Genomic DNA, 88,666 nt, shown 5'->3' with positions numbered 1-88,666 from the left:
AGGTGACTGGTTGTATCAAAACAAGTCAGTACTGCTCTGAAGAGCTTGTAAGAGCTTTAAAAGGGGTTCTTACTGCGGGACGTAAACTAATTACTCGTGTTTTTGAATGGCGCATTGATTCTCAAGTACGCCATGTTCTTTAACTTGGAGTTCTGTGAATAACTGTATTTTGATAAGAGAGTTAACTCAATAATGCCCCTAAATTCCTTAGACTAAATAATCTACATAATTAATGATGTCTGTATTTGCCTTACTAAAACTTATCCGATTGAGTTGATAACAGATCATTTTCGCTATTAAGCGATATCTTACAACTTAGATTCCTTTCTTGTGGCAATAACTTATGGATTATCAGTTGATGTGATATGAGAATAGTTGCATTATTAAAGAGTGAAAAACAACAAATTATCGGCTATTAAGCCTCTGTACTTTCGTGTTCTTTTTGCAACTATAGTGTAGGAGTAATTTTAATAATGAAAGCAAAGATAGTTTTCTTGATATCGACATTGTTAGCGTCTCAATCAGCATTGGCAGCATTTAAGTCGAACAACTGGATTGATGAAATGAACGATATAAAAGTGTATGAGCAATACACGTCTAATCGTGGCAATTCTATTGGGTTCAGGTGTGACGTTCAAAAAGGCAAGCATAAAGACCTTATGTTGACTTTCGCAAGCAAAAAAAATGTAGCAACACCAAGTAATGGTAAGGTCGAAATCGAAATGCGTGTTGATGATGGTAAAGTTTATAATTTAAGAGGGAAAACATATTCGAACTCATATAAGAGCGGTGTTATTGGGAATATTCCAGAATCGTTATTAAATAGCATTAGAAGTGGCAACAAGCTGCTCGTTAACATCTATGTTTATAATCAACTAAAAATGAAACAAAGCTTTAGTTTGTCTGGATCGGCTAAGGCGTTGCAGCAGACTGCTGACAGATGTGATTTCGTGGTAAATAGCAACCCTGAACTAGAGCTGAAAATTAAAGAAATACAGCGTAAGAGAGACGAGGAAATTCAAGAAATAACTAGCAAGTATGCAAAAGAAATTCAAGTACTTAAGGCTAGTTACAAGTAACTGTATAACAATGAATTTATGAGTGATTAACAACGCTTGGTACCTTCACTTCATGCAAGTTGAGTTTCATAATGAATGCCTGCATCATAGATGAAATGTAAATACGGAAACCTGTCTAATTAACGTTGTATACTTTTATGAAAGGTGGAACTTTGAGGTTAGGTCAATGTGGTCTTTGTTTAGAATACAAAGAGTTAAGAAATAGTCATCTTATGCCAAAGGCGCTCTACAAAAAATTGAAAGGGGCTTTTGATGGTGATGATCTAGTTTTAAATCAAAGTCATGATAAATCTTCAATCTACTCTGACTTTCAAGTTACTTCACATTTCCTTTGTTCTGAGTGTGAGTTACGCTTTTCTCGCCTAGGTGAAAATGCGGTTGTGTCAGAGTGCTATACTGGCACTGACAAGTTCCCTCTTTTAGAGCGCCTCAAAAGTGCAAAGCAATTTGCCAGTACAAGTAAAAGAAGAGAGAGTTGGTTCAATCCAATCCAGAACGACTTCCCTAATACTGACTGCTATCTATATTTTGCAGCAAGTATCATTTGGCGTGCCTCTGCTTGGCCAATGGCAAAAAACTCTAATCAAAAGTCATTGGGCCCTCGTTACCAAGAAGAATTTCGTAGTTACCTTCTTGGGGAGCGAGGATTTCCTTCGAACGCATATCTAGCGGTTTATGTCGACATCGATGAAGATATTATACCAAAAGTATCTTTTCCAACTTCATCGAAAAAATTAGGTTATCACCATCATATATTCTACATTCCAGGTGTTAAATTTAGCTTAATTGTAGGTGGAAACGTTGGAGAGGTTAGAAAGTTAAGTTCGGCGCAAGCCACGAAAGCATTTTTTATCTCTTATAGTTTTAAAAAACATCCTGATTATCAGTTTATGGTTCGTGAGCTACTCCAAGAGTATAAACCTAAAGGACGGTTGGCGCGGGAACGACATGTATAACGACTATGGCATTGTTTGCCTGATTCAGGCTAATCCATAGATAACTAATTTAGCAGACTCACTAATACGGAAGTGTCTATACATCACTTTAAGTTTGTGTTTCTACACGAAACGGCAACATAGTTCCAATGATGGACTTTAGCCTGTACTGTATGAACAGAATTACTTTAGAGAGGCTAAAAGTTGTCTCGTGAAGTAGTGACGATTCAAAGGTCTATTATTAAGAATGTTATGTACTTTGGAGTTCAATTGAATATTGCCGAGTTTTTTAGTTTCTTGTCACAAGAGGGTAGAACCGTTATCTACTTTGTTGCGTCAGCGTATGCCCTTTATTTTTATCATACGAAAATAGGGTTTAGGCTAAGTATTACCTACGAAGTTAGCGGCGATGCATATACTGACAGTCAAATAACCAAACTGGTGGTTAGTAACCACAAAGATAAAACAGTCCCAATTTGGTCTATATATACGGTTGTAGAAAATGATATAAAAGTAGAGGTATACAAACCAAAAGAACCAGTGGTTTTGAAATCTGGAGAGTCTATGTCAATTGCACTGGAAAAATATACATCTCTCTCTATTGGTGGCGACCATTTTGAACCAAGTTTTTTCGCTCGAGATGTAGACTTCTACATCAATGTAGGTAATAAGTTCGTCAAGTGTAAGGATAGGAAGTTCAAAGATAATTTTCTTGAGAAAATACCTCAAGCGAATAAAACAAGACTGCTCTTTGATGGACATTTATACAATGAGAACGTTGATTATATTTTGGTGTATTTTCTAGATGGTAAAAAACATACAGCGTATATCGATAGCCGCGGTTTTATTGGGCATGAGTGGGATCTTGCGCCAAACAATTTTGGTCAAGCTACCGTTACACCAGAACTAATTGAAAAGACGCTTGAGACCTACGGATATACATTAATGTTTTCTAACTATGCTTGCTTTAAGCGTAATGGGCATGATTTTGATGTTGCGTTTAAAAAACAGAGATGACAAAGCATTTAAGACTGATTCACAACGCTTGCGGTTTTCTATTCGCTCAAAGAAGTATAGGCAAGTGCTGCTCACACCTTAATGTGGCTTTACAGTTTTTTCCACAGGTGTTTTTATTTTCTCTAAGCCCACAATATCCATATCACTTATAGCATCAGTTTTTAGCGTTTGATTAGCTCCGTAATGTTATCTGATTATGTAGTAGTGATAGGGCGGGAGAGGTGACTATTGTCACCAACATCAAAGGAAGGTTGCTATAAATTTTGTATAGAAAAATACGTTCTTAGGCCTTTAAATTTAGTGCCTTCTCAGACTTGAGTCGAGAACCGAACGATGATGAGCTAAGGCGTCTTTGATTCGAAAATCACTAATCAACTATAAAATTATCGTGTGCAGCAATGTGTGTAGCAAGTAAATAAAAAGGCCTAGAAAATAAATTAACTAGACCTTTAAAATCATTGGCTTATAAACTAATTTCTAGTTCATGCCGTATTTTTTTAGTTTTTTACGAAGAGTACCACGGTTGATACCCATCATATTGGCTGCGCGAGTTTGGTTACCGCGAGTATATTGCATGATGGTGTCTAGTAATGGTTGCTCAACTTCTGCCAATACTAGTTCGTACAGGTCGTCAACGTCTTGACCATTTAACTGAGCAAGGTAATTTTTCAAAGATGCTTTTACAGAGTCACGTAGAGGCTTCTGAGTTACTTGATCTTGTGAAGTTACAGTAGTGACTGTTAGTGGTTCAGAAGTTAAATTTTGTTCGAACATATTATGCTAGCTCTTCTCGTAATTTATGATGCAAATTGTACAAAGTAACCTTCTAATGCATCTAGTTGCTGACTAGCAGCTTCTATTGCGTTGAAGGTACGGCGAAACTCACTCGCTTGTCCATGCTCTTTTAAATACCAACCCACATGCTTTCGAGCAATGCGAGGGCCAAGAAATTCACCATAAAATTGATGAAGCTCTCGAACATGTCCAAGTAAAATATCCTGCACTTCCTTATAAGGCAGTTCAGGCAAGGTGGTGCCGTGTTCCAAATAATGATGGATTTCTTGAAAAATCCAAGGACGACCTTGGGCAGGCCGACCAATCATTAAAGCGTCCGCTCCGGTGTAATCTAGAACGTATTTGGCTTTCTCTGGACTGTCGATATCGCCATTAGCAATAACGGGTATAGAGATAGCCTGTTTGACGGCTCTAATGCTGTCGTATTCCGCCTCGCCTTTGTACATACAGGCTTTTGTTCTTCCATGAAGAGCAAGAGCTTGTATGCCACAGCCTTCGGCCATTTTTGCTATTTCGACACAGTTTTTATTGTCTGTGTCCCAACCTGTACGGGTTTTCAGAGTAACTGGAGCATCTACTGCATTAACCACCTCAGTTAATATTTTTTCAATAATATCTGGGTGTTGCAGTAGTGCTGACCCCGCCAGCTTTTTATTTACTTTTTTTGCCGGACAGCCCATGTTGATATCGATGATTTGAGCACCGTTTTCAACACTGTGTATGGCTGCTTCAGCCATTAACTTGGGCTCAGAACCCGCAATTTGTACAGAGCGAATGCCCGATTCACCCTCATGCACCATGCGTTGCTTTGATTTGGCCGTTTTCCAGAGCCTAGGATTAGAGGACATCATTTCACTGATAGCCATCCCAGCACCGTATCGAAGACATAACTCTCGAAATGGTCGATCGGTCACACCAGCCATTGGTGCCACAATCAATTTGTTCTTAAGTTGATAATTTCCGATTTTCAAAAGGCCGTCACAGTTCTTATCTAGCAAGGGCGCGCATTTTACGCATTTTTTCGATGCGTGAAAAGACTAATTTTTGAGCATTTACAATTTGTTTTTCAAATTGCCTAATTTTCAATCAATTAGTGCCTATTTTGCTAAGATTTTTTTTGTCCAGAGATACGACACCACTCTTGTAGTTCGGCGATAGGATCAATATCGAGTTTATCTTGGTAATAACTGGCTACGTCTTCTGCTTGTGTATCGAGTACTCCAGACATGGCAAGTAAACCATTTGGCTTGATTAATCCTTTAATTACAGGAGAAAGTTCTCGTAGTGGAGCGGCGAGAATATTGGCTACTACTATGTCAGCAATTAAGTCTTGCGGTTGGTCTTGAGGCAAATACAGTGCTAATTGTTCGGCAACACCATTGCGTTTGGCATTTTCTTTGGAGGCTATAATTGCTTGCGGGTCAATATCAATGCCGACCACTTTGTCTGCGCCAAGTTTAATGGCAGCAATAGCAAGAATGCCTGAGCCACAACCAAAATCGATCACTGTTTTGCCTTTAAGGTCTATGCTTTCAAGCCATTCCAAGCAAAGTGATGTGGTTGGGTGTGTTCCGGTACCAAAGGCTAAACCGGGATCTAGCATCACATTAATGGCATTGGGTTCAGGAACTTCTCGCCAGCTTGGGCATATCCACAAGCGTTGTCCAAATTTCATAGGGTGGAAGTTTTCCATCCATTCACGCTCCCAATCTTTATCTTCTAGCTGCTCAATTTTGTAAGAAAAATTATCAGCCAGTAATTGTGATTGGGTTATTTGACTTAATATTAAGGCGGTGTCGACGGTTGCATCGTATAAGGCTACCACGTCGGTTTCACCCCAAAGATGAGTTTCTCCCGGAAGTGGCTCAAATATCGGAGTATCTTTTGAATCAAGAAAAGTAACTGATAAAGCACCAGTTTCTTCCGACAACATATCACCAATTTGCTCAGCATTGTCAGCTGTTGCGTTGAGTTTTATTTGAATCCATGGCATGAGAGTCACTCGATAGGTAAATTAATTTGAGGGAATTTTAGCAGAATCTTGCTGATATGGTACTAATCGTCTTTTGAGTAACGTATTTTATTGATAAACCATTCTTTGAATCCTTCGGGAGTTTTTACCGAAAATTCATCATCAACTTGTTTCTTTAGTAACGCTCTTGCCATAGGTGAATCAATCGATACGTAATCTTTTATTCCACCATAAATTTCGTCTGGACCGACTATTTTGAAGGTCTTTATGTCGCCTTGTTCGTTTTCAATTTCTACCCAAGCGCCAAAAAACACTTTGCCTTCTTGTTCTGGTGAGTAATCGACCACTCTAAGCTGTTCTAATCGTTTTCTTAAAAAACGTACCCGTCGGTCAATTTCTCTTAAGCGTTTTTTATTGTATTGATAATCGGCATTTTCACTGCGATCACCCAAACTCGCTGCCCAAGTTACTTTTTTGGTTACCTCTGGACGTTCTTCTCGCCAAAGATAATCAAGTTCTTTTTGCAGCTTATTGTACCCTTCACGAGTGACCAGGTTTGTTTTCATATGAGCTTCATTTTTCTGAACGGTGTTAGTTTTTTATATTGTGTAACATAAATAATGAACTTGGCAATGGCGAGAGATAACATAATTAGTGTGTTGTTATTTTCTGTGTACAAGATTTAGACAATTATTGATAATATAACAGTAAATATTTGCATGAAATTTACTATGTAAGTTATAGAATTAGGTATGCTTAATAGATAAGGTATTCGGTTTAGGTTTATAGCCTTTATCCTTGACGTTATATTTACTTATGAGTACCGAGTTCATTCATAGATTATTTTAATGTAACGTCTATGCCGCTGGGTTTAGTTTATTTCATTTCCGTTAGGTTATTTGGGACAATAGATGCAAGAAAACCATAAAATATTAGTTGTAGATGATGACGCCAGATTACGTTCTTTGTTGGAACGCTATCTTACCGACCAAGGATTTCAGGTGCGAGGTGTTGCTAATGCAGAGCAGATGGATAGATTGCTAGCACGAGAAACGTTCCATTTAGTCGTATTGGATCTTATGTTACCAGGTGAAGATGGTCTTTCTATCTGTCGTCGTCTTCGCAGTAATGATAATAGAATCCCAATTGTTATGTTGACCGCTAAAGGAGATGAAGCTGATCGCATAATTGGTTTGGAAGTGGGAGCAGATGATTACTTACCCAAGCCGTTTAATCCACGTGAGTTGTTAGCTCGTATTAATGCCGTGTTGCGTCGACAGGTTGTCGAAGCGCCAGGAGCACCGAGTGCAGAAGAGACCAATATAGAATTTGGTGAGTTTCGTTTAAACCTTGGAACAAGAGAGATGTTTCGTGGTGATGAATGCATGCCTCTTACGTCTGGCGAATTTGCCGTGCTGAAATCCTTAGTGACCAATGCAAGGAAACCGATGTCTCGAGATCAGTTGATGAATATGGCTAGAGGCCGAGAATATTCAGCAATGGAACGTTCAATCGATGTGCAGATATCCAGATTGCGTAGAATGTTAGAAGAAGATCCAAGTCACCCTAGATATATACAAACAGTTTGGGGTTTAGGTTATGTGTTTGTGCCTGATGGTCAAGCGGTTTAATTCTATTATCAAAAACCCTTAAACATTCGTTTTAAGGGTTTATTATTTTTGGGGCAGTTATGCTTATCCGCAGTTCTCACACGCAAACGGTCATACTTTTCATTTTAGTTCTTTTAGCCAGCCAAGCTTACTCTTATTTTGCCATATTTAACTATGCTTTATTACCGAGTTTACAACAGTTTAATCGTATTTTAGCCCACGAGATAAATCTGATATTAGACGATAGGGCCGAGCTTGAAACGGGAGAATATTTGCAAGCGCCTTCAAGAAGAAGGTTGCTAGACAAACTTGGTGTGACCGCTCATCAAGAAGGCGATGCAATTTATGCGGAATTTAATGATGCCACCAGTATCGATTTTTTAAGTCATGAAATGAGTGATGAACTGGGTGGTGCGTCAGAAGTGAGGTTATCTTCTGGTAGTGAGAGTTATATCCTGTGGGTTAAGTTAGAAAAATTACCCAATATTTTATTGAGAATACCGCTTTCAGAATTACAAGAAGAGGATTTTATTCCTCTGTTTAGAAACAGCTTACTGATTGCGATACTGATCATTTGTTCCTGTTGGGTTTTTGTCAAAATTCAAAATAGACCTTTGGTGGCACTAGAAGGAGCAGCAAGAATGGTGGGCCGAGGTGAGTTTCCAACACCTTTAGCAGAGAAAGGTGCCAGTGAAATAAGAGCAGTAACTCAGGCTTTTAATCAAATGTCGCAAGATATCCAGAAGTTAGAAGAAGATAGGGCTTTGTTGATGGCTGGCATTAGCCATGATCTGCGTACACCGTTAACCCGAATCCGTTTAGCAACGGAAATGATGTCCGAACAAGATAGTTATCTTGCGGAAGGCATTATTCAGGATACGGAAGAGTGCAACGAAATTATTAATCAGTTTATGGACTACTTGAAACCTGTTAATACAGATAGCTTTCAACAGGTTGATTTAAATGTTATTGCTAACAATGTTGCAAGTGCAAGTAATAACGCGAGTGCGAGTAAAGAAAATGCCAATGGAGACAATGTAAATCAAGTGAAAATTAGTCTTGCAAGCGAACCTTGCTTGTTACAAGGAAATGAAATTGAAGTAAAACGTTCATTGACCAATCTGGTGGTTAACGCAGAAAGGTATGGTAATGGGTGGGTGAGAATAACGACTGGAATGACAGTAGATAAGCAGTCGGTGTGGGTTTGTGTCGAAGATAATGGTCCTGGAATCAATATTGATCAACTTGATAAATTGTTTGAACCGTTTACTCGCGGAGATAGTGCGCGAGGCAGTGAAGGAACGGGTTTAGGTCTTGCTATCGTTAAAAGAATTGTTACGCAGCATAATGGCTCTATCTCTGTAACCAATCGTTCTGAAGGGGGTGGAAGGGTGCATTTACAATTCCCGAGTGTGTCTCGATCAAACAAAGTGAATAAAAACAAAAGAGCTTAAAACGAATAACCCGAATGTCGTTTGAATAATCTGAGTATGGGTTTAAGAATTTGAGTATGATTTAAAAACCAGCGTTTAGATTAAATCATCAAAGCTAAGATTAAATAGATAACTAACGCTGATATCAGGCGTTAGAATAAATATCACGCTCTCCTAACCAGCGTGTAATAATGGCTTGTGCGTTTTTAGGATGATTATCGTGAATAAATCGAGCCATGCGTTGAATATCGGGTATAAGTCTTTGATCTCTTATGAGGTCGGCGATTTTTAAATCGGCGATACCGGTTTGCTTCGTTCCCAATAGTTCTCCCGGACCTCTGATTTCTAGATCGCGCTGAGCGATAACAAAGCCATCGTTACTTTCTCTTAGTACCGCTAAACGTTTTTGAGCGGTTTTGGAAAGAGGGGAGTGATAGAGTAAAACACAGTGACTTGCTACCGTTCCTCGACCGACTCGGCCTCTAAGTTGATGGAGTTGAGCTAAGCCCAATCGCTCAGGGTTTTCGATGATCATTAAACTAGCATTAGGCACGTCAACGCCCACTTCAATAACGGTTGTTGCAACAAGTAAATGCAATTGGTTATTTTTAAACTGCTGCATTATGGCTTGCTTCTCGGCGGGTTTCATCCTGCCATGAACGAGGCCAATTTTTAGTTCAGGGAGTTGTTTTTGCAGTTCTTCAGCGGTGTCTGCTGCGGCCTGTGCTTCTAACACTTCTGACTCATCAATCAGAGTACACACCCAATAGGCTTGTTTGCCTTCGTTTAAACAGGCATTACGCACTCTATCTATAATATCGTCTCGTTTAGTATCAGGAATTGCTACGGTTTGGATCGGTGTTCGCCCGGGAGGTAACTCATCAATAATAGAGGTTTCCAAATCGGCATAGGCTGTCATGGCCAAAGTTCTAGGGATAGGGGTGGCAGTCATGATCAGTTGGTGAGGGAAGGCGCCCTGAATTTCACCTTTTTCTCTTAGTTTTAAGCGCTGATGGACACCGAAACGATGTTGCTCATCAATAATCACTAACGCCAGTTGATTAAATTCGACATGATCTTGGAATAGTGCATGGGTACCGACCACCATTTTAGCCTCGCCACTGGCTATTTTAGCTAACTCTGTTTCTCGAGCTTTCCCTTTTAGCTTGCCGGCTAACCAAGCGACTTGAATGCCAAGTGGCTCAAGCCAATTGGTAAAATTGATAGCATGCTGCTCGGCTAACAATTCGGTTGGGGCCATTAAGGCAACTTGATAACCAGATTCAATGCCTTTTACCGCAGCAAGAGCGGCAACCAATGTTTTACCTGAACCTACGTCACCTTGAACCAGACGCATCATTGGGTGCGGTTTGAGTAAGTCGGCTTCTATTTCTGTCACGACTCTGTTTTGCGCATTGGTTGGTGAAAACGGTAATTGTGCGAGTAGCTTATGTTTAAAGTGATCTTGGGCGGTTAATGGTAAAGCATTATCTTTTTGTCCTTTATTGCGAACTGCCAGCATAGAAAGGTTTTGCGCCAATAACTCTTCGATAATTAATCGCTGTTGTGCAGGTGTTTTACCTTCATCAAATTCTTGTATATTGGTAGTGGGAGGTGGGCGATGAATAGTGTGTAGAGCTTGAGACAAGGTTAATTGGTTGTTATATAAACCTGATGGTAATAATTCTTCAACCGCTGCGCTTTCTAATAACTGTAACGCTTGTTCCGTTAGATTACGTAAAGTGTTTTGTCGTAAGCCTTCGGTGGTGGGATAGACCGGAGTAAGATTTTGTTCTACATCTGGTTGAGTTGCTGGAGCGAAAAACTTGTAATCGGGATGAACAATTTCTAACCCATAATTACCGCGTTTAATTTCTCCGTAAGCATGCACCAATTTTCCAATTGTGAAGTTATTTTTCATGCCTGCAGTAAAATTAAAAAAGCGTAATGTGACGGTACCATTGCCATCACTTATTTTAACAGTAAGCATTTTTTTACGGGAAAAAGTTGTATCAACGCTCATGACTTCACCTTGAACTGCAGCCCATAAACCGGCGTGAAGTTTGACCATGGGATATATTCTGGTGCGATCTTCATATCGCAAAGGAAGGTGGAATAACAAATCTTGTACTGAATATAAAGCGACTTTTTGTAACTTCTCGGCTACCTTGGCGCCAACACCAGATAGAGAAGTAATCGAAACGCTTGATAAAAGTTGGGACATAATTTAACTCACTTTCAATTCAGTACGTAGTCATATCAAGTAACCGAGGCAAGGCGTGATTCTTTACGTAACATTTTATTTTTTACAAAACATTTTACTCTCAACATAAAGCTTCGCCTATATAGCCAATATGTTTATAGTTATTCAATCATCTCACTGTCTATTTGTACAGGTTTATAAGTAGGTAAATAGTATTAATCGTTAACGTTATTACCAATAAAAAAGCACTCGTTAGAGTGCTTTAGAAGAGAGGAAAATTCAGATGACCTTATTGGAGACCGAGTTTTTTCTCTAAATAATGAATGTTTGCGCCGCCGTGCTGGAAGTTTTCATCATTCATAATATCTTGTTGCAGTGGTATGTTGGTTTTAATACCTTCGATGATCATTTCACCTAGGGCGTTTTTCATACGTGCAATAGCCACATCTCGATTTTCACCGTAGGTAATTAACTTACCTACCATTGAATCGTAATGAGGTGGAACCGTATAGCCAGCATAGATATGAGACTCCCAACGAACGCCCATTCCACCTGGTGAATGGAAACGTTCGATTGTGCCTGGGCAAGGCAAGAACTTTTCAGGATCTTCGGCATTAATACGACATTCAATGGCATGGCCACTTAATTTAATATCATCTTGAGTAAAGGATAATGGTTGGCCTGCTGCTACACGAAGTTGTTCTTTAATTAGGTCAACACCGGTTACCATTTCTGTTACTGGATGCTCAACTTGAATTCGAGTATTCATTTCAATGAAATAGAATTCACCATTTTCATATAAGAACTCAAATGTGCCAGCACCACGATAATTAATTTCAAGACAAGCTCGCGTACAACGTTCGCCGATGTATTTACGCATTTCTTCGGTAATACCTGGAGCAGGTGCTTCTTCAACCACTTTTTGATGACGACGCTGCATAGAACAGTCTCGCTCACCAAGGTGGATAGCACCACCTTGTCCGTCAGCGATGATTTGAACTTCCACATGGCGAGGGTTTTCAAGGTACTTTTCCATGTAAACCACATCATTGTTAAATGCCGCTTTTGCTTCTGCTCTAGTCATAGCAATTGCTTCAACCAACTCAGGCTCACTACGTACAACACGCATACCACGACCACCACCGCCACCTGAGGCTTTAATGATTACAGGATAACCAATACGCTTAGCGTGCGCTTTATTTTGGTTGTCATCATCATCAAGTGGGCCATCAGAACCCGGTACACAAGGTACACCTGCTCGTTTCATTGCATTGATAGCAGAAACTTTGTCGCCCATAATGCGAATCGTTTCAGCTTTAGGACCAACAAAAATAAAACCGCTTCGTTCTACTTGTTCCGCAAAATCTGCATTTTCAGACAGAAAGCCATAGCCAGGGTGGATAGCTATCGCCCCAGTGACTTCGGCTGCTGAGATGATACGCGGTATATTCAGATAACTGTCTATTCCGCGTGCAGGACCGATACAAATCGATTCGTCTGCTAATAATACGTGTTTAAGATCGCGGTCGGCTGTTGAATGTACCGCAACTGTTTTGATACCTAATTCTTTACATGCGCGAAGTATACGAAGTGCAATTTCACCTCGGTTCGCGATGACTAATTTGTCCAGCATAGTGATTGGCCTCTATTATTCGATGACGACAAGCTATTATTTGATAACAAGATGTTATTCAATAACAACAAGCGGTTGATCGAATTCAACGGCTGCACCGTCTTCAACCAGAATAGCAGTAACAACGCCCGACGTATCAGCTTCAATCTGATTCATCATTTTCATTGCTTCAACGATACAAAGTGTGTCACCAGCAGAAACTGATTGACCCACTTCAATAAATGATTTCGCTTCTGGGCTTGGAGAGCGGTAGAAAGTTCCGACCATTGGAGAAAGAACTTTATGACCAGCTGTTTCAGTGGACGCTGGAGCAACATCAACAGTTGCTGTTGCAGGAGCAGCTACCGCTGGTGCTGATGCTATTGGAGCTTGTGAATATTGCATTGGTGCAAATTGCTGTGCAGGACCGTTACGACTAATACGTACGGATTCTTCACCTTCTGATATTTCTAGCTCAGAAATACCTGACTCTTCTACTAATTCAATAAGCTTCTTTATTTTACGTATATCCATCTTTTCTTTCTCTTTGTCTGTTAAACGTTTCTCACTCTAAGACAGAGTGAAACGAAATTAGTTCTTTACGACTTTGATTTCAGCTGTTCTATCGCTGCCATCAAAGCAAATTGGTAGCCTTGAGCGCCTAATCCACATATCACACCCACTGCTTTATCTGATAAATAAGAGTGGTGACGGAAAGGCTCACGCGCGTGAACATTGGATAAGTGCACTTCAATAAATGGGATTGCTACACCGAGTAAAGCATCACGTAAAGCAACACTTGTATGGGTAAATGCAGCGGGATTAATAATAATGAAATCGACCTTGTTATGAGCCGCATGAATGGCTTCTAATAATTCATATTCCCGGTTAGATTGTAGGTGCTGAAGTTCAATATCCGCACTGTTGGCCTGTAGAACCAAGTCATCTACTATTTGATCTAACGTTTGGCTTCCGTAGTGGCCTGGCTCTCGAATACCTAATAGGTTAAGATTTGGGCCGTTTAAAAGTAGAATGCGTAACTTTGTAGTCATCGTGTTGTCATCTTCCTTTAATTCGGATTAACTTCGAATATTTCTATTATTATAGATGAAAATGTGATTTTTCCAGTTTATTTTTGAGAAAAATTCATTTTAGCCCACGATTATAGCTAATTCACCGAAAATAGCAGCATTTTACTGGTCTAATCACCCATGTGAATGGTTTAAGTTGTAGCAGAGGCGACATTTTTGCAACTGTGTCACCTGGAACGCTAATGTAAATTGTTCAATATTTCTAGTGATATTTTTTAACTTCGTAATAATCAGCATAGCCTATTCGCTGGAAAGGATAAAAAAAAGCGCTATAAAAATAGCGCTAAATGGTAGAACTGATGTGTGTTTAGTTGATTCGGTTAAGACATTTCGGCTTTTTCAGCGATCAGTTTATCGACAACACTTGGGTCGGCTAATGTCGAGGTATCGCCTAAATTACTGGTGTCGCCAGTGGCTATTTTACGCAATATACGGCGCATTATTTTACCTGAACGAGTTTTCGGGAGCGAGTCTGTCCAGTGCAACACATCGGGGGTCGCAATTGGACCTATCTCTTTTCTCACCCAATCTTTTACTTCTTTATGCAGTTCTGCACTTGGATATTCACCCGAATTTAGCGTGATGTAGGCATAGATAGCTTGTCCTTTAATATCATGAGGAACACCAACAATTGCCGCTTCTGCTATTTTATCAAAGGCAACCAGTGCAGATTCAATTTCAGCTGTTCCCATTCTATGGCCCGATACATTAAGAACATCATCTACACGACCAGTAATCCAGTAATAGCCATCTTCGTCACGACGAGCGCCATCACTAGTAAAATACATGCCTTTAAAAGTAGAAAAATAGGTTTGTTCAAAGCGGTCATGGTCACCATAAATACTGCGCATTTGACCCGGCCACGAATCTAAGATAACTAAGTTTCCGTCGGTTGCCCCTTCGATGATATTGCCCATATTATCGACTAGGGCTGGCTGCACGCCGAAGAATGGGCGAGTCGCCGAACCCGGCTTCAAAGCGGTGGCTCCGGGTAGCGGAGAAATAAGAATGCCACCGGTTTCTGTTTGCCACCATGTATCAACGATAGGGGATTTTTCATTGCCAATAGTTTTGTAGTACCACTCCCAGGCTTCTGGGTTGATAGGTTCACCTACCGAGCCCATAATACGTAAACTGTTTCGGTTGGTGCCTTCAATCGCTTCATTGCCTTTGGCCATCAGGGCTCGAATCGCTGTAGGAGCGGTATATAAAATAGAAACTTGATGTTTATCGACTACTTCACTCATTCGATTTGTATTTGGATAATTAGGTACCCCTTCAAATAGAATAGTTTTCGCGCCGTTGGCTAATGGCCCGTAAACTAAGTAGGTATGGCCAGTTATCCAACCGACGTCAGCGGTACACCAAAACGTGTCACTGTCATTATAGTCAAACACATATTTAAAGGTCATCGCCGCATAAACAAGGTAGCCTCCTGTTGTGTGCAGAACACCTTTAGGCTTGCCAGTTGAACCTGATGTATAAAGAATAAATAGTGGGTCTTCTGCCTTCATCTCTTCTGGCGGACAATCATCTGAAACAGTGTCGGTTGCTTCGTGCCACCAAATATCACGATGTTCATGCCATTCGATATCACCACCTGTTCGTTGCAGCACCATTACTTTGCTGACACTGCTTGTTTCAGGGTTGGTTAGTGCTTCGTCGACATTCTTTTTCAATGGTACAGCACGTCCTGCACGAACGCCTTCATCGGCTGTGACGATGACTTTCGCGTTAGAATCGATTATGCGACCAGACAGAGCTTCTGGAGAGAAACCGCCAAAAACAACAGTGTGAACAGCCCCAATACGGGTACAAGCCAGCATGGCTACCGCGGCTTCTGGTACCATTGGCATGTAAAGACAAACCACATCGCCTTTATGCACACCCGCTTCTTTTAACGCGTTAGAAAATTGACACACCTTTTGGTGTAATTCATTGAAGGTTAATGTTTGATCTTGTGTTGGATCATCTCCTTCCCAAATGATGGCAACTTCATCACCTTTTTGGGCTAGATGTCGATCAATACAGTTAGCCGAAACATTCAATGTTCCATCTTCAAACCAGCGTATATCAACGTGTCCAGTATCGAAAGAGGTACTTTTAACCTGGGTGTATGGCTTAATCCAATCGACAATTTTGCCATGTTCTCCCCAAAAACCTTCCGGATCACTAACCGACTGTTGGTACATAGAAAGGTAAGTTTCATTGTCCGCGTGGGTGGTGGCTTTAATATTTTCTTTGACTGGATACACACTCATTGCTTCTCTCCTTGTGATGTAAGCAAACTTCCGTTGAGTTCATTTTGGCAAGCACTGTTATTTTGAAAAACATTGTTATTTTGATAAGCACTGTGTTGTTGAGTTTTATAACTTTCGGTTATTAATGAATTTTTCTCAATTAGACTTTAGGATATATTGATGATGAGAATCTATCGTCTATAAGCGGAGGTTAATTCAGGTAAGTCACCGTAAGTTAATCTAACGTAGACAAGAGCCGCTGAGATTGCATCTTGTAATGCATCGTGTTTGTGAGTTTGTGAAGGGAGATTTAAATGCTTACAGATCGCATCTAAGCTGAGGTCAAAATACGCATTGGGCAAATGTTTTTCTAACATTTCATGATAAATATGGCTCACCTCAATCAATTTATTGGGCAACGGAAAGCCCAATTGTTTTTGGCATGCAATATCTAATATGGTTTTATCATAGCGGATATGGTATCCGACTAAAGGTCGATTACCGATAAAATTTATTAGTGCTGTTATCGCTTCTTTCTCGCTTATTCCTCCAATTAGATCTTGATGGCGAATATGATGAATGCGAACCGATCCAGAATCCAAAGAGTGAGGGGCGCGCAAGCGAATATGAAAAGGCTCGCTGGTAATGATGCGATTATCAATGATTTTGGTTGCGGCTATAGTAACCAGTTCAGCTCGTTTAGGGTCTAAGCTTGTTGTTTCACAATCGAGAGAAATCAATTCTCGATGTGAATTTTTGGTAAAAAGTTCACGATAAGGTGAGTCTTTTAACTTGTAATACCACCAGTTACGTCTAAGAAAATTCATAGTTAATCTCTTATCTGGTAATGGTATTCCAGCCATTGTTTGAATTTTTTGACGACGTGAAAGCTATGGCGAAGTAGATCCCGTTCGGTTCGTTCTAATAATTTTAAATCAATTATGTTGTGGCTGTGTTGCTGCGATAGTTGCTGTGTTAATCGCAGTTTTACAAACAATTTAAAGGCTTCACTAAGGTTATCGGCGGTCTCTTTTTCCAGTACCTTTTTATTGGTTAGGGCAAGCAATCTATCAAACGTGTTATTTTCTTCGATTGCGTATTCTAGGCTCAATGCTCTAACGCCATGAACAATAGGAAATAAACCTCCAGACTTTATATCTAATCCTTGTTTAGAGGATTTAACGTTGCCAAATAAAGTGAGTGGTGTCGAAAAGCTTAATGCAGGTTTGGTAAATTCGGCCAGAATCAGTTCTTGCGCAGTCATCTTGTCAATTAAGTGTTTTTTTATGGGAGCAAGTAACGCGGTGTTTCCCGCAACGGCATGAGCATCGGCCATAATCGCTAACTTCATGACTTGCTCCGGTTTAGAGCTTGATATCCAAAGATTTAAAGTTTTTTCCCATTCCTTTTCATGTTTTACCCATTGCGGATTATTAACCATAACGTTTCCGGGACAAAGAGGGTAACCGAGTTGTTGTAAAGTGTGGGTGAGGGTATTCATAAGATCAGATAAATCGGCAATATCGACCCCTTGTTTTATTATTAATGCGTTATCTTGGTCGGTTTTTAAAATTTGCTCTCCTCGACCTTCAGAACCTAGCACGATTAAACATACCTTATTATGCACCGTTGGCGGCAAGACTAATTCAAATGCTTTTTCGATGATCTGCTCGTTAACCGCGGAAATAAGTTCCATAATAAAACGAGTTCGAATGCCGTTGGTAATTAAGCTTTCTACTAAGTGTCTTTGTCGGTTGGCAGCTAGAGCAAGCTCATCAATACTGCTTGCACGAGCAATACTGAGGGTTAATACGTGAGAATGAGTAGAAAAAGCACTGAGTATTTGAGTCATATCTAACATGCCGACCGCATTGTTGCCATCGCACACCATCACTCTTTTCATTTTCTGTTTTGTCATTGTGATCATGGCATTAAATAGAAAATCACCATCATCTACGTGAAAGACAGGAAAAGTAACGATGTCACCAATGGCAGTATTTAATGGCCGTTTATCTAACATGACGGCATGCAGCATGTTGGTTCGAGTGACGATGCCATAAGGGCGTTCATTACTGTTATCGAGTATCCTTTTATCGTCTTCATTGAGTTGAACCAGAGCGGCGTCAACGCCATTGTCTTTAAGCAATTGTGTGGCCTCAGTCAAAGGCAGCTCGGCTGTGATAATAAGTGGAGGGTGGTAAATAGAACGATCTACTCTAGTGAGTATAAATTCAGCTAAGTTTTGTTGTTGTTGAGCGGCTTTAATTAATTGGCGTCGTTTAGACAAACTGTTATCAAAATAGGCCGCGAACTCACCGTTGGAATGGTAAAGTTGCAGAAATTTATCGTTAGGCAGTAAATAGCAAAGCGTATCTTCTAGAGCGATATAATTATGTTTGGATAAATGATCAAATTGAGATCGAACGTCAAAAATATCATCATTAGCATAATGAGCAAAAACCTCTACGTCATCGGCCGATCGCTCTTCAACGACTCCTTTTATTAAAATATGCAAAAATTTATTCTTTTCCCCTGCTGTTACCAATTGATCTTTTGCTCGGTAATAAGCGACATCCAGAGAAGATCTCAGTAAGAGTTGTTGATTCTCTGATAGTCGATCAAAGGGCGGTGATTGCATATTAAATTTATCCGGCATGGTGAGCATCGCTCCAAATAGACTTGCTTATACATAGTCTGGCAACTTTCCTTTGAACCTCCAGACGACTTTGGTCTAATGGCCGTTTTACTACTATCAAGCTGGAATCGGTTTTTTGATATTTATATCATTGAAAGAAAGAGTAACTAGGAACAGAAAATCAATTAATTGTTCCCTTTTTAACTGATCAAATCGTAGGCATAATAGCGAGGAATTTTCGATTATTATAAATAGCTAGGTTAATTATGTTTTCTCCTTCCCCTCATGGTTGGATCTCTCAATATTTTATTGGTTTCTTTTTTGCTTATGGTGTTTATATCCCATTTTGGGCGCTATGGTTTAAAGAACAAGGCGTCTCTGCCAGTGATATAGGTTTACTCATGGGCTTAGCGTTTGCTACCCGTTTTATTGCCAATTTAGTGATTACCCCACGCTTGCATAAAGTCGAATATTTATTGCCGGCAATTCGTTGGCTTAGCTTCTTTTCGGTGATTTTTATTTGGTTCCATTTCTTCACTGGTGGTGATTTCTGGTTAATGGCCGGTGCGACTATTTTGTTTAATTTGTGCGTTGGTCCAGCTATCCCACTCTCAGATGCAATGGCCAATTACTATGCCAAATTGGGTAAACTAGATTATGGTCGAACACGGTTGTGGGGCTCTATTGCCTTTATTGCTGGGTCTACTTGTGTTGGTTATTTGATTTCTGTATATGGTACCGACATGATTGTACATACCGCTCTAGCCGGTATTACCGTTGGTCTGTTGCTCTCGATGCGAACGCCTAATCCTGAACCTAAAAGTGAGGATGACCAAGATTCTATTCGTCCCAAATTATTTGCTTTAATGACTAAACCCGACGTATTTCGTTTTTTAGTTCTAATGTCATTAATTCATGGCAGCCATGCTGCTTACTATAGTTTTAGTACTATTTATTGGAAATCGGTTGGTCACTCAGAAGATATTATTGGCTACTTGTGGAGCATTGGGGTTATTGCCGAAATTACGGTTTTTGCTACCAGTAAAAAACTGTTTAATGGTGTAAGCATTCGTACTATGTTTTTGATCGCCTCTACCGGCATTGCCGTTCGTTGGGGGTTAACTGCATCGATTACCGACATTTGGGCATTAGGGTTTATTCAATTATTGCATGGTGCGACGTTTGCCACTGCTCACCTTGCTGCAATTCAATATATCCAACGTGCAAATCAGAATGAAATGGTACCGTTGCAAGCATTATATAATGCTATTCCTATGGGAGCATTTACTGCGGTTATGACCGCATTGAGTGGTATTGGATTTGAGTTATGGGGTGCAAATGTATTCTGGTCTATGGCAGGAATGGGTATTCTAGCCTTGTTTATTCGGGTTGATTCAAAAAAAGGACAACCTAAGCCACAGATTCAGAGCTAACCACCTGAGTATTAACAATTCTTTAACTACACTACTAAAGTCGAAGTTTTATACTTCGGCTTTTTTAGTTAACTAGCATGGTTCAAGGATACGAAAATGCAAGGATGGATTGTTGTTCCTGTTACTCTCACATATTTAGGTATTCTTTTTCTGGTTGCATGGTATGGCGATAGGCAGTCTCGATGGTTATCTCAATGGCGACCGTGGATATACAGCTTATCTATTGCGGTTTATTGTACTTCGTGGACATTTTATGGAACGGTTGGGCAAGCTAGCAATAATCCTTGGTCTTTTTTGCCAATTTACATTGCGCCTATATTAGTTTTTACCTTGGGTTGGCGAGTAATTGCTCGTCTGATTCTTATCGCTAAGCGTGAACACATTACCTCTATTGCTGACTTTATCGCCGCACGTTACGGTAAGTCTCAAGGGCTTGCTGTTACCGTTACTCTCATTGCCGTTGTCGGTATTCTTCCATACATTGCCTTGCAATTACGTGGCATTACAATGGGGCTAGATATTCTCGCACCTGAATTAACCTCGCAACTGGGCTATAAGGACAGCCATATTTCATGGTTTGTGGTAGGTGCATTAGCGGTATTTACCACCTTGTTTGGTACTCGCCATATTGATAATACCGAACATCATCGTGGCATGATGATGGCAATTGCTTTTGAATCACTGGTGAAATTAGGCGCTTTTCTTATTGTGGGTTTGTTTATTGTTTATCTCGCGTTAAGTCGTTCCGAGATTAACTTAGTTGATATCGCTATTGAAACCTATAAAGCACCTAATATTCCCAGCATGGTTATCCATACGCTATTAACAATGGCAGCGATCGTTTGTTTGCCTAGGCAATTTCATACCATGGTAGTTGAGAATGAAAGAGCGCAAGATTTGCACGTCGCACGTCGAGTCTTTCCTACTTATCTTGTGTTAATGGGATTGTTTGTTTTACCTATCTCTTGGGTTGGTCAGAGTTTATTAGCTGGTAGTCCCGCCGATGCTTATGTTATTTCGTTGCCACTTTCTGTTGGTGCTAATGACATTGCACTGTTGGCATTTTTAGGAGGAACTTCCGCGGCAAGTGGCATGGTTATCGTATCGACTATTGCTTTGGCTATTATGGTTTCAAATGACCTTGTATTACCTCTTCTATTGAGAAGAATGCGTTTTTCTCAGCGCACTCACGAACACTTTTCCGGTTTATTGTTGAACATTCGCAGAGTGTTGATATTGCTGATTCTATTTGCGGCTTGGGGCTTTTACATGGCACTGGATAATATCCGTTCATTGTCTGTTATTGGGTTGCTGTCATTTGCCGCTATTGCGCAATTTTCTCCCGCGCTCATTGGTGGCATGTATTGGCGATTAGGCAATAAAAAAGGGGTGTATATTGGCTTACTGGCGGGCTTTACTATTTGGGTTATTACTTTAATGAGCCAGACGGATATGTTAGCGGGGGATTCTGAAAGTAACTTTTTATTATGGGTAATTAGCCCACCTCAGTTTTTAGCCAATTGGTCACTAACCTCAACTGATTGGGGAATGGCATTAAGTGTCTTAGTTAATGCTGGCTGCTATGTTGTGGTTTCGATGTTTACTCGCTCTAGTCTTAGCGAACGTTTGCAGTCGGCTGCATTTGTAGGAACCCCATTACCAGAAAATGAAAACGTGAGTTTGTACCAAAGCCGAGTAACGGTCGCGGAGCTTGAAATGCTTGCAGCACGCTTTGTAGGCAGAGCACGTGCTCGCACGGCGTTTAACCACTATTGGCATAAAGAACAGCACACTTTATTACCTAATCAGCAAGCTTCATCGGGTTTAATTCGTCATACCGAACGTGTTCTTGCCGGCGTTTTTGGAGCTTCATCGGCAAAGTTAGTACTCACTTCTGCCTTGCAAGGTAAAAAAATGCAACTAGAAGAAGTGGCGACTATTGTTGATGAAGCATCAGAACTGTATGACTTTAGTCGAGGGTTATTACAAGGCGCGATTGAACATATTAGCCAAGGGATTACCGTGGTAGATAAACAGTTGAGGCTGGTGGCTTGGAATCAACGTTACTTAGAGCTATTTGAATTTCCTGCTGGACTGATCCAAGTCGGTCGGCCGATCGCGGAAGTTATTCGTCATAACGCTCAAATGGGTTTGTGTGGGCCGGGCGATCCAGAGGAGCATGTTCGCAAACGGGTTTATCATTTAGAATGCGGAACGCAACACACTTCATCACGAGTTTATCCTGATGGGACAGTGATAGAAGTTCAAGGCAATCCCATGCCTGGTGGTGGCTTTGTTATGAGTTTTTCCGATATTACCGCATTCCGTGAAGCGGAAAAGACGTTAAAAGAGGTGAACGAAAATTTAGAATCTAGAGTGCAAAAAAGAACCCAAGAATTAGAGGATTTGAATAAGCGTTTGGTGCTTGCTACGCAAAGTGCTAATAGTGAATCTCAATCTAAGACACGTTTTTTAGCGGCAGTAAGTCATGATTTAATGCAACCGCTTAATGCTGCTCGTTTATTTTCCTCATCTTTATCTGAAGTGGTTCATTCGTTTGATGTTGATAAGGATTTCGGTGTTGAGGCCGATGCTCAAACCGCAAAAAATAAAGAAATTAAGCAGCTGTCTAACAATATAGAGAGTGCCTTAGCGGCGGCTGAAGAATTGATTGGTGATTTGTTAGATATTTCTCGATTAGAGTCAGGGAAATTGAAAACCGATATAAAAAGTTTCAAATTAAACGATGTGTTAAATACCTTAAATGCTGAGTTTAGTGCCTTAGCTAATAAGCAACAAATTGACTTTAAAATGATTCCATCCAATCTGATTGTTCATTCTGATGCCAAGTTGTTACGTCGAGTTTTACAGAACTTTTTAACTAATGCCTTTCGGTACAACCCAAAAGGCAAAGTAGTGTTGGGCACTCGTCGTGTACAAGGGCAGGTAAGAATAGAGGTTTGGGACAATGGCATTGGTATTGCTCAAGACAAGCAATCTGAAATTTTTGACGAGTTCACCCGTGGAGATGCGAATCACGTTTCTCAGGGATTGGGTATTGGTTTAGCTATTTCTAGAGGTATTGCCCGAGTACTTGAACATGATATTGGTTTGCGGTCTTGGCCTGATGAAGGTTCTGTTTTTTCAATCACTGTCGATCGAGCGGAAAGAGCCGAAACCATGATCGAAGTCGTTGAAAAAAAAGAAATTGCCCCTTTATTGAATGTCAGAGTGATTTGTGTCGATAATGAATTAGAAATACTTACTGGTATGAGAACGTTACTAGAACGCTGGGGCTGTGATGTTCGAACGGCACGAGATTTGGTGGAAAGCTTGCAATTACTACAGGACGATTGGATACCGCAGGTGATTTTTTCCGACTATCGTTTAGATAACGATAGAACAGGATTAGAGGTATTGCAGCAATTCCGTTTACGTTTGGGCAATAAGTTTGCAGGCATTATTATTAGTGCGGACAGAACAGAAGATATGATAAGTGCGATTAAGTCGAATGGTTTTGATTTTATTGCCAAACCTGTTAAGCCGCTTAAGTTAAGATCAGTACTGAACCGAGTTCAATCAGATGACTAATATAAAAGTCGCACACGAAGGTTTTTTGTTCGGAACAAAAAAGCCGATGCTACTCCGCATCGGCTTTGGTCGTTAATCGTTTGGCCATTAATCTAACGGTTAATTAATGATCTTGAGCTGCGCCTGCTCCTTTTGGATAGCGAATCGACTCAACCATTTCTTGAACATCTTGTGGTACTTCCGCAGTAAACTTGTTCACAACAAGAGAAACAACAAAGTTGACACACATACCTAGCGTACCGATACCTTCAGGACTGATGCTAAATAACCAGTTCTCAGGCACGTTGGCAGCTGGGTTGATGAATTTGAAATAGACGATATAAATAGTGGTAAAAGCGATACCAGAAAGCATACCGGCAATGGCACCTTCCTTGTTCATCTTCTTATAGAAGATACCCAAAATAATGGCTGGGAAGAAGGATGCGGCTGCTAAACCAAAGGCAAAGGCCACCACTTGTGCGACGAAACCAGGTGGATTAATCCCAAGGTAACCGGCGCAGATTATTGCAAAGAAAGCGGCTAACCGAGCAGCAAACAGTTCTTGTTTATCGGTCATATTGGGCCTAAATCCTTTCTTCAACAAGTCATGAGAAATAGAGGTCGAGATAACCAACAATAGGCCTGCAGCGGTTGATAGTGCCGCGGCTAGACCACCGGCAGCTAATAATGCGACAACCCAGTTTGGCAGTTTGGCCAGTTCAGGTGACGCCAATACAATAATATCGCGGTTAATGTTCATTTCGTTGCGTTCATCGCCAGAGTAGAACATCTTGCCATCGCCATTTTTATCATCCCAAGAGACTAGCCCAGTACTTTCCCAGTTTTTATACCAACTTGGTGCTTCTGCTGCTGCGACACCTTGCATTTCTGGCCCATTGATCGTTTCTATCATATTAACACGAGCAAATGCGGCAACCGCTGGTGCTGTGGTATAAAGAATAGAGATAAAGATGAGTGCCCAACCGGCTGAGATACGTGCATCAGATACTTTAGGAACCGTAAAAAAGCGAATAATAACGTGAGGTAGTCCTGCTGTACCGACCATAAGAGCGGCAGTGATAAAGAAGACATCAATAGTACTCTTGGTACCGTTGGTGTACGCGGTAAAGCCAAGCTCTTCAGCCAAACCATCTAATTTATCAAGTAGATAGACATCTGTTCCCGAAATGGTAGAGCCGAATCCAATTTGAGGAACCGGAGATCCAGTCATCATAAGTGAGGTAAAGATTGCAGGCACCATAAAGGCGAAGATGAGTACACAGTATTGAGCAACTTGAGTGTAAGTAATTCCTTTCATTCCACCTAATACAGCATAGAAAAACACCACGCCCATACCGATGATGATACCCATATTAATATCAACTTCGAGGAAGCGAGCAAATACCACACCCACGCCACGCATTTGACCTGCTACATAGGTGAATGATACGAAAATTGCACAGAATACCGCGACCATACGAGCGGTTCTAGAGTAGTAACGATCACCGATAAAATCTGGTACGGTAAATTTACCGAACTTACGGAGGTAAGGTGCAAGACAAAGTGCTAGTAATACATAACCACCAGTCCAACCCATAAGGTATACACCACCGTCATAACCAACGAATGATATAATACCTGCCATTGAAATAAATGATGCTGCTGACATCCAATCAGCCGCGGTTGCCATACCATTTGCCACAGGGTGAACACCGCCGCCTGCAACGTAAAATTCACTCGTTGATCCTGCACGAGCCCAAATTGCTATGCCGATATAAAGTGCAAAAGTAATACCGACAAGAATAAACGTCCAAGTTTGAATTTCCATTTCTACAACCTCTTAATCTTCCTGTACGTTATATTTCTTATCGAGCGCATTCATGCGCGCAACGTAAACAAAAATCAACACAACAAATGTGTAGATTGAACCTTGTTGAGCGAACCAGAAACCTAATTTGAATCCACCAATTTGGATAGTATCAAGTGCGTCGACAAATAAGATTCCTGCGCCATATGACACAATGAACCAAATGGCGAGTAATGAGCCCATGATAGTTAAGTTTTCCTTCCAGTAGGCTTGAGCGTGATCCGATGATTCGAATGACATTGCCTTCTCCTTCCGTTTAATTATTGGTTGTTTACAATTTATTGTTGAAGTTAGCCTGAGACTGATTGACCCGTTTGTATCTTGTTATGATCACAACTCGGCTTGTTAATAAAATGTTACGGAGTATAGGTTAGCAGCACTTGGTTATTATCTCAGTGCAACTTTAGTCGAGGGAAAAAAGTGAAAAACGCCCTAAAAAAGGACGTTTATGATAAGTGGGTTATAAAAAATAGATGTTAACAACTTGTTAATGTAGCCTAAGGTCTAACATACTACACCTAAGGTCTAACGCTCTGGTTTTCTAATTTTCTAATTCAAGATGTTGAAGAAGAATGACCGCTTGGGTTCTATTTTGTACGCCTAGTTTACGAAAAATAGCCGTCATATGGGCTTTGATCGTTGCTTCTGACACATTAAGTTCATACGCGATTTGCTTGTTGAGTAATCCATCTGACAACATGCCTAGAACTTTGTATTGTTGTGGCGTGAGTGAAGCCAGTTTATCAGCGAGATCGGTATTAATATTACTGTTCTTAAGTAGTTGTTCTGGAAAGAAGGGATCACCGCTTAATACTTGATTTAGTGCGCTAATCAGTGAGCGCATATCACTGGATTTTGGAATAAAGCCAAATGCACCATGCATTTTTACTTGAGCGACAACATTGGGTTCTTCACTCGCTGATATTACGACAATAGGTAGATCGGGGTATTCTGCTCTTAACTGAATTAGACCTGACATTCCGTTAGCACCGGGCATTTTCAGATCAAGTAAAAGAAGATCGGGTTCAGTTTCTCTACTGAGTAAGTCAAGTAATGCAGAAAGGGAGTCTGCTTCTACCAAATTGGCGCCACTGATCGCCATGTGAATTGACTGAAATAAGGCATTTCGAAACAGTGGATGGTCATCAGCTATGATGATTGTGTAAGTCGATTCCATGACGTTAAAGGCTCTTTATAATTAAGTTAAATTTGTGCTTCGAGAATAAGTATTATCCGCTTTGGACGAATGGACAATATTTGACAGTTAAATTTCTGAACAGTATCGACTTTTATTGGACTTTTTATGCAAGTTGGTGGTTTTTTTTGCTTTGGAGATGAGGTTTTAATTTTAATTATGCTAACAATTGGACAATTTGGCTAGATGATAGGTCTCTTTCATCTAGCCAAAAGTTGCTGATTACTGATTAATAGATTAATAAATGACTTATTGGCTAATTCTGTGCTTTTCTAAGTGAAGGATAAAAGGTTCTGATTCAATGAATCCGGTTAATCTTGCATTAGAGCGATAGTTACCGTGAGCATCCCAAAAATCGATGGTCGGTAATCCCATGACTTTCAAGCGTTTAAATAGTGCGATATCTTCTGGACTGTTTTTAGTGACATCCGCTTGTAATAGAACCAAATTTTTTAGTTTTTCTTCTACTTCGGCAGTATGAAATGTATATTTTTCAAACTCCTTACATGCCACACACCAATCGGCATAGAAATCGAGCATCACCGACTTATTGGCTTTGTTTGCCGCGACAAGTTGAGTTTCTAAATCATCGACAGACGTGATACGAATAAAGCTTACTTGAGGCTGGTATGTGTGCTTGGGCCCATCGGTAAACCACTGGCTATAAATAGGAATTGCCGAGGCGACTAATCCCAATACTGCGATAATGCCCACTAGGCTTTGTTTCCAACCACCAAATTCGAGCTTATTTTTAATATGGTAAAGCCAGCCGAATGCCGCTAGACCTAACACAGCCCATAATGTGATAGCCCATGATTGCGGAATGATTCTTTCGATTAAAAAGATTGGAGCAGCAAGTAGAATAAAGCCAAACAACACTTTAACTCTATCCATCCACGCTCCTGCCTTCGGCAATAATTTATTACCAAAAACTGCTACAACAACTAGTGGAATTCCCATACCTAGAGCCAGAGCGTAAAGTGCGATTGCCCCTGTTATTAAATCACCACTCTGCGCGACATACAGTAATGCGCCAGATAATGGCGCGGTTGTGCACGGAGAACACACTAAGCCCGAAATAGCCCCCATGCTAAATACTCCGGCAATATTGCCTCCCTGTTGTTTATTACTTTGGCTACTTAACCAAGTTTGAATGCTATTAGGCAACTGAAGCGTGTATAAGCCAAACATAGACATGGCGAGTAAAACAAACAGAATACTTAGACTGATTAAAACATAAGGGTGCTGTAATGCGGCTTGGAATTGTAAACCAGCAGAGGCGACAATTAAACCAAGCAAAGTATAAGTAAGCGCCATTCCTTGCACATAAATAAAGGAAAGGAAAAAGGTTCTAGCTTGGCTGAGTTGACCACTGCCGAGAACAATGCTGGTAAGAATAGGGTACATAGGTAGAACACAAGGCGTGAAAGCCAAACCGATGCCGAGGGCTAAAAATAGAAAGGGTGTCCACCAATTGTCGGCTATCGTCGTGGCAAACTCAGTATCTTTACTTTGTATTTGCGCATCATTCATAACCACTTGGTTGTTCTGAATTACATCTTCATTGCTTGTCGTTATTCCATTGTTACTATTTTTATTTGGCTGTTGAATTGAGGAGGATAGGTCTGCTTGAGATATTTTTGTTAGCTCGATTATTTTAGTTTCTGGTGGATAACAAAACCCTGCTTTCGCACAACCTTGATATTGGACAATCAGTTTTGCATTTTCAGTGACGGATATTAGCGGTACTTTGATGCTTAAAGGTTGAGTATAAATGTTGACCGCACCAAAAAATTCATCTTTGTACGGTTTACCGTCGCGCATAGTAAATTGACCAATTTCAGCGTTTTCGACGCTAATAGAGAGTCGCTGCTGATATAAGTAATACCCTTCCAGTACATCCCATTCGAGATGGACAACATCGTTTATTTGAGTCGCATAGAAAGGAAAGGCTTGTTGAACCGTAACAAATTTCGAATCGTTGTTATTGAAACTATCGTTATTTAAGGTATCGCTGCTGGTAAAGCTAGACGAACTTGGGGAGTTGAATAAAGCTAAAGCAGTATTAGGGAGTGACAATATACTGATTAATAACAGAGAGAGAAAAATACGCATATTAAATTAACAACTAAGCCAAATAAGATAAGAATAAGACCGAGTAAGGCCTATCGAACTTTCATCTCATCATATTACTGTAAAATATTGTAATTGCACTGTCTGATTTCTGTTTTTACAAGTACACTCAAATATAAACTCACTGATCAAATTATTAGATGGAGCGCGTGTGTTTCCTATTTTATTGTTGTTATTTATCTTGGTTCCTATCATTGAAATTGGCTTGTTTATTCAAGTGGGCGGTTTTCTAGGTTTGTGGCCGACTATTGCTTTAGTCCTTATTACTGCTTTTGCAGGTGCTTCTCTTGTTCGAAGTCAAGGGATAGCAACATTGATGTCGGTACAAGGAAAATTGCAGCAGGGAGAGCTTCCCGCTCAACAAATTTTAGAAGGTGTGATGCTTGCAGTGGCAGGCGTACTGCTGTTAACACCGGGCTTTATGACTGACACTCTTGGTATGTTAGTGCTGCTTCCTGCTCCTAGAGCAAGAATAGCGAAAGAGTTGATGAAACGAGTAAAAGTAAACACCATGTCAAGTGGTGGTGGTTTCAATGCTCGAGGTGGAAATACTCAAGGTGGATTTGGACAAAGTCCATTCGGACATGATCCTTTTCAGTCTTCGAATGATGACAAAAATACCTTCGAAGGCGAGTATGAAGAAAAGAAAGATGACGACAATGATGGTTCAAATAATCGTTTGAACTAGCATTAGTCATTAGGGTTAAGCGTTTTAACTCCACTTTATTCTATGATGGTTGCTACTATTTTGATGCAACCACCTTATCTTTATGCAGTCATCTGATTTTAAAAACGATTCAATTTTCTGTCGGCATGCATTTTATTAACAAAGTAGTTAAAACGGGTCGATGCGTTTAATTACTGTTAAATCGCCCCTTCAAAGCCTAATTGTCGCCATGCTTCAAATGCAATAATAGCAACGGCATTCGATAAATTTAAACTTCTGCTGTCTGGTACCATTGGAATACGAATTCTTTGTTCTAACGGTAAGCTTTCAATTAATTCTGCTGGTAAACCACGAGTTTCTGGACCAAAGAGCAATACATCGTTTTGTTGGAACTTGGCGTCTACATGATGACCAGTCGTTTTGGTGGTGCAAGCAAATAGTCGAAAAGAGCCGTCACGTTCATTTTGTAAATATTCAATAAATGCTGCTAGATCTTTGTGCCTTTTTACTCTTGCCAAATCTCGATAATCTAAACCTGCTCGACGGACTTTTTTTTCTTCTAAATCAAAGCCTAATGGTTCTATAAGATGCAAGTTTGCACCGCAATTGGCACATAAGCGTATTATGTTGCCTGTGTTTGGGGCGATCTCTGGTTCAAAAAGGGCAATATCTAGCATGATTGTTTAATGAAGTTGGTGATTAATGGTGCGAGTATAGCGAGGGTCAGTCGGCATTCAAAGAACAACTGACCCTATTTTGATAGGTTTTAAAGTAAGCTTACTTTTCAATGGGTAAGGTTATCGTGACCTTTAAACCACCTAACGTACTCTTTTCTGCCAGAATCGTTCCGTTATGTTGTCTTACTGCGCTTTCAGTTATGGCTAATCCTAATCCTGTGCCGCCTGAGTTTCTATCTCGTGCTGTTGATACTCGATAGAATGGCCTGAAAATATCTTTTAATTCATTTTCTGGAACGCCTTCTCCATCATCTTCAACACCTATTTTTAGTGCTTTATTGGTCTGCTGAAAATGAACCGTTATCGTGGAGTTGCCATAATGAATTGCATTACGAATTATATTTTCCACCGCACTCATTAATAAACTTGGATTACCCGATATTAAACAATCGGGTGCTTTAGTATATGTTAGTGATTTTTTGTGCTGTTCTGCTTCAAATTGTGCATCAGCAATAATATCTTGCCAAAGTACATTTGCAGAGTGGGTCTCGCGGACTTGATGGCTGTTGTTTTGCATCCTTGATAAGGTTAAAAGTTCGCTGATCATCTTCTCTAATCGTTCTGCTTCAGTGTCAATACGAGTGAGCTCAGAGGATTCTCCTTGCTTTCTTGTTGCTAAAGCATTTGCCATTCTTAAACGAGTCAATGGTGAGCGGAGTTCATGGGATATATCGGAAAGTAATCTTTGATTTCCCGATATCATTTGGTTGATGGCCAGTACCATTTGATTGAATGCTGCACCCGCTTGTCTAAACTCAGAGCTGCCTGTTTCAAGATCAGGATCTTCAATAAACTCACCATTAGCGACTCTGCGCGCAGCGTTTTCTAAACGGCGTGCCGGTTTACTTAATGCATAAGCTAACCAAAGCAATAGAGGGGTACTTACCGCCATGATGACCAGTAACAGTTTTATTGGTTGTTCAAACAATTGAAGAAGGAATGGCGGAGTGCCGCTCCATTCACCAGCGATAAACAATAGTACTGGTTGGTTTGCTACGGTAACAGGTATTGGACCTGCAACCATTAGTCGACCATAAAGTCGTTGTTGTGGCTGATCTAATGACTCCAAACTGGTGATGAAGTTTTGAATAGTTCGTCGTTGGCGACGATTTTTTTGATCAATTAAATTACCACTTAAATCAGAGAAAAATATGGCCGGCTTTCTGCCACTTTTATCTTCTTTTCTTCTTTTATCGTATGTTTTGAGTATTTCATCAATTGATTGAGCATCTTGATATTTGTGTTGTAGGTAATCAGCATAACTGGTTAACCTTTCAGTATTTGTTTTTTGAATGGTATGAGTCTGCCTTGGATCAGAATCTTGCACTATCAATACTGCAACGAGAACCAACAGCATGGTAAACCAAAATATAGAAAAAATTCTGCCGTAAAGGTTAGAGAACTTGGGTAACCTCATCATCCTTCCTCAACCAGCAGGTAACCCCGGCCTCGTAATGTTTTAATACGTGGTTTTCCATCACTGCGTTCAGGTAGTTTTTTTCTCAAGTTAGAAACATGCATATCGATTGCTCTATCAAATGGCGCTAATCGTTTACCTAATACATCTAAACTGAGTACTTCTTTTGTTAATGACTCGCCTGGATTTTGAATAAAGTGCAGCAGTAAGGCCAATTCTGTTGTAGTGAGATCTAACAATTGTTCATCTACGTAGGCTTCTTGTTTGCCTGGGTAAACCTTTATATTTTGATATTCAACATAGTCAGTCGATTTAGAAGAAGAGTTAGATTGTGTTCTTCTTAAAATCGCTTTAATGCGAGCAAGGAGTTCTCTATCACTGAATGGTTTTGCGAGATAATCATCTGCGCCCAGTTCTAGGCCTATTACTCTATCAATCTCTTCTCCTTTTGCGGTTAACATAAGGACAGGGATATCCCATGAACCGCGTAACTTCTTGAGCATGTCCATGCCATTCATTTTAGGCATCATTACATCTAAAAGTATTAGATCAATATCATCATTGACAGCGGCTAGTCCCGCCTCTCCATCGTTCGCTTCGGTAATATTAAAGCCTTCAAAAGAGAGCACTTCTTTTAACAAACTTGTTAATTCGGTGTCATCGTCAACTAATAGGATGTTACTCATTGGTAGTACCTCAAATGGACATATTAATAGCATTATGGTTGATCTTAGCTACAAAATTAACTGCTACTGTATTTCTTTACGCTTTTTTACTTAACCTACGGAGTTTATTGTAACTATAGAGGCTTGTTTTTTACCTCTTTACGCTTTTTTACACTTCATAGACGTTACTTTACCGTGCAGACCTTATTCTATATTCAACCGCTGTGAAGACAGCCAACTTAAAAAGAATAACGTGAGGAAACATCCTATGAAACTTTCTAAAAAAATTATCATCGCTGCTGCCGCTCTTCCAATGGTTTTCGCAACAACAAGTGCTATAGCAAAAGGCGGGCACGATATGGACGGCAAAAAACAAGGTTCATTCGAAAAATTTGATAAAGGTTTGATTCGTCAACTGGACTTAACTGAAGAGCAAAAAGATCAATTAAGAGATCTTCGTCAAGCGAATCGTGATGAAAATAAAACGGACCGTGATGCCAATAGAGCCGCTCGAATGGCTGAAATGCAAGCTCAACGCAGTGCGGTACAAGATTTAGTCTTAGCTGATGACTTTGATCAAGCAAAAGCGGAGCAATTAGCAAAAGCAATGGTTGAGAAACAAGCAGAAAGACGAGTCCAACAGCTTGAAAAACAACATGAAATGTTAAGTGTGTTGACCGCTGATCAAAAAGAACAATTAAAAGAATTACAAGCCGAACGTATGCAAAAAATGTCTGAGCGTATGAATGATAAAATGAACAAAGGTAAAAATAACTAAGCATTTGCTTTGTATCATTGTTACTGACTTTATCGTCTATAATTTACCGTAACCTCCAACCGTTTTTTTCCAAGGTTGGAGGTTTTTTTATGTCAAAATAAATGATACCCAAGTCACAGCATGACCGTTATAATTCACGCAGATCTTCCTAATTAGAGTTTATATGAAAGAAGAATATACACGCTTGGTTTCTATGGCGGCTTGGATGGCAACTGGAATTGCGACTTTGTTATTGATCGTTAAACTGGTTGCATGGTGGACAACAGGGTCAGTGAGTATATTAGCATCGTTGATCGATTCGCTATTAGATATTGCAGCATCTGCTGTGAATTTAGTTGTTATTCGTTACGCGCTGCAACCTGCCGATGAACAGCATACTTTTGGACATGGAAAAGCAGAATCTTTAGCCGCTTTGGCTCAGGCTATGTTTATTTCAGGTTCGGCTTTTTTCCTCATCCTTAATGGGGTTGATCGTTTCTTCCGTCCACATGAATTAGTGTCTCCAGAATACGGTGTGTACGTGAGTTTGTTTGCGACTCTTGTCACCGCAGGTTTGGTTGTTTTTCAAAAACATGTGGTTAGGAAAACTGGAAGCCAAGCAATCGCAGCTGATTCTTTGCATTATCAAACTGATATTTATATGAATATTGCGATAATGGTTGCGCTTGGATTAAGTTATTTTGGTATTACTCAAGCTGACGCAACGTTTGCGATAGGTATTGGTTTATTTATATTAGTTAGTGCAATAAAAATGGTAGTTGAAGCGATCCAGTCACTTCTTGATAGGCAATTACCAAAAGAAGAACTGGATATTATTTATGATGTGGCCATGTCAGTAGAAGGGGTGTTAGGCGTCCACCAATTAAGAACTCGAAGCGCAGGGCCAATAAAATTTATTCAATTACACTTAGAGTTGGAAGATGATATGCGTTTAATTCAAGCGCATGAAATCTCCGATCAAGTAGAAGATAAATTGATAGAAAAATTTCCGTCGGCAGATGTGATGATCCATCAAGATCCGTACTCTGTTGTTTATCAAACGGAAAAAGGACAGAAAGAGTTAGGTTGGTAAATTAATTTCAATAATTAGATCAACAAAAACGATGTTTTTGAGCTATCTTTGGTTGAAAGAGAAAACTAAAACGGATTCTGATATGAATCAACTAAGTTTTTTCCCAAAATGTAATACTCTTACATAAATAAAAGATGACATTATATGTTAGTCCCGATAAAGACGTAGTAAAACGCGATGGGCTAATAGGCCATGGATGTTATTAATTCGGTCAATATTGCTACCTGTAAATGAAGTAACAGTGATATTGGCATTTAAAATTTGTAAATTTGAATTAAAAAATTGAGGGTGAGCATGATTAAAAAGATTGGTGTTTTGACAAGTGGCGGAGACGCTCCTGGGATGAACGCAGCGATTCGTGGGGTTGTACGTACAGCGTTGTCATCTGGAGTAGAAGTCTACGGTATTTATGATGGCTATCAGGGTTTGTATGAAGGTAAAATCGAGAAATTAGATCGCTCTAGCGTTTCTGATGTGATTAACCGTGGTGGTACATTCCTTGGGTCTGCGCGTTTTCCTGAGTTTAGAGAAGAAGCAACTCGTCAAAAAGCAATTGAAAACCTGAATGAGCATGGCATTGAAGCCTTAGTGGTTATTGGTGGTGACGGTTCATATATGGGTGCTAAGAAGTTAACTGAGATGGGTTACCCATGTATTGGCTTACCAGGTACTATCGATAACGATATTGCAGGAACAGATTACACCATCGGTTATCTAACTGCTTTAAACACGGTTATTGATAACATTGACCGTCTTCGAGATACATCATCATCTCACCAACGTATTTCTATTGTTGAAATTATGGGACGTCACTGTGGTGATTTAACGTTAATGTCTTCTATTGCGGGCGGTTGTGAGTACATCATTACTCCTGAACAACCATGGAGTAAAGAAGAGCTTATCGAAAGCCTGCAAAGTGGCATTGCTAAAGGTAAAAAGCACGCAATTATTACTCTTACCGAGCTAATGATGGATGCGAATGAATTAGCTAGAGATATTGAAAAAGCAACAGGCCGAGAAACTCGCGCGACTGTTTTAGGTCATATCCAACGTGGTGGTCGTCCAACTGCATTTGACAGAGTGTTAGCGTCTCGAATGGGTAATTATGCTGTTCATTTATTAATGGAAGGCAAAGGTGGACGCTGCGTTGGTATTCAAAAAGAGCAGCTGGTTCATCATGATATTATTGATGCGATCGAGAATATGAAGCGTCCTGTACGTACTGATTTATACAAAGTCGCTAACGAGTTATTCTAAACGTTAGTTATTAATGTTTACCAGATAACATTCTCAGTGCACTAATGTATGTATTTATAGCGGCACAATAGAACAGTACAAAATATTTCACAAAGGTCATTAGTTTACTAATGACCTTTTTTGTCGACTCAATAAAATGTCAGGGATCTTGGCTAAAGTTGGTACGCTTGAATTCAAGTAATAAAATATAATAAAAAAGCCAGCCTAAGCTGACTTTCTAAGAAGCTTGAGATTCAAGCTCAAAACTAAATTTGAATTATGCTTTAGCTTGTGCTGCCGCTTTAGCAATAGCAGCAAAACCTTCTGCATCAAGTGCTGCACCGCCCACTAGAGCACCATCGATATCAGGCATACCGAACAGTTCAGCAGCGTTTTCTGCTTTAACAGAACCGCCATATTGGATCACAAGGTTCTTTGCAACTTCTTGACTAGATTCTGCAATGTGAGCACGAATAGCAGCATGAATTTCTTGGGCTTGTTCTGCTGTAGCTGCTTTACCTGTACCAATCGCCCAGATTGGTTCGTAAGCGACGATCGCGCCATTTAAGGCTTCAACACCTTGAGTTTTGATGACTGCGTCTAGTTGACGAGCACACACTGAAACGGTTTCACCAGCTTCGTTTTGTGCTTCTGATTCACCAATACATAGAACTGGTGTTAGGCCGTTTTCTTTTAGAAATGCGAATTTTTGAGCAACAAATTCGTCTGATTCGTTGTGGTATTCACGACGCTCTGAGTGACCGATAATGATATGTGATGCGCCGAAATCTTTTAGCATTTCAGGTGAAACGTCACCAGTAAAAGCACCACTGTTATTTAAGTCAGTATTTTGTGCGCCAAGGATGATTTTGTTGCCACCCTCTTTAATAAGACGTTCTGCAAGGTCAATGTAAAGTGCTGGCGGAGCGACAGCAACGTCAACGCCAGATACACCTTCAAGTGCAGTGTTTAGACCATTGAGTAGCTCAGTTACCATTGCTTTGCTACCGTTAAGTTTCCAGTTACCCATAACTACAGGATGACGCATAAGGAATATCTCCAAAAGTAATTAACATAAAAAATCGAACAAGATTGGCAAAGAATATAGCAGATAAAACGTTCTAGTTCATGACACTAATCACTTCTTTTTCGAATCTTTTGCTTTTGTTGGAAATTGACGTTAATTCATTGTTGATCAAGTAGGCAAAATTATGCTCAGTTCTAATAAAGTGAGGTGTATTGAGGTATTTTGTTGAGGGTGTGTTACTAAAAGCGAGAGAGTTATGCCGAATATAGTATTGGAATATACAAGTTCAGTCGAAGAAAAAGTGAATATACAAGGATTATTAGTTTCTATCCATCAGGTTGCTTTAGATTGCGGTTTGTTTCATGCCGCTGATGTAAAATCGAGGGCTTTGCGTTGTCATCAGTGGCTAATAGGTGAATATGACGACAGCGAAGATTTCATTCATATTACTTTAGAGTTACTATCAGGGCGATCAACTGATCAGAAAAAATGCTTATCCAAAGGGTTAGTCGCTGTATTGTCAGAACATGCTGGCATGATTAAGAGTCTCTCAGTTAATATCCGAGTTATGGATAAAGAAACTTTTCAAAAAGTAATGAACTAAATGAAAAGAATGGTCAATTAAATAAAAAAGAATAGTGGAACCAAATGAAGAAAAGCAGTAGCAGTTATATGATGTCAATTTTTGACTTGTTATTCAGTTTTGATGGACGAGTAAGTCGCCGAACTTTTTGGCTGTGGAATGCGACTTATTTCTTGCTGATTATTAGTGTTGCAACGGCGGTTAAGAATTTTTCCCCAGAAACGGCGAATATGGTTTTGCCTACCACGTTAGTTTTATTGGTTTTTCCTGATTTAGTCATCACAGCCAAGCGTTGGCATGATAGGAATAAGTCTAGAGTGTGGTTGGTATTATACCTCCCCTTGATACTCACTCGCCTGATTATTCCAGCTAATACGACCACGACATTATATCAACCAACCACTATAGAGTCGTGGCTCTCTATCGCTGCGATGCTTTGTGGCGCATGGATTTTTATTGAATGCGGTTTGTTTGAAGGCGATGAAAAGGAAAATAAATATGGTCCAGTACCAAATCGATAGTTAATTGATTGTAATGCGTATATTATATTGGAGTGATTTTATATACGCACCTTCTTTCATCTTTGATGATATGTTCAGTGCGTTTGATTGAACAAAATGAACCAAGTAATTGTTCAAATACATTAAGTTCCGATTGGCATAAACTAGGACAGCTTTGTGCCGCTTTACAGATAGGGCAGTGATTTTCGATTAAAACAAAACCATTTTCGATTTGTTCCAATTCAGCCATATAACCATCTTCTTCACGCAGTTGAGTGAGTAGGATAAGTTTCTCTTTCAGATTATCTGCTTGTGATAGCGCTAACTGATAGCGTTCGAACGTTTGTTTTTCTCTTTCTAACGCAACCTTCTTAATACCTTCTTCACCAAATAGCGATTCTACAGCTTCAATCACTTGAACGGTTAATTCTCCATGACGATCTGAAAACTGAGCATGTCCTTTAGCTGTTAGTTGCCAGTGACGAGTAGGTCGGCCAACTTTCACCTTACGATCAAAAAAAGACAATAGCTCCAATTCTTGTAAAGACTGCAAGTGTTGCCTAGCACCCATGCTTGTCATGTTGAGATCTTCAGAAAGTTGCTTTGCGGTGATCGCTCCTTCTTTTTTGAGTTTGAGTAGTATTCTATCCGTTGTTTTCACCGAATGTACCTTTGGTTATGCCTGAAACTGATATATGTCCGTCATCTCTTAAAGTTGCTTAAATGCAATTCTAATGATGTTGTGTACGTGTGTTTCATTATGGATAAACTAATTTATAAAGTAAATTCTTAACTAATATATTTGAACTCAGCGATGAGAGGTTAGCGTGGTCGGTTTAGACTCAATCTGTTGAAATCAAGCTGTGAATTAATAAAAAACGCAGCGGTTGTGCTGCGTTTTTTATGGAAGAGTTCTACTATTTAGAGTAAGACATTAAACAATAAATTCTTTTATCTCATCGTCTTTTCGGTCTAAGTAATGAGTTGACTTAATACGTCTGATGGTTCTACAACGTCCTCTAATAACCAGCGTCTCAGTAGTAGCGATATTTCCTTTACGCGTTATTCCTTCTAGCAGATCACCTTTAGTAATTCCTGTGGCTGCGAAAACGACATTATCACTGCGTGCCATATCTTCCATCTTTAAGACTATACGCGCCTCTACGCCCATTTCTTTGCAGCGAGCGAGTTCTTGGTTGCCGTGAATACGGTTATCGTCTGTATCCCCTTTAACTTCGTGTCTTGGTATTAATCGACCGTTCATATCACCATCTAATGCTCGAATAACGGCTGCTGATACGACTCCTTCAGGTGCGCCACCGATACAGTACATTGCGTCTACTTCACTGTCTGGCATACAAGTTAATATAGACGCGGCAACATCGCCATCTGGCACAGCAAAAACACGTACACCCATTTCTTGCATTGCTTTGATTGTTTTATCATGACGAGGCTTGGCTAAGGTTGTGACGACTAAAGTGTTGAGTGGTTTGCCCAGTGCTTTAGCGATGTTCTCTAGATTTTCGGTTAACGGCTTGCTGAGATCAATGCTGCCTTTTGCTCCTGGGCCTACAACCAGCTTTTCCATGTACATATCTGGGGCTTTTAAGAAACTGCCTTTTTCTCCTGCGGCCAATACGGCAAGTGCATTGGCTTGTCCCATAGCCGTCATTCTCGTTCCTTCAATCGGATCGACCGCGATATCAACCGCATCGCCACCTAAACCTACTTTTTCGCCAATGTAGAGCATTGGTGCATCATCGATTTCTCCTTCACCAATAACAATTTCGCCTTCAATTTCGGTTTTGTTGAGCAATACACGCATGACTTCGACGGCTGCACCGTCTGCTGCGTTTTTATCTCCACGTCCAAGCCAGTGGTAACCTGCTAGTGCTGCACCTTCGGTTACACGAGAAAATGCCATAGCTAAATCGCGTTTCATGCGAACTCCAAAATAATGATTAAAAGGGAAGGAAAATTTTTTTGCGATTCTATCATACAAAATAGTAAACGTTTGCTTTTTTGCTTTTCTGGATTCTCGGAGTTTTTATGTAAGGAAAATGTCATGATTTTAGTTTTGTTGCTTCAATTTTAATCAAATAAGTCAATTTCCTGAATTTTGGCGTGTTTATATTGAAAAGCCTGAGTAGAATGAACTTATTCGTTACTGAATGATCCCTCTGCGAACCAGATTAATATTAAAGGTAGAAAGTTATGTCTTTAGAAGTGCTAGAGCAGTTAGAAGCAAAAATTCAAACCGCCGTCGATACCATCACTCTCCTTCAGATGGAATTAGAAGAAGTTAAACAACAAAATGTACAGTTAGATCAGGAAACGTCTTCATTACGAGAAGCATGTGCTGAACTAGAGAAACAAAAACAACAAATGAGTGAAGAGCAGGAAGCATGGCAACAAAGAATTCGTGTGTTATTAGGTAAAATGGAAGATGTAGAGTAACTGTGTATCTTGTTCAGCTTAATCGTTTTTTGTTGTTACTTTAAGCGAACAAATATCGAGTTAAGGAATAATGGGCAGCCTGTCTTTCATATAAATAGGCTGCCTTTTCTTTTCTTGAAATGAATCTTGGTATGAAATGAGGCTAAATAGCTTACCGAGCGTTTTCATCTAACTCATCATCAATATCAAACTCGTCGTCTAATATTTCTAAATCAACATTCAAAGCTTCTTGTGAAATTAAAATGCCAGTGTTGTCGGCATAAAGGTAGTCTTCTGGTAAGAATGTGACACCGCCAAAATTAACTGGGACATCTATTTCACCGATGTTTTGATTTGCTGCGCCAACGGGTATAGAAGCCAGAGCCTGAATACCAATACTCATATCTTCCAGTTCGTCAACTTCACGAACACAGCCATAGACAACAATCCCTTCCCAATTATTATCTTCAGCTAAAGCGGCAATTTCAGCATCGATAAGGGCTCTACGTAACGATCCTCCACCATCAATCAGAAGTACTCGTCCTTCACCATTTTCTTCTAAAATGGAGCGGATAATTCCATTGTCTTCAAAACATTTTACGGTAGTAAGCTGGCCTGCGAATGAGGCACTTCCACCAAAATTGCTGAACATTGGTTCTACTACGTCGACTTGTTCTGAATAAATATCACAAAGTGCAGAAGTGTTGTATTCCATATGCATTGTCTTCTTTTGGCTGCTAATAACTCACTGAGTATATCTACTCAATGAGTCAATGCAATGACAAGCTGCAATTATCTGACGATTGTTTGAGCTACAACTACCAGAGAAAACAAAATGTTAGTCACTGAAGCGCATTTTACTATCACAGGTAGCATAGGGGCTATCGCCACTGGTGAACTCGATTCGAGTACCGCTTTAGCGTGTTTTATCAACGTAATAGCAGACAAAAAGAAGGGGACAATTATCCAAATAGTCGTGCTGTGAGTGAATAAATAATAGACATAAGATAAGAAGGCAAGACCGATAAGCACGATATGATAATACTTCGCCGGTTGCTCCCCAAGCCTTACTGCTACGGTTTTTTTGCCACACGCTCGGTCGTTGTCTATGTCTCGCATGTTATTAATGTTTAGTACAGCCACAGCTAACAAACCACAACCAATTGCAGGAATGAAAATATCTCCATCGATAAAACCAGTATGGAGGAAGTATGTTCCGCCTACGCCCAATAAGCCAAAGAAAATAAATACAGATAAATCGCCTAACCCCACATATCCATATGGTTTGTTGCCGACGGTATAAGCAATGGAGCTGCATATCGCTAGCAGTCCTAAACCTAAAAAGGTCATGATATTGGTAAAGCTATCGAGAGAATAAAAAATCAAAGCCAACCCAGATAGTACAGTGAATACTATATTGAGAATGATAGCACTTTTCATCTCTTCTTGAGTGACAGCTCCCGATTGTAATGCTCTCGTTGGGCCCAGCCGATCGTTATTATCGGTACCTTGCTGGGCATCACCATAATCGTTTGCGAGATTGGATAATATTTGCAGTAATATTGCTGTCATTAGCGCTAGTATCATGACAGCAAAAGAAAACTGACCATTAGAGTAAGCAAGGCTGCTGCCTGTGGTAATCGTTACCAATGCTAAAGGTAGTGTTTTAGGTCTGGCGGCATCGAGCCAAATTGCGAGTGACTGCTTCATTGGAAAATAGTTACCTTAAAATGATGAGATAAGTATACCAATTGCAGAGATAATAAACAGCCCACCTAAAGTATTAGGTAGGCTGTTGTTTTAATGTGTTTTACTAACGAATTACTTCGTTGCCGACATGACGAGTCGATTAAAGAATAAATCGACTGAGATCTTCGTCGTCAATGAATTTGCCTAAACGTTCATTAACATAAGAGGCATCAATGATCAGTTTGGAACCGGATTTGTCAGTTGCATCAAATGAAATTTCATCCATTAGACGTTCCATCACGGTATGCAATCGTCGAGCACCGATGTTTTCGGTTGTTTCGTTCACTCGCCATGCGGCTTCTGCAATTTGACTGATACCATCTTCCGTAAATTCAATATCGACATTTTCGGTATTTAACAAAGCGATATACTGCTCAGTTAATGAGGCTTTAGGTTCGGTTAAAATACGCTTAAAGTCATCACTAGAAAGCGCTTCTAATTCGACACGAATAGGAAGACGACCTTGTAGTTCTGGTATTAAATCTGATGGTTTCGACACTTGGAAAGCACCTGAGGTAATAAACAAAATATGGTCCGTTCTTACCATGCCATGTTTGGTCGAAACAGTGCTACCTTCAATTAGAGGCAATAAATCACGCTGTACGCCTTCACGAGATACATCGGGACCAGAACTCTCTCCACGTTTACAGATTTTATCTATTTCATCAATAAATACGATGCCATGGTTTTCTGCGTTGTAAATAGCTTGTTCTTTGAGTTCTTCTTGATTAACCAGTTTAGCCGCTTCTTCTTCAATTAAAGCTTTGAAAGCGTCTTTGATTTTCAGTTTACGACTTTTTTTAGTGTTGCCTGCCAAATTTTGGAACATACCTTGTAGCTGATTGGTCATTTCTTCCATGCCTGGAGGCGCCATAATTTCAACGCCCATTTGTGGGGCCGCTACATCAATATCTATCTCTTTGTCATCTAATTTGCCTTCGCGTAATTTCTTACGGAAAATTTGGCGAGTATTCGAGCTGTCTTCTTGTTTATCATGCTCTCCCCAACCTTCTTTTGGTGGTGGTAGCAAGGCATCCAAAATACGCTCTTCAGCTTGCTCTTCAGCTCGATATTTAACTTTTTCGGTTGCTTGCTGGTGAGTCATTTTTATCGAAAGATCAGTAAGATCACGAATAATGGTTTCTACTTCTTTACCTACATACCCTACTTCTGTGAATTTAGTGGCTTCCACTTTAATAAAAGGCGCATTAGCTAATTTGGCTAATCGGCGAGCAATTTCAGTTTTACCTACACCTGTTGGCCCTATCATTAGAATATTTTTAGGCGTCACTTCTACGCGTAAGCTTTCTTCTAGTTGCATGCGACGCCAGCGATTACGTAGAGCAATGGCAACAGAGCGCTTGGCTTTATCTTGACCGATAATGTGGCGATTTAATTCGTGAACAATTTCACGAGGTGTCATTTCCGACATAGATTCATTCCTCAATTATGAGCTGAGAATTATAATTCTTCAATTGTGTGGTGATGGTTAGTAAATACACAAATATCACCAGCAATGTTGAGTGATTTTTCTGCAATTTCGCGTGCTTCTAATTCGGTATTTTCAAGCAGTGCAGTCGCTGCTGCCTGAGCAAAATTACCACCTGATCCGATCGCAATGAGATCGTTTTCTGGCTGAACGACATCGCCATTACCAGTGATAATCAAAGAAGCAGTATGATCCGCCACAGCGAGAATAGCTTCTAATTTGCGAAGCGCACGATCGCTGCGCCAATCTTTGGCTAATTCAACCGCCGCTTTAGTTAGATGACCTTGATGCATTTGCAGTTTGCTTTCGAAGCGCTCAAACAAGGTAAAGGCATCGGCGGTTCCGCCAGCAAAACCGGCAATAACTTGATCGTTATATAAACGACGTACTTTTTTTGCGTTGCCCTTCATTACCGTGTTGCCAAGAGATACTTGTCCATCACCAGCGATAACAACTTTATTATTTCGGCGTACAGATACAATGGTAGTCACGAGATTAGCCTCTTTGTCTTATTTTACTAGTGAGATAGCGAATATATGAGGATAACTTTGCTGAAATTCAAGGATGAAAAAAGCGAGATAGATAACTATCTCGCTTTTATGTTGTAATCTACTTTATATAACTACCAGTGATAGTGTTGTTGCGGCGTATTAATGAGTCAGTCGTCATTAGGAGAATATAGCAACATTATAATTAACAAAATGCTACTGCGCGTCTTTCCAAATCGCACAAGGTTCAATTTTCGCTCGTTGTAGAACGTGTTTGTCTTTTTCTGCATCCCGTTTAAATTTATAAGGACCTAAGACTACTTTATACCAACTGCTGCCTTCTTTTTTACGAATTTTACTGTTTATCCCTTGGAAGGCGATATTGACTTTACGTTCTTCTGCTTGGCTTAGCGTTTTAAATGCACCGCATTGCATTATGTAAGGCACTTCAGAGATAACTTGTTGTTTGGCTTCTATTTTTATTTCTTTATTCGGCAGGGTTTTTACATAATCCCACTCTTCTTTTGGTGGAGTTGGTAAAGCTGTTGTTTTTTTAGTAGTAGGTTTTGATTGTGCTTTTTCAACCACAACTGGTGTTGGTTCTGGGTCATTATTAAGAATATAAAGACCATAACCAAATCCTGATGCTAACAAAATGGCCAACAAGCCAGCTTTCCACGGTTTTTTAGTGGTTGTTTTTTTTCTGTTAGTACTTTTACGAGAACCTTGTCCTCGTTTAACGTAATCTCTATTGGCCATAATATATCAGCTAGTTTTTAATGGTGATATGTTATCTAGATTGTGTTTGGAAGACAATCTAGAGATGAAAAACGGCACCAGAAGTACCGTTTTTAAATAAAAAATGTCCATTATATTGCAGTTAATTTTAGCGCATTAAGCTTTGGGTGGAGCAACGCTATTTCTAACGACTAATTGAGTTTCGAGTAATCGTGAGCCCGCTCGGACATCTCGACCTTTCAAGAGTTCCAGCATCATTAACATCGCTTGTCTGCCTATTTCATATCTAGGTTGTGAAACGGTGGTTAAAGGTGGATCACAGTATTGTGAAAATTGGATATCGTCAAAACCGACCAGCGAGATATCTTGTGGAACACGTAAGCCGAGTTTTTTCGCTTCCTGAATCGCACCAATAGCCATAGTGTCATTATGACAAAAAATGGCAGTAGGGATGTCGGGTAAGGATAATAATTTCCTAAGTGCTTTTGCACCACCTTCAAAGGAAAAGTTACTGGAAGTACAGTAAGCAGTATTTAGTGCAATGCCAGCCCGACGTAAGGCTTGTTGGTATCCTTGATGTCTAAATTTACATAATGCAGACTCTTCTGGACCAGATATCTGCGCTATTTTTTTATGACCCATTTGAGTTAAGTAGTTAACGGCTTCGAAAGCGGAAGTTAAGTTATCAATGTGAACTGTTGGTAGTTCTAACTCTGGAGCGTATTCGCATGCCATAACAAGAGGAGGAAGATTTTTTTGCTCGGGTTTACTTACATCGAAAGGTAAATCTGTGCCAAGTAATAGCATGCCATCAGCTTGTTTAGTAAAGACAAGATTGACGAAAGAGCTTTCTCTTTTCTGTTGCATACCACTATCACCTAACAGAACCAAATAACCGTGTTCTGTTGCTGCGTCTTCAATGCCACGAATGATCTCGGTGAAATAGGGGTCACATATATCGGGCACGATGGTGACAATGGTCTTAGACTCATTTCTACGTAGATTTCGAGCCAAAGAGTTGGGGGAATATCCAGCTTCGAGTACAGCGTCTTCTACACGTTTGCGAGTTGATGCAGACACCTTTTCAGGGTTCATTAAAGCTCGAGAAACCGTAGCCGTAGAAACACCGGCAAGCTGGGCAACATCCTTCATTGTCGCCATAAAAATAACCTCTATATCCTAAATTATAACAATTTGTTATGTAATTACATGACTATACTCTAAGTGTATTGCTTTAGAGATATCTAGTTTACGGGTAAAGTAACAAAATTTACATAACTTATGTGATTGTAGTCACAATGGAGAAGATAAAAAAGCCTTAATTATTCACTTGGCTAATGATTAGCTTAAATCTTGCGGTTCTATATCGATAGACCAACGTACTTTTTTAGCAAGTGGTAACAGTTGTAACATGGGTTTTGAGCTGTGAAGTATTTTTTGCATGGTGCTTCGATGAGGGGTTTGTAAAAGCAACTGCCATCTTGATTTTCCTGCTCTTTTAGCCATTGGAGCAGGTGTAGGACCCATTACAATAGACAAATCATCAAACATCGGGTTTGATTCAAGTGTCTGTTTTACTTGTCGCAAAAAATTTTCTACTAACTCACTGTTATTGGCTTCTGCTCTAAATAGAGTTAAGTAAGTAAACGGTGGTAGCTTTGCGTATTTTCTTTCTTGCAAGGCGGTTTGTGCGAAGTGGTGGTAATCTTTATACAACAGCGCTTGCAATAAAGGATGCTCAGGATGATGAGTTTGTAATAGTACTTCTCCGGGTTTACTGGCTCGTCCTGAACGACCGGCTACCTGAATAAAAAGCTGAGCTAGGCGTTCAGATGCACGAAAATCACTACTAAACAAAGAGCCATCCACATCAAGCAAACCAACTAAAGTAACATCAGGAAAGTGGTGTCCTTTGGCGAGCATCTGTGTGCCAATCAATATTTGATATTCATTCTTTCTAATGGATTCTAATGCGGCTTCTAATGAACCTTTTTTTCTGGTGCTATCTCGATCTATTCGTAAGGTTTTATATTCAGGAAATAAACTCGCTAGCTGCTGTTCTAGTTGCTCTGTACCCACGCCGACAGTGACTAATTGCATTGAACCACAGCTTTGGCATTGTTGCACGACAGTATGCTGAGAGCCGCAATGATGGCATCGCATTTCATTACTTTTTTGATGGTAAGTGTAGTAAGCGTCACATCGTTTGCAGTCTGCTACCCACCCGCATTCATGGCACATTAGTGCAGGTGAAAACCCTCGCCGATTGAGGAATAACATCACCTGGTTACCTGCTTGCAAATGTTTGCGCATTTCAGCTATAAGCGGAGCCGATAATCCTCCCTCTAAGTATAAGCCTTTTATATCAAGAACTTTATGCTGTGCAGCAACGGCATTTCCCGCTCGAGTGCTTAAAACTAGATGATGATATTTACCAGACAGAGCGTTATGTAAGCTTTCAAAACATGGAGTTGCGGAACCTAAAACAATGGGAATGTCTTGTTTATGCGCACGCATAATAGCTACGTCGCGAGCATGATAGCGTAAGCTATCTTGTTGCTTGTATGAGGCGTCATGTTCTTCGTCGACAATAATAATACCCAAGTCACTAAAAGGCGTGAGTAAAGCGGAACGAGTACCAATAATAATGCCGGCTTTTTTTTCTTTTGCCGATAGCCAAGCATTGAGTCTTTCTGTTTCATTTAAACTAGAATGGATGACTTCTACCGGAACATTAAAACGTTTTCTGAAACGATTTATGGTCTGTGGTGTTAACCCTATTTCTGGCACGAGAACGAGAGCTTGTTTACCAGCCTGAAGAATGGGTTTAATGATATTGAGGTAGACTTCGGTTTTTCCGGAACCAGTGACTCCATCAAGAAGATAACAGCCAAAGTGACCGTTACTATTAATGGTCGCAATTGCGACAGCTTGTTCTTGATTTAGCGTCGGTTTTTCATCGCTGTTTTCGATATGAATAGACCAACTCGAAGTAGCCGGTTTTTTTTCTACAGAGCAGATCCAACCTTTTTCATCCAGCGATTTTAACACAGTGGTTGTTACTTCTTGTGCAATCATTTGTTGATGAGATATTGGACCATTTTCAACCAAGTGCATTACTTTAGCTTGCTGAACGGCTCGACCGAATCCCGACATCAATTGGTTTTTACCTGCTTCGGTAATATGCCATTCGACTAAAGAAGCAAATTCTGCCGCTTTGCCTTTGCGTAGGGCAGTAGGCAGGGCATTAATCAATGTTTCACCAAGTGGATACTGATAAAACTTGCTGCACCAGTTAAGTAACGCATAAAGACTATCTGGCCAAATAGGTTTGTTATCTAAAACTTGTTTAATGCTTTTTAACTGTTCTAATGGAAAGTCTGATTGATGAACAATTGCAGTGACAATTCCAACTAAGGTTTGACGACCAAATGACACGCTGACTCTCCCACCAATCACAGGAAATTGGTGTGGTTGAATAAGATAATCAAACCGTTTATCTAGCGGGACAGGCAAGGCAACTTGAGCGATAGTTGGGCGCATAAGTGATCAAGATATCAGTACAGTTAAAAGAAGACCTAGTGTAGTTGATGCAACGAGTAATTACGAGTAGTGAACTTTTAGTTTATTGTCTGCAGAAGAGCCTAATTGGGTGAAGTAGAAATAGATTTCACAAGCTATTTTTACTTCACAATTGATATATTTGTTATTAGTAACTAAAATAATTGCAGAAAAAAGAGTCAAATCAGTTGATCCTTAGACTGTGTTTCATTAATATGCTCGGCCTTGACGGTATATCAATTTATACCATTTTTGTAAATACGTGTGGTGTTCGGCTTAGAATCGGATGGCGACACGGCCTATAATGAGGTTTTCCCATGAAAACAGGTATCCACCCAGAATACAAAGCAGTTAAAGCAACATGTTCTTGCGGTAACTCTTTCGAGTTTAACTCAACACTAGCAAAAGAAAGCATTCACCTAGACGTATGTGACAAATGTCACCCATTCTACACTGGTAAACAACGTATCGTTGATACTGGTGGTCGTGTTGATCGCTTCAACAAACGTTTTGGTGCACTATCTAGCAAGTAATTGCTACTGTGTTAACCCAAATTTAAAAGGACGCCCATGCGTCCTTTTTTGATCCTGCCAAGTTATAAATATTTTATCCAAATATCAATTAAGTCAAATCCTATCCTTTTTTAGAAAATTTAATGGTGTTAATGACTTTCTAAGTAGGAAGTTTTGTTGCGATCATTTACTATCATTAGCAATATTGAAAAATTAAATATCTTGCCTACTAATATTGGAATAAATTCTTATGTCCGAAGAGAACCTAGAATACGACTTTCGTCAACAAGCCCTTGATTATCACGCTCTTCCAACTCCCGGTAAAATTGCGGTTGCATTGACTACGCCAGCTGACTCTGCTGAAGATTTAGCACTTGCTTATAGCCCCGGCGTTGCAGAGCCTGTGCGTGAAATAGCACAAAACATCGACAATGTTTACAAATACACCGCAAAGGGGAATACGGTTGCTGTTATCTCTAATGGTACGGCTATTTTAGGTTTAGGTAACTTGGGACCTATGGCGTCTAAACCAGTTATGGAAGGTAAAGCGCTATTATTTAAGCGTTTTGCGGGACTTGATGCGATAGATATACAAGTGAAGCACCGTACAACGGAAGAGTTTGTTAATACCGTTGCTAGTATCGCTGATACATTTGGTGGTATCAATTTGGAAGATATTAAAGCACCTGAATGTTTTGAGATAGAGCGTCAATTAATTGAGCGATGCCAAGTTCCGGTTTTTCACGATGACCAACATGGTACAGCGATTGTGACAGCGGCAGGTATGCTTAACGCGATAGAACTACAAGGAAAAACCTTACAAGAAGCGATTATTGTTTGCCTCGGTGCAGGAGCTGCTGCCACGGCTTGTATGGAACTTTTGATAAAATGTGGTGCTCAACGAGAAAAAATTTATATGCTGGATCGCAAAGGTGTGATTCATACGCGTCGTGATGACTTGAATGAATACAAAAAAATGTTTGCTAATAATACCGATAAACGCACATTAGAGGACGTTATTGACGGCGCGGATTTGTTCCTTGGAGTTTCTGGTCCCGACTTGTTACCAGCCGATGCGCTTAAATTGATGGCAGATAAACCGGTGGTGTTTGCTTGTTCTAACCCTGATCCAGAGATTAAACCGGAGACGGCTCATCAAGTAAGAAACGATCTTATTATGGGAACTGGCCGTTCGGATTACCCGAACCAAGTAAATAACGTTATCTGTTTTCCCTTTATTTTCCGTGGCGCTTTAGATGTTAGAGCCAGTGAAATTAATATTGAAATGAAATTGGCTGCAGTTGAAGCGATTCGTCAGTTAACTAAAGAACCGGTTCCCGCCGAAGTACTTGAAGCCGCTGGTGTAGAGGCATTAGAGTTTAGTAAAGAGTATATTATCCCTAAACCTATGGATCCTCGTTTACTACCTCGTGTTGCCAAAGCGGTGGCTATTGCGGCAGTAGAGTCTGGAGTAGCAAGAGTGGAATTACCTGAACACTATATGGACTAATATGCCATTTAGGCAGCGGTAATCGCCATCTACTATCCTAAACTCAACTAGGATAGTAGATGACAAAATTATTCTTATTCTTCATCAAATGCTTCAAATTCTATGCCCATTTCCGTCATTAATCGTTTAACTTCAGTTGGAATATCATCAGGGCGATCTTTTCTTAAATCTTCATCTGTCGGTAATGGTTGGTCTGTATAAGCATGTAAAAATGCTTCACATAACAACTCACTATTGGTTGCATGTCGTAAATTATTTATTTGGCGACGTGTACGTTCATCGGTCAAAATTTTTAGAACTTTCAGAGGGATGGATACAGTTATTTTTTTTACTTGTTCGCTTTTTTTACCGTGCTCTGCGTATGGACTTATATATTCGCCATTCCAATCAGCCATTACTCACCTTTATAAAAATAGTCATAAAATATTTATGGGTTAGAATTCTAGCGGGATTTACCTCTATAAGCAAAGACATATAGACGTCTAGAAGTGTTGACGTCTTTGTAAACTGACAGTAAAGTGTGCGGATATGTTTCAAATCTCGATATTCAAGTATAGTATTTCGATATTCAGGTATAGTTAGCAGATAGCCAAATCACAGCCTGAAACCTGATAAAGGAAAGCAAGCACATGACACAAAGGAAACCTGCGACTATTGCTGTTCGCACTGGAATTGAATCTGACTCTCAGTATCAAGCCGTCGTCCCTCCAATTTATCTTTCGACCAATTATAGTTTTCCTAACTTTGGTGACGTCCCTAAATACGATTATACCCGATCCGGCAACCCGAATCGAAACATGTTAGAGCAAGCGCTTTCTGAATTAGAATCTGGTGCAGGTGCGGTGGTGACTAATTGTGGAACCTCTGCATTGAACTTATGGGTATCGGCTTTTATTGGGCCAAATGATCTGATTGTGGCACCAAATGATTGTTATGGTGGCACGTATCGTTTATTCAATACTAGGGCTCAGAAAGGCGATTTTTCGGTTTTGTTTATTGATCAATCAGATCAAGCCGCGTTAGATGCGGCGTTAGCTAAAAACCCCAAATTAGTGCTGCTAGAAACGCCATCTAATCCATTAGTTAGAGTGGTCGATGTACAAGAAACCTGTAAAAAAGCACATGCAGTTGGGGCATTAGTCGCCGTGGATAATACCTTTATGACACCCATATACCAAAAGCCATTAGAGTTGGGTGCGGATTTTGTTATCCATTCTACAACCAAATATATTAATGGTCATTCCGATGTAATTGGCGGTGTGATTGTAACCAAAACCGAACAACATGCAGAAGAATTGGCGTGGTGGGGCAATTGTATTGGGGCAACGGGGACGCCTTTTGATAGCTATATGACATTGCGAGGTATTCGAACCTTGGGGGCAAGAATGCGAATACATGAGGAAAGCTCGCGAGAGATTTTACATTATTTAGCGAAGCAAGATCGAGTTGGTACTATTTATCACCCAAGTTTGGCTGATCATCCTGGCCATGAAATAGCCAAAAAACAACAATCCGGTTTTGGTTCAATGCTAAGTTTTGAATTTAATGGCTCTATGGATGAGTTAAAAATTTTTGTTGGGGCGCTGAAATTATTCTCTCTAGCAGAATCTCTAGGGGGAGTGGAAAGCCTTATTTGTCACCCTGCTACGATGACTCATCGAGCAATGGGCGAGGAAGCCCTTCAACAAGCTGGTATCGCTCAAACATTGCTTCGATTATCGGTAGGGCTAGAAGATAGCCGAGATTTAATAGAAGATTTAGATAATGCTTTTAAAGAAGTTCAGGAGAAAGCGTAAATGACAGGTAAGCGTCAGCTGCATAAATTCGGTGGGAGCAGTCTTGCGAACCCTGAGTGCTATAAGCGTGTGGCGAACATTCTTTCCGAATATTCACAACATGAAGATTTAATTGTCGTTTCTGCGGCCGGTGATACGACCAATCGACTGCTGGAATGGTTAAGTGCTCTAAATAAAGATGGAAGAACGGCGCATGAATTACTTATGCAGTTGCGCCAATATCAATCGGATTTAATTGAACAGTTACTTGATGAACCCGATGAATTATTAGCTGTGTTGCATTCAGAGTTTTCTGCTTTAGGTGATATGCAAATTCCACTCACTCATCAACAAGAAGCGAGTGTACTTGGGCATGGTGAAGTTTGGTCCGCTAGATTATTAGCGCAGCTACTTAGCCAAGAAACAATGCTTTCTGTAGCCATCGATTCACGAGATTTTTTGCGAGCAGATTTAGGTACTCAACCAGAAATTGACCGTTCACGCTCTCGGCCTTTACTCAAAGATGTTATGGTTCAGCACCCACAATATCGATTAGTTATTACTGGTTTTATGGCCAAAAATAGTGCTGATGATACGGTATTATTGGGGCGTAATGGTTCGGATTATTCAGCCACAATGATTGGTGCTTTGGCTGATGTGAGCCGAGTGACAATTTGGAGCGATGTTAGTGGCGTATATAGTGCTGATCCACGTAAGGTGAATGACGCTTGTTTATTGCCTTTATTAAGGCTTGACGAAGCCAGTGAACTTGCTCGCCTAGCAGCCCCTGTTTTGCACAGTAGAACCTTACAACCAGTTGCTCAAAGTGCTATGGATTTAGAACTGCGATGCAGTTATCAACCCGAAGCAGGCTCAACCAAAATAGAAAGAGTCCTTGCTTCCGGTCGTGGTGCTAAAATTATCACTTCGCTTGATGATGTACTGCTTATCGAATTGATCTTTAGCCTAGGCCACGATTTTGAACGAGCAAAAGAAGAGGTTTTACAAAGTTTACAACGAGCTCAGTTGCAACCGTTAGCCTTTGAGGTACAAGCCGATCAAGGAGAAATATTACTGGCTTACACCTCCGAAGTTGCTACTGGAGCGTTGAGGTATTTAAACGATGCTGCCATCGAAGCCGATATTCGTCTCAAAGAAGGCTATTCTATGGTTGCCGCAGTTGGTGCAGGCGTAACTAAAAACCCAATTCATAGCCATGGTTTCTACCAACAATTAAAAAATGCACCAGTGGAGTTTATGTGTGAAGCGGAATCCGGTCTGAGCTTAGCCGCTGTTTTACGTACTTCTAATACTGAAAGATTCATTCAAAATATTCACACGCAGTTATTCCAAGCTCAAAAAAGAATTGGTTTGGTGTTATGTGGAAAAGGCAATATTGGTTCTGGTTGGTTACAGCTTTTCAACACACAAAAAAGTGAAATAGAAAAGCGTAGGGGAATGAGTTTTGACTTAATTGCCGTTATCGGAAGCAAAACCTACTGGATGGATACAGACGGAATTGATCCTAGTAGTGTGTTGAATCAATATGATGCTGAAGCAATTGAAAGTGATGGCAAGGAATGGTTAACAAGATTGAGCCATCAACAGGTATTTGATGAAGTGATTATCTTAGACGTGACCGCCAGTGAAGAGTTGTCTATGAAGTACCCGGAGATAGCAGAGAAAGGTTTTCATTTAATTTCTGCCAATAAATTTGCTGGGTCAGCTTCGAGTGCTTTTTATCATCAGGTGCAAGATGCCTTTGCGAAAACAGGCCGACATTGGCTTTATAATGCTACAGTAGGTGCAGGACTACCGATAAATCATACGGTACGAGATTTAAAAGAGAGTGGCGACAAAATAACGGCCTTGTCCGGAATATTTTCGGGGACGTTATCTTGGCTGTTTCAACAATTTGATGGTTCTATTCCATTTAGTGAACTGGTTGAACTCGCTTGGCAACAAGGTCTTACCGAGCCGGATCCTCGTGAAGATTTGAATGGTTCTGATGTTATGAGAAAATTGGTTATTTTGGCTCGAGAATCCGGTTTAATTATTGAGCCAGAAAATGTCAAAGTAGAGTCTCTGATACCAGAAGAACTTAAGGGTTTGACGATTGATCAGTTTTTTGACCAAGGGCAGCGGCTGAATGAAATCTTGGCAGAGAGATTGGCTAAAGCGCAGAAAGAAGATCGAGTATTACGCTATGTTGCTCGTTTAGAAAAAGATGGAACAGCAACGGTAGGTATAGAGACGTTGAATAAAGAACATGCGTTAGCTAACTTACTGCCATGTGATAATATTTTTGCTATTGAAAGTATCTGGTACAAAGATAACCCACTGGTTATTCGTGGACCGGGTGCAGGTCAGTTTGTTACTGCTGGAGCGATTCAATCCGATATCAACCGGCTTTCTAACTTATTTTAATTTACTATAAGGTCACTATTCACGAGTGGCCTTCACTGTTCGCCTATCAATTAAACCACTTGTTGAGCAATTCTCATTTTTACATGAAAATTGCTCATGATCATCAGGTTGACATTAAGCTCGTTTCATTACATTCTATTGGACATATAGACGTCTAAACGTCAAAAAATACCACCTATTATTAGCCCGAAATGGGAGAGAACTGAACAATGAGCTATTCACATGCAAGTCATTTAGACGCTTTAAATCAAAATATCGCAGAGCTTGGGGATATTAACGTTTCATTTGAGTTCTTCCCACCTAGTAGTGAAAAAATGGAAGAAACCCTTTGGAATTCTGTTCATCGTTTAAAAACGTTACAGCCAAAATTTGTCTCTGTAACTTATGGCGCAAATTCTGGTGAACGAGATCGTACTCATTCGATTATTAAACAAATTAAAGATCAAACGGGCTTAGTCGCCGCTCCACATTTAACATGCATTGATGCTAGTCGTGATGAACTGATTGATATTGCAGAAGACTATTGGGCAAATGGTATTCGTAATATAGTGGCTTTACGTGGTGATATTCCAGCTGACGGTGGTGCTCCAGATATGTACGCATCGGATTTGGTTGACTTGTTAAAATCGCGTCACGATTTTGATATCTCGGTCGCCGCTTTTCCTGAAGTGCATCCAGAAGCTAAAAGTGCTCAAGCTGATTTACTTAATTTAAAGAGAAAAGTGGATGCAGGTGCAAACAGAGCTATCACTCAATTCTTTTTTGATGTTGAAAGTTATCTAAGGTTCCGTGATCGTTGCGTCAGTGCTGGTATTGATGTTGAGATAGTGCCAGGCATTTTACCTGTGTCTAATTTTACTCAAGCGTCGCGATTTGCTGCAATGAATCATGTAAAAGTACCTGGGTGGATGGCTCAGCAGTTCAGTGGCTTGGAAGATGACCCTACAACTAGGCAGTTGGTTGGAGCAAGTCAAGCAATTGATATGGTAAGAATTCTTAGTCGTGAAGGGGTGAAAGACTTCCATTTCTATACGTTGAATCGTGCAGAAATGACGTTTGCTCTATGCCATACTTTAGGGGTTAGGCCGACCAGATAAACAGTACTTGTTAGTCAGCGTTAGAATAATAGTGAAAAAAAGAGTTGATATAATTTATCAACTCTTTTTAAATTTTCTATGAATGAAAATATCAACACGTATATTTTTATTCATGTTACAGGATTTTATTGAATTCAAAGAATATAAATAATTATTCTATAGAATCTAGTTCAGCAGCCACTTCTTCTGCCCAGTTAATCCATGCTTCCCGCATTACCATATTTCGTCTCAAAGTAAGGCGTTCTAATTTTGCGTGTTTATCTAATTTAGCAGGATCACCATATTGTGTTGCTTCTATCTTTTTATAGTGATTAACCAGTTGTTTAGATTCGTTAATAAGTAACGATATCTGTTCTTTCAACGGAGAGGTAGGGTGAACTGCACAAGCTATAAGCTTAGCACTAAACTCATCTCTGACGGTTGGTTGTGCTGTGGGTTGTTCAAACCATTCTCCTAAAGCTTTACGTCCATTTTCAGTAATAGAGTACACTTTTTTATCTGGTTTGCCGTCTTGTGGTTGAACGGTACAGGTAACGAGATCATTTTGAGCCATCTTATTTAGCTCGCGATAAACTTGTTGATGACTTGCTTTCCAAAAATAACCAATACTGTAGGAAAATTCTTTGGTGATATCATATCCGGTAGCATTACGAGTGCTTAAAACGGTTAAGATTACGTGTGGTAATGACATGTCTTAAATCCAATAATTAGTAATATAAAAATTTATAACTATGAACTGCGTTATTGCTTTGTTTGACACCCATTAATCTAGCAGTTCAGGATAACGACGACTCTTTGTTCGTTCGTTTATCCCAATTTAAAGCCGAATTCCACCTAGCGGTATTTTGGAGTTTTATTCCTTGATGGTGTGCTGTTATAAGTATGGTCTATCTTTCATGCACAACGGCAGTAAGCATACCATTAAAATTTGCGGGATGAATAAAAATATGAGCCGATTTGTCTAGAAATGATGACAAATCTCTCAATAAGAAGTGTAAACAGGACAACATTCTAAATACGTGAGTATTGTTGCCCTGTTTTTAGTTATTGATACTAACCAGTATTACGCATTCCTGCTGCAATACCTGCAATGGTCACCATTAACGCTTCATCTAGTTCAGAAGATACGTCATCTGCATGACGAGTTCGATACAGAAGTTCAGCTTGAAGAATGTTCATTGGCAATACATATACGTTACGTAGTCGAATAGATTCAAGACCCCAGGGATTGCTTTGCATTAAGTTTTCATTGTTTTCTACATTAAGCACGGCTTTGATGTCTTTTTGTAGTTGATCTCTTAATCTATCGCCCAGTCTCCACAATGATTTGTCGGTAAGTCTTTGATCGTAGTACTGAGATATCTCAATACTCGATTTAGAATACACCATTTCAAGCATACCCAAACGAGTTGAAAAGAAAGGCCACTCGCGGCACATTTCTTCTAACAAATCCTGATGCCCATGATCGATAGAGTGCTGAATGGATTCACCAGCACCTAGCCAAGCAGGGAGCACTAATCGGTTTTGACTCCATGAGAATATCCATGGAATCGCTCGTAAGCTTTCAACACCACCATTTGGATTTCTTTTCGAAGGACGAGATCCTAAAGGTAATTTACCCAGTTCTTGTTCTGGAGTTGCGGCTCTGAAGTATGGAACAAAATCGGGTTCTTCTCTTACTACAGAACGATATGCTGCACAGGACACTTGTGATAACTCTTCCATCAAATCACGCCATTCTTGTTTTGGATTTGGTGGTGGCAAAAGGTTAGCTTCTAGCACGGCACTGGCGTACAGATTAAAACTGTTCACAGCCACTTCAGGTAAGCCCAACTTAAAGCGGATCATTTCACCTTGTTCGGTTACACGCAGGCCACCTTGTAAGCTTTTTGGTGGTTGAGACAGTAATGCAGCATGCGCTGGTGCTCCACCACGACCAATTGTGCCTCCTCGGCCATGGAATAGAGTTAGCTCTATGTTGGCTTCTTCACAGACACGCACTAAGGCATCCATTGCGCTGTATTGTGCCCATCCTGCTGACATAACACCGGCATCTTTGGCTGAATCAGAATAGCCAATCATGACCATTTGATGGTTTTGAATAAAGCCACGATACCAGTCAATCTCTAGCAGTTGTTTGATGACTGCTTCTGAGTTATTTAAATCATCTAGGGTTTCGAATAATGGGCAAACATCCATTCTGAACTCACAACCAGACTCTTGAAGAAGTAAATGAACAGCAAGAACATCTGACGCGGTACGAGCCATCGATATAACATAAGAACCAAACGCTTCGCGTGATTGGCTAGCAATGATCTTACAGGTGTCTAAAACCTCTTTTACCGCTTCAGACGGTTGCCAATTACGTGGCAATAATGGGCGCTTAGAACTTAATTCATTTACAAGGAAAGAGATCTTATCTTGTTCGCTCCAGTGATCGTAATCACCAATACCAAGGTAACGCGTTAGCTCAGACAGTACATCGGAATGACGAGTACTTTCTTGGCGAATATCTAAACGGACTAAGTGAACACCAAATGCTCTAACTCGGCGTAATGTATCAAGTAACGAACCATCAGCTATAACGCCCATACCGCATTGGTGAAGAGATTGGTAGCATGCGTGAAGAGGCAGCCACAATTGTTCCACTTTCTCTAAAATGATTTTGTTTGGTACATCGGTTTTGTTAATTTTTGCATCAAGAACGTCTAATGTATCAGTTAAAAGAACACGTAGATCTTTTAGAACCGCTCGATAAGGTTCATGAGCTTCGCCAGCAAATTCACGTAAGCCTTCGCTGCAATCAACCATTGACAGTTCACTGATAAGCTCTTGAATATCATTTAAATACAGATCTGCTGCTTTCCAGCGTGACAAGTGCAGTACTTCATGGGTGATATTGTGAGTAACAAACGGGTTACCATCTCTGTCGCCTCCCATCCAAGAAGAAAAATGAACAGGGCGAGCATCAATAGGTAAACCTTCACCTAAATATTCTTCTACTCGATCATTGAACTCACGTAAAAACTCAGGAACCGCTTGCCATAATGAATTTTCAACAACAGCAAAGCCCCATTTAGCTTCATCTAACGGCGTTGGGCGTTCTTTACGCATATCATCAGAATGCCAAGATTGAGCAATAAGTTGCTCTAGACGGCGTTCTTGTTTAACCCGTTCTCTGTCAGAAAGGTCAGTAAGCTCAAGTTGTGAAAGACATTGATTTATCTTCACTAGCTTGTTAATCATGGTACGCCGAGCGATTTCAGTCGGATGAGCCGTCAGTACTAATTCAATATTAAGCTCTTTGATTGCTTGTGCGGTATCGAGTTTACCTACACTATTTGACGTCAGTTTGGAAAACAGTGAATGAATAGCATCTGGTTCACAAACATTGGTATCACAATGGCGTGAAATTGTGTGGTATTGCTCAGCAATATTGGTTAAGTTTAAAAATTGGTTAAAAGCCCTAGCAACAGGGTTTAATTGGTCATCTGGTAGATCTGAGATCACTTTGATAAGCTTCTCACGAGCTTGTTGATCGTTTTCTCGTTCGGCAGATTTTGAAAGCTGGCGTATCTCTTCTACTTTTTCTAAGATTTCTTCGCCATGGGCATTTTTTATAGTGTTGCCAAGTAAGTGACCTAATGTTCTCACATTACTTTTTAAAGCAGCATACTTCTCGTTCATTTCCTTTCTGCCTCGTAATTAAATTACAGTCTATTTTCGTCCTGGATAGACAATCTAGCTAATTTATGTGCTCTGAGTCAAATAAAGACCTTATGATTTTAATGACATGAATCAAAGTCCCTTTTCATGATTCGCGTTTCGTAAATGAAGATGAAAATTTATTTCACTACTAATACTAGTTCCAATCCTATCGATCTCATTCGCTATGTAATTGAAATGAATTCGGTTCCTTGGATTTACTCATCAATCACAATGCACTAATCCTTTATTTGCACTAAACAAAGACACGGTTGTTAACAAGTAAGTGCTTTTAATCGTTATGTGTTTTTACATTTACGCACACTTAATAGTCATAAAAGCCTTGTTATTTTTTACTGCTAATGTCGTTACTGCTTAAAAGCAGTACTGATGAATGGCTTTTGACAGTATTTTGATTGTCGGTTCAATATATTCAGTCGCTAAAAATTCATCCGGTTGATGAGCTTGTTCAATTGAGCCCGGACCAAGTACTAAAGTAGGACATAATTGTTGTAAAAACGGCGCTTCAGTACAGTAATTTACTGTTTCAGATTCGGTTGCACAGATCTCTTCCATACCGACAATAAACCCATCATCATGTGTACATTCATATCCGGGAATAGGCTCATGTAATGGCGTTATTTCAATACGATCTGGCCATTTGGCTTCGACTTCTTTTAAGGCTCCGCGTAATAGATTATCAAGTCCATCTAAGCTAATACCGGGTAAAGGACGAACATCGTAATGAAGTTCACAGCAACCACAAATACGGTTGGCACTGTCGCCACCATGAATATGCCCCAAATTTAGTGTCGGCGATGGAATCGCGAACCCTGGGTGATGATACTCTTTAATTAACTTATTTTTTAACTGCATTAAGGCAAACATAACTTCATGCATGATCTCAATAGCATTGACGCCTAAGGCCGGATCGGACGAATGCCCCGATTTTCCTGTCACTCGAATAGCATTGGCAACATGGCCCTTATGTCCTCTTACTGGCACCAAACTAGTTGGTTCACCAATGATGCAGTAATCAGGTTGAATTGGCGCCGAATCAGTAAAATGACGAGCCCCTAGCATGGTGGTCTCTTCATCGCAGGTAGCTAAAATATAAACAGGCTTTTTCTGATTTTTCCAATCTATCTGTTTTACTGCTTCAATAATAAAAGCAAAAAAGCCTTTCATATCCGCTGTACCTAAGCCATAAAAGCGATTATTAACTTCTGTTAATGCATGTGGATCAAAATTCCAACGCCCCTGATCAAAAGGAACGGTATCGGTATGTCCTGCTAATAGTAGACCTCCTTCTCCTTGCCCTCGTTTTGCTATTAGGTTGCATTTACCTTTTTCCACTTCGATAACACTAACTTCAAAGTCCATTTGTTTTAGCCAGTCAGCGAGTAATTCAATGACTTTGCTATTGCCCTCATCCCAGCTTGGGTCTGTTGAGCTAATGGAAGAGGTAGAAATCAACCCCTTATATACATCGATAAATTTAGGTAATTGCATATTATCTTTACTTCCCCTATTGACAGTTAACCGTTAAGACGTTAAAAAGCATATTAAATCATTATTTGTGAATAAAAAACCGAATATTGCGTTTTTTTTAGTATGATTAGTCAAGTGTGACCGTTGTTTTTTTACCCAGCTATTTGGATAAGTGAAGATGTTAAAAGCTACAATTATTGGTGCAAGTGGATATACCGGAGCAGAGCTCGCTCTTATGGTGACAAGACACCCACAGTTAACGCTATCAGGATTATACGTTTCAGCCAATAGTGTCGATGCGAATAAATCGATTGGTGCATTACACGGCAAACTTGCTGGTGTGGTGGATATGAATGTTCAACCATTAACTGATGTGCAATCTGTAGCAAAAGAGTGCGATATCGTATTTTTAGCAACGGCACATGAAGTGAGTCATGATTTAGCACCTGAATTTTTAGCACAAGATTGTCAGGTTTTTGATTTATCTGGGGCTTATCGAGTTCAATCAAATAGCTTTTACCCTCAATATTACGGCTTTGAACATCAACATGAAAATTTATTAAATGACGCTGTTTATGGTTTGGCAGAATGGAATGAATCAGAGATTAAAAGCACAGATTTGGTTGCTGTGGCTGGTTGCTATCCTACTGCGTCACAATTAGCGATTAAACCGCTAATTGAAATGAATATGTTAGACCTCAACCAGTGGCCAATCATTAATGCAACTAGCGGGGTTTCTGGTGCTGGTCGTAAATCATCTATGGTTAACAGCTTTTGCGAAGTGAGTTTGCAGCCTTATGGACTATTTAGTCATCGTCATAAACCAGAAATTGCTTCTCACTTGGGCTGTGACGTTATTTTTACACCACATTTAGGTAACTTTAAACGAGGTATTTTAGCGACGATCACGATGAAGCTGGCTGTTGGTGTTAGTGCCGATGATGTCAGTAAAGCCTTTGATCAAGCTTACAAGAATAAACCCGCTGTTCGTTTGAAACACGATTCCGTGCCAAGAATACAAGATGTTGAGAATACACCGTTTTGTGATATCGGATGGAAGGTCGAAGGCGAACATGTGATTGTTGTTTCCGCTATCGACAATTTATTGAAAGGGGCATCCAGCCATGCGATGCAATGTGTGAATATTCGTAACGGCTTTCAGCCGCTTACTTCACTTGTGTAGAGATAATTATTATGAATCAAACATTAAAACCATTAGTGATTAAGTTAGGCGGAGCGGCGTTGTCATGTACTGAAACTCTGGGCAAGCTGTTTAATGCTATTCAAGCGTATCAAAATCAAGCAGATAGAGAACTGGTCATTGTTCATGGCGGTGGCTATTTGGTAGATGATCTAATGGCAAAACTGCAATTATCAACAGAGAAGAAAAACGGCCTTCGTGTTACACCATATGACCAGATTGATATCATTGCTGGTGCTTTAGCGGGTACAGCGAATAAATCATTGCAAGGTGAAGCGATTAAGAATGGATTGAATCCGATTGGCCTTTGTTTAGCTGACGGCGGTCTATGCAACGTTGTTGAACTTGACCCAGAATTAGGTGCGGTTGGTAAGGCAAGTGCCGGAGATGCCACCGTGGTTAAGGCTATTCTAGCGACAGGAGCACTGCCGATCATCAGTTCTATTGGCTTGACGGATCAAGGTCAAATGATGAATGTTAACGCAGATCAGGCCGCGGTTGCTGTTGCCAGTGCCTTAGACGCAGAGCTTGTACTTCTTTCCGATGTGAGTGGTGTATTAGATGGTAAAGGTCACTTGCTACCTAATCTTGATAAAGCTCAAGCAGATGCGCTTATTCAAGGCAAAGTGATTACTGACGGAATGATAGTAAAAGTAGAAGCGGCGCTTGATGCTGCAAACGAACTCGGTAGACCGATTGAAGTGGCAACGTGGCGTTATCCAGAAAAATTAAATGAACTATTTTCAGGTAAAAGCATCGGTACTCAGTTTTTACCCCAATAAATTTTGAAGTTACCATGTTAGTTTGAACTAAGCTAACTTGTTATTTTTAAATAAAATTAAACAGTATAAATTACCAATTTAAACCCCAGGAACTGACCGCCAGTGCAGACCGGGAGATTAGGAGAAATACAATGAGCAAAGTAGAAGTTAAAAAAGTAGTCGTAGCCTATTCCGGCGGTCTGGACACATCAGTCATTATCCCATGGTTAAAAGAGAACTATGGGTGTGAAGTGGTGGCGTTTGTTGCCGATGTAGGTCAAGGAGCAGAAGAGCTAGAAGGCGTAGAAGAGAAAGCTATTGCTTCTGGTGCATCTGAAGTTTATGTCGCTGATCTAAAAGAAGAGATGGTAAAAGACTATATTTACCCATCACTTAAAACCGGTGCATTATACGAAGGTAAGTATCTATTAGGTACTTCTATGGCTCGTCCAATTATCGCTAAAGCTCAAGTGGAATGTGCACGTAAAGTTGGTGCGGATGCGTTAGCGCACGGTTGTACTGGTAAAGGTAATGACCAAGTACGTTTTGAAGGTGCATTTGCTGCTTTAGCCCCTGATTTACACGTTATTGCGCCGTGGCGTGAATGGGATCTTGTGAGCCGTGAAGAATGTTTAGATTACCTAGCGGAACGTAACATTCCTTGTACTGCTTCGTTAACTAAAATTTACTCTCGTGATGCGAATGCATGGCATATTTCTACAGAAGGCGGTGTACTAGAAGAAACTTGGAATGCGCCTAATGATGATTGTTGGGCATGGACTAAGAGCCCAGAAGAAGCACCAAATGAAGCTGAATATGTAACATTAAAAGTTGAAAACTGTGAAGTGGTTGCTGTTGACGGTAAAGAAATGTCGCCATACGACGTACTTATGTATTTGAATGACAAAGGTGTTGAGCATGGTATTGGCCGTATCGATATCGTAGAAAACCGTTTGGTGGGTATGAAATCTCGTGGTTGTTATGAAACACCAGGAGGAACGATCATGATGGAAGCACTGCGTTCAATTGAACAACTTGTTTTAGACAAAAGCTCTTTTGAATTCCGTGAAGAGTTAGGTATCAAAGCGTCCCACCTTATTTATGATGGTCGTTGGTTTACTCCGCTATGTGAATCTATTCTTGCTGCTACAGAGAGCCTAGCGAAAGATGTGAATGGTGAAGTGGTTATTAAGCTATATAAAGGACAAGCGACAGCTACACAGAAGCGTTCAGATAATAGTTTGTATAGTGAGCAATTCGCAACGTTTGGTGAAGATGACGTTTATGACCAAAGCCATGCAGAAGGATTTATCCGTTTATATTCTCTGGCGAGCCGTATTCGTACTTTGAACTCTCAAAAGTAATTAATTAGAATGAACAAATATTAATATAGCAGCGCTTGATTCTCGGTTGTATATCGCTAGTATCTACAATCGAGAATTGAGTAGTATTAGATTACCAATTAAAAACAATAATTAGCTTCCGTTTAGATCAGGAGATACACAATGGCATTATGGGGCGGTAGATTTACCCAAGCAGCAGACACTCGGTTCAAAGACTTTAACGATTCATTGCGCTTTGATTACCGATTGGCTGAGCAAGACATTGTGGGCTCAATCGCTTGGTCTAAAGCACTGCTTTCAGTAGGTGTTCTAAACGAAACGGAACAGCAAAAGCTAGAACTTGCATTAAATGAACTAAAACTAGAAGTAATGGAAGATCCAGAGCAGATCCTTAAATCTGACGCTGAAGATATTCACAGCTGGGTCGAACAACAATTGATCAGCAAAGTTGGTGATTTGGGCAAAAAATTGCACACTGGTCGCTCGCGTAATGATCAGGTTGCCACAGACCTTAAGTTGTGGTGTCGTCAACAAGGTCAACATTTACTGCGTGTAATGGATCGTTTACAAAATCAATTAGTTGACGTTGCTTCTCAGCACCAAGCAACGGTATTACCTGGCTATACTCACTTGCAACGTGCTCAACCTGTTACATTTGCGCATTGGTGCTTAGCGTATGTAGAAATGTTTGAACGTGACTACTCACGTTTAAGTGATGCCATTAATCGTTTAGATACTTGTCCATTAGGTTCTGGAGCATTAGCTGGTACGGCTTACCCTATGGATCGTCAAGACTTAGCCCACAATCTTGGTTTTAGACGAGCAACCCGCAATAGCCTTGACTCAGTTTCTGACCGAGATCATGTGATGGAGCTCATGTCTATTGCTTCTATTTCTATGCTGCATTTATCTCGTCTAGCGGAAGATATGATTTTTTATAACTCAGGTGAGTCTAATTTCATCGAGTTAGCCGACACGGTAACCTCTGGTTCGTCTTTAATGCCACAAAAGAAAAATCCTGATGCATTGGAGTTAATCCGTGGTAAATGTGGGCGTGTATATGGTTCATTAGCCGCTATGATGATGACAGTTAAAGCCTTACCTCTTGCCTACAACAAAGATATGCAAGAAGACAAAGAGGGCCTATTCGATGCATTAGATACATGGAATGATTGTATGGAAATGGCGGCGCTGTGTTTTGATGGATTGAAAATCAACCAAGAGCGTACATTGGAAGCAGCAAAACAAGGTTATGCCAATGCTACTGAACTGGCAGACTACCTTGTTGCTAAAGACATACCATTCCGTGAAGCTCACCATATTGTTGGTGTCGCGGTTGTTGGCGCGATAGAGAAAGGTTGTGCGTTAGAAGAATTATCGATTGCCGAATTGAAAGTGTTCTCTGAGGTGATAGAAGAAGATGTTTATGGCATATTGACTATTGAGTCGTGCTTAGAAAAACGCTCTGCTCTTGGTGGCGTTTCACCAAAACAAGTTGCCTACGCGGTAAACCATGCTCAACAACGCCTCGAGAAAAGAAATGTCTCAGCGATTAAAGTTCGCTCAGCCAGACTTACCGATATTGACGCGTTAGAAGGTATGGTGGCTTATTGGTCGAATATGGGTGAAAACTTACCTAGAAATCGTAATGAATTGATTCGTGATATCGGCTCGTTCGCCGTGGTTGAACATCAAGGCGAAGTGACTGGCTGTGCTTCGCTGTATGTTTATGATTCTGGATTAGCAGAGATTCGCTCGCTTGGTATTGAAGCTGGTTGGCATAAGCAAGGGCAAGGGACCGCTATTGTTCAACACTTAATAGATAAAGCAAAACAGATGGCAATACAGAAAGTGTTTGTGTTGACTCGAACCCCAGAGTTCTTTATGAAACAGAACTTTCTGCCGACCTCTAAGAGTTTACTACCAGAGAAAGTCTTGAAAGATTGTGAACAGTGCCCAAGAATTCATGCATGTGATGAAGTCGCACTAGAAATAGATCTTTGTGAACAAACTATTATTCGAACTAATGTTGCATAATTTATTGAAAAATAATAGATAAAATAATTTATTAGCAAATTCTAAAAAAAAAAGATCTTTTTTGGGAACAATTTAGAAAAAGCCCGGTCTTAATAAGTACCACTGCTTTTTCTTAGAAGAATCTAAGAGAGCCTCTATCCGGATTGGATTAGGGGCTTTTTCTTTATTTAAGCCTAATTTTTATTCACTGAAATCTAAATTTATCTAAGGTGATAATTCTACATCCGACCAATACGCAACCACCGTTTGTTTTTTGTACTATGCTAAAAACAAAAATTCGACGGCTTTTTTGAGAACAATCAAGTCTATTTTTGAACATTTCTTGTAATTTTTTGCATTAACGATTGAGCTACTTAACATCTTGCAATAATTTCTAGCCTTCAGGATTGCTTAAATATAACCAGACGTATATTATTTATACTCATATAAACATACAATAGTATTTTTGGGAGTTAGACATGACAAAACCAGTAATCGGTTTTATCGGACTTGGCCTTATGGGCGGTAACATGGTTGAGAACCTACAAAACAGAGGCTACGAGCTGAATGTTATGGATCTTAACAAAGAAGCAGTAGCAACTTGTGTTGCTCGCGGTGCTAAAGAAGCGACTTCTGCTAAAGAATTAGCGGCAGCAAGTGACATCGTTATGCTTTGTCTTACTACTTCTGCTGTAGTTGAAAAACTCGTTTACGGCGATGACGGTATTCTTGCAGGAATTAAACAAGGTTCAGTATTAATTGACTTTGGTACTTCTATTCCAGCATCTACTCGTAAGATCGGTGAAGCTCTTGCTGAAAAAGGTGCCGGTATGATCGATGCTCCTCTTGGTCGTACTCCAGCACACGCTAAAGATGGTCTATTAAACATCATGGCAGCCGGTGACATGGATACGTTCAATAAAATTAAGCCAGTACTAGAAGAGCAAGGTGAGAACGTATTCCATCTTGGTGCTCTAGGTGCGGGTCATACAACTAAGCTTGTAAATAACTTTATGGGTATGACGACTGTTTGTGCTATGTCTCAAGCTTTCGCTGTTGCTGATCTTGCCGGTGTTGATCGCCAACAACTATTTGACATCATGTCAGCTGGTCCTTCTAACTCTCCATTTATGGGTTTCTGTAAAAACTACGCAGTTGACGGCGTAAGTGACTTAGGTTTCTCAATTGCGAATGCAAACAAAGATTTAGGTTACTTCCTAAAAATGGTAGAAGATCTTGGTACTGAATCTAAGATCGCGGAAGGTTCTTCTGCTAACCTTCAAGCTGCATTTGATGCTGGCCTAGGTAACGGTAACGTTCCTGAAATTTTCGATTACTTCCTTAAACTAGAGAAGTAAGTTGAATTAATTCTTACTACCTTGTCCAATCTATTTAGATTGGTACAAGGTAGTAAGGTTATGTTTTGTTTTTCTTCTGTAGCGGAATAACGACAAATTTAAACAGAAGATGAAGAAATAAAACAAAATTAAACGTAAACCCTGCGACAATTAGCGTAATTGATTCGACACTTCTAAGATCATTCCTATAAAACCACCACCAGACAATCCAACATAAAGCGGATAACACGGTTAATTGATTCATGCATTGATTGCATCGGCCAATTTTTTCCCAGAACCAATTACTATGACAATATTTACAAGTCATTTTCTTTACCTAATCTGTAATTAGCAAGATTTTGAACCAGTCGCCTATTCAATGCAATAATTTATCTATGTTGGCTAAAAATCGGTTTTTATTCAAAAAAAACAATTTATTAAAAAAAATGTCGTTTCTGAGATAAAAAATTGATTTTTCCCCTTGGGATTTTGCACATGATCCCCCACATAACTTTCACGCGCTGAGAATTCAGCACTTTATCCATTAAATGAAACAACAATCAGGAGAGACGACCTCATGAATATTCGTCCTTTACACGACCGTGTTATCGTTGAGCGCAAAGAAGTTGAATCAAAATCTGCAGGTGGCATTGTATTAACTGGATCGGCTGCAGAAAAGTCTACTCGCGGAACAGTTCTCGCTGTAGGCAAAGGCCGTATTCTAGAAAATGGTACCGTTCAGCCTTTGGACGTAAAAGTTGGTGATGTAGTTATTTTTGCAGAAGGCTACGGCACAAAAACTGAAAAAATAGATGGAAAAGAAGTATTAGTCATGTCTGAAAATGACATTATGGCAATTGTTGAATAAGCATACGTTGAGTAATTCACTCTTAAACGATAAGCAAATATAAAATAGTATTTAGGAAAGGATATATAAGATGGCTGCTAAAGACGTAAAATTTGGTAATGATGCACGAATCAAAATGCTAGAAGGCGTAAATGTTCTAGCTGATGCTGTAAAAGTAACGCTTGGACCGAAAGGTCGTAACGTTGTATTGGACAAATCTTTCGGTGCACCAACCATCACTAAAGATGGTGTTTCTGTCGCGCGTGAAATTGAACTAGAAGATAAGTTCCAAAACATGGGCGCACAAATGGTTAAAGAAGTGGCTTCTCAAGCAAATGATGCCGCTGGTGACGGAACAACAACAGCTACAGTATTAGCTCAGTCAATCATTACTGAAGGCCTTAAAGCGGTAGCTGCTGGTATGAATCCAATGGACCTTAAACGTGGTATCGATAAAGCAGTTGTTGCTGCAGTAGAAGAGCTTAAAGCTCTATCTGTGCCATGTGCAGATACAAAAGCGATAGCACAAGTAGGAACGATTTCAGCGAACACTGATGAAACTGTTGGTAACATCATTGCTGAAGCGATGGAAAAAGTAGGTCGCGACGGTGTGATTACTGTTGAAGAAGGCCAAGCACTTCAAGATGAACTTGATGTTGTTGAAGGTATGCAGTTTGACCGAGGCTACCTATCTCCATACTTCATTACTAACCAAGAAGCGGGTGCGGTTGAATTAGAAAACCCATTCATTCTTTTGATCGACAAAAAAATATCGAATATTCGTGAGTTGCTAACCACGTTAGAAGCCGTTGCTAAAGCCTCTCGTCCACTGCTGATCATTGCGGAAGATGTTGAAGGTGAAGCACTGGCTACATTGGTAGTAAACAACATGCGTGGCATCGTGAAAGCAGCAGCAGTTAAAGCACCTGGTTTTGGTGATCGTCGCAAGTCAATGCTACAAGATATAGCGATTCTAACTTCTGGTACGGTTATTTCTGAAGAGATTGGTTTAGAACTAGAAAAAGCAACGTTAGAAGATCTAGGTCAAGCTAAGCGCGTGATCATTACTAAAGAAAACACAACTATCATTGATGGTCTTGGTGAAGAAGAAATGATTCAAGGTCGTGTTTCTCAAATTCGTCAGCAAATTGAAGAAGCGACATCAGATTACGATAAAGAGAAACTACAAGAGCGCGTAGCGAAACTTGCTGGTGGTGTTGCCGTAATCAAAGTTGGTGCTGCGACTGAAGTTGAAATGAAAGAGAAAAAAGACCGCGTGGAAGATGCACTTCACGCAACTCGTGCTGCAGTTGAAGAGGGCGTCGTTGCTGGTGGTGGTGTTGCACTTATTCGCGCAGCATCTAAAGTTGCAGGCCTTGAAGGTAGCAACGAAGAACAAAATGTTGGTATTCGTGTTGCTCTTCGAGCAATGGAAGCACCTATCCGTCAAATCGTTGAGAATGCAGGTGAGGAAGACTCAGTTGTTGCTAACAACGTTAAAGCAGGCGAAGGCAGCTATGGCTACAACGCAGCGACAGGCGAATACGGTGATATGCTTGAAATGGGTATTCTAGATCCAACCAAAGTAACGCGTAGCGCACTACAGTTCGCAGCTTCAGTTGCTGGTCTTATGATCACAACAGAAGCAATGGTTACTGATGTTCCTGCTAAAGATGCTGGTGCTGCAATGCCTGATATGGGCGGCATGGGTGGTATGGGTGGAATGCCAGGAATGATGTAAAATTCCGCTACCTATGTGACTAAAGTTTAGCGGTCATGTTAAATGGATTGGGCATGTTTAAATATATGCCCAATCAAGTTACAAGCACCATAAATTAGAAACGCTTACAATAAAAGCTATCCTAATTTTATCGAAAAAAAAAGCAGCGATTCCGCTGCTTTTTTAGTTTGTCTTTATGTATAGGTGGCTCGTATTAACGAATAATTTTTATCGAGTACCGTAGACAACGATGGTTTTACCGTGTGCAGAAATTAAGTTCTGCTCTTCAAGCATTTTCAAAATACGTCCAACTGTCTCACGCGAACAGCCAACAATTTGTCCAATCTCTTGACGAGTGATTTTGATCTGCATCCCATCAGGGTGCGTCATTGCATCAGGCTGTTTTGCCAAATTAAGCAGCGTTTGAGCAATACGACCAGTTACATCTAAGAAGGCTAAATCACCTACTTTTTGGCTTGTCGTTTGTAGACGGCTTGCCATTTGAGACGAAAGACGCATCAAAATATCAGGGTTAACTTGAATCAGCTGGCGGAATTTCTTAAATGAAATTTCAGCAACTTCACAAGGTGATTTTGCTCGTACCCATGCGGTACGTTCTTGGTCTTCTTCAAAGAGGCCTAGCTCACCGATGAAGTCACCTTGGTTAAGATAAGACAGAATCATCTCTTTACCTTCTTCATCCTTGATAAGCACAGCCACTGAGCCTTTCACAATATAATACAGAGTTTCAGCTTTCTCACCCGCGTGGATAAGCGTACTCTTTGATGGATACTTATGAATATGACAGTGTGAAAGAAACCACTCTAATGTTGGATCGGTTTGAGGTTTACCTAGAACCATAATTATCTCACTATTATCTGCAGGGCCTACTTAAGCAGCGTTCCTTTGCCGCGTCCCTATTTTTCGGTGACGTTAGCATAGGATTTCTTAGTCAAAGCTGCAAGCTACATATGTATGTCTGTTAAGAATAGTATCCTTTTTTACAGTCAATTTCTTGATTTTGATCGCTCTAAAATCCTTATTCTTCGCGTAAAAATGTGCACATCATCACGGTATAACAAACAAACTGCTAAATCGGTCAGAAATTAACCTATCTTGCCAGTTTCAATTAACTGTTGAAGGACTGGCCGGATAATTAATTCCATAGCAAAGCTCATTTTTCCACCTGGAACAACGATCGTATTGTGGCGCGAAACAAATGAGCCATCAATCATAGCTAAGAGATACGGAAAATCGACATTCTTCATACCACGCAAACGGATAACCACAAAACTTTCATCTAAACTCGGGATCCCTTTAGCGTTAAGAGGGTTTGATGTGTCGACGGTTGGAACACGCTGAAAGTTAATATGTGTGCGAGAAAATTGAGGAGTAATATAATTTAGGTAATCATCCATAGAGCGAACGATTGAATCGGTTACGGCTTCTCTTGAGTGACCTCTATCTCTAGTGTCACGTACGAACTTTTGAATCCATTCTAAATTAACAATCGGCACCATACCAATAAGCAAGTCTGCATGTTGTGATACATTAACCTCACCATCGACCACTGCGCCGTGCAAGCCTTCATAAAAAAGCACATCACTGTCTTCGGGTAAATCTTGCCAAGGTGTAAAGGTTCCTGGCATCTGATTATAAGGAACGGCTTCATCAAAGGAGTGTAGATAACGTCTTACTTGTCCTTTTCCTTCTTCTCCATATTTCTTGAAGAATTGTTCTAAGGCCGGAAAGTCGTTTGCTTGTGGACCAAAATAACTGATGTGTCGTCCTTGTTCTTTGGCTTTACGAATCTCAATGTCCATTTCTGGGCGAGTGAACTTATGAAAGCTATCTCCTTCAACCCATGCGGCTTTAACGTTCATCATATTAAACATTTTTCGAAATGCTTCTGAAGTTGTCGTTGTTCCTGCGCCAGATGAACCTGTAACAGCGATAACCGGATGTTTTGCGGACATGATATCCCTTGTTATTAAATTAGATTAAACGGTGTAATTTGCTAGTTTATGGGATTCTCTAAAAAGAATAAATGCTTTAGTTTTGCCAGCTAAAATTCGCCTTTGAGTTTAATATCAACGGTTTCATGTAATTCTGAAAACACGATAACGGCGTCACCCACTCTAAGTTGTTCTTTTACTTGCGCTACTTTGTCATCGAGCGTTACTTCATTTTGCCCATAATCCGTTCCTTCTCTCAGAACAAATTCTTTGATTAAATTGTCTAGCGTGTCATTTTCAATCTCTTGCCATGGAATAATCATGTGATTTTTACGTCTCTGTGCGAATGTTTTGATAATAATTTGGCAATGTTTCTTCTAACCAAAATTTTGGTTTAGTCATTGAACCAGTTAGAAAGCCGACATGACCTCCTTGTTCAAACAGTCGATAATGTATGTTTTTGTTTAATGTAAAGCTGGGGATAACTTGCTCAGTCATAAAGGGATCATCTTTAGCATGAATTAGCTGCAAAGGAACGGTGACATCATTGAGTACATTCATTCCCGAACATCGGCGGTAATAATCATGAGCACTTTTAAAATTATGCAAAGGGGCGGTGATAAGGTCATCGAATCCGCGCAGAGTTTTAAGGGAATGTATTGTGTCGGTTGATACTCCGATCGCTTGGCTTAACTGATTGTGTTTTTTCAGCGCGTTTTTCTTTAATGAACTCAATAAATAGTTACGATATACCTTGGAGAACCCTTGTTCAATACGAGAAGAACATGCTGCAAGATCCAAAGGAGCGGACACGACAGTTGCTGCTTGTACTATAGGATCATCATTATATTTGGCTAGATAGTTAACTAACATATTACCGCCAAGCGATACACCGATAGCGACAATGGGTTGATCTGGGAAGTTTTTGCGTAAATATTCAAGTACAAACCGGGCGTCTTCAGTTTCTCCAGAATGGTAAGCTCTTGCCAACTTGTTTGGCCTGCCACTACAGCCTCTAAAGTGCATCATAACAGACAGCCAACCATCTTGTGCAAAGGCGTGCATAAGTCCGTTTGCATATGGGCTGTAAAAACAGCCTTCCAAGCCGTGGAAAAGGACAAAGATAGGTTTATTTTTTGCTGAATCAGTTGTCTGATCTTCACTCCATGCGAGATCAAGAAAATCACCATCAAGTGTGTTTAAGGTTTGCCATTGAGCAGTAAACAGTGGTTTTTTTCTGATAAATCGAGGAATGACAGTTTGGATATGTGGGTTACTTAATCCACGAGCAGCTTTAAATTCGGTCATAATAGTTGGTCATCGATTGATGTGGAGTTGATTCTGCATTGATTCTAACAGAGATCAGTTTATCGGTGAGATGAAAATTTATAATCGTTAGGTTGATGCTAACTTAACCGAGGTTTTATGAGCTGGTGTTAGCAGAATGTTTTGCAAAGGTTGCTGTAAAAAGGTGTTCGGCATTGAGTGAGCGACAGTAAGCTAATGCTAACGGTTCTTTATTGTTGGGCGTGAGTTCAAGGATATTAATACATTCGACTAAATCTGACTGCTGTTGTTTTTCTAATAGTAGTTCAAATTCTAACGATTCTCGATATAAGGTTGCAGGGAGATGGGATTTGGTTTTCTTACGAAGATGCCGATAGTGGAGAAGTAATGTTTCTGTGCGTAAAAGCGCTTGTTGGACTTGATTCCAATCATTGCGATCAAAAATTAATTGTTGTTCATCAAGCCATTTCAACAGCAACAATAAATTAACGTTGCCATTGAAATTATTTTGTAGAGAAAGACACGCTTCTTTTACCCCTCGCATGGCGTAATATTGCAAACTGAATTGCCATAATCGTTCTACGGTGAGAAAAGAAGCGGTTTTTTTCATATAGCGTCCTGTTCCATTTCTTCTAGCGACTCTTGAATAGTCATCCACTCTAATTCAACCTCCTCAAGGTCAGATTTTGCAGAGGCTTGAAGAGCCAGTATTTGATTTAGTTTAGCTTTGTTTTCCGCTTGGTACAGTTCTGTATCCAATAATTGTTGTTCTGTTTCGGATAAAGTTGTACCAAGTTTGTCCATTTTTTTTTCTAGCTTTTCTAATGACTTTCTAAGTGGTGCCGTTTGCTTGCGAAATTCAGCTTGTTTGCGTTTCTGTTCTTTTTTTGATGCTGCACTGTTGTTGCTTTTATTTGAAGTAGTTTGAGTGGCTTCTTTTTTATTCGCTTTATTTTGTTCGGTAAGCCATTTGTAATAGTCGGTTAAATCACCATCAAAAGGGGCAACTTGCCTATCATGAACAAGGTAAAGATCATCCGTTGTTGCTCGTAGTAAATAGCGATCGTGACTTACGATGACCATTGCACCTTCAAAGGTTTGTAATGCAAAGGTGAGCGCTTGACGCATGTCGAGATCAAGGTGGTTTGTTGGTTCATCAAGTAAAAGTAAATTGGGTTTTTGCCATACGACTAAAGCCAAAACTAAACGTGCTTTTTCTCCACCAGAAAATGGAGCAACTTTATCGAGTGCTTTATCGCCCTGAAATCCAAAACTACCTAAATAATTCCTTAATTCTTGCTCGGTTTGTTTCGGCGCAATTTGCATCATGTGTTGTAACGGTGTTTCTTCAGGATGAAGCGTTTCCAATTGGTGCTGCGCAAAATAACCAATTTTAACACCTTGGGAATAGGTTAGATCACCACCTTGAGGAGCGAGTTCACCCGATAATAATTTTATTAATGTCGATTTACCGGCGCCATTTCGCCCTAAAAGACCAATGCGGCTACCAGGAACCAAATTCAAACGAATTTTTTCTAAGATGAGGTTATCATCGTAGCCTGCGGAAACTTCATCCATCATCAAAATTGGGTTAGGTAAAGCAGAAGGAATGCGAAATTCGAAACTGAATGGATTATCCAATTGAGCTGGAAGCACCTTTTCCATTTTATCTAACGCTTTAATGCGACTTTGTGCTTGTTTTGCTTTTGATGCTTTATAGCGAAAACGGTCGATATAGCTCTGCATGTGCTCTACTTGCTTCTGTTGCTTCTGGTACATTGCTTGTTGCAAGATTAATTTTTGAGCGCGCTGGCCTTCAAACGAAGAGTAATTACCGGTGTATTCGTTTAATAATTGATTTTCTACATGAATAATTCGATTCACGATAGGATCGAGAAAATCTCTATCATGAGAGATCAAGAGCAAGGTGCCAGGATAGCTTTGTAGCCATTTTTCAAGCCACATTACAGCATCAAGATCTAAGTGGTTGGTTGGCTCATCGAGTAATAGTAAATCTGAACGACATAACAGTGCTTGAGCCAAGTTAAGGCGCATGCGCCAACCACCAGAAAATTGAGTAAGACTCCAACTCATTTGTTGTTGGCTAAACCCTAATCCATTGAGTAATTCTGATGCTCTGGCAGCAATACTGTAGCCACCTATGGTTTCTATTCTACCGTGTAATTCGGCAACCAAAGTACCGTTATCATCTTGTTCTGCCTGAGCTAGTTGTGCTTCTAAACGTCGATATTCTCTATCTCCGTCGATCACGTATTCAAGTGCTGCGCGTTCTAAAGCCGGTGTTTCCTGAGCAACCCATGCTAGTTCCCAATGGGCAGGTTGACTAAAATTACCTGCATCAATAGAAAGTTCGCCTTTTAATAAAGCGAATAAAGTGGATTTCCCGCAACCATTTTTCCCAACTAAACCGACTTTATCTCCTGGATGGATGGTTGAAGTCGCTTTATCTAAAAGTGCTTTACCGCCACGCAGTAATTGAATATCTGAAAACGTAATCATAAAAATCTTATTGATAGGATGTTGTATAAACGCAGGAATAGTAGGCGTTATAAGAATAAAAGTCGATCATTATACAAATTACGATATGATGTTTGTTATCGAAAAATGTCAACTGTAAGTAAATTGTAGCCATATAGTTTGGATATGTTGGCAAATGAACTTGAATTTGTAAATCGTTTACTGGGTAACCTGAATTTGGGACAGTTTATGATTTTTTGATATAAACTCAAAGCGTTATAGTTTCTATCTAGAGGCTAGGTTAGATATAGTTATTTAGAGCAGTTGTGTCTAAAAAACGCTTACTTAGATAACATATGCTACCAATGATGAAAGAAAGCAAAAAGAATATTGTCGAGGAATGATGAAAACAGAAAGCTCTCTACCACGGATATTGGTCATTTTTGTTCATCCAGAACCGCATGCGTCAGTTGCCAATAGTGTGATGCTAAAAAAAATACAAGATCTGGAACATGTAACCATCCATGACTTATATGCGCAATATCCAGATTTTTTCATTGATGTTCAAACAGAACATCAGCTTTTATTGAGTCACGATATTATTGTCTTTCAGCATCCACTATTTATGTATTCTTGCCCAGCCCTTTTAAAAGAGTGGATGGATCGAGTATTAGGAAAAGGCTTTGCTTTTGGTGATGATTGTGAGCTAGCTGGAAAATATTGGCGAAGTGTCATAACCACGGGCGGCGCTCGTGAGGCCTTTGCTGCGTCAGGTTATAACAAGTATCCTATGGAACAGATTTTACAACCGTTTGAATTAACTGCTGGGCTGTGTCGAATGAATTGGTTAGAGCCGATGGTGTTGCATTGGGCAAGACACATTACCGATGTTGAGCGTTATGAGCATGCGGAAACTTACCGTCATTGGCTAATGAACCCGTGGGATATATTACAACAAAATCACAAGGAGATCTGTGATGGCGATGAGCGGTGATTTTTTGCATAGTAGCGTCATCTTTTTATCGGCTGCAGTAATTGCCGTTCCTTTAGCGCAAAGGTTAGGGCTTGGTTCTGTGCTGGGTTATCTGCTTGCTGGTGTGGCCATTGGTCCATGGGGATTTAGATTAATTAGCGATGTCGATGCGATTTTGCATTTTGCCGAGTTTGGTGTAGTTTTATTGCTGTTTCTAATTGGTTTAGAGCTTAATCCTAAGAAATTATGGCAAATGAGAAGCCCCATTTTAGGGTTAGGTGGCGCACAAGTTGTCTTAACCACCTGCGCACTAGCCAGTATTGCTAGTTTATTTGACCTTTCATGGCAAACCAGTTTAGTGATAGGGATGGGCCTCGCCTTATCTTCTACGGCAATCGCATTACGAGTAATTGAAGAACAAGGTTTAGCAGGTTCAGAAACGGGTCAATCAGGATTTGCTGTGTTGCTCTTTCAAGATATAGCCGTGATACCGATGTTAGCGATATTACCGGTACTGGCTGGTGGTCATGGTGACGGTAATTGGTTAGATACTGTCATCACTTTTGGTACTATCATTTTTTTACTCGGGGGTGGGCATTTTTTACTACGCCCACTGTTTCGATATGTTGTCACCAGTGGCGTACGTGAGCTATTTACCGTTACTGCATTACTGTTGGTTATTGGCATTGCCTTAATTATGCAGAGCCTTGGTCTATCTATGGCCTTAGGGACATTTCTGGCTGGTGTATTGTTGGCTGAAAGTGAATATCGGCACGAACTAGAAGTAGCAATAGAGCCATTTAAAGGTTTGTTACTCGGGTTGTTTTTTATTGCAGTAGGTATGTCTGTCAACCTTGGCTTGATCATTTTAGAACCGATGAAGATTCTACTCTCCGTGGTAGCGTTAGTCGCCATTAAAGGAATCATTCTGTATATCTTAGCTCGCTTGTTTGGAACACAAGCCAAAGCCCGAAGTCGAATGGCGGCTATTCTGAGCCAAGGTGGAGAATTTGCCTTTGTATTATTTACCGCCGCTCAAGCAGAAAATTTGCTTGCGCCTGAATTAGTTTCATTTTTATTAGTGGTGGTGAGCTTATCTATGGTGACAACTCCATTGCTATTACTTATCCAGAAAAAATGGTTTTCTGCCACAATTAATCACGATGAAGATATAAATGCAGAAGACGTAGTGAACCGAAACCCTAGGGTAATTATCGCCGGATTTGGTCGTTTTGGCCAAGTTGTTGGACGACTTATGTACGCTAACAAAATTCGGATTACCGTGCTTGAAAGCGATGCTGGGCAAATTAATTTGTTGCGTAAGTATGGCTACAAAGTATTTTATGGTAACGCAACACAGTTGGATTTATTAAGAGCAGCTGGCGCAGATAAAGCCGAAGCTTTAGTTGCTTGTACTGATAACCCTGATGATATCTTGCACATAGTGAAAATTTGCCAACAACACTTTCCACATCTTAAGATCTTAGCGCGCGCACGGAGTCGTGTGGAAGCCTATCAGTTATTAAATCACGGCGTACCTAACTATTCACGTGAAACGTTTTTAGGTGCTTTGGATTTAGGTCGACAGTTGCTTATTGAGCTGGGTATGCATCCGTATCAAGCTAAAAGAGCGGAAGATCATTTTCAAAAGTTGGATAATTCAATGTTAAAAGAATTGCTGCCTAAACACACAGATGGAAAAGATCTCGCACTGCGCTCGAAAGAATCCCGTAAAGAACTAGAAGAAATATTCGGTCAAGAAATGGAAACCGACAAGCAATCGACCAATCACTGGAAATAATTAAATAAGCAAGGTTAATGGAATGAAACTGAAGAAACGATTTATAGCAGGGGCAAGTTGCCCAAAATGCGCTGCTCAAGATTCGCTTCGTTGGTGGGTAGAGAATAGTATTGAAATGGTTGAATGTGTTGAATGTCATCATTTAGATAAACGACTGCCTAAAACGATGGAACAATCTGAACATTCAGATCAAGATATGATCGGTTTTTTTAAACCTTAGGGTTTTAGTTTAAGAATTTTACCTCCATAATAGGCGCTAATTGTCACTAAAATTACTCTTGGTTGGTAGGAAATTCAGCTACCCCAATTCTCTTTGGAGCAAACATGAATATTGAAAAGAACGTTGTAGTGAGCCTAGCATACCAAGTGAAGCTTGAAGAAGGCGTAGTTGTTGATGAAGCAACCGCTGATAAGCCTTTAGATTATTTGCATGGCCACAATAACCTAATTACTGGTCTTGAAGCTGAACTTGCAGGTAAAAAAGCTGGGGATAAATTCTCTGCAACGATTGGCCCTGATGATGCTTATGGTGAACATAACGAAGCGTTAGTTCAACGTGTTCCTGCTAACGTTTTCCAAGGCGTTGATCAAATTGAAGTTGGTATGCGTTTCTTAGCCGATACCGATCAAGGTCCGATTCCTGTTGAAGTAACCGAAGTGGATGGTGATGAAGTCGTGGTTGATGGAAATCACATGCTTGCAGGTCAAACGTTGACGTTTGACGTTGAAGTGATGGCCACGCGTGAAGCGACAGCAGAAGAAATTGAACACGGCCATATTCATAAAGAAGATGGTCACGATCACGAAGGTGGTTGTTGTGGCGGTGAAGGCCATGGTGAAGGTAAAGAAGAAGGCTGCTGCGGCGGCGGCAAAGGTAAAGAAAGTAATGGCGGCGGCTGTGGCTGCTCACACTAATCACTTTCTTGGTTAGATTTGTTAAGTAAGTATAAAAACCCTAAGAGCACAATTGCGATGCCTTAGGGTTTTTTTATCAATAAAATTCAGTTAATCAAGGATGAGTTATGTCTACATTACCTTTTGCAATCGCCATTCATGGTGGCGCTGGAACCATACTTAAACAAAACCTTACTAATGAGCTTGAAAAAGAAATCACAACCGCTCTGGAGCTTTCAGTACGTGAAGGATACAAAATTCTGCAACAAGGTGGTGATGCGCTTGATGCCACGGTTGCCGCGGTGAAAGTTTTAGAAGACAGTCCTCACTTTAATGCTGGCAAAGGTTCGGTATTAACTCATACAGAAATGGTTGAGATGGATGCTTCAGTTATGCATGGCAAAGAGATGGATGCGGGCGCGATAGCAGCAGTGAAGCATATTAAGAATCCAGTAGTATTGGCACGCGATGTTATGCAAAAAAGCGATCATGTTTTTTTAATTAGTGAAGGTGCAGAACAGTTTGCGTTTGAACATGGCCATGACTACACCGAACAGGATTACTTCTTTACAGAACGACGTTATGAACAACTTCAAACCATGAAAGCCAGTGGCAGTTTCGGTCTTTCAGAGTCTAAATTTCCAGATGATAAAAAGTTTGGCACAGTAGGCGCAGTTGCATTAGATCAACACGGTAATCTTGCTGCGGCAACCAGTACTGGTGGTTTAACTAATAAAAAGTATGGACGAGTGGGCGATTCACCTATTATCGGTGCAGGAACATTTGCAGAAAATAATAATGTGGCGGTTTCGACAACAGGTATGGGCGAATGTTTTATGCGTAAGATGGTAGCTTCAGATGTCGCTGCTCGAATGAAATATTTACAGGAAGATGTGTATACCGCGAGTGAAATGGTTATCCAAGGTGATCTAAAATTAATGGGCGGAGAAGGAGGGTTAATCGCAATCGATCAGTATGGCAATATCCATAATGCAATGAATAGTTCAGGTATGTATAGAGCAAGCATCGATAAACAAGGTCAACTAAATGTCGCTATTTTTGTTGATGATTAGTCTTTGAAGCAAAAAGCTTGACGTTATAGTTTTAGCAAGCGGTAAAGCTAGAGACTTAACAACAAGCATCTAGCTTTAATAGATGTTTTTTTAATAGATGGTTTTGACTGACTAATTTTATTGAAAGATTAATAATGTGGCGGTGGTGTTTCTTCAGACGCATCTGCCATATTGGATGAATCCATATTTTTAACTTTACCCACCACGTACTTCATTTGGTCCTGCATTTTGTTAATGAGTAACTGTTGCTGACTAAGTGCTTCATTGAGCTCATCAATAGTTTGCTCTTGGAAAGCGGCTTTGTATTCTAAATCTTCAATACGTTGTTGTAATTGTTCAATAGTATTATCTGTCATTGTTCTATTTTCCAAGCTTGGGCAATACCAGCTGATGTGGCTGATATTATTCTATTTTGACGATCAAAAGCGGCATCATACACGACTGCACGCGGAGGGCGAGTATCTTTTAATGGTTCGACATCCCAACTGTCTAAGTGTTTACCACTGCTCGATTCCCATAACATCACTCGACCATTGGGAGATCCCGTTACTAAGAATTGTCCATCGTCTGAAAAACGAGCAGATGAGAAGACTAATTGCCTTGAAAGCGATTTTAATTCTGATATTTTCTGACCCGTTTTTAAATCCCAAATAAAGCTATCGTTTGCACCATCAGAGGTTAGTGCGTATTTTCCATCTCGCTGTAAAGCTACTCGGTTAATACGAGCTTTGTGCTCAAAACGATATAGCGCTTGTCCAGTATCGGTATTCCAAAAGTACGCGTTATAGTCATTGCCGCCTGTTAATGCAAATTTGCCATTGGACGACATCGCAACCGTATTGACTTTTTCTCTATGGGCAAGGAACTCTAGCCGTCTTCCGCTGACTAAATTGACGTAAATAGCTTTACCATTGGACAAACCAAGCAGCACTTGTTCTCCATTGCTGGATATATCAATGTCTCGGATTAAGCCATCCGAGATAGACCACAGGCCTTGAGCTTGAGTCCAAGATAGATCCCAAACCGCGAAATTAAGCTGAGTTGCGGTAACGGCGTAACGACTGTTGTCTGAAATCCTTATGTGGGATACGGTGTTTCCATCAAGGTCTTGTTTACCTAAAGCGGCTAATTCGGTATTTTCTTGTAGATCCCAAAGGAGTAATTGACGTTGTTTGGAATAAAGTAAAGCAAAGTGTGCGTCTCGACTGAGTGCAAAACTCGTGCTGCCTTTAGGCTCTATTGTCCATCTTTTATCTTCTGGGGAAGAAAAAAAACAACCATTTAACAAGCTTATGACAATAGCCAATAGCATATAATGAGAGATTATTCGCATTCTGATTAAGAATCCAGTTTGTGTCGACAGGCATAACCCTAGTATATTGATACCATATTAATTTTGCACATTTCATTGATAATGATTGAGAAGTGCGTACTGACATAAATAGCTCGAGCTATTAATTTGGAGAATTTAATGAAACCTTTGTTTAAAGTGTCCCTACTTGCTGCAACTGTAATGTTGGCTGTAGGTTGTCAAAAAGAAGAAACACCTAAAGCGGAAGCGGCTCCTCAAGTTGAACAAGTACAAGTTGAAGCTGATAGCGCTGTTCACTTTAAAACAGAAGAAGAAAAGGCCGCTTATGCGTTTGGTCTTTATTTTGCTAAGAATATAGAATCTAGCATTGAAGGTTCTACTGAGATTGGTGTTAATTTACAGAAAGAACTTGTACTTCAAGGTATTGAAGATGTTTTTGCTGATACAGAAAAAATGACCGATGAAGAATTACATACAGTGCTGGAAACATTCCAACAAACAGTGAATGAAAAAATGCAGGCTAAAGCTGTAGCAGAAGCAGAAGAAGCACAAAAAGTCAGTGATGAATTTAGAGCTGAATTTGAAAAACAAGACGGCGTACAAAAAACCGAATCAGGGCTTTTATATCAAGTATTGACACCATCTGAAGGTGAAAAACCAGCAGAGACTGACACCGTAGAAGTGCATTATGTTGGAACTTTGATAGACGGGACTAAATTCGACAGCTCATACGATCGTGATGAAACGGCTACATTCCCACTCAATCGTGTTATTCCAGGTTGGACTGAAGGGGTTCAACTTATGTCTGTAGGTTCTAAATATAAGTTTGTGATTCCGCCAGAGTTGGCTTACGGCGCTCAAGAAACACCGACTATTCCTGCAAACTCAACTCTCGTTTTTGAAGTTGAATTAATTAGCATCGATAACGGTGAAGTTGAAGAACCTGCAGAAGCAGTAACAGAACAAGCTACGGAAACAGCGGCTGACGCACCTTCAGAAGCGGAAAAAGAAGAAATGACAACAACAGAATAATGGTTGTTTTGGTTGTGTAAATAAAGGCTCGATTTTTCGAGCCTTTTTTTATTGATAAAAAAATAATTAATCTTAGCGGTTGTTATTGACTCAAAACGGTGCGCAATTCAAAATTTCTGATAAACTTGCATTAATTAGTTGAGTTTAAACGAGGCGATAAATTGTGACTACTTCAGAAGTTGTTCATGCAGAAGCGTTGCTAGAAATGGAACATGTGGTAGTGGAACCATTTAGCGAGCATGATCTGATAATTTTAAAATCTTATGAAGCTGTAGTGGATGGGATTGCGGGTCTAATCGGCCCATTTTGTGAAATAGTACTTCACTCTTTAGAAAGTCTGGATACTTCTGCGATTAAAATTGCCAATGGCGAAAATACAGGTAGACGGGTTGGTTCTCCTATTACTGATTTAGCATTGAAAATGCTGAAAGATATTGAAGGTTCTCAACGTAATTTTTCGCGTGCTTATTTTACCCGAGCGAAAGGCGGCGTATTGATGAAATCTATTACTATTGCTATCCGTAATGGTAATAATCGCGTGATTGGCTTGCTTTGTATCAACATCAATTTAGACGCCCCTTTTTCTGATATTCTGCAATCTTTTATGCCAACGGAAGATGCAAAAGAAGCGGCATCATCGGTTAACTTTGCCAGCGATGTGGTCGAACTTGTAGATCAAACGGTTGAGCAAAGTATTGAAAATATTAATGCAGACAAGTCTGTATCAAATAACACTAAAAACCGACAAATCGTAATAGAACTATATGATAAAGGTATCTTCGACATTAAAGATGCAATAAACCGTGTAGCTGACCGATTAAATATTTCAAAACATACAGTTTATCTCTATATTCGTCAGCGTAAAACTGAGGACGGGGATAAGTGAACTTGCGTTACACTCTAGTGGTAAATGGTGGCGTTTATGGCAGTCAATCTGCTAGAAACGCGTACGCATTTGCCACCGCTCTGCTTGAAAAAGGCCACTCATTGGTTTCGGTGTTTTTTTATCAAAATGGGGTAACGAATGGATCGAAACTTATTGTACCTGCAAACGATGAATTTGATTTGACCAAAGCGTGGCAACAATTAGCTGATAAACATAATGTTCGCCTTGAAACATGTGTTGCGGCCGCTCTTCGACGAGGTATTGTTGGCAAACAAGAAGCACAACAACATCAATGTGATGCGGATAATTTAGCGACCGGTTTTGAACAAACAGGATTAGGCAGTTTAGCTGAAGCCTTACTAACACAAGATAGAGTGGTGCAGTTTTGAAAAAACTTGGTTTTATTTTTCGTTCTCATCCGCATTCATCAGCAAAAGGACGTGAAGGATTAGACGCATTACTTGCTGCCTCTGCTTACTGCGATAATATATCAGTATTTTTTATTGGCGAAGGAGTCACTCAGCTTATCGCGAATCAAAAGACCTCAGGTATCTATTCTAGAGATTATGTTCCTGCATTTAAATTGATGGATCTTTATGACATTGAAGAGGTGTACCTGTGTGAGGACTCTTTGATAGAGCAAGGGTTGAGAAATAGCGAGTTGGTTTTCGATATAATCCCACTTCCAATTGAACAGTTAAAAGAAAAATTAAATAGCTGCGATAAACTGCTGACGTTTTAAGGTCCATTATGTTGCATATAATTAAACATCCCAGATCGCTAGCAGAAGCACTTTTATACGCGACAGATAGTGATGATATATTGTTACTGGAAGACGCGGTTTATACAGCACTACCTGAGCATAAATTCCATGCATTGATAGTTGATAAGCCGAATGTTTTTTGCTTATTAGAGGATGCTGTAGCAAGAGGCCTGAAGTTACCAAAGGAGACAAGCCAGAATAAATTGAGAGTAATAGACTTTGCGGGTTTTGTGGATTTGACTGCGAAGCAGGCTCAGTCATTAACTTGGGATTAAACTTCTGCTCTATCACTGAATATAGTCTGTTTTTTTATACTTTTATATATCAATGAATTGACTGTTCTCGTCTACTTGCGATATTAATAGTTTCGATTGAGTTGTTATTTATCTTTATGATTAGATGCTTTTATTGACGATAAATAAACAAATAGTATCAGTAGTGTGAAAAGAATATTCGCTAGAATGGAATGATCTATTTCGATACATTGCAGGTAATACATTTCATGTTTTTCTTTAGGAATAATGAATTTTATTTAAGAGCAACTGATTTTATCGTTTAGGCAGACGAAAGTTGGGTACTAATAAAAATGCTGCCATAACCTTCAAGTACTATGTCTTTGGTCGAAGTTTCAGTCTTTCACAATAAAGTGATTAGCCATACTATTACCTTTTTCACAATACCCATCTCCGTAAATAAAATGAAAACGTCGTTTTGGAATACTGGCGGCTAGCTATTACCATTGTGTCTTGAATGTAGGAATGGCGCTTGCTGCTATGTTGATATAAAAAATGCCAAATTGAACTAATCCATGTGGGTATTGTGTAAATCAATGAGTTGGGATAAATACGATAAAGGATCGGTAAAAGATCTCTAAATACCTTGACACACCTCTCTTCCATGCATAAAATCTTGCGTCCCTCATTGTAGGGTTAGATTTTTCATGAAGCATAATTTCAGCAAATCAGGAGCTAGTTAATGGCAACTATTAACCAGTTGGTACGTAAGCCTCGTGCAAAGCAAGTTGTTAAAAGCAACGTGCCAGCACTAGAAGCGTGCCCACAAAAACGTGGTGTATGTACTCGTGTATATACTACTACACCTAAAAAACCTAACTCAGCACTTCGTAAAGTTTGTCGTGTACGTTTGACAAATGGTTTCGAAGTAACTTCGTACATCGGCGGTGAAGGTCATAACCTTCAAGAGCACTCAGTTGTTCTAATCCGTGGCGGTCGTGTTAAAGACCTTCCAGGTGTGCGTTACCACACAGTTCGTGGTGCACTTGACTGTGCAGGCGTTAATGACCGTAAGAAAGGTCGTTCTAAGTACGGTGTTAAACGTCCTAAGTCTTAATGATTCTCTGTTTACGAACAAGCGTTAAGTAAGGCCAAACATTAATTATTTATATTTTTGAAAAAACTGAAAAGTTTTGGATAACCTGAAGAAGACAACGGAGAAATTCCTATGCCACGTCGTCGCGTAATTGGTCAGCGTAAGATCCTACCAGATCCTAAATTCAAATCTGAATTGCTGGCAAAATTCGTCAACATCCTTATGGTTGACGGAAAGAAATCTACTGCAGAAAAAATTGTTTATACTGCACTAGAAACTATGGCTGAGAAATCTGGTAAAGATCACTTAGCTGTATTTGAAGAAGCTCTTGAAAATGTTCGTCCATCGGTAGAGGTTAAATCTCGCCGTGTGGGTGGTTCAACTTACCAAGTACCTGTAGAAGTTCGTCCGGTTCGCCGTAACGCTCTTGCTATGCGTTGGGTAGTTGAAGCTGCGCGTAAGCGTGGTGAAAAATCTATGGCTCAACGCCTAGCTGCTGAAATGCTAGATGCGTCAGAGAACAAAGGTACTGCTGTTAAGAAACGTGAAGACGTTCACCGTATGGCAGACGCGAACAAAGCGTTCGCACATTACCGCTGGTAATAATACCTTTAAGCACTGCGAAGTCCTTCGCAGTGCTTTTCTTGTTCAAGCATTAAATTTTCTACATCGAAATATTTATTTCACATTTTTATTTCAAAATATTATTGTTTCAAAATAGTTTTTTATCTGACATGCCCAATAATAGGCAGCAGTTAAGATAAACAGATATTTTAAAACAACTAATAGTCTCTATATTTAAGAGGATAGAATCGTGGCTCGTAAAACTCCGATTGAGCTATACCGAAATATTGGTATCGTTGCTCACGTTGATGCAGGCAAAACAACCACAAGTGAACGTATTCTGTTCTATACAGGCCTTTCTCACAAAATCGGTGAAGTGCACGATGGCGCTGCGACCATGGACTGGATGGAGCAAGAGCAGGAACGTGGAATTACCATTACCTCTGCTGCAACAACAACCTTCTGGCGTGGTATGGAAGGTCAGTATGACAATCATCGCATTAATATTATCGATACCCCAGGACACGTTGATTTTACTATTGAAGTAGAACGTTCATTGCGTGTACTTGATGGCGCTGTCGTGGTTTTTTGTGGCGCATCTGGTGTTGAACCTCAATCTGAAACCGTATGGCGTCAAGCAGATAAATACCAAGTTCCTCGTCTAGTTTTTGTTAACAAAATGGACCGAGCTGGTGCTGATTTTTTACGTGTTGTTGACCAGATAAAAGATCGCTTAGGTGCGAACCCGGTTCCTATTCAACTAAATATTGGTGCAGAAGAAAATTTTAAAGGGGTGATCGACCTCATTAAAATGAAAGCGATCAATTGGAGTGAAGCGGATCAAGGCACAAGCTTTACTTACGAAGACATTCCTGCCGATATGCAAGAACTAGCAGAAGAATGGCGAAATAATTTAATAGAAGAAGCCGCAGAAGCAACTGATGAGCTGATGGAAAAGTACCTTGAAGAAGGTGAGTTAACTGAAGCTGAAATTAAACAAGCGTTGCGAATTCGAACTCTTAAGAATGAAATTGTGCTTGCTACATGTGGTAGTGCCTTTAAAAATAAAGGAGTGCAAGCTGTTCTTGATGCAGTTGTTGAGTATTTGCCTGCACCTGTCGATGTACCAGCTATTACTGGCATTGATACAGACGAGAATGAAGTTGAACGTCATGCAGATGACAATGAACCGTTTGCTGCTTTGGCCTTTAAAATAGCCACTGACCCATTTGTAGGTACGCTCACTTTTATGCGTGTTTATTCTGGCGTAGTAAACTCAGGCGATGCCGTTTATAACTCCGTTAAGCAGAAGCGTGAACGCTTTGGACGCATTGTTCAGATGCATTCAAATAAACGTGAAGAAATTAAAGAAGTACGTGCTGGTGATATTGCAGCAGCTATAGGTCTGAAAGACGTGACCACGGGTGATACATTATGTGATCAAAATGCCAAAGTCATTTTAGAGCGCATGGAGTTCCCTGAGCCGGTTATTCAAATTGTAGTAGAACCTCGTTCGCTTGCCGATCAGGATAAGATGAGTATTGCACTAGGTAAACTAGCAGCAGAAGATCCTTCTTTCCGAGTTGAAACGGATAACGAAACAGGCCAGACATTAATTTCTGGTATGGGTGAGCTTCACCTAGATATTATCGTCGACCGAATGAAGCGCGAATTCAGTGTAGATTGTAATGTAGGTAAACCTCAAGTTGCCTACCGTGAAACCATCCGTGGTAAAACGGATGTGGAAGGTAAGTTCATTCGTCAATCTGGCGGTAAAGGTCAATATGGTCACGTGTGGCTTACGATCGAACCTGCAGAGAAAGGCGAAGGCTTTGTATTTGTGGACGAAATCGTTGGTGGTACTGTTCCTAAGGAATATATCAGCTCAGTATCGAAAGGTATTGAAGAGCAGATGAATAACGGTGTTCTGGCTGGCTATCCTGTATTGGATGTTAAAGCAACACTGTTTGACGGCTCATACCACGATGTCGACTCAAGTGAGATGGCGTTTAAAATCGCTGGCTCAATGGCGTTTAAGAAGGGTGCGTTGGAAGCACAACCTGTACTTCTTGAACCCATGATGAAAGTTGAAATAACGACTCCTGAAGATTGGATGGGTGACGTTGTTGGCGATTTAAATCGTCGTCGCGGCATCATTGAGGGGATGGATGATGGACCTGCTGGTTTAAAAATCCTTCGTGCTCAAGTACCATTATCACAGATGTTCGGTTATGCAACCGACCTTCGTTCTGCTACTCAAGGACGTGCTTCATACTCAATGGAATTTTTTGAGTATGCAGAAATTCCGAAAGCAGTAGCGAATGCAATTATTGCTGAACGTGGTTAATAAAGAGTAGCTTGTTTTATAAATGAGTGACTGTTTAATAATGAATCTATTGCGTTGACGCGCGTTGACGCATAAAATAGCAAATTCTGGCGCGCCCTGTACAAAACGATTGGGGCGAATCATAACTAGGTAAGGAACACAATCGTGTCTAAAGAAAAATTTGAACGTACGAAACCGCACGTAAACGTTGGTACTATTGGCCACGTTGACCACGGTAAAACAACTCTAACAGCTGCTATCTGTACTACACTTTCAAAAGTGTACGGC

The 88,666-nt window shown here is 40.1% G+C and carries 81 protein-coding genes; 40 read left to right on the top strand and 41 right to left on the bottom strand.

All coding sequences use genetic code 11. The annotated features are described in order from the left end of the window. The first annotated feature begins 473 nt into the window (after window positions 1–473). From R3X26_RS13920 to R3X26_RS13910, 3 genes are all read left to right on the top strand, one after another. Window positions 474–1,079, top strand: a complete 606-nt coding sequence (locus R3X26_RS13920) for a hypothetical protein (protein ID WP_317717937.1) — start codon at window positions 474–476, stop codon at window positions 1,077–1,079. Window positions 1,080–1,216: 137 nt separating this feature from the next. Then, complete coding sequence (locus R3X26_RS13915) at window positions 1,217–2,035, top strand: hypothetical protein (protein WP_317717936.1); 819 nt, start codon at window positions 1,217–1,219, stop codon at window positions 2,033–2,035. A 183-nt stretch (window positions 2,036–2,218) separates the two neighbouring features. Beyond that, entirely contained in the window at window positions 2,219–3,031 is an 813-nt protein-coding gene (locus R3X26_RS13910) for a hypothetical protein (protein ID WP_317717935.1), read from the top strand. A gap of 477 nt (window positions 3,032–3,508) precedes the next feature. Here R3X26_RS13910 and fis read toward each other — a convergent pair whose 3' ends face one another. From fis to greB, 4 genes are all read right to left on the bottom strand, one after another. Continuing rightward, window positions 3,509–3,805, bottom strand: a complete 297-nt coding sequence (fis, locus tag R3X26_RS13905; RefSeq protein WP_317717934.1) for a DNA-binding transcriptional regulator Fis — start codon at window positions 3,803–3,805, stop codon at window positions 3,509–3,511. A 23-nt stretch (window positions 3,806–3,828) separates the two neighbouring features. Further along, complete coding sequence (gene dusB, locus R3X26_RS13900) at window positions 3,829–4,797, bottom strand: tRNA dihydrouridine synthase DusB (RefSeq protein WP_317717933.1); 969 nt, start codon at window positions 4,795–4,797, stop codon at window positions 3,829–3,831. Between the two features lie 134 nt (window positions 4,798–4,931). Next, window positions 4,932–5,819: a 50S ribosomal protein L11 methyltransferase gene (prmA, locus tag R3X26_RS13895; protein ID WP_317717932.1), complete on the bottom strand. Its 888-nt coding sequence runs from the start codon at window positions 5,817–5,819 to the stop codon at window positions 4,932–4,934. A 62-nt stretch (window positions 5,820–5,881) separates the two neighbouring features. Next, a complete protein-coding gene (greB, locus tag R3X26_RS13890; protein ID WP_317717931.1) occupies window positions 5,882–6,364 on the bottom strand; it encodes a transcription elongation factor GreB in 483 nt (160 codons plus the stop codon). A 345-nt stretch (window positions 6,365–6,709) separates the two neighbouring features. Here greB and ompR point away from each other — a divergent pair, with 345 nt between their 5' ends. Together ompR and envZ are read left to right on the top strand one after the other, a co-directional pair. Next, window positions 6,710–7,429 (top strand): two-component system response regulator OmpR, encoded by a 720-nt coding sequence (gene ompR, locus R3X26_RS13885; protein ID WP_317717930.1) that lies wholly within the window; start codon window positions 6,710–6,712, stop codon window positions 7,427–7,429. Window positions 7,430–7,488: 59 nt separating this feature from the next. Next, window positions 7,489–8,862 carry a two-component system sensor histidine kinase EnvZ gene (gene envZ, locus R3X26_RS13880; RefSeq protein WP_317717929.1) on the top strand — a complete coding sequence of 458 codons (1,374 nt, stop codon included), beginning with the start codon at window positions 7,489–7,491 and terminating at the stop codon, window positions 8,860–8,862. 124 nt (window positions 8,863–8,986) lie between these two features. On the opposite strand, the gene recG is transcribed toward envZ, so the two are convergent. From recG to R3X26_RS13845, 7 genes are all read right to left on the bottom strand, one after another. Then, window positions 8,987–11,065: an ATP-dependent DNA helicase RecG gene (gene recG / locus R3X26_RS13875; protein WP_317717928.1), complete on the bottom strand. Its 2,079-nt coding sequence runs from the start codon at window positions 11,063–11,065 to the stop codon at window positions 8,987–8,989. A gap of 268 nt (window positions 11,066–11,333) precedes the next feature. Next, entirely contained in the window at window positions 11,334–12,677 is a 1,344-nt protein-coding gene (gene accC / locus R3X26_RS13870) for an acetyl-CoA carboxylase biotin carboxylase subunit (protein WP_317717927.1), read from the bottom strand. A gap of 54 nt (window positions 12,678–12,731) precedes the next feature. After that, a complete protein-coding gene (accB, locus tag R3X26_RS13865) occupies window positions 12,732–13,190 on the bottom strand; it encodes an acetyl-CoA carboxylase biotin carboxyl carrier protein (RefSeq protein ID WP_317717926.1) in 459 nt (152 codons plus the stop codon). A gap of 65 nt (window positions 13,191–13,255) precedes the next feature. Beyond that, entirely contained in the window at window positions 13,256–13,708 is a 453-nt protein-coding gene (gene aroQ / locus R3X26_RS13860) for a type II 3-dehydroquinate dehydratase (RefSeq protein ID WP_317717925.1), read from the bottom strand. Between the two features lie 359 nt (window positions 13,709–14,067). Then, on the bottom strand, window positions 14,068–16,008 hold the full coding sequence (gene acs, locus R3X26_RS13855) for an acetate--CoA ligase (RefSeq protein ID WP_317717924.1): 1,941 nt from the start codon (window positions 16,006–16,008) through the stop codon (window positions 14,068–14,070). A gap of 170 nt (window positions 16,009–16,178) precedes the next feature. After that, on the bottom strand, window positions 16,179–16,814 hold the full coding sequence (locus tag R3X26_RS13850) for a 3'-5' exonuclease (RefSeq protein ID WP_317717923.1): 636 nt from the start codon (window positions 16,812–16,814) through the stop codon (window positions 16,179–16,181). Between the two features lie 2 nt (window positions 16,815–16,816). Continuing rightward, window positions 16,817–18,643, bottom strand: a complete 1,827-nt coding sequence (locus R3X26_RS13845) for a DUF294 nucleotidyltransferase-like domain-containing protein (protein ID WP_317717922.1) — start codon at window positions 18,641–18,643, stop codon at window positions 16,817–16,819. Window positions 18,644–18,888: 245 nt separating this feature from the next. Between R3X26_RS13845 and R3X26_RS13840 the strand changes: the two genes are divergently transcribed. Together R3X26_RS13840 and R3X26_RS13835 are read left to right on the top strand one after the other, a co-directional pair. Beyond that, complete coding sequence (locus R3X26_RS13840; protein WP_317717921.1) at window positions 18,889–20,055, top strand: 3-phenylpropionate MFS transporter; 1,167 nt, start codon at window positions 18,889–18,891, stop codon at window positions 20,053–20,055. A 96-nt stretch (window positions 20,056–20,151) separates the two neighbouring features. Further along, a complete protein-coding gene (locus R3X26_RS13835; protein ID WP_317717920.1) occupies window positions 20,152–23,646 on the top strand; it encodes a PAS domain-containing hybrid sensor histidine kinase/response regulator in 3,495 nt (1,164 codons plus the stop codon). Between the two features lie 103 nt (window positions 23,647–23,749). Here the strand turns inward: R3X26_RS13835 and R3X26_RS13830 are convergent, their stop codons facing one another. The 4 genes from R3X26_RS13830 to R3X26_RS13815 form a co-directional block, all read right to left on the bottom strand. Further along, window positions 23,750–25,453, bottom strand: coding sequence for a sodium:solute symporter family protein (locus R3X26_RS13830; RefSeq protein WP_317717919.1), 1,704 nt, complete (start codon window positions 25,451–25,453; stop codon window positions 23,750–23,752). Between the two features lie 12 nt (window positions 25,454–25,465). Beyond that, a complete protein-coding gene (locus R3X26_RS13825) occupies window positions 25,466–25,732 on the bottom strand; it encodes a DUF4212 domain-containing protein (RefSeq protein ID WP_317717918.1) in 267 nt (88 codons plus the stop codon). 301 nt (window positions 25,733–26,033) lie between these two features. Further along, window positions 26,034–26,669 (bottom strand): response regulator transcription factor, encoded by a 636-nt coding sequence (locus R3X26_RS13820; RefSeq protein WP_317717917.1) that lies wholly within the window; start codon window positions 26,667–26,669, stop codon window positions 26,034–26,036. A gap of 267 nt (window positions 26,670–26,936) precedes the next feature. Continuing rightward, on the bottom strand, window positions 26,937–28,802 hold the full coding sequence (locus R3X26_RS13815) for a protein-disulfide reductase DsbD (protein ID WP_317717916.1): 1,866 nt from the start codon (window positions 28,800–28,802) through the stop codon (window positions 26,937–26,939). Window positions 28,803–28,971: 169 nt separating this feature from the next. Here R3X26_RS13815 and R3X26_RS13810 point away from each other — a divergent pair, with 169 nt between their 5' ends. After that, window positions 28,972–29,508 carry an FxsA family protein gene (locus R3X26_RS13810; protein ID WP_317717915.1) on the top strand — a complete coding sequence of 179 codons (537 nt, stop codon included), beginning with the start codon at window positions 28,972–28,974 and terminating at the stop codon, window positions 29,506–29,508. A gap of 176 nt (window positions 29,509–29,684) precedes the next feature. Here R3X26_RS13810 and R3X26_RS13805 read toward each other — a convergent pair whose 3' ends face one another. The 3 genes from R3X26_RS13805 to R3X26_RS13795 all read right to left on the bottom strand — a co-directional run bounded on the left by R3X26_RS13805 (window position 29,685) and on the right by R3X26_RS13795 (window position 32,327). Continuing rightward, window positions 29,685–30,164, bottom strand: a complete 480-nt coding sequence (locus R3X26_RS13805; RefSeq protein WP_317717914.1) for a tRNA (cytidine(34)-2'-O)-methyltransferase — start codon at window positions 30,162–30,164, stop codon at window positions 29,685–29,687. Window positions 30,165–30,264: 100 nt separating this feature from the next. After that, window positions 30,265–31,641: an envelope stress sensor histidine kinase CpxA gene (gene cpxA, locus R3X26_RS13800; RefSeq protein ID WP_317717938.1), complete on the bottom strand. Its 1,377-nt coding sequence runs from the start codon at window positions 31,639–31,641 to the stop codon at window positions 30,265–30,267. Continuing rightward, window positions 31,641–32,327 (bottom strand): response regulator, encoded by a 687-nt coding sequence (locus tag R3X26_RS13795; RefSeq protein ID WP_317717913.1) that lies wholly within the window; start codon window positions 32,325–32,327, stop codon window positions 31,641–31,643. The genes cpxA and R3X26_RS13795 overlap by 1 nt, the downstream gene beginning before the upstream one ends. Window positions 32,328–32,574: 247 nt before the next feature. Between R3X26_RS13795 and R3X26_RS13790 the strand changes: the two genes are divergently transcribed. From R3X26_RS13790 to pfkA, 3 genes are all read left to right on the top strand, one after another. After that, window positions 32,575–33,084, top strand: a complete 510-nt coding sequence (locus R3X26_RS13790; RefSeq protein ID WP_317717912.1) for a CpxP family protein — start codon at window positions 32,575–32,577, stop codon at window positions 33,082–33,084. Window positions 33,085–33,247: 163 nt separating this feature from the next. Beyond that, window positions 33,248–34,156, top strand: a complete 909-nt coding sequence (gene fieF / locus R3X26_RS13785; protein ID WP_317717911.1) for a CDF family cation-efflux transporter FieF — start codon at window positions 33,248–33,250, stop codon at window positions 34,154–34,156. 294 nt (window positions 34,157–34,450) lie between these two features. Continuing rightward, window positions 34,451–35,413 (top strand): 6-phosphofructokinase, encoded by a 963-nt coding sequence (gene pfkA / locus R3X26_RS13780; RefSeq protein ID WP_317717910.1) that lies wholly within the window; start codon window positions 34,451–34,453, stop codon window positions 35,411–35,413. A gap of 256 nt (window positions 35,414–35,669) precedes the next feature. Here the strand turns inward: pfkA and tpiA are convergent, their stop codons facing one another. Further along, entirely contained in the window at window positions 35,670–36,440 is a 771-nt protein-coding gene (tpiA, locus tag R3X26_RS13775; RefSeq protein ID WP_317717909.1) for a triose-phosphate isomerase, read from the bottom strand. Between the two features lie 235 nt (window positions 36,441–36,675). On the opposite strand from tpiA, the gene R3X26_RS13770 reads away from it, so the two are divergent. Then, the gene (locus tag R3X26_RS13770; RefSeq protein WP_317717908.1) at window positions 36,676–37,023 is read left to right on the top strand and encodes a 5-carboxymethyl-2-hydroxymuconate Delta-isomerase; all 348 of its coding nucleotides are present in this window, start codon (window positions 36,676–36,678) and stop codon (window positions 37,021–37,023) included. Between the two features lie 44 nt (window positions 37,024–37,067). Continuing rightward, entirely contained in the window at window positions 37,068–37,523 is a 456-nt protein-coding gene (locus tag R3X26_RS13765) for a DUF805 domain-containing protein (RefSeq protein ID WP_317717907.1), read from the top strand. Between the two features lie 22 nt (window positions 37,524–37,545). Here R3X26_RS13765 and R3X26_RS13760 read toward each other — a convergent pair whose 3' ends face one another. Together R3X26_RS13760 and glpX are read right to left on the bottom strand one after the other, a co-directional pair. After that, a complete protein-coding gene (locus R3X26_RS13760; RefSeq protein WP_317717906.1) occupies window positions 37,546–38,163 on the bottom strand; it encodes a metalloregulator ArsR/SmtB family transcription factor in 618 nt (205 codons plus the stop codon). A gap of 273 nt (window positions 38,164–38,436) precedes the next feature. Beyond that, the gene (gene glpX, locus R3X26_RS13755; protein WP_317717905.1) at window positions 38,437–39,444 is read right to left on the bottom strand and encodes a class II fructose-bisphosphatase; all 1,008 of its coding nucleotides are present in this window, start codon (window positions 39,442–39,444) and stop codon (window positions 38,437–38,439) included. 272 nt (window positions 39,445–39,716) lie between these two features. Here glpX and zapB point away from each other — a divergent pair, with 272 nt between their 5' ends. Next, the gene (zapB, locus tag R3X26_RS13750) at window positions 39,717–39,959 is read left to right on the top strand and encodes a cell division protein ZapB (RefSeq protein WP_317717904.1); all 243 of its coding nucleotides are present in this window, start codon (window positions 39,717–39,719) and stop codon (window positions 39,957–39,959) included. A gap of 151 nt (window positions 39,960–40,110) precedes the next feature. On the opposite strand, the gene rraA is transcribed toward zapB, so the two are convergent. The 7 genes from rraA to priA all read right to left on the bottom strand — a co-directional run bounded on the left by rraA (window position 40,111) and on the right by priA (window position 47,945). Continuing rightward, window positions 40,111–40,653: a ribonuclease E activity regulator RraA gene (rraA, locus tag R3X26_RS13745; RefSeq protein WP_317717903.1), complete on the bottom strand. Its 543-nt coding sequence runs from the start codon at window positions 40,651–40,653 to the stop codon at window positions 40,111–40,113. A gap of 77 nt (window positions 40,654–40,730) precedes the next feature. Further along, on the bottom strand, window positions 40,731–41,648 hold the full coding sequence (locus R3X26_RS13740; RefSeq protein ID WP_317717902.1) for a 1,4-dihydroxy-2-naphthoate polyprenyltransferase: 918 nt from the start codon (window positions 41,646–41,648) through the stop codon (window positions 40,731–40,733). Between the two features lie 139 nt (window positions 41,649–41,787). Then, window positions 41,788–43,119, bottom strand: coding sequence for an HslU--HslV peptidase ATPase subunit (hslU, locus tag R3X26_RS13735; RefSeq protein WP_317717901.1), 1,332 nt, complete (start codon window positions 43,117–43,119; stop codon window positions 41,788–41,790). A gap of 29 nt (window positions 43,120–43,148) precedes the next feature. After that, on the bottom strand, window positions 43,149–43,667 hold the full coding sequence (gene hslV / locus R3X26_RS13730; protein ID WP_317717900.1) for an ATP-dependent protease subunit HslV: 519 nt from the start codon (window positions 43,665–43,667) through the stop codon (window positions 43,149–43,151). A gap of 213 nt (window positions 43,668–43,880) precedes the next feature. After that, window positions 43,881–44,423, bottom strand: coding sequence for an SPOR domain-containing protein (locus R3X26_RS13725; RefSeq protein ID WP_317717899.1), 543 nt, complete (start codon window positions 44,421–44,423; stop codon window positions 43,881–43,883). A gap of 135 nt (window positions 44,424–44,558) precedes the next feature. Next, the gene (gene cytR, locus R3X26_RS13720) at window positions 44,559–45,563 is read right to left on the bottom strand and encodes a DNA-binding transcriptional regulator CytR (RefSeq protein ID WP_317717898.1); all 1,005 of its coding nucleotides are present in this window, start codon (window positions 45,561–45,563) and stop codon (window positions 44,559–44,561) included. A 180-nt stretch (window positions 45,564–45,743) separates the two neighbouring features. After that, the gene (gene priA, locus R3X26_RS13715; RefSeq protein ID WP_317717897.1) at window positions 45,744–47,945 is read right to left on the bottom strand and encodes a primosomal protein N'; all 2,202 of its coding nucleotides are present in this window, start codon (window positions 47,943–47,945) and stop codon (window positions 45,744–45,746) included. A 335-nt stretch (window positions 47,946–48,280) separates the two neighbouring features. Between priA and rpmE the strand changes: the two genes are divergently transcribed. Continuing rightward, window positions 48,281–48,496, top strand: a complete 216-nt coding sequence (gene rpmE, locus R3X26_RS13710) for a 50S ribosomal protein L31 (protein WP_272132745.1) — start codon at window positions 48,281–48,283, stop codon at window positions 48,494–48,496. 229 nt (window positions 48,497–48,725) lie between these two features. Beyond that, window positions 48,726–49,985, top strand: a complete 1,260-nt coding sequence (locus R3X26_RS13705; protein ID WP_317717896.1) for a malic enzyme-like NAD(P)-binding protein — start codon at window positions 48,726–48,728, stop codon at window positions 49,983–49,985. A gap of 74 nt (window positions 49,986–50,059) precedes the next feature. On the opposite strand, the gene metJ is transcribed toward R3X26_RS13705, so the two are convergent. Beyond that, on the bottom strand, window positions 50,060–50,380 hold the full coding sequence (gene metJ, locus R3X26_RS13700) for a met regulon transcriptional regulator MetJ (protein ID WP_317717895.1): 321 nt from the start codon (window positions 50,378–50,380) through the stop codon (window positions 50,060–50,062). 234 nt (window positions 50,381–50,614) lie between these two features. Between metJ and R3X26_RS13695 the strand changes: the two genes are divergently transcribed. The 3 genes from R3X26_RS13695 to metF all read left to right on the top strand — a co-directional run bounded on the left by R3X26_RS13695 (window position 50,615) and on the right by metF (window position 55,284). After that, a complete protein-coding gene (locus R3X26_RS13695) occupies window positions 50,615–51,781 on the top strand; it encodes an O-succinylhomoserine (thiol)-lyase (RefSeq protein WP_317717894.1) in 1,167 nt (388 codons plus the stop codon). Then, the gene (locus R3X26_RS13690; RefSeq protein WP_317717893.1) at window positions 51,782–54,187 is read left to right on the top strand and encodes a bifunctional aspartate kinase/homoserine dehydrogenase II; all 2,406 of its coding nucleotides are present in this window, start codon (window positions 51,782–51,784) and stop codon (window positions 54,185–54,187) included. 209 nt (window positions 54,188–54,396) lie between these two features. Next, window positions 54,397–55,284, top strand: coding sequence for a methylenetetrahydrofolate reductase (metF, locus tag R3X26_RS13685; RefSeq protein ID WP_317717892.1), 888 nt, complete (start codon window positions 54,397–54,399; stop codon window positions 55,282–55,284). Between the two features lie 151 nt (window positions 55,285–55,435). Here metF and R3X26_RS13680 read toward each other — a convergent pair whose 3' ends face one another. From R3X26_RS13680 to argE, 3 genes are all read right to left on the bottom strand, one after another. Further along, on the bottom strand, window positions 55,436–55,975 hold the full coding sequence (locus tag R3X26_RS13680; RefSeq protein WP_317717891.1) for a PadR family transcriptional regulator: 540 nt from the start codon (window positions 55,973–55,975) through the stop codon (window positions 55,436–55,438). A gap of 362 nt (window positions 55,976–56,337) precedes the next feature. After that, complete coding sequence (gene ppc, locus R3X26_RS13675) at window positions 56,338–58,971, bottom strand: phosphoenolpyruvate carboxylase (RefSeq protein ID WP_317717890.1); 2,634 nt, start codon at window positions 58,969–58,971, stop codon at window positions 56,338–56,340. Window positions 58,972–59,364: 393 nt separating this feature from the next. Further along, a complete protein-coding gene (gene argE / locus R3X26_RS13670; RefSeq protein ID WP_317717889.1) occupies window positions 59,365–60,501 on the bottom strand; it encodes an acetylornithine deacetylase in 1,137 nt (378 codons plus the stop codon). Between the two features lie 157 nt (window positions 60,502–60,658). Here argE and argC point away from each other — a divergent pair, with 157 nt between their 5' ends. From argC to R3X26_RS13645, 5 genes are all read left to right on the top strand, one after another. After that, on the top strand, window positions 60,659–61,663 hold the full coding sequence (argC, locus tag R3X26_RS13665; protein WP_317717888.1) for an N-acetyl-gamma-glutamyl-phosphate reductase: 1,005 nt from the start codon (window positions 60,659–60,661) through the stop codon (window positions 61,661–61,663). 11 nt (window positions 61,664–61,674) lie between these two features. Next, a complete protein-coding gene (gene argB / locus R3X26_RS13660) occupies window positions 61,675–62,463 on the top strand; it encodes an acetylglutamate kinase (protein ID WP_317717887.1) in 789 nt (262 codons plus the stop codon). Window positions 62,464–62,594: 131 nt separating this feature from the next. Further along, the gene (locus R3X26_RS13655; protein WP_317717886.1) at window positions 62,595–63,806 is read left to right on the top strand and encodes an argininosuccinate synthase; all 1,212 of its coding nucleotides are present in this window, start codon (window positions 62,595–62,597) and stop codon (window positions 63,804–63,806) included. Window positions 63,807–63,947: 141 nt separating this feature from the next. Beyond that, complete coding sequence (gene argH / locus R3X26_RS13650; RefSeq protein WP_317717885.1) at window positions 63,948–65,822, top strand: argininosuccinate lyase; 1,875 nt, start codon at window positions 63,948–63,950, stop codon at window positions 65,820–65,822. Window positions 65,823–66,280: 458 nt separating this feature from the next. Beyond that, the gene (locus R3X26_RS13645; protein ID WP_317717884.1) at window positions 66,281–67,159 is read left to right on the top strand and encodes an NAD(P)-dependent oxidoreductase; all 879 of its coding nucleotides are present in this window, start codon (window positions 66,281–66,283) and stop codon (window positions 67,157–67,159) included. A gap of 58 nt (window positions 67,160–67,217) precedes the next feature. Here the strand turns inward: R3X26_RS13645 and R3X26_RS13640 are convergent, their stop codons facing one another. After that, entirely contained in the window at window positions 67,218–67,466 is a 249-nt protein-coding gene (locus tag R3X26_RS13640; protein ID WP_317717883.1) for a DUF3624 domain-containing protein, read from the bottom strand. 249 nt (window positions 67,467–67,715) lie between these two features. Between R3X26_RS13640 and R3X26_RS13635 the strand changes: the two genes are divergently transcribed. Both R3X26_RS13635 and groL read left to right on the top strand, forming a co-directional pair. After that, a complete protein-coding gene (locus tag R3X26_RS13635) occupies window positions 67,716–68,006 on the top strand; it encodes a co-chaperone GroES (protein WP_317717882.1) in 291 nt (96 codons plus the stop codon). 70 nt (window positions 68,007–68,076) lie between these two features. Continuing rightward, window positions 68,077–69,726 (top strand): chaperonin GroEL, encoded by a 1,650-nt coding sequence (groL, locus tag R3X26_RS13630; RefSeq protein ID WP_317717881.1) that lies wholly within the window; start codon window positions 68,077–68,079, stop codon window positions 69,724–69,726. A 207-nt stretch (window positions 69,727–69,933) separates the two neighbouring features. Here the strand turns inward: groL and crp are convergent, their stop codons facing one another. The 6 genes from crp to R3X26_RS13600 all read right to left on the bottom strand — a co-directional run bounded on the left by crp (window position 69,934) and on the right by R3X26_RS13600 (window position 75,467). After that, the gene (gene crp / locus R3X26_RS13625; RefSeq protein WP_272132783.1) at window positions 69,934–70,566 is read right to left on the bottom strand and encodes a cAMP-activated global transcriptional regulator CRP; all 633 of its coding nucleotides are present in this window, start codon (window positions 70,564–70,566) and stop codon (window positions 69,934–69,936) included. A 245-nt stretch (window positions 70,567–70,811) separates the two neighbouring features. Then, a complete protein-coding gene (locus tag R3X26_RS13620) occupies window positions 70,812–71,681 on the bottom strand; it encodes a phosphoribulokinase (protein WP_317717880.1) in 870 nt (289 codons plus the stop codon). Between the two features lie 89 nt (window positions 71,682–71,770). Further along, window positions 71,771–71,983 carry a YheU family protein gene (locus R3X26_RS13615; RefSeq protein ID WP_317717879.1) on the bottom strand — a complete coding sequence of 71 codons (213 nt, stop codon included), beginning with the start codon at window positions 71,981–71,983 and terminating at the stop codon, window positions 71,771–71,773. A 7-nt stretch (window positions 71,984–71,990) separates the two neighbouring features. Next, window positions 71,991–72,968 carry a hydrolase gene (locus R3X26_RS13610; RefSeq protein WP_317717878.1) on the bottom strand — a complete coding sequence of 326 codons (978 nt, stop codon included), beginning with the start codon at window positions 72,966–72,968 and terminating at the stop codon, window positions 71,991–71,993. 115 nt (window positions 72,969–73,083) lie between these two features. Further along, window positions 73,084–73,557 carry a TIGR02444 family protein gene (locus R3X26_RS13605; protein WP_317717877.1) on the bottom strand — a complete coding sequence of 158 codons (474 nt, stop codon included), beginning with the start codon at window positions 73,555–73,557 and terminating at the stop codon, window positions 73,084–73,086. Further along, window positions 73,554–75,467, bottom strand: coding sequence for an ABC transporter ATP-binding protein (locus R3X26_RS13600; protein WP_317717876.1), 1,914 nt, complete (start codon window positions 75,465–75,467; stop codon window positions 73,554–73,556). The genes R3X26_RS13605 and R3X26_RS13600 overlap by 4 nt, the downstream gene beginning before the upstream one ends. Before the next feature lie 358 nt (window positions 75,468–75,825). Between R3X26_RS13600 and kefG the strand changes: the two genes are divergently transcribed. The 5 genes from kefG (at window position 75,826) to R3X26_RS13575 (ending at window position 80,166) form a co-directional block, all read left to right on the top strand. Then, window positions 75,826–76,419, top strand: coding sequence for a glutathione-regulated potassium-efflux system ancillary protein KefG (gene kefG, locus R3X26_RS13595; RefSeq protein ID WP_317717875.1), 594 nt, complete (start codon window positions 75,826–75,828; stop codon window positions 76,417–76,419). Then, window positions 76,403–78,199: a glutathione-regulated potassium-efflux system protein KefB gene (gene kefB, locus R3X26_RS13590; RefSeq protein WP_317717874.1), complete on the top strand. Its 1,797-nt coding sequence runs from the start codon at window positions 76,403–76,405 to the stop codon at window positions 78,197–78,199. Before kefG ends, kefB begins: the two co-directional genes overlap by 17 nt. Window positions 78,200–78,221: 22 nt before the next feature. Further along, complete coding sequence (locus R3X26_RS13585) at window positions 78,222–78,419, top strand: YheV family putative zinc ribbon protein (RefSeq protein WP_317717873.1); 198 nt, start codon at window positions 78,222–78,224, stop codon at window positions 78,417–78,419. Between the two features lie 104 nt (window positions 78,420–78,523). Beyond that, on the top strand, window positions 78,524–79,114 hold the full coding sequence (gene slyD / locus R3X26_RS13580; protein WP_317717872.1) for a peptidylprolyl isomerase: 591 nt from the start codon (window positions 78,524–78,526) through the stop codon (window positions 79,112–79,114). A gap of 107 nt (window positions 79,115–79,221) precedes the next feature. After that, window positions 79,222–80,166, top strand: a complete 945-nt coding sequence (locus R3X26_RS13575) for an isoaspartyl peptidase/L-asparaginase (RefSeq protein ID WP_317717871.1) — start codon at window positions 79,222–79,224, stop codon at window positions 80,164–80,166. A gap of 128 nt (window positions 80,167–80,294) precedes the next feature. On the opposite strand, the gene R3X26_RS13570 is transcribed toward R3X26_RS13575, so the two are convergent. Continuing rightward, window positions 80,295–80,522, bottom strand: coding sequence for a SlyX family protein (locus R3X26_RS13570; RefSeq protein ID WP_317717870.1), 228 nt, complete (start codon window positions 80,520–80,522; stop codon window positions 80,295–80,297). After that, on the bottom strand, window positions 80,519–81,499 hold the full coding sequence (locus tag R3X26_RS13565; RefSeq protein ID WP_317717869.1) for a hypothetical protein: 981 nt from the start codon (window positions 81,497–81,499) through the stop codon (window positions 80,519–80,521). Before R3X26_RS13565 ends, R3X26_RS13570 begins: the two co-directional genes overlap by 4 nt. A 138-nt stretch (window positions 81,500–81,637) precedes the next feature. Here R3X26_RS13565 and fkpA point away from each other — a divergent pair, with 138 nt between their 5' ends. The 9 genes from fkpA to R3X26_RS13520 form a co-directional block, all read left to right on the top strand. Continuing rightward, a complete protein-coding gene (gene fkpA / locus R3X26_RS13560) occupies window positions 81,638–82,510 on the top strand; it encodes an FKBP-type peptidyl-prolyl cis-trans isomerase (RefSeq protein WP_317717868.1) in 873 nt (290 codons plus the stop codon). A 163-nt stretch (window positions 82,511–82,673) separates the two neighbouring features. After that, complete coding sequence (locus R3X26_RS13555; protein WP_317717867.1) at window positions 82,674–83,396, top strand: transcriptional regulator; 723 nt, start codon at window positions 82,674–82,676, stop codon at window positions 83,394–83,396. Continuing rightward, window positions 83,393–83,785, top strand: a complete 393-nt coding sequence (tusD, locus tag R3X26_RS13550; protein ID WP_317717866.1) for a sulfurtransferase complex subunit TusD — start codon at window positions 83,393–83,395, stop codon at window positions 83,783–83,785. The genes R3X26_RS13555 and tusD overlap by 4 nt, the downstream gene beginning before the upstream one ends. Beyond that, on the top strand, window positions 83,782–84,138 hold the full coding sequence (gene tusC, locus R3X26_RS13545; RefSeq protein ID WP_317717865.1) for a sulfurtransferase complex subunit TusC: 357 nt from the start codon (window positions 83,782–83,784) through the stop codon (window positions 84,136–84,138). Before tusD ends, tusC begins: the two co-directional genes overlap by 4 nt. 8 nt (window positions 84,139–84,146) lie before the next feature. Further along, on the top strand, window positions 84,147–84,434 hold the full coding sequence (gene tusB / locus R3X26_RS13540) for a sulfurtransferase complex subunit TusB (RefSeq protein ID WP_317717864.1): 288 nt from the start codon (window positions 84,147–84,149) through the stop codon (window positions 84,432–84,434). A 700-nt stretch (window positions 84,435–85,134) separates the two neighbouring features. Beyond that, entirely contained in the window at window positions 85,135–85,509 is a 375-nt protein-coding gene (gene rpsL / locus R3X26_RS13535) for a 30S ribosomal protein S12 (RefSeq protein ID WP_005417208.1), read from the top strand. Between the two features lie 111 nt (window positions 85,510–85,620). Next, complete coding sequence (gene rpsG, locus R3X26_RS13530; RefSeq protein ID WP_102471084.1) at window positions 85,621–86,091, top strand: 30S ribosomal protein S7; 471 nt, start codon at window positions 85,621–85,623, stop codon at window positions 86,089–86,091. Window positions 86,092–86,302: 211 nt separating this feature from the next. Continuing rightward, window positions 86,303–88,399, top strand: coding sequence for an elongation factor G (gene fusA / locus R3X26_RS13525; protein WP_317717863.1), 2,097 nt, complete (start codon window positions 86,303–86,305; stop codon window positions 88,397–88,399). Between the two features lie 144 nt (window positions 88,400–88,543). Then, window positions 88,544–88,666 (top strand): GTP-binding protein (locus R3X26_RS13520; RefSeq protein ID WP_254868837.1); only part of this gene is annotated, 123 nt, incomplete at its 3' end.

The sequence above is a fragment of the Vibrio sp. TH_r3 genome (genome assembly GCF_033101115.1).
Lineage (GTDB): Bacteria > Pseudomonadota > Gammaproteobacteria > Enterobacterales > Vibrionaceae > Vibrio.
This window is presented reverse-complemented; position numbering and strand designations above follow the sequence as displayed.

What these genes read in the sequence shown, in the direction of transcription:
- R3X26_RS13920 (WP_317717937.1), top strand. Translation starts at nt 474, where the DNA reads ATGAAAGCAAAGATAGTTTTCTTGATATCGACATTGTTAGCGTCTCAA.
- R3X26_RS13915 (WP_317717936.1), top strand. Translation starts at nt 1,217, where the DNA reads ATGAAAGGTGGAACTTTGAGGTTAGGTCAATGTGGTCTTTGTTTAGAA.
- fis (WP_317717934.1), bottom strand. Translation starts at nt 3,805, where the DNA reads ATGTTCGAACAAAATTTAACTTCTGAACCACTAACAGTCACTACTGTA.
- prmA (WP_317717932.1), bottom strand. Translation starts at nt 5,819, where the DNA reads ATGCCATGGATTCAAATAAAACTCAACGCAACAGCTGACAATGCTGAG.
- greB (WP_317717931.1), bottom strand. Translation starts at nt 6,364, where the DNA reads ATGAAAACAAACCTGGTCACTCGTGAAGGGTACAATAAGCTGCAAAAA.
- ompR (WP_317717930.1), top strand. Translation starts at nt 6,710, where the DNA reads ATGCAAGAAAACCATAAAATATTAGTTGTAGATGATGACGCCAGATTA.
- envZ (WP_317717929.1), top strand. Translation starts at nt 7,489, where the DNA reads ATGCTTATCCGCAGTTCTCACACGCAAACGGTCATACTTTTCATTTTA.
- recG (WP_317717928.1), bottom strand. Translation starts at nt 11,065, where the DNA reads ATGTCCCAACTTTTATCAAGCGTTTCGATTACTTCTCTATCTGGTGTT.
- accC (WP_317717927.1), bottom strand. Translation starts at nt 12,677, where the DNA reads ATGCTGGACAAATTAGTCATCGCGAACCGAGGTGAAATTGCACTTCGT.
- accB (WP_317717926.1), bottom strand. Translation starts at nt 13,190, where the DNA reads ATGGATATACGTAAAATAAAGAAGCTTATTGAATTAGTAGAAGAGTCA.
- aroQ (WP_317717925.1), bottom strand. Translation starts at nt 13,708, where the DNA reads ATGACTACAAAGTTACGCATTCTACTTTTAAACGGCCCAAATCTTAAC.
- acs (WP_317717924.1), bottom strand. Translation starts at nt 16,008, where the DNA reads ATGAGTGTGTATCCAGTCAAAGAAAATATTAAAGCCACCACCCACGCG.
- R3X26_RS13850 (WP_317717923.1), bottom strand. Translation starts at nt 16,814, where the DNA reads ATGAATTTTCTTAGACGTAACTGGTGGTATTACAAGTTAAAAGACTCA.
- R3X26_RS13845 (WP_317717922.1), bottom strand. Translation starts at nt 18,643, where the DNA reads ATGCCGGATAAATTTAATATGCAATCACCGCCCTTTGATCGACTATCA.
- R3X26_RS13840 (WP_317717921.1), top strand. Translation starts at nt 18,889, where the DNA reads ATGTTTTCTCCTTCCCCTCATGGTTGGATCTCTCAATATTTTATTGGT.
- R3X26_RS13835 (WP_317717920.1), top strand. Translation starts at nt 20,152, where the DNA reads ATGCAAGGATGGATTGTTGTTCCTGTTACTCTCACATATTTAGGTATT.
- R3X26_RS13830 (WP_317717919.1), bottom strand. Translation starts at nt 25,453, where the DNA reads ATGGAAATTCAAACTTGGACGTTTATTCTTGTCGGTATTACTTTTGCA.
- R3X26_RS13825 (WP_317717918.1), bottom strand. Translation starts at nt 25,732, where the DNA reads ATGTCATTCGAATCATCGGATCACGCTCAAGCCTACTGGAAGGAAAAC.
- R3X26_RS13820 (WP_317717917.1), bottom strand. Translation starts at nt 26,669, where the DNA reads ATGGAATCGACTTACACAATCATCATAGCTGATGACCATCCACTGTTT.
- R3X26_RS13815 (WP_317717916.1), bottom strand. Translation starts at nt 28,802, where the DNA reads ATGCGTATTTTTCTCTCTCTGTTATTAATCAGTATATTGTCACTCCCT.
- R3X26_RS13805 (WP_317717914.1), bottom strand. Translation starts at nt 30,164, where the DNA reads ATGCTAGATATTGCCCTTTTTGAACCAGAGATCGCCCCAAACACAGGC.
- cpxA (WP_317717938.1), bottom strand. Translation starts at nt 31,641, where the DNA reads ATGAGGTTACCCAAGTTCTCTAACCTTTACGGCAGAATTTTTTCTATA.
- R3X26_RS13795 (WP_317717913.1), bottom strand. Translation starts at nt 32,327, where the DNA reads ATGAGTAACATCCTATTAGTTGACGATGACACCGAATTAACAAGTTTG.
- R3X26_RS13790 (WP_317717912.1), top strand. Translation starts at nt 32,575, where the DNA reads ATGAAACTTTCTAAAAAAATTATCATCGCTGCTGCCGCTCTTCCAATG.
- fieF (WP_317717911.1), top strand. Translation starts at nt 33,248, where the DNA reads ATGAAAGAAGAATATACACGCTTGGTTTCTATGGCGGCTTGGATGGCA.
- pfkA (WP_317717910.1), top strand. Translation starts at nt 34,451, where the DNA reads ATGATTAAAAAGATTGGTGTTTTGACAAGTGGCGGAGACGCTCCTGGG.
- tpiA (WP_317717909.1), bottom strand. Translation starts at nt 36,440, where the DNA reads ATGCGTCATCCTGTAGTTATGGGTAACTGGAAACTTAACGGTAGCAAA.
- R3X26_RS13770 (WP_317717908.1), top strand. Translation starts at nt 36,676, where the DNA reads ATGCCGAATATAGTATTGGAATATACAAGTTCAGTCGAAGAAAAAGTG.
- R3X26_RS13765 (WP_317717907.1), top strand. Translation starts at nt 37,068, where the DNA reads ATGAAGAAAAGCAGTAGCAGTTATATGATGTCAATTTTTGACTTGTTA.
- glpX (WP_317717905.1), bottom strand. Translation starts at nt 39,444, where the DNA reads ATGAAACGCGATTTAGCTATGGCATTTTCTCGTGTAACCGAAGGTGCA.
- zapB (WP_317717904.1), top strand. Translation starts at nt 39,717, where the DNA reads ATGTCTTTAGAAGTGCTAGAGCAGTTAGAAGCAAAAATTCAAACCGCC.
- rraA (WP_317717903.1), bottom strand. Translation starts at nt 40,653, where the DNA reads ATGGAATACAACACTTCTGCACTTTGTGATATTTATTCAGAACAAGTC.
- R3X26_RS13740 (WP_317717902.1), bottom strand. Translation starts at nt 41,648, where the DNA reads ATGAAGCAGTCACTCGCAATTTGGCTCGATGCCGCCAGACCTAAAACA.
- hslU (WP_317717901.1), bottom strand. Translation starts at nt 43,119, where the DNA reads ATGTCGGAAATGACACCTCGTGAAATTGTTCACGAATTAAATCGCCAC.
- R3X26_RS13725 (WP_317717899.1), bottom strand. Translation starts at nt 44,423, where the DNA reads ATGGCCAATAGAGATTACGTTAAACGAGGACAAGGTTCTCGTAAAAGT.
- cytR (WP_317717898.1), bottom strand. Translation starts at nt 45,563, where the DNA reads ATGGCGACAATGAAGGATGTTGCCCAGCTTGCCGGTGTTTCTACGGCT.
- priA (WP_317717897.1), bottom strand. Translation starts at nt 47,945, where the DNA reads ATGCGCCCAACTATCGCTCAAGTTGCCTTGCCTGTCCCGCTAGATAAA.
- rpmE (WP_272132745.1), top strand. Translation starts at nt 48,281, where the DNA reads ATGAAAACAGGTATCCACCCAGAATACAAAGCAGTTAAAGCAACATGT.
- R3X26_RS13705 (WP_317717896.1), top strand. Translation starts at nt 48,726, where the DNA reads ATGTCCGAAGAGAACCTAGAATACGACTTTCGTCAACAAGCCCTTGAT.
- metJ (WP_317717895.1), bottom strand. Translation starts at nt 50,380, where the DNA reads ATGGCTGATTGGAATGGCGAATATATAAGTCCATACGCAGAGCACGGT.
- R3X26_RS13695 (WP_317717894.1), top strand. Translation starts at nt 50,615, where the DNA reads ATGACACAAAGGAAACCTGCGACTATTGCTGTTCGCACTGGAATTGAA.
- R3X26_RS13690 (WP_317717893.1), top strand. Translation starts at nt 51,782, where the DNA reads ATGACAGGTAAGCGTCAGCTGCATAAATTCGGTGGGAGCAGTCTTGCG.
- metF (WP_317717892.1), top strand. Translation starts at nt 54,397, where the DNA reads ATGAGCTATTCACATGCAAGTCATTTAGACGCTTTAAATCAAAATATC.
- R3X26_RS13680 (WP_317717891.1), bottom strand. Translation starts at nt 55,975, where the DNA reads ATGTCATTACCACACGTAATCTTAACCGTTTTAAGCACTCGTAATGCT.
- ppc (WP_317717890.1), bottom strand. Translation starts at nt 58,971, where the DNA reads ATGAACGAGAAGTATGCTGCTTTAAAAAGTAATGTGAGAACATTAGGT.
- argE (WP_317717889.1), bottom strand. Translation starts at nt 60,501, where the DNA reads ATGCAATTACCTAAATTTATCGATGTATATAAGGGGTTGATTTCTACC.
- argC (WP_317717888.1), top strand. Translation starts at nt 60,659, where the DNA reads ATGTTAAAAGCTACAATTATTGGTGCAAGTGGATATACCGGAGCAGAG.
- argB (WP_317717887.1), top strand. Translation starts at nt 61,675, where the DNA reads ATGAATCAAACATTAAAACCATTAGTGATTAAGTTAGGCGGAGCGGCG.
- R3X26_RS13655 (WP_317717886.1), top strand. Translation starts at nt 62,595, where the DNA reads ATGAGCAAAGTAGAAGTTAAAAAAGTAGTCGTAGCCTATTCCGGCGGT.
- argH (WP_317717885.1), top strand. Translation starts at nt 63,948, where the DNA reads ATGGCATTATGGGGCGGTAGATTTACCCAAGCAGCAGACACTCGGTTC.
- R3X26_RS13645 (WP_317717884.1), top strand. Translation starts at nt 66,281, where the DNA reads ATGACAAAACCAGTAATCGGTTTTATCGGACTTGGCCTTATGGGCGGT.
- R3X26_RS13640 (WP_317717883.1), bottom strand. Translation starts at nt 67,466, where the DNA reads ATGACTTGTAAATATTGTCATAGTAATTGGTTCTGGGAAAAAATTGGC.
- R3X26_RS13635 (WP_317717882.1), top strand. Translation starts at nt 67,716, where the DNA reads ATGAATATTCGTCCTTTACACGACCGTGTTATCGTTGAGCGCAAAGAA.
- groL (WP_317717881.1), top strand. Translation starts at nt 68,077, where the DNA reads ATGGCTGCTAAAGACGTAAAATTTGGTAATGATGCACGAATCAAAATG.
- crp (WP_272132783.1), bottom strand. Translation starts at nt 70,566, where the DNA reads ATGGTTCTAGGTAAACCTCAAACCGATCCAACATTAGAGTGGTTTCTT.
- R3X26_RS13620 (WP_317717880.1), bottom strand. Translation starts at nt 71,681, where the DNA reads ATGTCCGCAAAACATCCGGTTATCGCTGTTACAGGTTCATCTGGCGCA.
- R3X26_RS13615 (WP_317717879.1), bottom strand. Translation starts at nt 71,983, where the DNA reads ATGATTATTCCATGGCAAGAGATTGAAAATGACACGCTAGACAATTTA.
- R3X26_RS13610 (WP_317717878.1), bottom strand. Translation starts at nt 72,968, where the DNA reads ATGACCGAATTTAAAGCTGCTCGTGGATTAAGTAACCCACATATCCAA.
- R3X26_RS13605 (WP_317717877.1), bottom strand. Translation starts at nt 73,557, where the DNA reads ATGAAAAAAACCGCTTCTTTTCTCACCGTAGAACGATTATGGCAATTC.
- R3X26_RS13600 (WP_317717876.1), bottom strand. Translation starts at nt 75,467, where the DNA reads ATGATTACGTTTTCAGATATTCAATTACTGCGTGGCGGTAAAGCACTT.
- kefG (WP_317717875.1), top strand. Translation starts at nt 75,826, where the DNA reads ATGATGAAAACAGAAAGCTCTCTACCACGGATATTGGTCATTTTTGTT.
- kefB (WP_317717874.1), top strand. Translation starts at nt 76,403, where the DNA reads ATGGCGATGAGCGGTGATTTTTTGCATAGTAGCGTCATCTTTTTATCG.
- R3X26_RS13585 (WP_317717873.1), top strand. Translation starts at nt 78,222, where the DNA reads ATGAAACTGAAGAAACGATTTATAGCAGGGGCAAGTTGCCCAAAATGC.
- slyD (WP_317717872.1), top strand. Translation starts at nt 78,524, where the DNA reads ATGAATATTGAAAAGAACGTTGTAGTGAGCCTAGCATACCAAGTGAAG.
- R3X26_RS13575 (WP_317717871.1), top strand. Translation starts at nt 79,222, where the DNA reads ATGTCTACATTACCTTTTGCAATCGCCATTCATGGTGGCGCTGGAACC.
- R3X26_RS13570 (WP_317717870.1), bottom strand. Translation starts at nt 80,522, where the DNA reads ATGACAGATAATACTATTGAACAATTACAACAACGTATTGAAGATTTA.
- R3X26_RS13565 (WP_317717869.1), bottom strand. Translation starts at nt 81,499, where the DNA reads ATGCGAATAATCTCTCATTATATGCTATTGGCTATTGTCATAAGCTTG.
- fkpA (WP_317717868.1), top strand. Translation starts at nt 81,638, where the DNA reads ATGAAACCTTTGTTTAAAGTGTCCCTACTTGCTGCAACTGTAATGTTG.
- tusB (WP_317717864.1), top strand. Translation starts at nt 84,147, where the DNA reads ATGTTGCATATAATTAAACATCCCAGATCGCTAGCAGAAGCACTTTTA.
- rpsL (WP_005417208.1), top strand. Translation starts at nt 85,135, where the DNA reads ATGGCAACTATTAACCAGTTGGTACGTAAGCCTCGTGCAAAGCAAGTT.
- rpsG (WP_102471084.1), top strand. Translation starts at nt 85,621, where the DNA reads ATGCCACGTCGTCGCGTAATTGGTCAGCGTAAGATCCTACCAGATCCT.